At 66.6% G+C, this 114,212-nt stretch carries 104 protein-coding genes and 1 tRNA gene (2 of these 105 cut by a window edge); 29 read left to right on the forward strand and 76 right to left on the reverse strand.

Annotation, left to right across the window (positions count from 1 at the left end; genetic code table 11):
- Positions 1-679 carry the end of a nitrite/sulfite reductase gene (locus JTE92_RS22550; protein ID WP_063237969.1) on the forward strand. It extends 1,034 nt beyond the left edge of the window, so 679 of the gene's 1,713 nt are visible here — the last part of the coding sequence; its start codon lies beyond the left edge, outside the window; the stop codon is at positions 677-679.
- A gap of 193 nt (positions 680-872) precedes the next feature.
- Here the strand turns inward: JTE92_RS22550 and JTE92_RS22555 are convergent, their stop codons facing one another.
- The 5 genes from JTE92_RS22555 to JTE92_RS22575 form a co-directional block, all read right to left on the reverse strand.
- Positions 873-2,375: a tripartite tricarboxylate transporter permease gene (locus JTE92_RS22555; protein ID WP_063237970.1), complete on the reverse strand. Its 1,503-nt coding sequence runs from the start codon at positions 2,373-2,375 to the stop codon at positions 873-875.
- A 9-nt stretch (positions 2,376-2,384) separates the two neighbouring features.
- The gene (locus JTE92_RS22560) at positions 2,385-2,891 is read right to left on the reverse strand and encodes a tripartite tricarboxylate transporter TctB family protein (protein ID WP_063237971.1); all 507 of its coding nucleotides are present in this window, start codon (positions 2,889-2,891) and stop codon (positions 2,385-2,387) included.
- Between the two features lie 73 nt (positions 2,892-2,964).
- Positions 2,965-3,966 (reverse strand): Bug family tripartite tricarboxylate transporter substrate binding protein, encoded by a 1,002-nt coding sequence (locus tag JTE92_RS22565; protein WP_063237972.1) that lies wholly within the window; start codon positions 3,964-3,966, stop codon positions 2,965-2,967.
- 110 nt (positions 3,967-4,076) lie between these two features.
- Entirely contained in the window at positions 4,077-7,121 is a 3,045-nt protein-coding gene (locus tag JTE92_RS22570) for an FAD-binding and (Fe-S)-binding domain-containing protein (RefSeq protein ID WP_063237973.1), read from the reverse strand.
- 173 nt (positions 7,122-7,294) lie between these two features.
- Positions 7,295-8,515, reverse strand: a complete 1,221-nt coding sequence (locus JTE92_RS22575) for a pyridoxal-phosphate-dependent aminotransferase family protein (protein WP_063237974.1) — start codon at positions 8,513-8,515, stop codon at positions 7,295-7,297.
- A 173-nt stretch (positions 8,516-8,688) separates the two neighbouring features.
- Here JTE92_RS22575 and JTE92_RS22580 point away from each other — a divergent pair, with 173 nt between their 5' ends.
- From JTE92_RS22580 to JTE92_RS22590, 3 genes are all read left to right on the forward strand, one after another.
- Positions 8,689-9,414, forward strand: a complete 726-nt coding sequence (locus tag JTE92_RS22580; protein ID WP_063237975.1) for a GntR family transcriptional regulator — start codon at positions 8,689-8,691, stop codon at positions 9,412-9,414.
- A gap of 230 nt (positions 9,415-9,644) precedes the next feature.
- Positions 9,645-11,504 (forward strand): vWA domain-containing protein, encoded by a 1,860-nt coding sequence (locus tag JTE92_RS22585; protein WP_063237976.1) that lies wholly within the window; start codon positions 9,645-9,647, stop codon positions 11,502-11,504.
- Positions 11,501-12,319, forward strand: a complete 819-nt coding sequence (locus tag JTE92_RS22590; RefSeq protein WP_063237977.1) for a DUF5995 family protein — start codon at positions 11,501-11,503, stop codon at positions 12,317-12,319. Before JTE92_RS22585 ends, JTE92_RS22590 begins: the two co-directional genes overlap by 4 nt.
- Before the next feature lie 121 nt (positions 12,320-12,440).
- Here JTE92_RS22590 and JTE92_RS22595 read toward each other — a convergent pair whose 3' ends face one another.
- The 4 genes from JTE92_RS22595 to JTE92_RS22610 all read right to left on the reverse strand — a co-directional run bounded on the left by JTE92_RS22595 (position 12,441) and on the right by JTE92_RS22610 (position 17,009).
- Positions 12,441-13,247: a sterol desaturase family protein gene (locus JTE92_RS22595; protein ID WP_063237978.1), complete on the reverse strand. Its 807-nt coding sequence runs from the start codon at positions 13,245-13,247 to the stop codon at positions 12,441-12,443.
- Positions 13,248-13,398: 151 nt separating this feature from the next.
- Positions 13,399-14,778: an MFS transporter gene (locus JTE92_RS22600; RefSeq protein ID WP_063237979.1), complete on the reverse strand. Its 1,380-nt coding sequence runs from the start codon at positions 14,776-14,778 to the stop codon at positions 13,399-13,401.
- A 170-nt stretch (positions 14,779-14,948) separates the two neighbouring features.
- Positions 14,949-16,223, reverse strand: coding sequence for an iron-containing alcohol dehydrogenase (locus tag JTE92_RS22605; protein WP_063237980.1), 1,275 nt, complete (start codon positions 16,221-16,223; stop codon positions 14,949-14,951).
- 60 nt (positions 16,224-16,283) lie between these two features.
- Entirely contained in the window at positions 16,284-17,009 is a 726-nt protein-coding gene (locus JTE92_RS22610) for an alpha/beta fold hydrolase (protein ID WP_063237981.1), read from the reverse strand.
- A 149-nt stretch (positions 17,010-17,158) separates the two neighbouring features.
- Between JTE92_RS22610 and JTE92_RS22615 the strand changes: the two genes are divergently transcribed.
- Positions 17,159-17,872, forward strand: a complete 714-nt coding sequence (locus JTE92_RS22615) for a GntR family transcriptional regulator (RefSeq protein WP_063237982.1) — start codon at positions 17,159-17,161, stop codon at positions 17,870-17,872.
- Between the two features lie 256 nt (positions 17,873-18,128).
- The gene (locus JTE92_RS22620) at positions 18,129-19,886 is read left to right on the forward strand and encodes an ABC transporter ATP-binding protein/permease (RefSeq protein ID WP_063237983.1); all 1,758 of its coding nucleotides are present in this window, start codon (positions 18,129-18,131) and stop codon (positions 19,884-19,886) included.
- Between the two features lie 15 nt (positions 19,887-19,901).
- On the opposite strand, the gene JTE92_RS22625 is transcribed toward JTE92_RS22620, so the two are convergent.
- Both JTE92_RS22625 and JTE92_RS22630 read right to left on the reverse strand, forming a co-directional pair.
- Positions 19,902-20,333 carry a universal stress protein gene (locus JTE92_RS22625; protein WP_063238088.1) on the reverse strand — a complete coding sequence of 144 codons (432 nt, stop codon included), beginning with the start codon at positions 20,331-20,333 and terminating at the stop codon, positions 19,902-19,904.
- A gap of 121 nt (positions 20,334-20,454) precedes the next feature.
- Positions 20,455-21,438: a Bug family tripartite tricarboxylate transporter substrate binding protein gene (locus JTE92_RS22630; RefSeq protein WP_063237984.1), complete on the reverse strand. Its 984-nt coding sequence runs from the start codon at positions 21,436-21,438 to the stop codon at positions 20,455-20,457.
- 239 nt (positions 21,439-21,677) lie between these two features.
- Between JTE92_RS22630 and JTE92_RS22635 the strand changes: the two genes are divergently transcribed.
- Positions 21,678-22,001, forward strand: a complete 324-nt coding sequence (locus JTE92_RS22635) for a hypothetical protein (protein ID WP_063237985.1) — start codon at positions 21,678-21,680, stop codon at positions 21,999-22,001.
- 72 nt (positions 22,002-22,073) lie between these two features.
- On the opposite strand, the gene aceB is transcribed toward JTE92_RS22635, so the two are convergent.
- Both aceB and JTE92_RS22645 read right to left on the reverse strand, forming a co-directional pair.
- Positions 22,074-23,660 (reverse strand): malate synthase A, encoded by a 1,587-nt coding sequence (gene aceB / locus JTE92_RS22640; RefSeq protein ID WP_063237986.1) that lies wholly within the window; start codon positions 23,658-23,660, stop codon positions 22,074-22,076.
- A 49-nt stretch (positions 23,661-23,709) separates the two neighbouring features.
- Complete coding sequence (locus JTE92_RS22645) at positions 23,710-24,411, reverse strand: haloacid dehalogenase type II (RefSeq protein WP_063237987.1); 702 nt, start codon at positions 24,409-24,411, stop codon at positions 23,710-23,712.
- A 292-nt stretch (positions 24,412-24,703) separates the two neighbouring features.
- Here JTE92_RS22645 and JTE92_RS22650 point away from each other — a divergent pair, with 292 nt between their 5' ends.
- The 3 genes from JTE92_RS22650 to JTE92_RS22660 all read left to right on the forward strand — a co-directional run bounded on the left by JTE92_RS22650 (position 24,704) and on the right by JTE92_RS22660 (position 26,953).
- Entirely contained in the window at positions 24,704-25,654 is a 951-nt protein-coding gene (locus JTE92_RS22650) for a LysR family transcriptional regulator (protein WP_063237988.1), read from the forward strand.
- Positions 25,655-25,831: 177 nt separating this feature from the next.
- Positions 25,832-26,266: a universal stress protein gene (locus JTE92_RS22655; protein ID WP_012353026.1), complete on the forward strand. Its 435-nt coding sequence runs from the start codon at positions 25,832-25,834 to the stop codon at positions 26,264-26,266.
- Positions 26,267-26,548: 282 nt separating this feature from the next.
- Positions 26,549-26,953 (forward strand): penicillin-binding protein, encoded by a 405-nt coding sequence (locus JTE92_RS22660; protein WP_232353302.1) that lies wholly within the window; start codon positions 26,549-26,551, stop codon positions 26,951-26,953.
- Between the two features lie 122 nt (positions 26,954-27,075).
- Here the strand turns inward: JTE92_RS22660 and JTE92_RS22665 are convergent, their stop codons facing one another.
- The 32 genes from JTE92_RS22665 to JTE92_RS22820 form a co-directional block, all read right to left on the reverse strand.
- Positions 27,076-28,656 (reverse strand): isocitrate lyase, encoded by a 1,581-nt coding sequence (locus JTE92_RS22665; protein ID WP_063237989.1) that lies wholly within the window; start codon positions 28,654-28,656, stop codon positions 27,076-27,078.
- Positions 28,657-29,059: 403 nt separating this feature from the next.
- Positions 29,060-30,355, reverse strand: coding sequence for an isocitrate lyase (gene aceA, locus JTE92_RS22670; RefSeq protein ID WP_063237990.1), 1,296 nt, complete (start codon positions 30,353-30,355; stop codon positions 29,060-29,062).
- Positions 30,356-30,757: 402 nt separating this feature from the next.
- Complete coding sequence (locus JTE92_RS22675; protein ID WP_063237991.1) at positions 30,758-31,174, reverse strand: gamma-glutamylcyclotransferase family protein; 417 nt, start codon at positions 31,172-31,174, stop codon at positions 30,758-30,760.
- A 2-nt stretch (positions 31,175-31,176) separates the two neighbouring features.
- Positions 31,177-31,674: a ribonuclease E activity regulator RraA gene (rraA, locus tag JTE92_RS22680; protein WP_063237992.1), complete on the reverse strand. Its 498-nt coding sequence runs from the start codon at positions 31,672-31,674 to the stop codon at positions 31,177-31,179.
- Positions 31,675-31,722: 48 nt separating this feature from the next.
- Positions 31,723-33,471: a thiamine pyrophosphate-binding protein gene (locus JTE92_RS22685; protein WP_063237993.1), complete on the reverse strand. Its 1,749-nt coding sequence runs from the start codon at positions 33,469-33,471 to the stop codon at positions 31,723-31,725.
- Positions 33,472-33,550: 79 nt separating this feature from the next.
- A complete protein-coding gene (locus JTE92_RS22690) occupies positions 33,551-34,801 on the reverse strand; it encodes an MFS transporter (RefSeq protein ID WP_063237994.1) in 1,251 nt (416 codons plus the stop codon).
- 132 nt (positions 34,802-34,933) lie between these two features.
- Entirely contained in the window at positions 34,934-35,773 is an 840-nt protein-coding gene (locus JTE92_RS22695) for a LytR/AlgR family response regulator transcription factor (protein ID WP_063237995.1), read from the reverse strand.
- A gap of 103 nt (positions 35,774-35,876) precedes the next feature.
- The gene (locus JTE92_RS22700) at positions 35,877-37,040 is read right to left on the reverse strand and encodes a sensor histidine kinase (RefSeq protein WP_063237996.1); all 1,164 of its coding nucleotides are present in this window, start codon (positions 37,038-37,040) and stop codon (positions 35,877-35,879) included.
- Between the two features lie 9 nt (positions 37,041-37,049).
- Positions 37,050-37,445, reverse strand: a complete 396-nt coding sequence (locus tag JTE92_RS22705) for a DUF962 domain-containing protein (RefSeq protein WP_063237997.1) — start codon at positions 37,443-37,445, stop codon at positions 37,050-37,052.
- Positions 37,446-37,728: 283 nt separating this feature from the next.
- The gene (locus JTE92_RS22710; RefSeq protein WP_063237998.1) at positions 37,729-38,673 is read right to left on the reverse strand and encodes a CysB family HTH-type transcriptional regulator; all 945 of its coding nucleotides are present in this window, start codon (positions 38,671-38,673) and stop codon (positions 37,729-37,731) included.
- Complete coding sequence (locus JTE92_RS22715; protein ID WP_063237999.1) at positions 38,670-39,782, reverse strand: sulfate/molybdate ABC transporter ATP-binding protein; 1,113 nt, start codon at positions 39,780-39,782, stop codon at positions 38,670-38,672. The genes JTE92_RS22710 and JTE92_RS22715 overlap by 4 nt, the downstream gene beginning before the upstream one ends.
- Complete coding sequence (gene cysW / locus JTE92_RS22720) at positions 39,779-40,708, reverse strand: sulfate ABC transporter permease subunit CysW (protein ID WP_063238000.1); 930 nt, start codon at positions 40,706-40,708, stop codon at positions 39,779-39,781. The genes JTE92_RS22715 and cysW overlap by 4 nt, the downstream gene beginning before the upstream one ends.
- A gap of 1 nt (position 40,709) precedes the next feature.
- Positions 40,710-41,660, reverse strand: a complete 951-nt coding sequence (gene cysT / locus JTE92_RS22725) for a sulfate ABC transporter permease subunit CysT (RefSeq protein ID WP_063238001.1) — start codon at positions 41,658-41,660, stop codon at positions 40,710-40,712.
- Between the two features lie 157 nt (positions 41,661-41,817).
- Positions 41,818-42,504 carry an RBBP9/YdeN family alpha/beta hydrolase gene (locus JTE92_RS22730; protein ID WP_063238002.1) on the reverse strand — a complete coding sequence of 229 codons (687 nt, stop codon included), beginning with the start codon at positions 42,502-42,504 and terminating at the stop codon, positions 41,818-41,820.
- Positions 42,501-43,364 (reverse strand): EAL domain-containing protein, encoded by an 864-nt coding sequence (locus JTE92_RS22735; protein WP_063238003.1) that lies wholly within the window; start codon positions 43,362-43,364, stop codon positions 42,501-42,503. Before JTE92_RS22735 ends, JTE92_RS22730 begins: the two co-directional genes overlap by 4 nt.
- A gap of 104 nt (positions 43,365-43,468) precedes the next feature.
- Complete coding sequence (locus JTE92_RS22740; protein ID WP_063238004.1) at positions 43,469-44,410, reverse strand: ATP-binding cassette domain-containing protein; 942 nt, start codon at positions 44,408-44,410, stop codon at positions 43,469-43,471.
- Between the two features lie 45 nt (positions 44,411-44,455).
- A complete protein-coding gene (ssuC, locus tag JTE92_RS22745) occupies positions 44,456-45,259 on the reverse strand; it encodes an aliphatic sulfonate ABC transporter permease SsuC (RefSeq protein ID WP_063238005.1) in 804 nt (267 codons plus the stop codon).
- An 11-nt stretch (positions 45,260-45,270) separates the two neighbouring features.
- The gene (gene ssuD, locus JTE92_RS22750; RefSeq protein WP_063238006.1) at positions 45,271-46,434 is read right to left on the reverse strand and encodes an FMNH2-dependent alkanesulfonate monooxygenase; all 1,164 of its coding nucleotides are present in this window, start codon (positions 46,432-46,434) and stop codon (positions 45,271-45,273) included.
- 39 nt (positions 46,435-46,473) lie between these two features.
- On the reverse strand, positions 46,474-47,523 hold the full coding sequence (locus JTE92_RS22755) for a sulfonate ABC transporter substrate-binding protein (protein ID WP_063238007.1): 1,050 nt from the start codon (positions 47,521-47,523) through the stop codon (positions 46,474-46,476).
- 167 nt (positions 47,524-47,690) lie between these two features.
- The gene (gene ssuE / locus JTE92_RS22760; RefSeq protein WP_063238090.1) at positions 47,691-48,344 is read right to left on the reverse strand and encodes an NADPH-dependent FMN reductase; all 654 of its coding nucleotides are present in this window, start codon (positions 48,342-48,344) and stop codon (positions 47,691-47,693) included.
- 88 nt (positions 48,345-48,432) lie between these two features.
- Entirely contained in the window at positions 48,433-49,437 is a 1,005-nt protein-coding gene (locus JTE92_RS22765) for a sulfate ABC transporter substrate-binding protein (RefSeq protein ID WP_063238008.1), read from the reverse strand.
- 444 nt (positions 49,438-49,881) lie between these two features.
- A complete protein-coding gene (locus JTE92_RS22770) occupies positions 49,882-50,421 on the reverse strand; it encodes a ferritin-like domain-containing protein (RefSeq protein WP_063238009.1) in 540 nt (179 codons plus the stop codon).
- A 241-nt stretch (positions 50,422-50,662) separates the two neighbouring features.
- Positions 50,663-53,251 (reverse strand): ATP-dependent chaperone ClpB, encoded by a 2,589-nt coding sequence (gene clpB, locus JTE92_RS22775; RefSeq protein ID WP_063238010.1) that lies wholly within the window; start codon positions 53,249-53,251, stop codon positions 50,663-50,665.
- Between the two features lie 192 nt (positions 53,252-53,443).
- Complete coding sequence (locus JTE92_RS22780; RefSeq protein WP_063238011.1) at positions 53,444-54,316, reverse strand: MaoC/PaaZ C-terminal domain-containing protein; 873 nt, start codon at positions 54,314-54,316, stop codon at positions 53,444-53,446.
- Complete coding sequence (locus JTE92_RS22785) at positions 54,316-56,466, reverse strand: D-(-)-3-hydroxybutyrate oligomer hydrolase (protein WP_063238012.1); 2,151 nt, start codon at positions 56,464-56,466, stop codon at positions 54,316-54,318. Before JTE92_RS22785 ends, JTE92_RS22780 begins: the two co-directional genes overlap by 1 nt.
- Before the next feature lie 113 nt (positions 56,467-56,579).
- Positions 56,580-58,124, reverse strand: a complete 1,545-nt coding sequence (locus JTE92_RS22790; protein ID WP_063238013.1) for an acyl-CoA synthetase — start codon at positions 58,122-58,124, stop codon at positions 56,580-56,582.
- A gap of 15 nt (positions 58,125-58,139) precedes the next feature.
- A complete protein-coding gene (locus tag JTE92_RS22795; protein ID WP_063238014.1) occupies positions 58,140-59,216 on the reverse strand; it encodes a branched-chain amino acid ABC transporter permease in 1,077 nt (358 codons plus the stop codon).
- A gap of 17 nt (positions 59,217-59,233) precedes the next feature.
- The gene (locus JTE92_RS22800; RefSeq protein ID WP_063238015.1) at positions 59,234-60,256 is read right to left on the reverse strand and encodes a branched-chain amino acid ABC transporter permease; all 1,023 of its coding nucleotides are present in this window, start codon (positions 60,254-60,256) and stop codon (positions 59,234-59,236) included.
- A 15-nt stretch (positions 60,257-60,271) separates the two neighbouring features.
- Positions 60,272-61,012, reverse strand: a complete 741-nt coding sequence (locus JTE92_RS22805) for a branched-chain amino acid ABC transporter ATP-binding protein (RefSeq protein WP_063238016.1) — start codon at positions 61,010-61,012, stop codon at positions 60,272-60,274.
- Positions 61,005-61,766, reverse strand: coding sequence for an ABC transporter ATP-binding protein (locus JTE92_RS22810; protein ID WP_063238091.1), 762 nt, complete (start codon positions 61,764-61,766; stop codon positions 61,005-61,007). Before JTE92_RS22810 ends, JTE92_RS22805 begins: the two co-directional genes overlap by 8 nt.
- Before the next feature lie 98 nt (positions 61,767-61,864).
- The gene (locus JTE92_RS22815; RefSeq protein ID WP_063238017.1) at positions 61,865-63,052 is read right to left on the reverse strand and encodes a substrate-binding domain-containing protein; all 1,188 of its coding nucleotides are present in this window, start codon (positions 63,050-63,052) and stop codon (positions 61,865-61,867) included.
- A gap of 149 nt (positions 63,053-63,201) precedes the next feature.
- A complete protein-coding gene (locus JTE92_RS22820) occupies positions 63,202-63,855 on the reverse strand; it encodes a TetR/AcrR family transcriptional regulator (RefSeq protein ID WP_063238018.1) in 654 nt (217 codons plus the stop codon).
- Positions 63,856-64,078: 223 nt separating this feature from the next.
- On the opposite strand from JTE92_RS22820, the gene JTE92_RS22825 reads away from it, so the two are divergent.
- Positions 64,079-64,957, forward strand: coding sequence for an alpha/beta fold hydrolase (locus JTE92_RS22825; RefSeq protein WP_116386798.1), 879 nt, complete (start codon positions 64,079-64,081; stop codon positions 64,955-64,957).
- Here JTE92_RS22825 and crcB read toward each other — a convergent pair.
- The 7 genes from crcB to JTE92_RS22860 all read right to left on the reverse strand — a co-directional run bounded on the left by crcB (position 64,939) and on the right by JTE92_RS22860 (position 71,606).
- Entirely contained in the window at positions 64,939-65,319 is a 381-nt protein-coding gene (gene crcB / locus JTE92_RS22830; RefSeq protein WP_063238019.1) for a fluoride efflux transporter CrcB, read from the reverse strand. The genes JTE92_RS22825 and crcB overlap by 19 nt on opposite strands.
- Complete coding sequence (moaE, locus tag JTE92_RS22835) at positions 65,319-65,822, reverse strand: molybdopterin synthase catalytic subunit MoaE (protein WP_063238020.1); 504 nt, start codon at positions 65,820-65,822, stop codon at positions 65,319-65,321. Before moaE ends, crcB begins: the two co-directional genes overlap by 1 nt.
- Before the next feature lies 1 nt (position 65,823).
- Complete coding sequence (gene moaD / locus JTE92_RS22840; RefSeq protein WP_063238021.1) at positions 65,824-66,081, reverse strand: molybdopterin converting factor subunit 1; 258 nt, start codon at positions 66,079-66,081, stop codon at positions 65,824-65,826.
- Between the two features lie 36 nt (positions 66,082-66,117).
- Positions 66,118-67,359 (reverse strand): molybdopterin molybdotransferase MoeA, encoded by a 1,242-nt coding sequence (locus tag JTE92_RS22845; protein ID WP_063238022.1) that lies wholly within the window; start codon positions 67,357-67,359, stop codon positions 66,118-66,120.
- Between the two features lie 183 nt (positions 67,360-67,542).
- Positions 67,543-68,988, reverse strand: coding sequence for a threonine synthase (thrC, locus tag JTE92_RS22850; protein WP_063238023.1), 1,446 nt, complete (start codon positions 68,986-68,988; stop codon positions 67,543-67,545).
- Between the two features lie 22 nt (positions 68,989-69,010).
- Positions 69,011-70,321 carry a homoserine dehydrogenase gene (locus JTE92_RS22855; RefSeq protein WP_063238024.1) on the reverse strand — a complete coding sequence of 437 codons (1,311 nt, stop codon included), beginning with the start codon at positions 70,319-70,321 and terminating at the stop codon, positions 69,011-69,013.
- Positions 70,322-70,370: 49 nt separating this feature from the next.
- Entirely contained in the window at positions 70,371-71,606 is a 1,236-nt protein-coding gene (locus JTE92_RS22860) for a pyridoxal phosphate-dependent aminotransferase (protein WP_063238025.1), read from the reverse strand.
- Between the two features lie 377 nt (positions 71,607-71,983).
- Between JTE92_RS22860 and JTE92_RS22865 the strand changes: the two genes are divergently transcribed.
- From JTE92_RS22865 to JTE92_RS22885, 5 genes are all read left to right on the forward strand, one after another.
- Complete coding sequence (locus JTE92_RS22865) at positions 71,984-72,373, forward strand: Mth938-like domain-containing protein (protein WP_063238026.1); 390 nt, start codon at positions 71,984-71,986, stop codon at positions 72,371-72,373.
- Between the two features lie 153 nt (positions 72,374-72,526).
- Positions 72,527-72,991, forward strand: a complete 465-nt coding sequence (locus tag JTE92_RS22870) for a peroxiredoxin (RefSeq protein WP_063238027.1) — start codon at positions 72,527-72,529, stop codon at positions 72,989-72,991.
- A gap of 365 nt (positions 72,992-73,356) precedes the next feature.
- A complete protein-coding gene (locus JTE92_RS22875) occupies positions 73,357-75,060 on the forward strand; it encodes a PhoH family protein (RefSeq protein WP_063238028.1) in 1,704 nt (567 codons plus the stop codon).
- A 128-nt stretch (positions 75,061-75,188) separates the two neighbouring features.
- Entirely contained in the window at positions 75,189-75,596 is a 408-nt protein-coding gene (locus JTE92_RS22880) for a hypothetical protein (protein ID WP_063238029.1), read from the forward strand.
- 47 nt (positions 75,597-75,643) lie between these two features.
- Positions 75,644-76,321 carry a C40 family peptidase gene (locus JTE92_RS22885; RefSeq protein WP_063238030.1) on the forward strand — a complete coding sequence of 226 codons (678 nt, stop codon included), beginning with the start codon at positions 75,644-75,646 and terminating at the stop codon, positions 76,319-76,321.
- A gap of 81 nt (positions 76,322-76,402) precedes the next feature.
- Here the strand turns inward: JTE92_RS22885 and JTE92_RS22890 are convergent, their stop codons facing one another.
- The 8 genes from JTE92_RS22890 to JTE92_RS22925 all read right to left on the reverse strand — a co-directional run bounded on the left by JTE92_RS22890 (position 76,403) and on the right by JTE92_RS22925 (position 82,443).
- Complete coding sequence (locus JTE92_RS22890) at positions 76,403-77,410, reverse strand: inorganic phosphate transporter (protein ID WP_063238031.1); 1,008 nt, start codon at positions 77,408-77,410, stop codon at positions 76,403-76,405.
- Positions 77,411-77,423: 13 nt separating this feature from the next.
- Positions 77,424-78,050 carry a DUF47 domain-containing protein gene (locus tag JTE92_RS22895; protein WP_010809517.1) on the reverse strand — a complete coding sequence of 209 codons (627 nt, stop codon included), beginning with the start codon at positions 78,048-78,050 and terminating at the stop codon, positions 77,424-77,426.
- A 192-nt stretch (positions 78,051-78,242) separates the two neighbouring features.
- The gene (locus JTE92_RS22900) at positions 78,243-79,634 is read right to left on the reverse strand and encodes a replicative DNA helicase (protein WP_063238032.1); all 1,392 of its coding nucleotides are present in this window, start codon (positions 79,632-79,634) and stop codon (positions 78,243-78,245) included.
- Between the two features lie 186 nt (positions 79,635-79,820).
- On the reverse strand, positions 79,821-80,273 hold the full coding sequence (rplI, locus tag JTE92_RS22905) for a 50S ribosomal protein L9 (protein WP_063238033.1): 453 nt from the start codon (positions 80,271-80,273) through the stop codon (positions 79,821-79,823).
- A 31-nt stretch (positions 80,274-80,304) separates the two neighbouring features.
- Complete coding sequence (rpsR, locus tag JTE92_RS22910) at positions 80,305-80,583, reverse strand: 30S ribosomal protein S18 (protein ID WP_006163606.1); 279 nt, start codon at positions 80,581-80,583, stop codon at positions 80,305-80,307.
- A gap of 3 nt (positions 80,584-80,586) precedes the next feature.
- On the reverse strand, positions 80,587-80,886 hold the full coding sequence (priB, locus tag JTE92_RS22915) for a primosomal replication protein N (protein WP_063238034.1): 300 nt from the start codon (positions 80,884-80,886) through the stop codon (positions 80,587-80,589).
- Between the two features lie 77 nt (positions 80,887-80,963).
- Positions 80,964-81,338, reverse strand: coding sequence for a 30S ribosomal protein S6 (gene rpsF / locus JTE92_RS22920; RefSeq protein WP_042886264.1), 375 nt, complete (start codon positions 81,336-81,338; stop codon positions 80,964-80,966).
- Between the two features lie 112 nt (positions 81,339-81,450).
- Complete coding sequence (locus JTE92_RS22925; RefSeq protein WP_063238035.1) at positions 81,451-82,443, reverse strand: asparaginase; 993 nt, start codon at positions 82,441-82,443, stop codon at positions 81,451-81,453.
- Positions 82,444-82,725: 282 nt separating this feature from the next.
- On the opposite strand from JTE92_RS22925, the gene lexA reads away from it, so the two are divergent.
- Both lexA and JTE92_RS22935 read left to right on the forward strand, forming a co-directional pair.
- Positions 82,726-83,382 carry a transcriptional repressor LexA gene (gene lexA, locus JTE92_RS22930; protein WP_063238036.1) on the forward strand — a complete coding sequence of 219 codons (657 nt, stop codon included), beginning with the start codon at positions 82,726-82,728 and terminating at the stop codon, positions 83,380-83,382.
- A 113-nt stretch (positions 83,383-83,495) separates the two neighbouring features.
- Entirely contained in the window at positions 83,496-83,666 is a 171-nt protein-coding gene (locus JTE92_RS22935) for a hypothetical protein (protein ID WP_169834801.1), read from the forward strand.
- Positions 83,667-83,702: 36 nt separating this feature from the next.
- Here the strand turns inward: JTE92_RS22935 and JTE92_RS22940 are convergent, their stop codons facing one another.
- The 7 genes from JTE92_RS22940 to JTE92_RS22970 form a co-directional block, all read right to left on the reverse strand.
- Positions 83,703-84,053 (reverse strand): hypothetical protein, encoded by a 351-nt coding sequence (locus JTE92_RS22940; protein WP_232353303.1) that lies wholly within the window; start codon positions 84,051-84,053, stop codon positions 83,703-83,705.
- Positions 84,054-84,155: 102 nt separating this feature from the next.
- Positions 84,156-84,231, reverse strand: a tRNA-His gene (locus JTE92_RS22945).
- Positions 84,232-84,332: 101 nt separating this feature from the next.
- On the reverse strand, positions 84,333-84,611 hold the full coding sequence (locus JTE92_RS22950; RefSeq protein ID WP_063238038.1) for a hypothetical protein: 279 nt from the start codon (positions 84,609-84,611) through the stop codon (positions 84,333-84,335).
- Between the two features lie 794 nt (positions 84,612-85,405).
- Entirely contained in the window at positions 85,406-86,383 is a 978-nt protein-coding gene (gene dusA / locus JTE92_RS22955) for a tRNA dihydrouridine(20/20a) synthase DusA (protein ID WP_232353362.1), read from the reverse strand.
- Positions 86,384-86,652: 269 nt separating this feature from the next.
- Positions 86,653-87,216 carry an NADPH-dependent FMN reductase gene (locus JTE92_RS22960; RefSeq protein ID WP_063238040.1) on the reverse strand — a complete coding sequence of 188 codons (564 nt, stop codon included), beginning with the start codon at positions 87,214-87,216 and terminating at the stop codon, positions 86,653-86,655.
- A gap of 160 nt (positions 87,217-87,376) precedes the next feature.
- A complete protein-coding gene (locus JTE92_RS22965; RefSeq protein ID WP_063238041.1) occupies positions 87,377-88,465 on the reverse strand; it encodes an enoyl-CoA hydratase/isomerase family protein in 1,089 nt (362 codons plus the stop codon).
- Positions 88,466-88,560: 95 nt separating this feature from the next.
- On the reverse strand, positions 88,561-90,129 hold the full coding sequence (locus tag JTE92_RS22970; RefSeq protein WP_063238042.1) for a methyl-accepting chemotaxis protein: 1,569 nt from the start codon (positions 90,127-90,129) through the stop codon (positions 88,561-88,563).
- A 238-nt stretch (positions 90,130-90,367) separates the two neighbouring features.
- Between JTE92_RS22970 and JTE92_RS22975 the strand changes: the two genes are divergently transcribed.
- Positions 90,368-91,231 (forward strand): sterol desaturase family protein, encoded by an 864-nt coding sequence (locus tag JTE92_RS22975; RefSeq protein ID WP_063238043.1) that lies wholly within the window; start codon positions 90,368-90,370, stop codon positions 91,229-91,231.
- A gap of 44 nt (positions 91,232-91,275) precedes the next feature.
- Here JTE92_RS22975 and typA read toward each other — a convergent pair whose 3' ends face one another.
- Positions 91,276-93,096, reverse strand: a complete 1,821-nt coding sequence (typA, locus tag JTE92_RS22980) for a translational GTPase TypA (protein WP_063238044.1) — start codon at positions 93,094-93,096, stop codon at positions 91,276-91,278.
- A gap of 211 nt (positions 93,097-93,307) precedes the next feature.
- On the opposite strand from typA, the gene JTE92_RS22985 reads away from it, so the two are divergent.
- The 9 genes from JTE92_RS22985 (at position 93,308) to JTE92_RS23025 (ending at position 102,804) form a co-directional block, all read left to right on the forward strand.
- On the forward strand, positions 93,308-93,793 hold the full coding sequence (locus JTE92_RS22985; protein WP_063238045.1) for a MarR family winged helix-turn-helix transcriptional regulator: 486 nt from the start codon (positions 93,308-93,310) through the stop codon (positions 93,791-93,793).
- A 104-nt stretch (positions 93,794-93,897) separates the two neighbouring features.
- On the forward strand, positions 93,898-95,451 hold the full coding sequence (locus tag JTE92_RS22990; protein ID WP_063238046.1) for an efflux transporter outer membrane subunit: 1,554 nt from the start codon (positions 93,898-93,900) through the stop codon (positions 95,449-95,451).
- Between the two features lie 44 nt (positions 95,452-95,495).
- Positions 95,496-96,764 (forward strand): HlyD family secretion protein, encoded by a 1,269-nt coding sequence (locus JTE92_RS22995; RefSeq protein WP_063238047.1) that lies wholly within the window; start codon positions 95,496-95,498, stop codon positions 96,762-96,764.
- Positions 96,765-96,766: 2 nt separating this feature from the next.
- Positions 96,767-98,377: a DHA2 family efflux MFS transporter permease subunit gene (locus JTE92_RS23000; RefSeq protein WP_063238048.1), complete on the forward strand. Its 1,611-nt coding sequence runs from the start codon at positions 96,767-96,769 to the stop codon at positions 98,375-98,377.
- A gap of 172 nt (positions 98,378-98,549) precedes the next feature.
- Positions 98,550-99,338: an IclR family transcriptional regulator gene (locus tag JTE92_RS23005; RefSeq protein ID WP_063238049.1), complete on the forward strand. Its 789-nt coding sequence runs from the start codon at positions 98,550-98,552 to the stop codon at positions 99,336-99,338.
- A gap of 19 nt (positions 99,339-99,357) precedes the next feature.
- Positions 99,358-100,074, forward strand: a complete 717-nt coding sequence (gene pepE / locus JTE92_RS23010; RefSeq protein WP_063238050.1) for a dipeptidase PepE — start codon at positions 99,358-99,360, stop codon at positions 100,072-100,074.
- Between the two features lie 42 nt (positions 100,075-100,116).
- Positions 100,117-101,040 (forward strand): DUF1177 domain-containing protein, encoded by a 924-nt coding sequence (locus JTE92_RS23015; RefSeq protein WP_063238051.1) that lies wholly within the window; start codon positions 100,117-100,119, stop codon positions 101,038-101,040.
- Entirely contained in the window at positions 101,037-101,744 is a 708-nt protein-coding gene (locus tag JTE92_RS23020) for an AroM family protein (protein ID WP_063238052.1), read from the forward strand. Before JTE92_RS23015 ends, JTE92_RS23020 begins: the two co-directional genes overlap by 4 nt.
- 67 nt (positions 101,745-101,811) lie before the next feature.
- Positions 101,812-102,804 (forward strand): Bug family tripartite tricarboxylate transporter substrate binding protein, encoded by a 993-nt coding sequence (locus JTE92_RS23025; RefSeq protein ID WP_063238053.1) that lies wholly within the window; start codon positions 101,812-101,814, stop codon positions 102,802-102,804.
- Between the two features lie 26 nt (positions 102,805-102,830).
- Here the strand turns inward: JTE92_RS23025 and truB are convergent, their stop codons facing one another.
- From truB to JTE92_RS23065, 8 genes are all read right to left on the reverse strand, one after another.
- On the reverse strand, positions 102,831-103,796 hold the full coding sequence (truB, locus tag JTE92_RS23030; RefSeq protein WP_063238054.1) for a tRNA pseudouridine(55) synthase TruB: 966 nt from the start codon (positions 103,794-103,796) through the stop codon (positions 102,831-102,833).
- 86 nt (positions 103,797-103,882) lie between these two features.
- Positions 103,883-104,251: a 30S ribosome-binding factor RbfA gene (gene rbfA, locus JTE92_RS23035; protein WP_063238055.1), complete on the reverse strand. Its 369-nt coding sequence runs from the start codon at positions 104,249-104,251 to the stop codon at positions 103,883-103,885.
- Between the two features lie 59 nt (positions 104,252-104,310).
- Entirely contained in the window at positions 104,311-107,202 is a 2,892-nt protein-coding gene (gene infB / locus JTE92_RS23040; protein ID WP_063238056.1) for a translation initiation factor IF-2, read from the reverse strand.
- A gap of 89 nt (positions 107,203-107,291) precedes the next feature.
- The gene (nusA, locus tag JTE92_RS23045; protein WP_029046199.1) at positions 107,292-108,767 is read right to left on the reverse strand and encodes a transcription termination factor NusA; all 1,476 of its coding nucleotides are present in this window, start codon (positions 108,765-108,767) and stop codon (positions 107,292-107,294) included.
- Entirely contained in the window at positions 108,764-109,252 is a 489-nt protein-coding gene (gene rimP / locus JTE92_RS23050; protein ID WP_029046198.1) for a ribosome maturation factor RimP, read from the reverse strand. The genes nusA and rimP overlap by 4 nt, the downstream gene beginning before the upstream one ends.
- A 301-nt stretch (positions 109,253-109,553) precedes the next feature.
- Positions 109,554-111,449, reverse strand: a complete 1,896-nt coding sequence (gene rluB / locus JTE92_RS23055; protein ID WP_063238057.1) for a 23S rRNA pseudouridine(2605) synthase RluB — start codon at positions 111,447-111,449, stop codon at positions 109,554-109,556.
- 5 nt (positions 111,450-111,454) lie between these two features.
- Positions 111,455-112,336 carry an SMC-Scp complex subunit ScpB gene (gene scpB, locus JTE92_RS23060; RefSeq protein ID WP_063238058.1) on the reverse strand — a complete coding sequence of 294 codons (882 nt, stop codon included), beginning with the start codon at positions 112,334-112,336 and terminating at the stop codon, positions 111,455-111,457.
- A gap of 557 nt (positions 112,337-112,893) precedes the next feature.
- Positions 112,894-113,652 (reverse strand): sulfite exporter TauE/SafE family protein, encoded by a 759-nt coding sequence (locus tag JTE92_RS23065; protein ID WP_063238059.1) that lies wholly within the window; start codon positions 113,650-113,652, stop codon positions 112,894-112,896.
- Positions 113,653-113,729: 77 nt separating this feature from the next.
- On the opposite strand from JTE92_RS23065, the gene fnr reads away from it, so the two are divergent.
- On the forward strand, positions 113,730-114,212 hold the 5' portion of the coding sequence (fnr, locus tag JTE92_RS23070) for a fumarate/nitrate reduction transcriptional regulator Fnr (protein ID WP_063238060.1). Its footprint extends 243 nt past the window's final position; only the first 483 of its 726 coding nucleotides appear in the window; it begins with the start codon at positions 113,730-113,732; its stop codon lies off the right edge, out of view.

The raw sequence follows: 114,212 nt of genomic DNA on the forward strand, positions 1-114,212 counted from the left end.
CCGCGCGCCCGGCGACATCACCGCCGAGCAGATGGAGCTGATGGCCGACCTCGCCGAGCGCCACGGCTTCGGCGAGCTGCGTGTCTCGCACGAGCAGAACCTGATCCTGGCCGACGTGCGGCGCAGCGGCCTGCCCGCGCTGTGGCGCGCGCTGGATGGGGCGGGCCTCGCCACGCCCAACGTCGGCAGGATCACCAACATCATCGCCTGCCCGGGCGGCGACTTCTGCTCGCTTGCCAATGCGGTGTCGATTCCGCTGGCGCAAGCGATCCAGCAGCGGTTCGAGGACCTCGACTACGTGCACGACATCGGCGAGCTCGACCTGAACATTTCGGGCTGCATCAACTCGTGCGGGCACCACCATGTCGGCCATATCGGCATCCTCGGCGTCGACAAGGCCGGCGAAGCCTGGTACCAGGTCACCATCGGCGGACGGCAGAACGGCGCGGACAGCCAGCATGGCCACGCCGGCGGCGGCGCGGCGATCGGCCGCATCATCGGCCCGTCGTTCGCGCAGGAGCAGGTGCCGGATGTGGTCGAGCGGCTGATCGGCACCTACCTTGCGCACCGCGACAGCGATGCCGAGCGCTTTGTCGACGTGGTCGCGCGGATCGGGCTCGAACCATTCCAGGCGGCCGTGTACCCGGACGGAAACAAGCGCAGCGCGGCGGCGCGCTAGCCATCATGGACAAGAACCCCGATTTTCCTGCTTGTTTGCTCCCCTCTCCCGCAAGCGGGAGAGAGAGCGCACAATCAGCACGTTCATGCCACCGCAGTGTCCAAAGCGCAATGCATCACCGTCCCCGCAAATCGCGAAGACGAAAGAAAACCGCGCATCACGGCGATGCGCGGACTCCCCAGCCCCCCGGAAGTCAGGCGATTCCCTTGGCCCGGGCCTTGCTGCGCAGGTCGCTCACCAGCGGCCACACCAGCACGAAGATCGCCAGGCCCATGATCGTGCCGACCAGCCCGTTCGACCAGAACACATCCAGTTCGCCGGACGACACCAGCATGGTCTGCCGGAAGGCGTCTTCCGCGCGGTCGCCCAGCACCAGCGCCAGCACCATCGGCGCCAGCGGATAGTCCAGCTTCTTCAGCACATAGCCGATCACGCCAAAGACCAGCATCAGCCAGACGTCGAACAGCGCGCCGTTCACCGTGTAGGCGCCGATCGCGCAGATCACCAGGATCAGCGGCGCGATGATCGAGAACGGGATGCGCAGGATCGCGGCAAAGAGCGGCACGGTCGACAGCACCACGATCAGGCCGACGATATTGCCCAGGTACATGCTGGCGATCAGCCCCCACACGAACGGCCCCTGCTCGGCGAACAGCAGCGGCCCCGGCTGCAGGCCCCAGATCATCAGGCCGCCCAGCAGCACCGCTGCCGTGGCGGAGCCCGGGATGCCGAGCGCCAGCATCGGCAGCAGCGCGCTGGTGCCGGCGGCGTGCGCCGCGGTTTCCGGCGCCACCACGCCTTCGACGTTGCCCTTGCCGAACGAGTCCGGGTTCCTGGCCATGCGCTTGGCGACGCCGTAGCCCATGAACGAGGCCGCGGTGGCGCCGCCCGGGGTGATGCCAAGCCAGCAGCCGATCACGGACGAGCGGATCACGGTCATCCAGTAGCGCGGCAGCTCGGCCCAGGTCTTCAGCACCACCTTCAGGTCGATGCGCGCCTGCTTGCCGCGGAACGCGACGCCCTCCTCCATCGTCATCAGGATCTCGCTGATGCCGAACAGCCCGATCACGGCGACCAGGAAGTCGAAGCCGCGCAGCAGCTCGTGCGAGCCGAAGGTCATGCGCAGCGTGCCCGAGACCGTGTCCATGCCGACCGCCGCCAGGATAAAGCCCAGGCACATCGCGATCAGGATCTTCGGCTTGGACTCCTTGCCCATGCCGACGAAACTGCAGAACGTCAGCAGGTACACCGCGAAGAACTCCGGCGGCCCGAAGCGCAGCGCGAACTTCGCCACCATCGGCGCCAGGAAGGTGATCAGCAGCACCCCCGCCATCGCGCCGAGGCAGGAGCCGGTGAAGGCGGAGGTCAGGGCCTTGCCGGCCTCGCCCCGCTGGGCCATCGGATAGCCGTCGAAGGTCGTCGCCACCGACCAGGCCTCGCCGGGGATATTGAACAGGATCGAGGTGATCGCGCCGCCGAACAGGGCGCCCCAGTAGATGCAGGACAGCATGATGATGGCGGAGACCGGGTCCATCGAAAACGTCAGCGGCAGCAGGATTGCCACGCCGTTGGGGCCGCCCAGCCCGGGCAGCACGCCGACCACGATCCCGAGCAGGATGCCGGCGAACATCAGGCCGACGTTCTGCCACGACAGGGCGACCGCGAAGCCGCCCATCAATGCGTTCATTTCTTCCATCGCGCCTCCTCAGTAGCCCAGCGCAGCTTCCAGCGGCCCCTTGGGCAGCGGCACGCGGAACTGGATCTCGAAGATCCAGAACAGCAACAGGTTGATGCCGGCGCCGGTCAGCAGCGCCCTGGGCCAGCCCGACTTGCCCACCCACACCATGAAGCCGACGATAAAGACCGCCGACGCCACGTAGATGCCGAGCATGCCGATCAGGCCGACATAGCCCGTCAGCGGCAGCAGGATCACGCCGACCTGCCGCAGTTGCTGCCAGGTCGCGAAGACCGCCTTGCCGTCGCCGCGCAGCGCCTGCATCGCCACCAGCACGCTGCAGGCCAGCACGATGATGCCGACGCGCATCGGGAAGTAGCCGGCTTCGGGCCCGTCCGGCGCCCAGCCGGCGCCAATGCTGTAGTTGCTCCAGATCACGACGATCGCGCCGGCCAGCAGGCATAGCGCGACCACCAGTTCCACTGCCTTGACCGAGAGCCCGGCGCCAGCCGGCTCGCCCCCATGATGTGAATCCATCTCTGCCCCTTGATATCCCTTCAGCCATCGGTTCCGGCGCAGGCGCCGGAACCTTGCGAATCCGGCGCGTGCCTCAGCGCGCGGCGACGAAGCCGGCTTCCTTGATGATGTCGCGGTGCGCGGCCTCGTCCTTCGCCAGGAAGTCGGTCAGCGCCCTGGCGGTCAGGAACTCGTTCTTGAGCGCGTTCTTTTCCAGGTATTCCTTCCACTCCGGGGTGGCCACGATCTTCTGCATCAGGTCGACGTAGTACTTCTGCTGCTCGGGCGTGACGCCGCCGGGCATCATGAAGACGCGCAGCATCTGGTATTGCACGTCGAGCCCCAGCTCCTTGCAGGTCGGCACATCGTTCCAGCTCTGGGCCTGCGTGACCTTGGCCTTGTAGGCCATGCGCTCCGGCGCGAACACGCACAGCGCCTTGTGCTCGCCGGCGCGCCATTGCCCGACCGATTCCGACGGATTGTTGACGTTGGCGTCGATATGCTGGCCCGACAGCTGCGTCGCCGCTTCGCCGCCGCCCTTGTACGGCACGTAGATGAATTTCGCGCCGGTCTTCTTCTGCACCAGCGAGGTGATGATCTGGTCTTCGCGCTTGGAGCTGGTGCCGCCGACCTTGACCTTGCCCGCGTTCGCCTTCGAGCCATCGACAAACTCCGGCACCGACTTGTATGGCCCGGCGGCATTGGTCCACAGTACGAACTCGTCCTGGGCAATCATGGCCACCGGGGTCAGGTCGCGCCAGCTGAACGGCAGGTGGCTGACCATCGGCACGGTATAGAGCGCCGACGACGCGACCAGCAGCTTGTGGGGATTGCCTTGCGACGCCTTGGTGTCCATCAGGCCCTCGGCCCCGCTGGCGCCGGCCTTGTTCAGCACGATGACCGGCTGGTTCATCAGCTTGTGCCTGGCGATGATGCCCTGGATGGCGCGCGCCATCTGGTCCGACGCGCCCCCGGCGCTGAACGGCACCACGATCTCGACCGGCTTTGCCGGCTCCCAGGCCCATGCATTGGCGCCGAGGCAGGCGGTGGCGCAGGCCATGGCGGTGAGGGCGCTCCTGACGATCTTGCGTTGCATTTTTTTGTCTCCTTTGGCTTAGGTACTCTGCTTGATACTTTGACGGGTACTCTGATCCGCTTTGGTTGCGGCTTGACTTTGTTGTCCGTGCCAGCGATGCGGCTGCTGCCTCAGCCACCACGGCCTCCTGCCAGGGCCATTTCCAGCACGCGCGCCACGTGAAGCGCCTGCGCATCGGCGCCGTCCAGGATCTGGTGCCGGCAGCTGGTGCCGTCGGCGACCACGATGGCATCGGCGGCGCGCTGGCGCACAGCGGGCAGCAGCGACAGCTCGGCCATGGCCTTCGACGCCTCGAAATGCTCCGCCTCGTAGCCGAAGCTGCCGGCCATGCCGCAGCACGACGACTCCACCGGCGCGACCTTCAGCCCCGGGATCCAGCCCAGCACGGTCTGCACCGGCGTGAAGGCATCGAAGGCCTTCTGGTGGCAGTGTCCGTGCACCACCGCTTCCGAGGCCTGCAACGGCTGCAGCGGCAGGTCCAGCCGGCCCGCGCGCTCCTCGCGGACCAGGAACTCCTCGAACAGGAACGACAGGCTGGCAAGCTGCCGGGCCTCGTCGCCATAGCCGTAGCCAAGAAACTCGTCGCGCAGCGACAGCAGGCAGGACGGCTCCAGCCCCACCACCGGCACGCCGCGCGCGACATAAGGGCGGAACGCGTCCAGCATGCGCCGGACCTCTTCCTTCGCCTGGTCCACCAGCCCGGCGGCCAGGAAAGTCCGGCCGCAGCACAGCGGGCGCTCGCCCGCGCGGGTGTTGAAATGCACGGTATAGCCCGCCGCTTCCAGCACCGCCTGCGCGGCGCGGGCGTTCTCGGGTTCCATGTAGTTGCTGAACGTGTCGACGAACAGCAGCACCTCGCGGGTGCCGGCGGACTTGCCGGCGGGCTTGCCAGCGTCCATGCCCGCAGTCAGGAAGGGCTTGCGGAAACGGGGCAGCGACCGCTCCGGCGCAAACCCCAGCGCGCGCTTCACCCAGCCCGAGACCAGCGGAATGCGGTCCGCCAGCGCCAGCAGTCCCGACAGCCGGCTCGCCACCGGCGCATAGCGCGGCATGTACGCGACCATGCGTTCGCGCAGGCTGGTGCCGTGCCGTTTGGCCCATGCATGGCGCGCCTCGATCTTGAGCCGGGCCATGTCGACGCCGGTCGGGCAGTCCCGCTTGCAGCCCTTGCACGACACGCACAGGTCCAGCACTTCCTTCACCTCGGGGCTGGCCAGCCCTTCGCTGCCGAGCTGGCCGGACACGGCCAGCCGCAGCGTATTGGCGCGGCCGCGCGTGACGTGCTGCTCGTCCTTGGTCACGCGATAGCTCGGGCACATGGTGCCGGCGTCGAACTTGCGGCAGTGGCCGTTGTTGTTGCACATCTCCACCGCCGAGGCCAGTCCGTGCGTGGCCGTGTCGGCGCCGGTGCCGGGCGCGGTCTCCTCGCCGCTCATCGGGTCGCGGCGCACGTTCCAGGCCGACCAGTCGAGCGCGGGCGTCAGCGGCAGCGCCGCATAGCCGGGCGCAAAGCGGAAGTTCTCGCGCGCGTCCATCCGGGGCGGCCGCACGATCTTGTCGGGATTGAAGCGGTTGTCCGGGTCGAACAGCGCCTTGATCTCGCTGAACGCGGCATTGATGCGCGGGCCATACTGCCATGCCACCCATTCGCCCCGGCACAGCCCGTCGCCGTGCTCGCCGGAATAGGCGCCCTTGTACTCGCGCACCAGCTCGGCCGCTTCCTCGGCGATCTCGCGCATGCGCACCGCGCCGTCGCGGCGCATGTCCAGGATAGGACGCACGTGCAGCGTGCCGACACTGGCGTGCGCGTACCAGGTGCCCTCGGTCTCGTGCTTGTGGAAGACCTCGGTCAGCCGGCGCGTGTATTCGGCCAGGTGTTCCAGCGGCACGGCGCAATCTTCGATGAAGGACACCGGCTTGCCATCGCCCTTCATGCTCATCATGATGTTGAGCCCGGCCTTGCGCACGTCCCACAGCGCCTTCTGCGCCTTCTCGTCGGGCATCTTCACCACCGAACCCGGCAGGCCCAGGTCGCCCATCAGCTCAGCCAGCTGTTCCAGCTGCGCCAGCAGCGCCTGGCGGTCTTCGCCGGCGAACTCGACCAGCAGGATGGCCTGCGGGTCGCCGGTGAGCGCGCGCTCGACCACCGGGCGGAAGGCCGGGTTCTCCATCGACAGGTCGATCATGGTCCGGTCGACCAGCTCCACCGCCACCGGGCGCAGCCTGACGATATGCTGCGTCAGGTCCATGGCCTGGTAGAACGTGGGGAAGTTCACCACGCCCAGCACCTTGTGCGCCGGCAGCGGCGCCAGCTTCAGCGTGACCAGCCTGCTATACGCCAGCGTCCCCTCGGACCCCACCAGGATATGCGCCAGGTTGGCATGGCCATCGTCGGTATAGGCCATCGGGTTCTGGCAGTCGAACAGGTCGATGTTGTAGCCGGCCACGCGGCGCAGCACTTTCGGCATGCGCTCGGCGATCTCGCCGCGCTCGCGCGTGGCAATGCGCTCCAGCCCGCGCAGGATGCCTTCGGCGCGCCCCGCCGCCACCGGCCTGGCCAGCGAGCCGAAATGGCATTCGCTGCCGTCGGCCAGCACGGCATCGATGGCCAGCACGTTATGCACCATGTTGCCGTAGGCAATCGAGCGCGATCCGCACGAGTTGTTGCCGGCCATGCCGCCGATGGTGCATTGCGCGCCGGTCGACACGTCCACCGGGAACCAGAGGCCATGCGGCCTGAGCCAGGCGTTGAGGTGGTCGAGCACGATGCCCGGCTCCACCGTCACCGTGCGCGCCGCCGCGTCGAACGCCACCACGTTGTTGAGCCACTTGCTGTTGTCGATCACCAGCGCCTCGCCCACGGTCTGCCCGCACTGGCTGGTCCCTGCGCCGCGCGCCAGCACCGGCACGCGCTGGTCGCGGGCGATGTCGAGCGCGCGCAGCAGGTCGGCCTGGTCGCGCGGCACGACCACGCCGATCGGCATGATCTGATAGATCGACGCATCGGTGGCATAGCGCCCGCGGCCGGCGCGGTCGAACAGCACGTCGCCGCGCAGTTCCTTGCGCAGCAGCGCGGACAGCGGCGACACGGCGCGATGCTGCGATGGCACCAAATGGATCGGCTTGACCAGCGTGGAGGAAGTAAAGGTATTCATGGCAAACAGCCGGCTTGTGTCCGGCTGGACGAACGTCGGTGGATGCCGGCGTGAATCCGCAGGCAACAGGCGCCCCTGCCGATCACCCCGACGTGATGGCATGGGCTTGTGATGCGTGGATAGGGCTGCCAGGCCGGCCCGGTCCGTCCCGGCGCCGGCCTATGCGGCGGCGTTCAGGCAGCCGCCTTCAGCACTGGCATATCCGCGTGCGACGCCAGGTAGTCCATGGCCGCCGCGACGCCGCTCGCTGCGACAGGAACGCCTGCCAGCCTCAGCCCCATCTCGCAGCCGGCCAGCGTTGCCATCAGCGTCAGGTCGTTGCAGTCGCCCAGATGGCCGATGCGGAACATGCGGCCGCGCATCTTGCCGAGCGCCTGGCCCAGCGACATGTCGAAGCGCTCATAGATGAGCTTGCGCACGGCATCGGCGTCCACGCCCTGCGGCATCATCACGCCGGTCAGCACGGGGCTGTACACCGCCGGGTCGGCGCACTGGATCTCCAGGCCCCATGCGCGCACGGCGCGGCGCGTGGCTTCCGCCAGGCGCTGGTGGCGGGCGAAGACATGGTCCAGCCCCTCGCCCAGGATCATGTCGAGCGCCTCGGACAGGCCGTAGAGCAGGTTGGTGTTCGGGGTATACGGCCAGTAGCCGTTCTTGTTGGCTTCGATGATTTCGGTCCAGTCCCAGAATGCGCGCGGCAGCGTGGCGCCGTGGCCGGCCGCGATCGCCTTCGGCGAGATCGCGTTGAAGCTGATGCCGGGCGGCAGCATCAGGCCCTTCTGCGAACCCGACACCGTGACATCGACGCCCCACTCGTCATGCCGGTAGTCGGCCGAGGCCAGGCCCGAGATCGTGTCCACCAGCAGCAAGGCGGGGTGGCCGGCGGCGTCGATGGCCTTGCGCACCGCGGCAATGTTCGAGGTCACGCCCGTCGACGTCTCGTTATGCACCACGCAGACCGCCTTGATCCCGTGCGCGGTGTCCTCGCGCAGCCGCGCCTCGATCATGTCGGCCTGCACGCCGCGGCGCCAGCCCTCGATGCCCGGCAGGCCCAGGAACTCGGGCTTCAGGCCCAGCGCTTCGGCCATCTTCTTCCACAACGTGGCGAAGTGGCCCGTCTCGAACATCAGCACATGGTCGCCCGGACTCAGCGTGTTGGCCAGCGCGGCCTCCCAGGCGCCGGTACCCGACGCGGGGTAGATGATCACCGGGTGCTCGGTCTTGAAGACCTTCTTGATATCGGCCAGCACCTTCCGCCCCAGCGCGCCGAACTCGGGACCGCGGTGGTCGATGGTCGGGTAGCTCATGGCGCGCAGGATGCGATCCGGGACCGGGCTCGGGCCGGGGATCTGCAGGAAGTGGCGGCCAGCGGGGTGGAAATCGAGGTGAATCATGGGATGGCGTCTCCGTGTTGAATTTTGAATCTTGAATTTTGAATTCAATTTACTGTAGCACCGCTGCCCCGCGTATCTCAAGGCGAACTTTCGCCGCGTTAACCCTGATGGCAATTGGGCGCTTTCGAGCTTGAGATACAATTGAACCCACCTTCCGCAGTTGGAAAAATTGAATGCAAAATCCCCTTGACGACGAAAACAGACATTCCGATCCGCTCCTGCCCAAGCTCGAGCGCAAGCGCCTGCACGACGTGGTGGTCGAGCACCTGCGCCGGTTCATCGTCGAAGGCGTGCTGTCGCCGGGAATGAAGCTGAACGAGCGCGAGCTGTGCGAGACACTCGGCATCTCGCGCACGCCGCTGCGCGAGGCGCTCAAGGTGCTGGCCGCGGAAGGCCTGATCGACATCTGGCCGAACCGTGGCGCGAGCGTGTCGCGCATGAGCGAGACCGAAGTGTGGGAAATGTTCGAGCTGCTGAGCGGCCTCGAGGCCTTTGCAGGCGAACTGGCATGCGAGCGCATCACGCCGGCGGAGTTCGCCGAGATCAAGGCGCTGCACTACTCCATGCTCGCCTGCCGCGTGCAGAAGGACCTGCCCGGGTACTACGCCCGCAACCAGGAGATCCACAACCTGATCGTGGCCGCCGCGCGCAACGCGGCGCTAAGCCAGACGTACCTCGCGCTGAACCGGCGCATCCAGGCGCTGCGCTTCCGCTCCAACTTCCAGTCGGAAAAATGGGACCGCGCCGTCGACGAGCACGAAGGCATGATCAGCGCGCTCGAGGCGCGCGATGGCAAGAAGCTGGCCGGCATCCTGCGGCACCACTTGCTGGAGAAGCGAGAGGCGGTGATGCAGATCCATGCGGAGCCGGTGCAGGACAAGCCTGTGCAGAATGCGTGAGGCCATCGCGGCGAAGTCCGGGTTCTCTCGCGCAAATTCGCTGCAAATGAGATCTGCATGATCTTCACTTGCGCCACGCGGATAGACAGAAAAGCAACAGCCGGCCTCCCGGTCACGCCCGACGCGCTATAACTAACTGGGGTCGAACACAGGCGGACACAGGCGGACACAGGCGAACGCAGGCCCCGCTCCGCCGCGCAAGCGCTATCCGTCCGAACAGGAGCACCGGCATGGCCAAGCAACTCGCTATCCTGATCGATGCCTCGGGCTCGATGTTCCACAGCGCTGGCAACGGCTCATCCAAGGACAAGATCGTCGAGGCCTCGGAATCGGTGCAGTACATCATCGATGAGATCGAGAACAAGACCTCGTCGTCCGACGAAACCTGGGCGGTGTCGTTCTGGTACTTCGCCACGCAGACCAAGGGACTGATCGGCCAGGGAAATTTTCCGGTGGGCGACACCACGGCATGGAAGAACGTGGTCAGCGCCATTGAAGACCAGCCGTCGGTGCAGGCCGCGGTCGGCAGCATGACGGACATCTTCCATGCGGTGCGGACCGTGGCCGACTTCATGGTCGCCAATCCTCCACCGCTGTTCCCCGCGGTGTACAAGAAGAAGATCGTGCTGTTCACCGACGGCAACCAGACGATCCAGCATGACAGCCGGCTGACCAAGGGCGGCTATGAATTCGAGCAGGGCATCGACTTTGCCGTGCTGCTGGCAGGCAACGGCATCGCGCTCAATGCGCAGGGCATCGGCTCCGATCTGCTCAACGCGACGCTGACGGACCTGGCCGCCGAAGCCGAGCCCTTCGGCAGCACCGTCAAGACGATCAGCACCACGCCGTCGTATGCGGCGGACACCTCGGCAGCGCTGATGACGAACTCGATGAAGGTCGTCAACAACAACGGCATCCTGCCGCTGCGGCCGCTGGCATGGCCTGCATCCAGGCTGCTGTGGGAGCAGTTCAGCCTGCCGCGCCTGGCGGCGGCGGGCAATGACGAAGGATCGCAACACCGCGTCAATGAGGCGCACTTCGAAGTCGATGTCGACGACATCTCGCAGGAACTGCTGCTGGGCCTGACGTGGCACCACCCCGGCCGCCCGTCGATCGAAGCCACCTCGCCGTCGGGCACGTCGTTCCGGCATGGGCTCAACGGTGCCTTCGAGATCGGCGTGGGATGGATGACCGCGCTGCACATACCTTCGCCCGAAGCCGGCACCTGGCGCGTGCGTGTTGCCGGCGATCCGCAGTTCCGGCCGCTGCGCCTGAACCTGATGGCGCGCTCGGTCAGCCCGGAGTTCGATATCCTGCTGCGCGTCGATCCTTTCCAGCTCGATCCGCAGGACACCAGCGTCGTCACCGCGACGCCGATGTTCCGGGACAAGCCGGCCACCGGCAAGTTCGAAGCGGTCCTGAGCGACTTCACCGGCCGCACCTGGCCGATGCATGCGCAGCAGGATGGCACCCTGGTTGCCAAGGCGGATTTTCCGCAGCCTGGCATCGCGCCGCTGCGCGTCGAGCTGAAGGGCCTGCTGGAGGGCAAGCACAAGGTCGCGCGCATGGAGTTCACCTCGGTGCAGGTCGGACGCCCGCGCGACCCGCGCCTCACGGTCGAGCCCGCCCGCTTCCGGCCGGGCCGCCGCTACCGGGTAGCGGTAACGATCCACGACGCGGCCTTCTCCGCCGCAACCCAGATCGCTTTCGGGGCGGGCATCGAAGTCGTGCGCTTCACGGTGCTGAGCCCGCTCGAAGCCACCGCGGAAATCTCCGTCGCCAACGACGCCTTCCCCGGTGCGCGCGAGGTGCTGACCTTCCAGCCAGACGCGGAAACCCTGGGCGGAATCGTGGTGGAGAAACAGCCGGGCAGCGGCCACCAGGTGCTGACGGGCTTCGTCACGGCCCTGCGCTTCGACGCGCGCGGGCGGCTGCTCGCAGCGGTGCTGGACGAGCGGCGCGAGGTTCTCGTGAAGCGCCATGACGAGCGCCTGAGGCGCCTGCTAGAGAAGGCGCGCGACGATAACCTGCCGGTCTCGATTGCGCTCGACGACCATGGCGGGATCGAACACGTCACGATAGGCGAATGAGCATCCTGCTCGACCCGGTGCCGCCGCCTGACGGCGCGGCGGTCCTCGCGCGCTTCGATGCGATGCTTGCCTGGTCGCGCCAGCATGCAAGCCGGCTCGGCTATTTTGCCGCCCTCTACCGCGGCGTCACGCTGCGCGCCCGCAGTGCCCTCGCGGCCGGCGCCTTCGAGCAGCCCGAGGCGGCCGAGCGCCTGGTGGTGCTGTTTGCGGGCCGTTACTTCGAAGCGCTGGCGGCACACCTCCGCGCAGCACCGGTGACCCGTGCATGGCAGGTTGCCTTCGATGCCGCAGCGCGCTGGCGGCCCACGGTATCGCAGCATCTGCTGCTCGGCATCAATGCGCATATCAACCTGGATCTCGGCATCGCCGCGGCCCGCACGCTGGACGAGTACCCGCTGCCACGGGCGGATTTCGATCGCGTCAACGATCTCCTGTTGCTGATGGTCGACGAGGTGCAGGACCGGCTCGCCGCCGTCTGGCCGCTGCTGCGGCTGGCAGACAGGGTGGCCGGCCGCCTGGACGAAACGCTGATCGGCGCCGCGCTCGTGCAGTCGCGGTCCGCGGCATGGGAGTTCGGCCAGGCATTGCGCGCCGGCGGCGGCGGCGAAAGCGGGCTGATCGAACGGCAGGACCGCCGCGTGGCGGCAATCGGGCAACACATCGCCGCACCGACAATGCCGCTCGCGCTCGCGCTGGCAAGCGTGCGGATGGGCGAGCTGCGCGGCGTCACCGGCATCATTGACTTGCTGGACCAGGAGGTGGCCCGCGCCGGCGCCGTGGTCGAAGCCAGGGCCATGGGTCCGTCAGTGGTTTAGTAGCCAGAATGCCAGGGCAGGCGCATGGCAAGCACCGTAGCGCCTCGCTTCGTGGAAACTCCTGCCCTCTCCCCTGCCCCTCCTCTGGCGCTTGCTTCTTTCCACGGAACCCACACGCCGGCTAGGCGGCCATCGCCCGCCGTTCCTCTTCATCGAGCTCGGGCCCATCCAGCGTAACGCGCGAATGGTCGGTACGGAATTTCTGGATGATCGGCTTCAGCTCTTCCTTGACGTGCGCCTCGCTGTATCCGTTGAACAGGTGCCCGACCAGGCCGCGGCGCAGGTCGGAAGTGCCCATGATGTAGTCGGCGATCGGGAACGTGAGGTTCATGTTGTACTTCATCATGATGCCCATGTTGTGATGCGCGGTGTGGTGGCGCCGGATCGTGTTGATAAAGGGCATGTTGCGCACGAACCAGTTGTCGTGCACATGGCAGCAATAGTGGAAGGTCTCGTAGATCAGGTACTGCGCCACCATCGTGATGAAGACAAAGTAGCCGGCGTTGGCATTGAAGATCAGCGATGCCAGGTAGCCCAGCCCGCCGCCGCCCACGCCCAGCGTTGCCAGCACGCGCCACGGGAAGAACACGATGCGGAATTCACGCGTGCTGTCGATGGTGGGCTCCTGGTCGGTGAAGTACTGGTGGTGCTGGCGCGTGTGGCGCTCATAGATGGCGCGCAGCGCAAAGACGTTGATCCGGCGGTGCATGACATAGCTGTGCATGAACCATTCCACGAAGTTTCCGGCCAGGAATACCGGCAGGATCAGCGCCCACTCCCAGGTCACGTTGTCCAGCCGCTGGATCGCCCACCACAGCGCGCCGATCCCGACGCCGTAGATCACGGCGATATGCAGCAAGCCGTTGTAAAGCGGGCTGATATCGGCCTTGTATTGCTCCCTGAACTTGCGTTGACGTTCCGTCATCATGATTGCATCTCCGGAAAACTGCGCCGCACTAACATATCAGTTGGATATAAAAGTGCGACGATCCAAAAAATGCCCCTGGTGGCCAGGGGCGCCATGCGGGCGCGGCTGGATGCCGCGCGGCGAACCGTTATTGCGACACCTATTGCGACACCTATTGCGACACTTCTTCCAGCGCCTTGCCGCGGGTTTCGACGCCCAGCAGCAGCACCACTGCCGCAGCCACCGCAAAGGACAAGGCGCCGAGCGTGAAGACGCCGCCCTGCCCCGTCACCGGCAGCAGCACGCCAACCAGATAGGGTCCGGCCAGCGAGCCGACGCGGCCGATCGACGAGGCAAAGCCGGAGCCGGTCGCGCGGGAGCGCGTGGGGTACAGCTCCGGCGTATAGGCATAGAGCACGGACCACATGCCGAACAGGAAGAACTGCATGCACAAGCCGGCGGCGATCAGCTGCTCCACCGGCAGCTTGTGCACGGCCGCCTGGCCATAGGCATACGCGGCCACGGCGCTGCCGATCAGCATGAGCGCGCAGGTCGGCTTGCGGCCCCACTTTTCCAGCAGCCATGCCGAGAAGATGAACCCGGGGATGCCGGCCAGCGAGATATAGACCGTGTAGAGCACGGACTTGGTCACGGCATAGCCGGCCTGCTGCAGCAGCGCACCGAGCCATGTGGTCAGCCCGTAGTAGCCCAGCAGCGCAAAGAACCAGACCGACCACAGCATGATGGTGCGGCGTGCATAGGGACCGCTCCACAGCTCCATGAAGCGCGCCTTGCGGCTCGGCGCCTGCGTGCCGCCAAACGTGGCGGAAACCGCCGGCAGCGGACGGCCCGAGGCGCGTTCCACGCGCTGTTCGATGCCGGCCATCACCGCATCGGCCTCTGACCTGCGTCCGACGTCCTCAAGCCAGCGCGGCGACTCGGGCACCATGCGGCGCACCACGAAGACGAACACGGCGGGCACCGCCAGCGCGATAAAGATGCCGCGCCAGCCGATGACCGGCAACAGCACGTAGGTCAGCGCGCCGGCCGCGATAAAGCCGATCGGCCAGAAGCCCTCCAGGATCGCGACATACTTGCCGCGGCTCTTCGCGGGCACGATCTCCGACACCATCGACAGGCCGATGGGAAATTCCATGCCCATGCCAAAGCCGAGCAGCACGCGATAAACCATCAGCGATGTCACGCTGTCCGCCAGCCCGCACATCAGGCTGCCCACGCCCCAGAAGACCATGCTGACCTGGAACACCGGCTTGCGGCCGAAGCGGTCCGCCAGCAGGCCGGCAATCGCCGCGCCCAGGAACATGCCGAGGAAGCTGGAACTGGCCAGCAGGCCGGCCTGCGCGGCGCTCAGGCCGAATTCCGCCTTGATCGAGCCCAGCACGAATGTCATCAGGCCCAGATCCATCGAATCGAAAAACCACGCCGTGGCAATGATGCCGAACAGCGAGCGCTGATAGCCGGTCATCGGCAATCGTTCCAGCCGCGCCGCAATACCCGCCTCCAGCTTGAGGGCGCCTGCAGACATATCCATGGTTGTCTCCTGTGTCAATGAGACGCGCTCTGTGGTGGCGCGCTTCGTAATATATTAGTTGCACATCGCTGATGTTCAAGTAATGGTTTACCGCCGGGGCAACCGGGTGGCTGGCGGCAAATGCACCGGGAAAGCTCGGGAAATCGTCGGGAAAGCGCCCCGTAAGCGCGCTAGGCCACCCGGCGCTGCTGCGCCAGGGCGTCCGCTTCCGCGGACAGCGTGCCCGCCCAGGCATTGCGGACAATGGCGGTGTATCGCGCGGAAACGTCCGGCCCGGGGAAGGCCTTGGCCAACCGCGTGACATCCAGTGCATCGCGCACCAGCCGGTCGACGTCGCCCTGCCCGATGCCGCAGGCCTGCAGCGTGGTCGGGAGGCCGACCGCTCCCACCAGCTCGCGCACCACGCCAGGCACGCGTGCCACCGCCATATCGGGATCGCCTTCGGCGATGCCCAGCAGGCGGGCAATGGCCAGCAGCTCCTCGCGGCGCACGTCGCCCAACGCGTCGAGCACATACGGCAGCATCACGGCGTTGGTGGTGCCATGCGACAGGTGCGAGAGGCCCGCGACCGCGTAGGCAATGCCATGCACGGCGTTGAGTCCCGCGCTGCCGTAGGACAGCGCCGCATAGACGCTGGCATAGCTCATGCCGATGCGCGCTTCGCTGTCGCCCCCGTGCTGGTAGCTGCGCAACAGGTACTGTCCGCACAGGCGGATCGATTCGTGCGCGAACAACATCGTCAGCGCGTTGCGGCCGCTGTAGCCCGGGTCCGGTTCGCCGCCGCGGTCAAAGCGGGCGGAATCGAGCGTCAGGTAGGACTCGATCGCATGGGTCAGCGCATCGATGCCGGCGTCCGCGGTGACCCGCGGCGGACAGGTGTAGGTGAATTCGGGATCGACCAGCGCCACGGCGGGGCGCAGCCGGTTGTCCATGACCGCCACCTTGGTCGCGTTGTCCGGATCGACCAGGATCGCCCCCGGCGTCGCCTCCGAGCCCGTGCCGGCCGTGGTCGGCATGGCGACCAGTGGCAGCATGGGCGTGCCGGCATCGATGCTGCCCAGGAACGCGCGCACGGGCCGGCCGCCGGGCAGGGTCAGGCAGAGCGCCTTGGCCAGGTCGATGTTGCTGCCGCCGCCCAGCGCGATGACGTGGTCGACCGGCAGGCCGCCGAGCCGTTCGCGGACTGCCGCCGTGGCCGCGTCGCACAGCGTGGTGGTGGGATCGGGCATGCCGCCGTCATAGACCAGCAGCTCCACGTCATGCGCGCGGGCGCCCGCGACGAGTGCCTCTACCCACGGCGTGGCACCGGTGAAGAACGTGTCCGTCACCAGCAGGCCGCGACGATAGCCGAGCCGGCGCAGCAGCGCGGGCAGCTGGTCACGGCATCCGGCGCCCATGACCAGTCGCGCCGGCGCGCAGAAATATACGAGGTCTTCCACTCTCATGCTGTCTCCTGTGGGGTGATTTCGGCTTGTCGAAGATGGGAGATGGCGGGGATGGCGCGGCTATGCCAACTGCGCCGGCCAGCGCGCACGCAGGTGGCGGGCGATCTCCGGCGTGCGTTGCGTCAGCACGCCATGGCCGGCGCCGTGGAGCACGACCAGCTCGGCATCGGGGATGCCGTTGGCCAGCATCTCGCCGTGGGCAAGCGGGCAATCGTCGTCTTCGCTGCCGTGGATGACGAGCGTCGGGCAACGCACCCGGCCAAGCTCGCCGCGCTGGTCTGTGTGGCGGATCGATTCCCAGGTCCACGCCACCGTGCGATGGTCCGCTGCCTCGCGCAGCCCCAGCCGCCGTTCGCGCATGGCAATGGCTTCCAGCAACGCCTTCGGTGTGGAAGGCTGGAACCATTGCACCGCGTTCAGCTGCGGCGTTCCGGAAACCAGCAGCAACTCCGCCGGCAGCGGCAGGCCAGGCATCTGGCGTGCGCCGGCAAGGTAGGCCAGCGCGACCGATACGCCCATGCTCCACCCGGCCAGCATGAACGATCCGCGAACATGGGTGTCAAGCGTGCGGCGCAGCACTTGCGCCCAGGCATCGAGCGAGCACGCCTGCGCGCCGGCCGGCGGCCTCGCCTTCCCGCGCCCCGGCAGGTTTGGCAGGACAAAAGTGCACCGGTCGGCCAGTTGCTCCGCCAACGGCATCCACGCGCCGCGCGTGCCCTGGATGCCATGCACGGCGACCACCGTCACCGGGCCTTGTCCCACGACCAAGACGTCATCGTCCGCCATGCCATCTCCGCACACATCTAATATATTAGACGGATAGTAGCAGAAAACAGCGTGTGCGCAAGCGCCAGATCCGATGTGTACAAAAGATGCGTACGGCTCATATACAATGGGCTTTCCGTGTAGCTTTCCGTGTTCTTCGACACTTGGCCATGAACGCAAAAACTGCCACCCGCCCACGTGCCGCGGCTGTACCAGAGCCTGAAGAGGCCGCCAGCCAGCGCGGCAAGCTGACCGACCTGGCCTACGGGCAGATCGAGGAAGCGATCGTGACACTGCAGCTGCCGCCTGGCAGTTCGGTATCGGAACTGCAACTGAGCGAAATGACCGGCATCGGGCGCACCCCCATTCGCGAAGCGATCCAGCGGCTGGCGCGGGAGCACCTGATCATGGTGCTGCCGCAGCGCGGCCTGCTGATCGCGCCGATCGATGTCGGCAAGCAGCTGCGCCTGCTCGAGACACGCCGCGAGGTGGAGCGCCTGATCTGCCGCAGCGCCGCCCGGCGCGCCACGCCCGAGCAGCGCGATCATTTCAAGCGGCTGGCCAAGGAGTTCGAACAGTCGTCACGCAACGGCGACGACGTCGCGTTCGTACGCGCCGACCGGGACTTCAACGAGCTTTGCCTGGTGGCGGCGCGCAATGAATTCGCCGACGGCGCCATGCGGCTGATGCACGGCCTGTCGCGCCGGTTCTGGTACCTGCACTACAAGGAAGCCGCGGACCTGCCCACGATGTCGAAGCTGCACGCCGCCGTGGCCTCGGCGATCGCGCGCGGCGACGTCGACGGTGCCGGCAATGCGCTCGATGCGCTGCTGGACAACATCGAGGAATTCACGCGGGCCACGGTGCTGGGTGACTATCGCTAGCCGGTACGTTGGGAAAAGCTTGCAGGATTCGCTTGTAGCGCCTTGGTCACCCCCTGGCCGCAAGCAAGGTTCGGCATTGCCGCCGACACCGCACACCGCGCGCCGGCGCGAAAAAAACGAGCGTTACGCGGATGAATTCTGGACGGGCGTGGATTTTGCTGTCCTATATTTCATCCAGATTCTCCTGCTGGTCCGCTTCGTTGCAGCACGACGGGTGTGCGTGACGGCAGGGAATCCGTCAGCGCTGGAGAGTCAGATGAGCGTCGTGCCCGAGCCAAGGGTTGCCGGCACCACTTCGGCCCGCAGAAAACGTCCGGGCGCCCCCCCGCGCCACGTGTGGACCCGTTACTGGGCCATTGCCCGCCCCTACTGGTTTTCGCGTGAACGATGGAAGGCGTCCGGCCTGCTGCTCCTGCTGATCCTGCTGCTGCTTGGCCAGACGCAGGCCGAAGTCTGGATCAACGAACAGACGGGCGAATTCACTTCGGCCCTGGCGGCGCAGGATGCCGACCGCTTCTGGGGCTCTATCCGGACGTGCCTCTACATCCTGCTCGGCGTCGTTCCCATCTATTCCTCCTACTATTACGTGCGCAGCAAACTGGGCCTGCTGTGGCGACGATGGCTCACCCGCCATTACCTCGAGGGATACTTCAAGGACCGGACCTATTACAAGCTCAACGCCAACGCGGCGATCGACAATCCGGACCAGCGCATCACCGAAGACATCAACACCTTCACCAGGCAATCGCTGTATTTCCTCTCGATCGGCATCGGCGCGCTGCTGCAGCTGATCGCCTTCAGCGCCGTGCTGTGGTCGATTTCCCAGATGCTGGTCTACTTCCTGGTGGTCTACGCCATCGCCGGGAGCTTCGTCTCGATATACTGCTTCGGGCGCGTGCTGATCGGGTTGAACTTCTTCCAGCTCAAGCGCGAAGCGGACTTCCGCTTCAGCCTGATCCGGGTGCGCGAGAACGCCGAATCGATCGCCTTCTACCGCGGCGAGGCGCTGGAATCCTCGCATGTCAGCGGCCGCTTCGACCAGGCCTTCCGCAACTTCGACAAGCTCATCAAGTGGCAGCTGAGCCTGAATACGTTCCAGTACGGCTATGGCTTCCTGACCATCCTGCTGCCAAGCGCCATCGTCGCCTCGCATGTGCTGTCCGGGGAAATGGAAGTCGGACGCGCGATCCAGGCGGCGGGGGCGTTTGCCGCGGTGCTGAATGCGCTGACGGTGATCGTCGACAACTTCGAAGACCTGGCCCGCTTCGTGGCCGGGCTGGACCGGCTCGACACCTTCGCCGGCACGCTGGCGGCCACGCCGGCCAAGGCCGCCGAGCCGGCACCGACGATCGAGTCGGTGCAGGATTCGCGCCTGTCGCTGCTGCACGTGACGCTGCGCACGCCCAACCTGGAACGCACGCTGGTGCGCGACCTGACGGTGTCGGCCAATCCCGGCGAAGGGCTGCTGATCGTCGGCGCCAGCGGCGGCGGCAAGAGTTCGCTGATGCGCGCCATTGCCGGCTTGTGGACCAGCGGCAGCGGCTGCATCATGCGCCCCAGGCCGCAGGACATGCTGTTCCTGCCGCAGCACCCGTACATGGTGGTCGGCAGCCTGCGCGGCCAGTTGCTCTACCCCAACCACATCGGGCAGCACATCGCCGACCAGGAGCTGATCCGGCTGCTCGAGCTGGTGAACCTCGGCGGCATCGTCGACCGCTTCGGCGGCCTCGATACCGACGTGGACTGGGGCAAGGTGCTGTCGCTGGGCGAGCAGCAGCGGCTGACAATGGGGCGTGTGCTGCTGTCGCGGCCCCGCTACGTGATGCTCGACGAGGCCACCAGCGCGCTCGATATCGGCAACGAGGAAGGCATGTACCGGCTGCTGGCCGGCATGGAGGCGACGCTGGTGAGCGTCAGCCACCGTCCCACGCTGCTCAAGTACCACCACCAGGTGCTGGAGCTCGATGGCGCCGGCGGCTGGAAGGTGCATCCGAGCCGGGGCTTCCGCTTCTGACGGCCCGGTGCCAGCTCAGCGGTAGACGAGCACGGGGATCCTGCAGTGGGTCAGCACCTTCTGGGTTTCGCTGCCGACCAGCAGCCCCTCCAGCCCGCGCCGCCCGTGCGACGCCATGAAGATCACGTCGCAGTCGTGCTTGGCGGCGGCATCGATGATGCCCTTGTACGGCACCGACGTGCTCATGTCGGTCTGGCAGGTCACACCCGCCTCGGTGGCCGCCGCGACAACCTCGGCCAGCACCGCGCTGGCCCGCTCGGCCTCATGCTCCTCATAGGCCTTTCGCCGCGGATGGCCGGCATCGCTCGAGGACAGGTAGGGATACTCCTCCATGCACGTATACGCCGTCAGCTTCGCACCGCCCGCCTTGACGAAATTGATCGCCGCTGCCATGGCGACCTTGGAAAGCTCCGAGCCATCGGTGGCCAGCAAGATGTGCTTGAACACGATTCCCTCCATAGGCTGCTGATTCTTGGATACCGCGGCACGACGCCGCGGCAAGGTTCAGTATGGACAATAAATCGCCCCGCGGCGGCGCCGCCGCTGAGTTCAGGCGAACCTGGCGGGTTCAATTCTCGATCTTGAACCCGATATCCTTGATGAACTGCCCCCAACGCGCATGATCGGTCCGGATCTGCGCAGAAAACGCCTCCGGCGTGACCGCCTGCGCCGGCAGCACGCCAATGCCGGCCAGCCGCTTCTGGTAAGCCGGATCGGCCAGCACCTTGCGCACGGCCTCCGAGACCGCATCGACCGTAGCCTTGGGCATGCCCTTTGGCCCGAACAGGGCGAAATAGCCGCTAAGTTGCTCCATCTCCTGGAAACCCAGCTCACGGAACGTGGGTGCGCCGGGCGCCAGATCCGAGCGTTCCGGGATGGTGGTTGCCAGCACCTTGGTCTTGCCGGCCTGGTAAAGCGGCACGCCGGTGGTCAGGCCGTCGATCATCAGCGGCACCACGCCGCCCACCAGGTCCTGCGTGGCAGGCGCCGAGCCCTTGTACAGCACCGGCTCCAGGTGGGTGCCTGCCAGCCGGTTGAACAGCAACGGGCCAAAGTGCGACGACGTGCCCGGGCCGTACGAGGCGGAATGGATCGGCTTGCCCGGGTTGGCTTTGGAATAGGCGATCAGTTCCTTCAGCGTGGAATACGGGGCGTCCTTGTTGGCGGCAAGCAGCACCGGGGCGCGGCCGAGTTCGGCCAGCGCGGTGAGGTCGGTCAGCGGGTCATAGGGCACGCGGTTGATATGCGCACCCGAGGTGGCGGACGAACCCAGCGTCACCAGCAGCGTCTGGCCGTCGTTCCTGGCGCGGATCACGTCCTGCGTGGCGGGAATGGTGGCGCCACCCGGCTTGTTCTCCACCACCACCGGCTGGCCCGCCACACGGCCAAGATAATCGGCAAACAGCCGCGCCACCACGTCCGTACCGCCGCCGGGCGGGTACGCCACCACCAGCCGGATGGGCCGCGCCGGCCACTGTTGCGCCATGGCGTACGGCGCCACGCCGGCGGTTGCGGCGAGGACTGCGGTGCCAAGGAACTGTCGACGGTCCATATCTGAAGTCTCCGCTTTGATGTTGTGGCGCCGCGCTGGCGGCGGGTACTTCATATTAGAGAGTGTTGCGGCACGGGACACGCGGGGTTTTCCAGCATGACGCGGATCCGGATTGCGCTCGCCGGCTGGGCTGTCCCCGCGACTTCTTGCTACGCTGCTGATATAAGCCGCCGTCCCTGCATGCAGGCGCTGGTATGAACATTGCGCACCACCGGCCTGGCACGGCGATAGGAGTGATCATGCAAGAGCTGGCCTTCCGCACCCTGCTGTACCGCTATTTTTTCTTCAACTGGCTGTTCCGCGACGCCAGCCGGGGAAGCCGGGCCGAACGGACCCACGCCTGGCATTTCAACAAGGCGCGTGCGCACTGGCTGCCGACTTACATGCGGCGCTGGCTGTGGTGCGGGGTCTTCTTCTATGCCGTGGGCAGCGTGGTGGAAGGCGTGCTGTGCGCGCCGGTGCTGTCGGCGCTGTTCTACGTGCCGGGCGCGCTCAGCGTGCCGGTCAATGTGGTCATCATGGTGGTCTGGGTCGGGCTGAAGACGCTGCCCGGGCCGCTGTGAAGTGAGGCACCCAAACAAAAACCGCAGCCATCAGGCTGCGGTTTTTGGTCATGCCGAAGCGATGCGGCCCGCTCAGACTTCTTCGTACAGCGGCAGCGTCAGGAACTCGGCGAAATCCTCCGACGTCGACATCTGCTCGAAGATCTCGGCAGCGCGGTCATAGGTCGTGGTGTCGCCACCGACCAGTTCCTTCACCTTGGCCAGTTCTTCCGGGATCAGCTTGCGCACCAGCTCGGCCGTGACCTTGGTGCCGTCTTCCAGCTTGCCCTTGGGCGAGCGGATCCACTGCCACACCTGCGAGCGCGAGATCTCGGCGGTGGCGGCGTCTTCCATCAGGTTGTGGATCGGCACGCAGCCGTTGCCGGCCAGCCAGGCGCCCAGGTAGTGGATGCCGACGTTGATGTTCATGCGCAGGCCGTACTCGGTGATCGGCGCTTCCGGCTTGAAGTCGAGCAGGTCGGCGCCCTTCACCTGCACGTCCGGACGCTGCTTCTCGAACTGGTTCGGCTTGTCGCCCAGCACTGCCACGAATTCCTTCATGGCCGGCTCGACCAGGCCCGGGTGCGCCACCCAGCCGCCGTCGTAGCCGTCGGTGGCATCGCGGCGCTTGTCGCTGATGATGCCTTCCATGGCAATGGCGTTCTTCTCCGGATCGTTCTTGATCGGGATCAGCGCGCTCATGCCGCCGATGGCGGGGGCGCCGCGCGAGTGGCAGGTCTTCAGCAGCAGCAGCGCGTAGGCGCGCATGAACGGCGCGGTCATGGTGACCTTGGCGCGGTCGGCCAGGCAGAAGTCCTTGTCGTTCTTGAACTTCTTGATGCACGAGAAGATGTAGTCCCAGCGGCCGGCGTTCAGGCCGGCGCTGTGCTCGCGCAGTTCATACAGGATCTCTTCCATCTCGAACGCGGCGAGGATGGTCTCGATCAGCACGGTGGCCTTGATGGTGCCTTGCGGCAGGCCGATTTCGTTCTGCGCCATCACGAAGATGTCATTCCACAGGCGCGCTTCCAGATGGCTTTCCATCTTGGGCAGGTAGAAGAACGGGCCGGCGCCGCGGGCGATCTGCTCCTTCGCGTTATGGAACAGGAACAGCGCGAAGTCGAAGATGCCGCCCGAAACGCGCTTGCCGTCGATGGTGACGTGCTTCTCGTCCAGGTGCCAGCCGCGCGGACGCACCTGCAGCGTGGCGATCTTGTCGTTCAGCTTGTATTGCTTGCCCTTCGATTCCAGGGTCAGCGTGCGGCGCACGGCGGCCTTCAGGTTGACCTGGCCCTGCAGCTGGTTGTGCCAGTTGGGGGTGTTGGAATCCTCGAAGTCGGTCATGTAGCTGTCAGCGCCCGAGTTGAAGGCGTTGATCACCATCTTGGCTTCGACCGGGCCGGTGATTTCCACGCGGCGGCATTCCAGCGCCTTGGGCACCGGGGCGACCTTCCAGTCGCCTTCGCGGATGCTCTTGGTTTCCGGCAGGAAATCGGGGACTTCGCCGGCGTCCAGGCGCTTGGCGCGCTCGACGCGCGCGGCCAGCAGTTCCTGGCGGCGCGGCTCGAAGGCGCGGTGCAGCTTGTCTACCAGGGCCAGGGCTTCCGGCGTGAGGATATCTTCGTAGGCCGGCAGGATCTCGCCGGTAATCTTCATGCCCGCGGGCAGCGTGATAGCCATCAGTGTTCTCCTGTAAACGATAGCGATAACTTGGTTGAAGGGCGCCCTGCTATACCGCCACGCCACGGGCGCGGACGAATTCGAGCAGGTCGTTCATGTCGTGCCCGGTGCCGGAGGGGGCTACGTCGAGCCGCTCCGCCGGGTGGCCGGCACGGTTGATCCAGAAGGTGGTGTAGCCATACCAGGTGGCGCCGCATGCGTCCCAGCCGTTGGATGAGACGAACAGCATCTCCTGCGCGTCCAGCCCGAAAGCCAGCGGCCCCAGTGCATAGGCGGCGGGCGCAGTCTTGTACTGGCGCACCGCATCGACCGACAGCACATGGTCGAACAGGCCATGCATGCCGGCGCTCTTGACCGAGATATCGAGCATCTCGGCATTGCCGTTGGACAGGATGCCCAGCGGCAGCCCCGCGCGGCGCAGCCGCTTGAGCGCGCCCAGGTTTTCCGGGAAGGCCGACAGGCAGGCGTATTCCTTGAGCAGTTGGGCTTCAGTCGCTTCATCCAGCATCAAGCCCAGGCGCTCGGCGGCGTAGCGCAGCGCGTCCACGGTGATGGCCCAGAACGGCTTGTAGTGCGCGCCATCGTGCGCGGCCATGGTGCGGATGCGCGTGTAGTCGATCTGGCGGTCGCGCCACAGCAGCGCCAGCGCCTCGCCGCGGCCCGGGAACAGCTGTTCCGCGCGCGCGGTGACGGAATACACATCGAACAGCGTGCCGTAGGCATCGAAGACGACTGCGCGGATCTTGTTCATGGGGGCGCTGGCAACCTGTGTCTGCAAGGTGTGTCGGTGCCGGACCACAACTGCGTGGCCGTGTACACCGATGAATGCATCGCATTGTAGGGAGACGCTGCACTGCGGCAAAGGTGCCCCGGGTCACTTGATCTTTTACTTTTTGACCACTAATCTTGGCTGACTTAAACGATACTCCGCACTAAATCCTTGCGCATTGGCCGCTGGCAGCACGCTGCAACGCATCAGGCGTGACCGGGCCGGCACAAATCGCGCGAGTGCGTATTACTCGGGCACTACTCGGCGAACATTTGTGGACCATTTCAAACAGCTGGAGACTTTTGTATCCGTCGCCTCGCGCGGCAGCCTGTCGGCCGCAGCGGCGGCGGAAGGCGTGGCGCCGGCCATCATCGGGCGCCGCATCGATGCGCTGGAAGAGCGCCTGGGCGTCAAGTTGCTGGTACGTACCACGCGCAAGATCAGCCTGACCTTCGAAGGCTCGGCCTTCCTGGAGGACTGCCAGCGCATCCTGAACGACCTGCACAACGCCGAGGCCAGCGTCTCGGCCGGCGGCGTCAAGGCCAGCGGCCACCTGCGCGTGACCGCGCCGGCCGGCTACGGGCGCAAGCATGTGGCGCCGCTGGTGCCGCTGTTCATCGAATCCCATCCCGACGTCTCGATCACGCTGGACCTGTCCGACCGCGTGGTCGACCTGGTCAATGAAGGCTTCGACTGCGCGATCCGGCTGGGTGACCTGCCCGACTCCAGCCTGGTCTCGATCCGGCTGGCCGAGACCCGGCGCGTGGTGGTGGCCTCGCCCGACTACCTGGCCCGCGCCGGCCGCCCCAGCACGCCGGACGAACTGCAGCGGCACAACTGCCTGGCCTTTGGCGCCAGCGCCAACGTGCAGCGCGGCTGGGTATTCACGGAAGACGGCCGCTCGGTGACCGTCAAGGTCGGCGGCACCATGGAATGCAGCGACGGCGCGGTGCTGCACGAGTGGTGCCTGCAGGGCAACGGCCTGGCGTGGCGCTCGTGGTGGGAAGTCGGCAACGAAATCGCCAGCGGCCGGCTGGTCACGGTGCTGGACGGCTTCCAGGCGCCGCCGATCGGCATCCATGCGGTGTTCCCGCAGCGCAAGCACCTGCCGCTGCGGGTGCGGCTGTTTATCGACCACCTGAAGAACACCTACGGCAACCCGGCCTACTGGCGGCGGGCGGAGCAGGCGGCATCCGTGCCGGCGGCAACGGCGCTGGCAGGCTGACGGCCAGCGCAAGGGCTCCGGCTGGGACGCTTTTGTTGCAATTGATCTTGCACAATGCCGTACTCGGCACCCACTGACTACAATGGATTCAGACAGGCGCTTTCCACCGCCCCGGCATCGCCCCACCGGCGCCGGGCGGCCGCCCTGCCCCTTCCCTGGTCAGAAAAGGAGCCCCGCATGTTCCAACACATCCTGCTACCCACCGACGGCTCGGAACTCTCCAAGAAAGCCATCAACGGCGGGCTGGAACTCGCCAAGGCCATCGGCGCGCGCGTCACGGCCTATGTCTGCCTGGAAGAGTATCCCTACACCCCGTTCAGCGAAATCGTGGTCGAGGCGCCGCAGGCCTTCAAGGACCGCATCGAGAACCAGGCCAAGCTCTACCTGAAGGAAGTCGAAAACCTGGCAACGGCGGCCGGCGTCACCTTTGACGCCGACATGTCGACCTTCGCCGTGCCCTACCTCGGCATCATCGACGCGGCCGAGCGCCATGGCTGCGACGTGATCTTCATGGCGTCGCACGGCCGGCGCGGGCTGTCCGGCCTGCTGCTCGGCAGCGAAACGCAGAAGGTGCTGACGCATACCGATATCCCGGTGATCGTGTATCGCTGACCCCGGCCTGCCCTGGCAGAACGCACAACGCCCGCACCGGGCTCTCCGGTGCGGGCGTTGCCGTTGATGCGTCCGATGGCTCACGAAGCCTTGCGTATCCGCTCCTCGCGCTCCTCGATATGCCTGGCGCGGTCGTCCGAACCCGGGTGCGACGAGAACATGCCCGACCTGCCGCCATCCTTTCTGCTGCCTGGACACTGCGCGGACACTGCGCGGCGCATCCACTGACTCGCATGGCATCTTCGCCGATGTCGCCTAATCTTGTTGCAGGGCGATCAGCGAGTGGAAAACTCGCAAAAAATCGCAGGCTTGCATTTTCGGTCGGGGCTGACAGCAGGTGTCATCATCATGCGACTTTCACTCATGGCAAGCAGCGGCATCCTGGCGCTTTCGGCATGCGCGTTGACTCCGGCCGGAACCGGCGCCTTTACGGTCATGGCGCCGGCCAGCTTCGATCGCACCTTCACCGCAGCAGCAGGGGCAATGCAGGACCAGGGCCTCGCGCTCAGCCTCGAGGACCCCGTCAATGGCATAGTGGTCGGCAGCCTGGAAAGCAGCGCCGTGATGGCCGATGTGGATCAGCTGGCAGACGGCCACGTGCGGGTGACATTCGACAGCACGGGTGCGAACGACCCGGCATTGATGGCGCGCATATCGAGCAGCTACAACCGCCGCATGGGGCGCTGAACCGCGTCCACCAGGCGCACAGGAAAACGTTCGATGAGAACCCCGCGAGCTATCTCGCCGGATAAAAAAAAACGCCAACCCTCATTATGGGTTGGCGTTTTGCCTGGGGGGTATTACCGGTATCAGAACTGGTTCATGGTGTTGTCCTTACCCGCCGCCTTCAGGGCCGCTTCGCCGCTGAAGTACTCCTTGTGGTCGTCGCCGATGTCCGAGCCCGACATGTTCTGGTGCTTGACGCAGGCGATGCCCTGACGGATTTCCTTGCGCTGCACGCCAGCCACATAACCCAGCATGCCCTGGTCGCCGAAGTATTCCTTGGCCAGGTTGTCGGTCGACAGTGCCGCGGTGTGGTAGGTCGGCAGCGTGATCAGGTGGTGGAAGATGCCGGCTTCGCGCGACGCGTCGGCCTGGAAGGTCCGGATCTTTTCGTCGGCCAGCTGCGCCAGTTCGGTCTGATCGTATTCCACGCTCATCAGCTGGGCGCGGTCGTAGGCCGACACATCCTTGCCCGCGGCCTTCATCGCGTCATACGCCTGCTGGCGGAAATTCAGGGTCCAGTTGAACGACGGGCTGTTGTTGTACACCAGCTTGGCGTTCGGGATGACCTTGCGGATCTCGCTGACCATGCCGCCGATCTGGGCGATATGCGGCTTTTCGGTTTCGATCCACAGCAGGTCGGCACCGTTTTGCAGTGCGGTGACGCAATCCAGCACGCAGCGCGCTTCGCCCGTGCCGGCGCGGAACTGGAACAGGTTGCTGGGCAGGCGCTTGGGACGCAGCAGCTTGCCGTCGCGCTTGATGATGACGTCGCCATTGCCCAGCTGGTCGGCCGACAGTTCGTCGCAATCGAGGAACGAGTTGTACTGGTCGCCCAGGTCGCCCGGCGTGTGGGTCACGGCGATCTGCTTGGTCAGGCCGGCGCCCAGCGAGTCGGTACGGGCGACGATGATGCCGTCGTCCACGCCCAGCTCCAGGAAGGCGTAGCGGATGGCGCGGATCTTGGCCAGGAAGTCCTCGTGCGGCACGGTGACCTTGCCATCCTGGTGGCCGCACTGCTTCTCGTCGGACACCTGGTTTTCGATCTGGATGCAGCATGCGCCCGCTTCGATGAACTGCTTGGCCAGCAGGTACGTGGCTTCGGCATTGCCAAAACCCGCGTCGATGTCGGCGATGATGGGCACCACGTGGGTGACGTGATTGTCGATCTTTGCCTGGATGGCGGCCTTGGCAGCGCCCTGGGCAGCGTCCAGCTCGCGGAACAGGCCGCCAAGTTCACGGGCGTCGGCCTGGCGCAGGAAGGTGTACAGCTCGCGGATCAGCGCGCTGACGGAGGTCTTCTCGTGCATCGACTGGTCCGGCAGCGGGCCGAACTCCGAGCGCAGCGCGGCCACCATCCAGCCGGACAGGTACAGGTAGCGGCGTTCGGTGCTGTTGAAGTGCTTCTTGATGGAGATCATCTTCTGCTGGCCGATGAAACCGTGCCAGCAGCCGAGCGACTGGGTGTACTTGGACGAGTCGGCATCGTAGGCGGCCATGTCGGCGCGCATGATCCTGGCGGTGTACTTGGCGATGTCCAGGCCCGTCTTGAACTTGTTCTGGGCACGCATGCGGGCGGCATACTCGGGATTGATGGCGTTCCACGCGCTGCCGTGGTTCTCTTTCAAAGCAGCAACTGCCTTGATGTCGTCTTGATACTGGGCCATGTGAATTTCCTAAGGATAAGGCGCGTTTTAAAAATCTGCGTGTGCCGCTACGGATGTCGAAGCAAGCAGCGTGACCTTATTGTAGGGAGCTTTTGATGCGTTGCGGCAATGTCTTATATAAGACATAAGAGTTGATTTTTCCTTATTTTTCAATGACATACGCATCAAATTTTGCGATGTGGAACACGTTTTCAAAAAACGAAAAACACCGCCGCGGAATATGCCGAGCAAATTCCGCAATGTGAAACGCGCTTTCAATTGTCGGAGGCAAGAAGCGATGAACCAAAAAAAAAAAGCGCGCCGTCCCTGAGAGAGAACGGCGCGTCGCCTAAACAGGAGGGCGCGATGGTCGCGCGCCCCCCGATCCGCCGGACCCACTAGCCGGCGGGGGTGACCAGGAGAGTCAGGCCACTTTCTTGTGTTCGAAGAACTGCTCGTCTTCGGTCGAACCCTTCAGCGCGGTCGTCGACGACTGGCCGCCTTCGATGGTCTGGGTCACGGCGTCGAAGTAGCCGGTGCCGACTTCGCGCTGGTGCTTGACGGCGGTGAAGCCCTTTTCGGCTGCCTTGAACTCGGCTTCCTGCAGTTCCACGAATGCGCTCATCTGGTTGCGGGCGTAGCCGTAGGCCAGGTTGAACATCGAGTAGTTCAGCGAGTGGAAGCCGGCCAGCGTGATGAACTGGAACTTGTAGCCCATTGCGCCCAGTTCCCTCTGGAACTTGGCGATGGTGGCGTCGTCCAGGTTCTTCTTCCAGTTGAACGACGGCGAGCAGTTGTAGGCCAGCATCTTGCCCGGGAACCTGGCGTGCACGGCTTCGGCAAACTTCTTGGCGAACTCGAGGTCCGGCTTGCCGGTTTCGCACCACACCAGGTCAGCCACTTCCGCGTAGGCCAGGGCGCGCGAGATCGACTGCTCCAGGCCGTTGCGGACGCGGTAGAAGCCCTCCACGGTGCGCTCCCCGGTGCAGAACGGCTTGTCGTTGTCATCGATGTCGGAGGTCAGCAGGTCGGCGGCCTCGGCGTCGGTACGGGCGATCACCAGGGTCGGCACGCCCGAGACGTCGGCGGCCAGGCGGGCAGCGGTCAGCTTGGCGACGGCTTCGCGGGTCGGCACCAGCACCTTGCCGCCCATGTGGCCGCACTTCTTCACCGAAGCCAGCTGGTCTTCGAAGTGAACGCCCGCGGCGCCCGCTTCGATCATGGACTTCATCAGTTCGAACGCATTCAGCACGCCGCCGAAGCCGGCTTCCGCGTCAGCCACGATCGGGGCGAAGAAGTCGGTGTCGCCCTTGCCTTCGCTCCACTGGATCTGGTCGGCGCGCTGGAAGGTGTTGTTGATGCGCTTGACGACCTGCGGCACCGAGTTGGCCGGGTACAGCGACTGGTCGGGGTACATTTCGCCGGCCAGATTGGCGTCGCCGGCGACTTGCCAGCCCGACAGGTAGATGGCCTTCAGGCCGGCCTTCACTTGCTGCATGGCCTGGTTGCCGGTCAGCGCGCCCAGCGAGTTGACGAACGGCTCGGTGTGCAGCAGGTTCCACAGCTTCTCGGACCCGCGGCGGGCCAGGGTGTGCTCGACCTGGACCGAACCACGCAGGCGCACCACGTCTTCGGCGGTGAAGTGGCGCTTGATACCCTTCCAGCGGGGGTTGCTATCCCAGTCTTTTTGCAGGGCCTGGATCTGTTCTTGGCGGTTCATGGTCACTCTCCTGAAGACGCTTGGGGATGGCTGAGAATCTTTTGATCACCTGCCTTGGGCCGCCGCCTGTGGGGCGTTTTTGCGGCTCAAGTCCTGTGTCTTATATAAGAGTGTAGGGAATGCTCCCGCATCGCAACAACCCTGAACTGAAGCTATTGCTTAGTTTTTTTATTCAATGAATTCAGCGCTTTACAAAATTTATTTCACGATACGGGACATAATCTTTCATCATGAGAAATAGGGTTGTGCTCTGCAAACCATGTATTTTTGCGGCTCGCAACGCCTTTCCACATCGTGAAAAATTGCAGGGTTGGCATGCATGCGCGTGATTGGTTACCGCGCAAGCAAAAGAAACGGCGCCGCAAGGGCGCCGCTGCGCGGCTGTCTTCGCCGGGACCGCGTTCAGGCCCTGGCAGGATCTCGCGCCCGCCGGTAGGCCACCCAGTCACCGCTGCCAATGTGCGGCAACGTGGCCACGGCGGCTTCCGCCACCGGATATAGCAGGCAGGCGATGGGCTTGCCTGCCTGCTGCACGGCGCATTCCTCGCGCACGAACAGCGTGGCCTGCCCCGGATAGACCTCTTCAATCTCGTCCAGCACCGGCAGCAGCGCATCGGGGATGTCATAGATATCGCCGACCACCGGTCCGGCCGCCGCATCCAGCACCAGCCCGGGATAGGTCCCGAAGTCATAGAGCCGGCCCGCCACGGTGGCCGTGCCCAGCAGCGTGGGCGCGGCGATGCCGTGCCGCTGCGCGGCCGCATTCAGGTCGTTGACCTCGCCGGCGCGCAGCGTGCCGTAGACGAAGACGCGCGGCATGCTCAGCCCTCCAGCCTGTCGTCCGAGACCAGCACGCCGTCGGCGTCGACATAGATCCAGTTGCCCGGACGCACGACCGCGCCGGGCATCTGCACCGCGACTTCGCTTTCGCCGGCGTTGCGCTTCTGGCTTTTCCGCGGGTGCGCGGCCAGTGCGCGGATACCGATGTCGCACACGTCCAGTTCGGCGCTGTCGCGCACGCAGCCGTTGACGACGATGCCGGCCCAGCCGTTCTTCTCGGCCAGCAGGCCAAGGTTGCCGCCCACCAGCGCGCAGCGCAGCGAGCCGCCGCCGTCGATCACCAATACCCGGCCCTGGCCCGGCGCTTCCAGCACGGTGCGCACCAGCGAGTTGTCTTCAAACACTTTCAACGTCGCGGCCGGGCCGGCAAAGGCGCCCTGCTTGCCCCAGGCGCGGAACACCGGCGCCATCACGCGCAGGGTACCGGCGGCGAGGCGGTCTTCATGGGCGTCGCACAGGTCGGTGGTGACAGGCTTCATCAATGGTCTCCTGATGGATGGTAAGAATCCCTTGCGGCCGCGCCGCGTTCAATGCTGCCCGCCGGCCAGCGCCTGCGCGCGGATCGCGCTGAGCGTGGTGCGCGGCGTGATCACGTCCGGATCGACGCGGATCTCGATCAGCGTCGACACCGGCGCGTCCAGCGCGGCGCGCAGCGCCGGGGCGAAGGCCTCGGTCGTGGTCACGGTCTCGCCGCGTGCACCATAGGCGCGCGCCAGCGCGGCAAAGTCCGGGTTGTGCAGCGCGGTGCCCGATACATGGTTCGGGTATTCGCGTTCCTGGTGCATCCGGATGGTGCCGTACATGCCGTTATTGACGACGATGAACACCACCGGCGCCTGGTACTGCATCGCGGTAGCAAGTTCCTGGCCATTCATCAGGAAGCAGCCGTCGCCGGCCAGCGCCACCACGGTGCGCTGCGGGAAGGCAATCTTGGCGCCGACCGCGGCCGGCACGCCGTAGCCCATCGCGCCGCTGGTCGGCGCCAGCTGGCCGCGGCCGCCGTTGCGGAAGGGGCGATAGCGGAAATAGCGGTGCAGCCAGCCGGCGTAGTTGCCGGCACCGTTGGTGACCACCGCATCGTCCGGCAGCATCTGGTCGAGCGTGCGGATGACCTCGGCCATGTCGACGCCCTGCCCTGCATAGGCCGGCGGCTGCAGGTAGCGCTCGTAATCGGCATGGGCCGCCTCGGTCCAGGCCTGCCAGCGCGGCGCGGCGGCGGGCTCCAGCGCGGCCAGGCGCGCGGCGATGGCCGGCATCGAGGCATGGATCATCAGGTCGGCCTGGTAGACGCTGCCCAGTTCCTCGGCACCGGCGTGCACGTGCACCAGCGTCTGCGCGGGCCGCGGCGCGGCGATCAGCGCGTAGCCGCCGGTGGTCATCTCGCCCAGGCGCGGGCCGATGGCCAGCACCAGGTCGGATTGCCGGATACGCTCGGCCAGCGCCGGGTTGATGCCGATGCCGACATCGCCGGCATAGTTGGGATGGCGGTTGTCGAACAGGTCCTGCCCGCGGAAGGCGCAGCCGACCGGCAGCGCGAAGCGTTCGGCAAAGGCCTGCAGGTCGGCGCAGGCCTGCGGCGTCCAGCCGCTGCCGCCGGCCAGCACGAAGGGCCGCCCGGCGGCTTCCAGCAATTGCCGAAGGCGCGCCATCCCGGGATCGCCCGGCCAGCTCAGCACGCGCTCGTAGCCGCGCAGCTGCGGCACCACGGCCGTCTGCGCCAGCATGTCCTCCGGCAGCGCCAGCACCACCGGGCCGGGCCGGCCCGAGGTGGCGGTCTGGTAGGCGCGCGCGATGTATTCGGGGATGCGCTCGACCCGGTCGATCTGCGCCACCCACTTGGCCATCTGGCCGAACATGCGGCGGTAGTCGATTTCCTGGAAGGCTTCGCGGTCGATGAAATCGGTGCCGACCTGGCCGATGAACAGGATCATCGGCGTCGAGTCCTGGAACGCGGTATGCACGCCGATGCTGGCATTGGTGGCGCCAGGGCCGCGCGTGCAGAAAGCCAGCCCGGGACGGCCGGTCAGCTTGCCGTAGGCCTCGGCCATGACCGCCGCGCCGCCCTCTTGCCGGCAGACGATAAAGCGCAGCTGGTCGCGGCGGCGATGGAAACCGTCGAGCACCGCCAGGTAGCTTTCGCCCGGCACGCCGAAGGCCAGCTCGGCGCCATGCGCCAGCAGCGCATCAACGAGGATATGGCCGCCCAATAGTGGCGTGCCGCCAGCTTCGTGCGAAGCGGGAGTGTCAGGGTTCGAATGGCCCGGCGTGGCAGTCATGGAAACATCCTCGAGGCAGGCTGGAACAAGGCAGGACGCGCAGAAGGCAGGCGATGGTGGCCGGCGGCGCCGGCCGGGCTCAGGCTGCCGGCGCGGCGGCACCGCTGCGCGAACGGTTGCCGTTGCCGACCGTCACCGCGGTAAAGATCGAGATCAGCTGGAAGCCGCCGATCATGAAGAACACCCAGGCCGGCAGCCGCGCGTCCATCAGCGCGCCGAAAAACAGCGGCCCGCAGGCCAGCCCGATGTCGAGGCCGGAATAGACCACGCCATAGACACGGCCGGTGGCGCCGGCGGGGGCGGCGGCACGCACCAGCAGGTCGCGCGACGGACCGGCGACGCCGGCGCCAAACCCGATCAGGCCCATCAGCACCGGCACCAGCAATGCGGGGAACAGGTTCAAACCGACCAGGATGGCGATCAGGCCGGAGACGGTAAAGCTGATGGCGATGAGCCGGTCATGGTTGCTGGTGCGGCTGGCGGCAAAGCCGCCGACGACCATGCCGCCGGCGCTGCACAGCATGTAGATGGTGTACGAAGCCGTGGCCAGCGTGAACGGCATGCCGTACAGGTAGGTCAGCGCGGTCGGCGCAAAGCTCTGGATGCCGGCGGCGGAGAACGTGGTCAGCAGGAAAAACGCCCAGCACACCCACACCTGCGGCAGCCGCAGGAAGCCCAGCAGGCTGCCGCCGGCGGCCCTGGCGGCGGGCCGGCCCACGGCGCCGCTCACCGCGCGCGGGTCCAGCACATGGCGCAGCACCACCAGCACGGCCAGCACCACGAAGGCCACCACCGAGGCCGCCGCCAGCGCCGCGCGCCAGCTGGCCAGGTTGGCGATGGTGACCAGGAACAGCGGCGCCGCCGCCCAGCCGAGGTTGCCGGAAATGCCGTGCACCGAGAAGGCATGGCCCAGCCGCGGCTGCGACACGTGCTTGTTCAGCAGCGTGAAGTCGGCCGGGTGGAACACGCCGTTGCCCAGCCCCGCCACCGCCGCGCCGGCCAGCAGCGCGGCATAGCCGTTGCTGGCCGACAGCAGCAGCGCCGCGCTGCCGAGGAAGGCCAGTCCGGCAAACAGCACCGGCCGCGCGCCGAAGCGGTCCACCACGAAGCCCGAGGCGGTCTGCACCACCGCCGACACGGCGAAGAATACCGTCATCAGCAGCCCCAGCTCCGCATAACTCAGCCCGAACTCGGCCTTGATCCACGGGAACAGGGGCGCCAGCAGCAAGTGATAGAAATGCGAGACCCCGTGCGCCAGTCCGACCAGCCCGATCACCTGGGCGTCATGGCGAAGCGGATTGCGGGCGGGATCGATGGCGGCGGTGGACATGGCGCGGGCGGAAGGTGCGGTAGCGGGCTGCGGTAGAACTAACCGGCGTTTAAACGGCTGCTGAATAAAATCAGCGTCCAGCCCGCATCATAGAGGAAAACCGCGCCCCGCTGCAGCCGGGTGGCGCAATCCCTACATCTGCTTGAACAGGTGCGCGTACTGGCGCGCCACCGGCAGCAGCTCGGGCCGGTCGCGCAGCCGCAGCGACAGCCGCCCCAGCGACTGGTTGACCGCGCTGGCCACGCAGTCGATGTTGACCACCGTGCCGCGGTGGACCTGCCAGAAACGCTCCGGATCCAGTTGCTGGGTCAGCTCGCGCAGGCTGGTGCGGATCAGCGCCTCGCCGGCGCTGGAGACCACGTTGACGTACTTGTCGGTGGCTTCCAGGTAGATCACCTCGTCGACCGGGATGATGCGGACCTCCTGCCCGACCAGCGCCTTGATAAAGCGCAGATACTGGCGCTGCGCCGCGCCGCCGGGCGTGGCGTGCTCGAGCGATTCGAGCCGCGCCAGCAGTTGCCCCAGGCGGTCGGTGTCGAGCACGGCGGCCTCGGCCTCGGCGCTGTCATCGGCGCCCTCGTCGGCATCGTCGTCGGCCATCGCCTGCAGCCGCTCCTTCAGGCGGCACACGGTCGCCTCCAGCCGCTCGCGCTGTACGGGCTTGAGCACATAGTCGACCGCCGCGCGCTCGAAGGCCTCCAGCGCAAACTGGTCATAGGCGGTAACAAAGACCACCAGCGGCGGGATATCAAACTCGATCAGCTCGCGCGCCACGTCCATGCCGCTCATGCCCGGCATGCGGATATCCAGGAAGGCCACGCGCGGCTGGTGCTCGCGCGCGGCGGCCAGTGCGGCCATGCCGTCGTGCACGACCGAGACGATGCGGGCCTCGGGCCACAGCGACTTCAGTTCGGATTCCAGCACGCGCGCGAGCAGCGCTTCGTCGTCGGCGATCAGAAGGGTCGGGGTCATGGGGGCGATGTTGGGGGCAGTGAAGAAATCTGGGGCGATGCTGATGACGCCGTCCTACGCAGCGCCTCGGGTTGTCTTCGTGCAGGCGATCACCAGCAGCGCGTCAGGTCCGCTGGATGGCCGGCGACGGCACGGAAATGCTCTCCGGCACAGTGACGGTCTGCGTCAGCGTCGGCGCCTCGACCGGGCGCACCAGCGGCAATGTCAGACGCACCACCACCCCGCGCGGCGTGTTTTCTTCCATCTGCATGCTGGCGGCGGCCCCGAAAATCCGCGCCAGCCGCTCGCGCACATGGGTGATGCCCAGCCCCGAGCCCTTGCCAGACCCATGGCCGAAGCCCACGCCGGTATCGGCAATGATCACCTGCACCGCATCGTCGCCGGCGGCACGCGCCGACAGCTGGATATGGCCGCCGATCATGCAAGGCTCGATACCGTGCGTCACCGCGTTTTCCACCAGCGGCTGGATCAGCATCGGGGGAATTTCGACCTTGGCCAGCTCGCGCGGCAGGTCGACGTCATACGACAGCCGCTGGCCGAAGCGCATGCCCTGGATATCGAGATAGCTGCGCAGCAGCTCGAACTCCTGCCGCAGCGTGCATTGCTCGGCGCGGGTGTGTGCCAGCGACATGCGCAGGAAGCCGATCAGGCGCTGCAGCAGCTGGCGCGCGGCGGGCGGGTCGGTGGCGATCAGGCCGTCGAGGTTGGCCAGCGAGTTGAACAGGAAGTGCGGCTCGATCTGCGCCTGCAGCGCCATCAGCTGCGCGCGCACCAGTTGCTTTTCGGCCTCCTCGCGCTGCAGTGCATCCAGCGCGGCCTGGCGCTCCAGGTAGGCGAGCTTCTCGCGCGACCAGTAGAAGTAGATCATCGACGCCGATGCCAGCATGCCCACCACCAGGCACATGCGCAGCATGTCGCCGGTTTCGGCCACCGACTTGGGCGGCAGGTCCAGCGCCACGCGCGTGGCCCAGCCACCGATCACCACGCCGGTCGGCACCGCGGCGGCGGCCAGCAGCAGGAAGGGCCAGCGGCGCGGCCGGTCGTTCCACCAGATGCCGACGCGGGGGATATCGATCAGCAGCCAGATCGACAGGCCGATCAGCTGGCTGTAGACAAAGTTGTGCCAGAGCGTGCCGCCGGTCTGGAAGCCATAGTTCAGGCTGACGGCAATCACCGTGTTCATGCACAGCACGAACAGCAGGTCGCGGCCGAGGATGGTGAGCCGCGATGGGGGCGCGGTGGCAACGGTGGAGAAGCAGCGGTTCATGGCGGTATGTTAGCGCTGGCTGGTTTCGGCGCAATCCCCTGACGTGACGCGCGTGCCGCACTCGCCGGTCAGCGCACGCCACCATTGGCCTGACAGCACATAGCGCGGGAAGGTGACCCATTGCTCGGCGAAGATACGGCCGGCGATGTCCGCCGGGCCGGCAAACGGCTCCGGCGCGTTGGCCTCCAGCCGGTGCCCGCGCCCCTGCAGCGCCAGCGACATGCCCATGCACACCAGCCCCAGCGCCACCGCAGGCAGCCTCAGCCGCAAGATGCCATAGGCGCACAGCACCGTGCCCGCCATGAACATCGGCACGGCCACGATATGCAGCAGCAGGTTGCGGGGATGCTGATGGTTGCGGCCATAGCCGCGCCACTGCCAGCGCAGCAGCGATTCGTCACGCATGATCGTCTCTCTCCCTTGCCCCTCTTTCCTTGCCCAACGGGCAGCCGCGCGCAATATCTGTTGCACTGCGGAAGACGTGGCGCGCGCCTGACTGGCAATGCGCGCCACGTGCAAGGACTTTACCCTTCACCCGGGCACGAAGAAAGCCTGTTGCGACGAACGGTGGACACGGGGCGCGAACGGCACCGTGCGGGGGCAGACGGCGCGCGCGGAATGCGGCGGAGTGCCGCCGGCGCCATGCGGCGCCGGGCGTTGCCCGGCGCACGGCTGACGAGAGTGCCGCTCAGGCCGCCAGCGCCTGGCGGTCCTGCTCCGACAGCGCGCTGCTGACGGTGTCGCGCGACAGGTGCGGCGCGAACATATTGATGAAGGCGTGCGCATAGCCGCGCAGATAGGCGCCGCGGCGCACGGCCACGCTGGTGGTGTTGGGCGCGAACAGGTGGTCGGCATTGATGCGCACCAGGCCCGAGTCCTTGCGCTCGTCGTACGCCATCGAGGCGATGATGCCCACGCCCAGCTCCAGCTCGGCGTAGGTCTTGATCACGTCGGCGTCCAGCGCGGTCAGCACGATCTCCGGCTGCAGCCCCGCTTCGGCGAAGGCGCTGTCGATCTTGCGGCGGCCGGTGAAGCCGGCGTCATAGGTGATGAGCTGGAAGCCGGCCACGTCCTCGAGCGTCGGCTCGGGCAGGCGCGTGAGCGGATGGTCGGGCGAAACCACCAGCACGTGCTGCCAGCTGTAGGCCTCGAACGAGGTCAGCCCGGCTTCGGTCGCCACCGCTTCGGTGGCGATGCCGATATCGGCCTGCCCCGTCAGCAGCAGTTCGACGATATGCGTCGGCGACGCTTCCTGCAGGGCCAGCGTCACATGCGGATACTCGCGGCGGAAGGCCTGCACCACGCGCGGCAGCGCGTAGCGGGCCTGCGTATGCGTGGTGGCCACGGTCAGGCGCCCGATATGGCGACCGGCGAACTCGTCGCCGGCCTGGCGCAGGTTCTCGGCTTCAAGCAGCAGGCGCTCGACGATGCGCACGATCTCGCGGCCGGGCTCGGTCAGCCCGGTCAGGCGCTTGCCGTAGCGCTCGAAGATCTCGACGCCCAGTTCTTCTTCCAGCTCGCGGATCTGGCGCGACACGCCGGGCTGCGAGGTGTAGAGCGCGTTGGCGACCTCGGTCAGGTTGAACTGGCGGCGCACCGCCTCGCGGATCGATCGGAGTTGCTGGAAGTTCATCGTGCGGCCTCTTGTTTTTTGCCTGGCGCAGTGCCGTTGGCTTGCGTAAAGACGCGCAGCTGGCGCGGCCGCACGGCGAGCAGCTCGCCCTCGCGGAAGCCCGCGTGGCGAAAGCGCTCGAGCGGCAGCGCGACTTCGATCACGTCCTGGTTGTCTTCACGCTCGAGTTCGAGCTGGGCCACCGGGCCCAGCGTCAGCGCGCGGCGCAGCGTCACGGCGATGCCGTCGGCGCCGGGCGAATAGCGCTCCAGGTCCAGGTCGTGCGGACGGACATAGGCGACCGCATCGCCAGCCGTCTCGTGGCCGCTGCCGACCACCGGCAGCACCGCTTCGCCGGTATGCAGCAGGCCGCCGGTCTCGCCCACTTCCAGCCGGCCGTGGAACAGGTTCACGTTGCCGAGGAAGCCGAACACGAACGGCGTGGCCGGATGGTTGTAGACCGCCTCGGGCGAGCCGTACTGCTCGACGTGGCCGCGGTTCATCAGCACCACCTGGTCGGCCACTTCGAGCGCTTCTTCCTGGTCGTGCGTGACGAACACGCTGGTCACATGCAGTTCATCGTGCAGGCGGCGCAGCCAGCGGCGCAGCTCCTTGCGCACCTTGGCGTCGAGCGCGCCGAACGGCTCGTCGAGCAGCAGCACGCGCGGCTCCACCGCCAGCGCGCGCGCCAGGGCGATCCGCTGGCGCTGGCCGCCGGACAGCTGCGACGGGTAGCGGTCGGCCAGCCAGTCGAGCTGCACCAGGTCGAGCAGCGAATGCACCTTCTCGCGGATCTGCGCTTCGCTCGGGCGTTCGGCGCGCGGCTTCACGCGCAGGCCGAAGGCCACGTTCTCGAACACGCTCATATGCTTGAACAGCGCATAGTGCTGGAACACGAAGCCCACCTGGCGCTGGCGCACATGCTGGTCCGAGGCATCGCGCCCGGCCAGCACGATCTGGCCCGCGTCGGCGCGCTCCAGGCCGGCGATGATGCGCAGCAGCGTGGTCTTGCCGCAACCGGACGGACCCAGCAGCGCGGTCAGCTCGCCTTCGTCGAAATCGAGCGAGACATTGTCCAGCGCGACAAAGTCGCCAAAGCGCTTCTCTACGTTCTTGACCTGGATGCTCATGATGCCTGTCCTTGCAATGTGCCCAGCGGCCGTTCCGGCGCCGTTTCTTCGGTTTCCTGGCGGGCGTGCCACTCCACCAGCGTCTTGATGCCGAGGGTGACCAGCGCCAGCAGCGTCAGCAGCGAGGCCACCGCAAAGGCCGCCGCGAAGTTGTACTCGTTGTAGAGGATTTCCACGTGCAGCGGCATGGTGTTGGTCAGCCCGCGGATATGGCCCGACACCACCGACACCGCGCCGAACTCGCCCATCGCCCGCGCATTGCACAGGATCACGCCATACAGCAGGCCCCAGCGGATATTGGGCAGCGTGATATGGCGGAAGGTCTGCCAGCCCGAGGCGCCCAGCACGATCGCCGCTTCTTCCTCTTCACTGCCCTGCGCCTGCATCAGCGGGATCAGCTCGCGCGCGACGAAGGGGAAGGTCACGAAGATGGTCGCCAGCACGATGCCCGGCACCGCGAACATGATCTTGATGTCATGCGCTTCCAGCCACGGGCCGAACCAGCCCTGCGCGCCGAACAGCAGCACGTAGACCAGGCCCGAGATCACCGGCGATACCGAGAACGGCAGGTCGATCAGCGTGATCAGCAGGTTCTTGCCGCGGAATTCGAACTTGGCGATGGCCCACGCCGCCGCCACGCCGAACACCACGTTCAGCGGCACCGCGATCGCCGCCACCGTCAGCGTGAGCTGGATCGCGGCCAGCGCATCGGGCTCGACCAGCGCTTCCCAGTAGGTCTGCACGCCCTTGCGCAGCGCCTCATAGAAGACCGAGGCCAGCGGCACGAACAGGAACAGCGTGAGAAACAGCACCGCCAGCGTGATCAGCGTGTAGCGCACCCATGGTGCCTCGCCGGTGGCGTCGAACTTGTGATGGGCCCGGCCCTGGCGCTGCGCGCCCAGGCGTCCCGAAACCGCGCCCGCCATGTCAGAACTCCTTGCCCGTCGCGGGCGCTTCCGGTGCAAGGGCAGCGCGCGCACCCGACTGGTGGCGGCGCGTCCAGGCCTGCAGCAGGTTGATCAACAGCAGCAGTCCGAACGAGATCACCAGCATCACCACCGCCACCGCGGTGGCGCCGGCGTAGTCGTATTGCTCCAGCTTGGAATAAATCATCAGCGGCGCGATCTCCGACACCATCGGCATGTTGCCGGAGATAAACACCACCGAGCCGTACTCGCCGGTGGCGCGCGCGAACGACAGCGCAAAACCCGTCAGCAGCGCCGGCAGGATCGCCGGCAGGATCACGCGCCGGAAGGTCTGCAGCCGGTTGGCGCCCAGGCTGGCGGCCGCCTCTTCCAGTTCCTGCTCCACGTCTTCCAGCACCGGCTGCACCGTGCGCACCACGAACGGCAGGCCGATGAAGGTCAGCGCCACCACCACACCCAGCGGCGTGAATGCAACCTTGATGCCGAGCGGCTCCAGGTAGCGGCCGATCCAGCCGTTGCCGGCGAACAGCGCGGTCAGCGCGATGCCGGCCACCGCGGTCGGCAGCGCAAACGGCAGGTCGACCAGCGCATCGATCAGGCGCTTGCCGAAAAAGCGGTAGCGCACCAGCACCCACGCGACGATCAGCCCGAACACCGTATTGACGATGGCCGCCACCAGCGACGCGCCGAAGCTCAGCTGCAGCGATGCCACCACGCGCGGCGCCGTGATCGCCGTCCAGAACGCGTCCCACGTCATCGTGAACGTCTTCAGGAACGTCGCCGACAGCGGGACCAGGACGATCAGCGTCAGGTAGAACAGTGTGAAGCCCAGCGACAGGCCAAAGCCGGGAAGCACGGTGAAGCGCTGCCTGGGGCCGCGTGGCGCACGCGAGGCCGGCGCATCGGGGACACCCGGCGTGGGGGCATCCGCCAGGGATAGGGATGGTGGCATGTCGTCTCGTCTGTGGTCGGCCGGCTTCGGGCGCCGCCGCGGCTTGCCGGCTGGCCGGTCCTTATGACGCCGGCGCATATTGCGCCGGCCTACGAGACAGATTCTGCAGAGTCGTCCTTATAAACAGAACGAATCTTTCTGAATTTTCTTAGACGGTTTAGATATATGGGGCGCCCGGCGCCACTTCCAGGCCCGCTTCCCATGGCGTGGACGACACTTCGGTGTCGCCGGCATCACCTGCGGCGGCGATGCGCTGCACCAGCGTGCCCAGCAGCGCCAGGCCCTCGGCCCAGTCGTCCAGGCCCGAATCGGCGTTGATATGCCCCAGGCTGCCGGCATCGACCAGTTCACTGCCCCACAGCGTGCCCCAGCTGAAGGCGGTGCGCTGCGGCATCCACGGATCGTTGCGGCTGGCCACGAGGATGGTCGGGAACGGCAGGCGGTAGGTCGGCAGCAGGCTGGCGACGCCGAACTTGTCGGGATCGGCTGGCGCCACCAGCAGCGCGCCGGCGATGCCCGCCGGGTCCAGCGACGCCTGCCGCAGCGATGCCAGGCAGCCGAAGCTGTGCGCCACCAGCACCGCGCCGCGCGAGGCCACGCGCTGCGCCCGCATCACGCCTTCCGAGACGCGCTCGGCCCACAGCGGCAGGCTCGGGCGCGACCAGTCATGCTGCTCGACGCGCTGCCAGTCGGGAAAGCGCTGCTCCCAGCAACTCTGCCAGTGCCCCGGGCCGCTGCCATGCAGGCCAGGCACGGTCAACACCTGCAGGTGTCGCGGAATTTCCAGGCGCGTAGCATGCGCCGCCGAGGATGGCCCCGCCGATGCCCCGATCGCTTGCGTCATACCGGCTCCTTGCTGAGTTCGTGTGCCGCTGGCGCGCCCGTGGCCGCCACTTGTGCCCGCAGCCCGGCCGTGCTGACCAGCGCGCCGGCAAAGCTGCCCTGCCCCAGGTCGATGCCGGCGGCCTGCAGCCGCTCCACGCTTTCGGCGTTTTGCAAGCGCCGCCCGATCAGCGTGACGCCGGCGTTGTCCGCGCTGGCGCGCAGCCCCGCCAGTTGGCGGTCGGTCCAGGTGCGGCGCATGTCGAGCTTGAGCCAGTCCGGCAACGCATGCGCCATCAGCGCGCCCGCCTCGGCCGGGTCCGACGCCTGCAGGCTGACCGCGAAGCCGTTGCGGCGATAGTTGCCGACCACGTGCAGCAGCAGCGGCAGGTCGTCGTTGGCACTGGCCGGCACCTGGATCACGAAGCGCTCCAGCGGCAGTCCGAGCGACTGCAACGCGCGCCGGAACGCGGCGCCATGGTCGTCGGCGACCGCGGCCAGCAGCCGGTTGTGCACGTTCAGCACCAGTTTGTGCGCGCCCTCGGCGGCAAAGTAGTTGATCGCGTGCAGCAGCCGCGACAGGCGGTCCAGCGACACCAGCGTGGTGTCGTCGGCAGCCATCGCGAACAGCTTCCACGCCGCCAGGCCCACGCCATCGTCGGCATAGGTATGGATCGAGCCTTCGTGCGCCACGACCTGGCGGTCGGCCAGCGTCACCAGCGGCTCGAAGGCGCTGGTCAGCGAGCAATTGAAGAACTGTCCCTGCACCTGCCCGCGCGCGTCGCGCCACAGTTGCCGGTCGGCCAGCGGCTGGCGCGGCAGCGATTCCAGATAGCGTTGCAGCGGGTTGGCTGCGCTGGCGGGTTCATGCACGCCTGGCATGGCGGTTTCCTTCGGTTGACCGGACCGCGTCGGGTCCCATGGCCGGATTGGTGATGGCGACGGCGTGCTGTCGCAGCGCGCGCCTGCCTGCTCATGATAGGAGTTCAGTGGGCAGCAGCGAATGAAGATTCCGACCTGTCGATATGCGCGCCGTCGTCGATGCGCTGCGCACGGCGCTTCGTGCCGGCATCGAGCGGCGAAGGCGCCGCCGGCGCCTGCCGCATCACGCGCTGCAGCACCGCTGCTTCGAGCTGCGCGAAGCCGGCGGCGCCGCGCTGGCGCGGCCGCGCCAGCGCCACGCGCTCGTCCATGGCGATGTGGCCGTCCTCGATCAGCACGATGCGGTCGGCCAGTGCCACCGCCTCGGAGACGTCATGCGTCACCAGCAGCGCCGTGAAGCCAAGCCGCCGCCACAGGCCTTCGATCAGTCCCTGCATTTCGATGCGCGTGAGCGCATCCAGCGCGCCCAGCGGCTCATCGAGCAGCAGCAACTGCGGGTGATGCACCAGCGCGCGCGCCAGCGCCACGCGCTGCCGCTGCCCGCCGGACAGCCGCGCGGGCCACGCCTGTGCGCGGTCGGCCAGGCCTACCTGCGCCAGCACCTCCGCCGCTTCGCCGCGCCGCGCGCGCGGCAGGCCCAGCGCCACGTTGTCCAGCACGCGCTTCCACGGCAGCAGGCGCGCATCCTGGAACATCACGCGCACGTCGGCGCCGCGCTTGCGGCTGCTTTTCGGGTGGTCTTGCGCGTCACTGTCGATCGCAATGGTGCCGCCGTCGGCGCCTTCCAGCCCCGCCACCAGCCGCAGCAGCGTGCTCTTGCCGCAGCCGCTGCGCCCGACGATGGCGACGAATTCACCCGGCGCCACGTCGAGCGCCACATCGTGCAGCACCTCGCGGCCGTCATAGCGCTTGACCACCTGGCGCAAGCGCAGCGCGACCCCACCAGTGCGGCGCGGTGCCTCCACCTCGTGCCTGACGGCCTCGCGGCGCGCGAGGCCCGCTTCCAGTTCCGCCAGCGCGGCCTGTTCCACCGGATACATCTGCATGTCGATCTCCTTGCCGGATGTGCGGCTCTACGTGGTTCATGTGGTTCAGGCGGCTGCGTAGCCCGGGTGCCAGCGCAGCCAGTAGCGCTCCAGCCCGCGTGACAGCAGGTCGGCGAGCTTGCCCAGCAGCGCATAAAGCAGGATGCCCACCAGCACCACGTCGGTCTGCAGGAATTCGCGCGCGTTCATGGTCATGTAGCCGATGCCGGACTGCGCGGAGATGGTCTCGGCGACGATCAGGATCACCCACATCAGGCCGAGCGAAAAACGCACGCCCACCAAAATCCCCGGCAACGCGCCGGGCAGGATCACTTCACGGTACAGCTGCCAGCCAGACAGCCCGTAGCTGCGCGCCATTTCCACCAGCCCGGTATCGACCGAGCGGATGCCGTGGTAGGTGTTCAGGTACACCGGGAAGAACACGCCCAGCGCCACCAGGAACAGCTTGGCGCTCTCGTCGATGCCGAACCACAGGATCACCAGCGGGATCAGCGCCAGCGGCGGGATGTTGCGCACCATCTGCAGCGTGCTGTCGAGCAGCGTGGCCGCGCTGCGGAAGGTGCCGGTCAGCAGCCCCAGCAGCAGACCCAGGCCGCCGCCGATGGCAAACCCGGCCAGCGCGCGCCAGGTGCTGACGCCCACGTGTTTCCACAATTCGCCCGAACGGGCCAGGTCCCACGCCGCCTGCAACACGGCCAGCGGGGCGGGCAGCACGCGGTTCGACAGCCAGCCGTTCTGCGCGGCGGCCTGCCACACCACGACCAGCAGCACCGGCACGATCCACGGCGCCACGGCGCGCGCCAGCGCGGCGGGATGGCGGCGTGGCGGCGGAAGATGCGGAGCGCTCATGCCACTCTCCTTCAGCTCTGCGCGGCGCGCGGCACGATGCCGGTCGCCATGACTTCGCCGAACGGGCCCGACAGCACCTTGCCCGGCAGCTTCTCGCGCACCGAGCGCGGCAGCAGCGGGAACACCAGCTCGGCGAAGCGGTAGGCCTCTTCCAGGTGCGGGTAGCCGGACAGCACGAAGGTGTCGATGCCGAGTTCGGCATACTCGCGCATGCGCTCGGCAACGGTGTGCGGATCGCCCACCAGCGCGGTGCCCGCGCCGCCGCGCACCAGGCCGACGCCGGCCCACAGGTTGGGGCTGATCTCCAGCGCCTCGCGCGTGCGGCGCGCACCTCCCGCATGCAACGCGGCCATGCGCCGCTGCCCTTCCGAATCCATCTTCCCGAACACCGCCTGCGCGCGCGCCACGGTCTCGTCGTCGAGGCGGCTGATCAGGTCTTCGGCGGCGGCCCACGCGGCGGCATCGGTCTCGCGCACGATCACGTGCAGGCGGATGCCGAACCTGACGGTGCGGCCATGCTTCGCCGCGTGCCGGCGCACGTCTTCCAGCTTCTGCGCCACGTCCGCCGGCGGTTCGCCCCAGGTCAGGTAGGTATCGACCTGCTCGCCCGCCAGCGCATGCGCCGGCGCCGACGAGCCGCCGAAGTACACCGGCGGATGCGGCCGCTGCAGCGGCGGATAGAGGACGCGCGCGCCCTTCACGCTCAGGTGCTTGCCCTGGTAGTCGACCTGGCCGCTGTCATGGCTGGCCGCCAGCACGTCGCGCCAGATGCGCAGGAACTCGGCCGAGGCCTCGTAGCGCGCGCTGTGGTCGAGGAACAGGCCATCGCCTTCCAGCTCGGCGGTGTCACCGCCGGTGACGAGGTTGATCAGCAGCCGGCCGTTGGAAAGGCGGTCGAACGTCGCCGCCATGCGCGCGGCCAGCGTTGGCGCCATCAGGCCCGGCCGCACCGCGACCAGGAATTTCAGGCGCTGCGTCACGGCCGACAGCGCCGATGCCGCCACCCACGGGTCTTCGCAGGAACGCCCGGTGGGAATCAGCACCCCTTCGTAGCCGAGCGTATCGGCGGCCACGGCGACCTGCTTCATGTAGTCGAAGTTGACTTCGCGCGCGCCTTCGGAGGTGCCGAGGTAGCGGCTGTCGCCGTGGGTGGGGATAAACCAGAATACGTGCATGCCGTGCTCCTTGTTGTTATGCAATGCCGTAGCGATGCATCAGCGCTGTGCTTGCTGTTGCGGACTCTGTTGCGGCCTCTGTTGCGACACCTCCCAGCGCGCATCGGCCACCTTGACCGGCTTGGGAATCAGCTTGAGCGCGAGGAAGGCATCGGCGATGCGCTGCTGTTCGGCCAGCACGTCGGCGCTGACCGGGCGCGCGCCGTAAGAGAAGCGCGACACCGCCAGTTCCAGCACCTCCGCGGGCAGGCCGACTTCGCCGGTCAGCACGGCGGTCGCGTCCTTGGGGTTCTTTTCCGCCCACGTGCCCAGCGTGGCGAGTTCATCCAGGATCAGGCGCACGATCTCGGGCCTGGCCTGCGCGTAGGGTCGCGACGCCAGGTAGAACTGGTGATTGCTGACCACGTTCCTGCCGTCGGCGCCACGGCCGTCGGCCAGCACGCGCGCGCCCAGTTGCTTCTCGGCAGCGGCGAGGAACGGGTCCCAGATCACCCAGGCATCGACCGAGCCGCGCTCGAAAGCGGCGCGCGCATCGGCGGGCGGCAGGTAGACCGGCTGGATATCGCTGTACTGCAAGCCGGCCTTCTCCAGCTGCCGCACCAGCAGGTAATGCACGTTCGAACCCTTGTTGAAGGCCACGCGCTTGCCGCGCAGGTCGGCCACCGAACGCAGCGCCGAGCCCTTGGGCACGACGATGGCCTCGGCGGTCGGCGCCGGCGGCTCGTTGCCGACGTAGACCAGTTGCGCGCCCGCGGCCTGCGCAAAGATCGGCGGGGCCTCGCCCACGGTGCCGAAGTCGACCGCGCCGACATTCAGGCCTTCCAGCAGTTGCGGGCCGGCCGGGAATTCGGTCCATTTGACCGTGATGCCCTGCGGCGCCAGCCGCTTTTCCAGCGTGCCGCGCGCCTTCAGCAGCGTCAGCGTGCCGTACTTCTGGTAGCCGATGCGCAGCACCTTGGCATCGATGTTCTTCGATTGCGCTTCGGCGCGGCCGGGCAGCAGCCCGTAGGCCAGGCCGGTGGCGGCGACCAGTGCGGCAATGAACAGGCGGCGGCGCAGCGAGCCGGCCGGCTTGATGGTGGTGGTCATGCGATTTCTCCGTGGCCGGCCAGGGAGCCGGCGTGTGTTCTGAAGTCGGACTGCTTGGAAACGCGGGCAACATCCCGCCCTGCCTGCCCGGATTGCCGGTGGCATGTCTGGCGGCGTTGCTGCCGCGGCGCCGGACTGGCCGGCGCCAAATGCATCAGGAATTCAGATCAGGCGGTACATCGCTGCGCCACCACGGCGGCAGCGGCGGCGCGCTGCACGAAGGCACCGGGCACGACGTCGAGCGCGTCGAGCGGGACCTCGATGCGCGCATGGGCCAGTGCGTCGCGCACGCGCAGCAGGCCTTCGTCGAGACGGGCGGACAGCGCGGCGTCGAAGCGCGCGTGGCGCACGCCGCCGCCATCGGAGGAAGCGGAGGAGGCGGAGGTGTCGATCTGCTGATCCACGGCAAAGATGCCGGGCAGGATCTGGCGCGAGCCCAGCGCGGACAGCACCGGGCGCAGGGCGTAGTCGATCGCCAGCGCATGGGCGAGGCTGCCGCCGGTGGCGATCGGCAGCACGATCTTGTCGCGCAGGCCGGTTTGCGGCAGCAGGTCCAGGAAGGCCTTGAGCAGGCCGCTGTAGGCGGCCTTGTAGACCGGCGTGGCCAGCACCACCACCTGGGCGTCGGCCACCGCGCGGGTGGCGGCGGCAATGGCGTCGTCGTCCACGCGCGCCGCCAGCAGCGGACCCGCCGGCAGGTCGCGCAGCTCCAGGTGGCGGGTGCGTTCGCCGGCAGCCTCCAGCGCGGTGCGCAGGTGCGCCAGCACAAGGCCGGAGCGGGACTGGACCGACGGGCTACCGGAGAGCGTCAGGATGGACATCGGGGCTTCCTTCTTCTGGTGGGCCGGCTCGGTGCCGGGCCGCCCCACGCGGCCCGGCACGCCGGCCTGATGGGGGTTGTTTCCGGGATTATTTCTTGCCGGGTTGATAAACCTGGTCGAACGAGCCGCCATCGGCGAAGTGGGTCTTCTGGGCCTTCTGCCAGCCGCCGAACACTTCATCGATGGTGAACAGCTTGACCTTGGGGAAGTTGGCCGCATACTTGGCCGCCACCTTCTGCGAGATCGGGCGGTAGTAGTTCTTCGCGGCGATCTCCTGGCCTTCGTCGGTGTACAGGAACTGCAGGTAGGCCTCGGCGGCCTTGCGCGTGCCCTTCTTGTCGACCACCTTGTCGACCACGGCCACCGGCGGCTCGGCCAGGATCGAGACCGACGGCGCGACGATCTCGAACTTGTCCGGACCCAGTTCCTTGATGGCCAGGATGGCTTCGTTTTCCCAGGCCAGCAGCACGTCGCCCAGGCCGCGCTCGACGAACGTGGTGGTGGCGCCGCGCGCGCCGGAATCCAGCACCGGCACGTGCTTGAGCAGCTCGCCGACGAACTCGCGCGCCTTGGTTTCATTGCCGCCCGGCTGGCGCAGCGCATAGCCCCACGCGGCCAGGTAGTTCCAGCGTGCGCCGCCCGAGGTTTTCGGGTTCGGTGTGATCACCTGCACGCCAGGCTTGACCAGGTCGCCCCAGTCCTTGATGCCCTTGGGATTGCCCTTGCGCACCAGGAATACGATGGTCGAGGTGTACGGCGAAGCGTTATGCGGCAGGCGCTTTTGCCAGTCCGTCCTGATCAGGCCCTTCTCCGCGATGGCGTCGACGTCGTAGCCCAGCGCCAGCGTCACCACGTCTGCGTCCAGCCCGTCGATCACCGAGCGGGCCTGCTTGCCGGATCCGCCATGCGACTGGCGCACGGTCACGGCATCGCCGCCCTGGGCCTTCCAGGCCTTGGCGAAGGCGGCATTGACGTCGACGTACAGTTCGCGGGTCGGGTCATAGGAAACATTGAGCAGGGTGGTCGCCGAAGCGGTCTGCGCCGCGCCCAGGGCGCCCAGGACTGCCAGGCCGATGGCCAGTTTGCGGATCATTTGTGTTGCTCCCGTCTGTCGTGAATGGGCGCCAGGCGCCTCTGGTTGCTTCGCCCGCCGTCTGGGGCGGGCTTGTGTCAGGAGCAAGACTACCGACGGGGCTATCTGAACGGAACGAATGGTTTCGCCGATCCTTTACTGTTTTTTGCATAAGATCGGACGGAAATATCGGCATGCCGTCACAGGGGGACGACAGCGGCACCGGGGGGGCGGAGTGGCGCGGGTGGCGCGGGTGGCGCGGGGTGGCGCAAGCGGCACGCACAAAAGAAAACGCCCGCACCGGCAAACCGGCGCGGGCGAAGTTTCCATTCCGGAAACGGGTAGACAAGTCATGAAGAGCGCCCCCGCATCTCCATGACAAGATGAATGGTATCGGGTCGCCGCCGGGTCCGGTTTGATCGCCGTCAAGTCCGGAACAACCCGCAGCAAATCGCCGCGCGGGCCTCAGCCGCCCTGGCGCGCCAGCAGATCCGCCATGTCGTCGGCGTGTTCTTCTTCCACCGCCAGGATCTCTTCCATCATCCGGCGCGAAGTCGGGTCGCGCTCGCCCAGGAACGTGATGATCTCGCGATAGCTGTCGATGGCGATACGCTCGGCCACCAGGTCTTCCTTGATCATCTCGGTCAGGCTGTTGCCCGGTACATATTCGGCATGCGAGCGGCGGGTCAGGCCGTCCGGCGCGAAGTCGGGCTCGCCCCCGAGCTGGACGATGCGCTCGGCGATCTGGTCGGCATGGCCCTGCTCTTCGTTGGAGTGGGCCAGGAATTCTTCGGCGACGCTCTTCGAGTTCGGGCCCTGGGCCATGAAGTAGTGGCGGCGATAGCGCAGCACGCAGACGATTTCAGTGGCCAGCGCATCGTTGAGCAACTTCAGCACCGTCTCGCGGTCCGCCGTATAGCCCGCGGTCACGGCACCCTCGTCGATGTGCTTGCGGGCGCGCTCGCGCAAGGTCTTGACGTCTGTGAGAAAGGACTTGTCGGTCATGGATCGGCTCCTGTGGGGATGGCTGCATGGCGGTGCAGCGCTTCATAAGGAAACTCAACCTTTTTGCAACGCGAAAAGTGTGCCACTTGGTGTTCGGCGGGATCGCACGGGCGCCGGCTCCCTGGCGTGTGCAAAATTTTCACGCGTCCGGTCCGCGTTACACGCGCCAGCCGCCAGACAGACAAAAAACCCCCTGCGTCGCAAACGCAGGGGGTTATCGGCATCAGGGCTGCCTCAGATCTTAGTGGATGTCCCGCCCGAACGTGAACTCGCCATCCGCATAGTCCACCGGCACCACATCCTTCGCCGTGAACTTGCCTTCCAGGATGGCGCGCGCCACCGGGTTCTCGATCTGCTGCTGGATCGCCCGCTTGAGCGGACGCGCCCCGAACACCGGGTCATAGCCCGCGCTGGCGATCTTCTCCAGCGCCTCCTCGCTGACCTCCAGCGTCATGTCCATGCGGGCCAGGCGGGCCTGCAGGCGTTGCAGCTGGATGCGCGCGATCGACTCGATGTTCTTCTGGTCGAGCGCGTGGAACACCACGACTTCATCGATCCGGTTCAGGAACTCCGGCCGGAAATGCGTGCGCACTTCCTGCCAGACCGCGCCCTTGATCGCTTCCTGCGGCTCGCCGGCCATCGCCTGGATGATCTGCGAACCCAGGTTGGACGTCATCACGATCACCGTGTTCTTGAAGTCCACCGTGCGTCCCTGGCCATCGGTCAGCCGGCCGTCGTCCAGCACCTGCAGCAGCACGTTGAAGACGTCCGGGTGGGCCTTCTCGACTTCATCGAGCAGCACCACGCTGTACGGCTTGCGGCGCACGGCCTCGGTCAGGTAGCCGCCTTCCTCGTAGCCCACGTATCCCGGCGGCGCGCCGATCAGGCGGCTGACGCTGTGCTTCTCCATGAATTCGCTCATGTCGATGCGGATCAGGTGCTCCTCGGAATCGAACATGAACTCGGCCAGCGCCTTGCACAGCTCGGTCTTGCCGACCCCGGTCGGGCCCAGGAACAGGAACGAGCCATAGGGCTTGTTCTCATCCGCCAGCCCGGCACGCGAACGGCGGATGGCGTCGGACACCAGCCGCACGGCCTCGTCCTGGCCCACCACGCGCGCATGCAGGCGCTCTTCCATCTTCAGCAGCTTCTCGCGCTCGCCCTGCATCATCTTCGACACCGGGATGCCGGTCGCGCGGCTCACCACTTCGGCGATTTCCTCGGCGCCCACCTGCGTGCGCAGCAGCTTGTTGGGCTGCTTCTGCTCGCTGGCTTCGGCGTCGGTCGCGGCCTTGAGCTTGCCTTCCAGGCCCGGCAGCTTGCCGTACTGCAGCTCGGCGACCTTGTCGAGCTTGCCTTCGCGCTGCAGCTTCGCAATCTCCAGCTTGACCTTCTCGATCTCTTCCTTGAGCGCGGCCGTGCCCTGCGCGGCGCCCTTCTCGGCCTTCCAGATCTCGTCGAGGTCCGCGTATTCCTTCTCCAGGCGCGTGATTTCCTGCTCGATCAGGTCGAGGCGCTTGAGCGAAGCCTCGTCGGTCTCTTTCTTGACCGCTTCGCGCTCGATCTTGAGCTGGATGGTGCGGCGCTCGAGCTTGTCCATCGCCTCCGGCTTGGAGTCGATTTCCATCTTGATGCGCGCGGCCGCCTCGTCGATCAGGTCGATGGCCTTGTCGGGCAGGAAGCGGTCGGTGATATAACGATGCGACAGCTCCGCCGCGGCGACGATGGCCGGGTCAGTGATCTCCACGCCGTGGTGCAGCTCATACTTCTCCTGCAGCCCGCGCAGGATGGCGATGGTGGCTTCCACGGTAGGCTCGTCCACCAGCACCTTCTGGAAGCGGCGCTCCAGCGCGGCATCCTTCTCGATGTACTTGCGGTATTCGTCCAGCGTGGTCGCGCCGATGCAGTGCAGCTCGCCGCGCGCCAGCGCCGGCTTGAGCATGTTGCCCGCGTCGATCGCGCCCTCGGCCTTGCCGGCGCCGACCATGGTGTGGATCTCGTCGATGAAGACGATGGTCTGGCCCTCGTCCTTGGCGACATCGTTCAGCACCGCCTTCAGGCGCTCCTCGAACTCGCCGCGGTACTTGGCGCCGGCCAGCAGGCCGGCCATGTCCAGCACCAGCACGCGCTTGTTCTTCAGGCTCTCGGGCACCTCGCCATTGACGATGCGCTGCGCCAGCCCTTCCACGATCGCGGTCTTGCCCACGCCCGGCTCGCCGATCAGCACCGGGTTGTTCTTGGTGCGGCGCTGCAGGATCTGGATCGCGCGGCGGATTTCGTCGTCGCGGCCGATCACCGGATCGAGCTTGCCGATGCGGGCGCGCTCGGTCAGGTCGATGGTGTACTTCTTCAGCGCCTCGCGCTGGCCCTCGGCCTCGGCGCTGTTGACGGATTCGCCGCCGCGCACGGCCTGGATGGCCGACTCCAGCGACTTGCGGTTCAGGCCGTTCTCGCGCGCGATGCGGCCGGCGTCACCCTTGTCGTCGGACACGGCAAGCAGGAACAGCTCGCTGGCGATGAACTGGTCGCCGCGCTTGAGCGCTTCTTTCTCGGTGGCGTTGAGCAGGTTGACCAGGTCGCGGCCGATCTGGACCTCGTTGGTGCCCTGCACCTGCGGCAGGCGCTTGATGGCGGCGTCCAGCGCCGCCTGCAGGCCCTGCACATTGACGCCGGCGCGTGCGAGCAGCGCGCGGGCGGCGCCGTCGTCCTGCGACAGCAACGCGCGCAGCACGTGCTGCGGGTCGATATATTGGTTGTCGTTGGCCAGGGCCAGGCTTTGCGCTTCAGCCAGCGCTTCCTGGAACCGGGTGGTCAGCTTGTCAAGACGCATAGGATTCCCTCTCTCGGATAGGTCGTGTCCTGATGCGAAGGGCGTGCGGGCACCGGTTGTTATTGCCGGGTCGCCTGGATGCCCAGCCGGACACTGGATATCCGAAAGATAAGGCTTTGTCGCGACATTTCAAGGACCGCCGCCGCACGAAGTCGAGTGCAGCAAACGGTACGCGAACCTGCCATGAACCCGCTATGCCGCCCGGCTCTCGCTTCCCTTTTCCGCCAGGTTGCGCACCAGCACCAGCGACTCGCCCTGCACGACCACACGGCCATCCTCCCCGGTGACCACGCTCGCGAGGTTGACCAGGTCCTTGCCGGCGCGCAGCCGGACGATGCGCACCTGCGCCGTCAGCGGCTCATCCAGCCGCGCTGCCGAGGCCAGGCGCAGCGATTGCTTCATCCAGCCGGTGCCGCGCCCCGGCAGGCGCGTGCCGAGCAGGTCCGAGAACATGCCGGCCAGCAGCGGCAGCGGCACCAGCGCCTCGCCGAACCCGCGCGCGCGGGCGAAAGCGGAGTCGGCGTGGTACGGGTTGGCGTCGCCGGTCAGGGCCACGTACTCGCCGATATCGGCCGCGGTAAAGGCACGCGTGGCGCTAGCGGACTGCCCGGGGCGCAGGCCATACAGCGCCGGATCGCCCCCGGCCTCCGGCTGCTCGCCCGGCCACGATGGCAGCCGGCCCGGTGCTGCCTCGGCCAGCCACGACGATTCGCCTGCGGCCGCGACGCGCGGCGCCGCGCCGCGGATGCCCGCGCTGACCGTGGTGCCGAAAGCCGCCAGCCCCGCCTGCGGCTGCGGGACCAGCGCAAACGCCACCGCGTCGCCAACGAAGGCCGGCGTCGGGAACATCAGCGTCTGCGCCACCGGCAGCGCGGGTGCGGCCAGCTCCCGCCACGTATGGGCGCACAGCAGCGAAAACAGGAACATGCCGTGCGCCACCGTGGCACCGAAATGCGTGCCGCGGGCAAAGGCCGGATCGCAGTGGATCGGGTTGTCGTCGCGCGACAGCGCGGCGAAGCGGTCGAAGTCGCGTTGCGTCAGCACGCGCGGCATGGCATCGGCCATCAGTTGGGCACCTCCACGGTCAAGGCATTGACGGTGATCGCATTGCCCGGCGCGGGCGTGGCGGCGATCGGCGGGACATTGGACGGCAGCAGCGTCGGCGCCGGCGTGTTGAAGGCACCGCCACGCGGCGTGGTGCGCACCACCTGCGACGGCGGCAACGCCTTGCCGGTGGTCAGGTTGTCATAGACGGCGTCGAGCGCGCGGTTCAGGTAGACATGGAGCGGCACGTAGCGGTTGCTGTAGCCCGCCACCAGCCCGATGAAGGCATCGAAATGCTGGGCGTTCTCCACCTCGATGTACGACAGCTTGCTGGCCACGCCCTCCTGCTGGCGGTTCAGCCCCAGGTACGGGCGCGAGGTATGGTTCACCGGCAGCAGGCCGTCGCTGCGGCCATGCACGATCACCGCCGGCTTGCCGCGCAGGTTGCCGTTGCGCAGCGTCAGCGCCTGGCCCGCCTGCAGTGCGCGTGCCGTGGCGTCGGTGCCGGCCAGCAGCTTGCGCAGGCAATCGGCGCCATCGTAGTTGAGGTCGGTGCGGCCGGTCGATGCCGACACGGAAACCAGGTTCAGGTACGGGCCGTGCGTCGGGTCGAGATCGTTGATCAGCTGCACCGAGGGCGGCTGCGGCGGGATGCCGTTGCCGGTGGCGAACATCGACGCCAGCGCGGCGGGTGCGATCGCCGCGGGCTTCAGGTCGGTCAGCGTATTGGCGAAGCTGTAGCCGCACAGCTTGTCGGTCACGCTCGCCTGCGCGTAGGCGTTGGCATAGGTCACGGTAATCGCGGCAGCCGTGTCGAATGCGGACAGCGACGGGTGCAGGTCATCGGACTCCGGTTCCCAGCCCGCTTCATGCAGGGCCTGCAGCGCGCTGGCGCTCTGCTCGCTGGTATTGGCGCCGGTGACCAGTCCCTTTTCCGCGAGCGTGGTGCAGCGTGCGGCAAAGAACGGCGCCGTGGTCGGGTTGTCGTAGAACGGCGACTGCGTCAGCGCGGTGGTGCGCGCGGCGCAGTGCTGCAGCAGGTTGGCCGTGCTGGTGTAGTCATACAGCGTGCGGCCGGAGGACAGCACCTGCACGCCGCCGCGCCGCACCACGACGCCCGTGTCCGGTGGCATGTTGAGGTTGGGCTCGCCCACGGCCACACCGTCGATCAGGCCATCGGCATCCTGCTCGGCCGCGGCCACCGCGGCGCCGCCGCCGTTCGACACGCTCGACGCAATCACCAGGATCTTGTCCTTGTCCAGGCTGCGCTGGCGCGTGCCGTTGGCGGACACCGCGCCGAAGCGGTCGTTGATCGCCCAGATCGCGAACTCGACCGCCTGCAGCGTGAACTTGCCCCAGTCCTTCTCCGGATTGCGCTGCGAATGCGCATGCTTGAACGCGAGCCGGTGCGGGCTGGCCGCGGTGAAGTCGGCCAGCGACGTGGCGCCGGCGGGCGCGGCAAATTGCGCATTCTTGCCGGCGGCCGCGCGCGTGGCGCGGGTGCCGTCGATCAGCGGCACGGTATCGGTGTCCAGGTCGTGCGGCGCGGCACCGGTGCCCTTGTCGGTATAAGCCACCGCGCAGCCGCGCTTCAGTCCCCATTCGCCGGTGGCGATGGCGCCGTACACGCCGCGCGAGCCCGACGACGTGGCGGTGATCACGCACGGCCTTGCGGTATCGAAGCCAGCCGGGATCTGCACCAGCATGGTCACGTTCTGCTGGCCTGTGCCGTCGTCCGAGTACGCCAGGTATTCCACGCCCGCGATCTTGCCTTCCGAGCCGGTGACATTGCCCTGCGCGTCCACGTTGGGCCCATACAGCGAGCCATAGCCGCCGGCCGCGGTGGTATCGACGATGGCGCGGTAGTTGGCGTAGATCGCATAGCGCCGCAGTTCCGCCGCGGTCGGCGCGGTGGCATTGGCCGGCAGCGGCGCGGTGGCGCTGGAAAGTCCATCCTTGCCCAGCCCCGCGGTCAGCAGGTCGTCGCTGCTGCCGTTGTAGCTATTGATGGTGACCGTGCCGATATAGGCGGGCTTGGTGTTGGGGTTGCTGCCGTTGCCATTGTTGTCATCGCCCGAGCCGCAGGCAGCGGCCAGCATCGCGGCTGCGATGGCGAACACCGTGCGGCGCAGGCGGCTTTCCTGCTGCGGCGGAAACTGCTTGGATTGCATGTCACCCTCCTTCTGTCGCCCGTGTCGGGGCGGTAGAGACGAACGTCAATGGAGAACAGCGGAGACTGCGGACAGCGGAACTGCGGGAAATACGTATGGCGGGGCGCGGCGCGTCAGCCGGCAAACCTGGCGCGCAGCTTGTGCTTTTCTACCTTGCCGGATGGCGTGCGCGGCAAGGCGTCGACAAAGCGCACATGGCGCGGCACCTTGTAGCCCGCAAGCTGCGCCTTGCAATGGGCGATGACCTGCGCTGCATCGAGCGAGGCGCCAGCGCGCAGCACCACCAGCGCCATGCCGGCTTCGCCCCAGCGTTCGTCCGGCGTGCCGATCACGGCGGCCTCGGCCACGCCCTGCAGCTGGAACAATACGTTCTCGACTTCCGCGGGATAGACGTTCTCGCCGCCGGAGATGTACATGTCCTTGGCGCGGTCGACAATGTAGTAGTCGCCCTCCTCGTCGCGCCAGGCGATATCGCCGGAATGCAGCCAGCCGTCGCGGATCGCATCGGATGTCGCTTCCGGCAGGTTCCAGTAGCCGGGCGTGACGCCTGGCCCCTTGATCAGCAGTTCGCCGCGCTCGCCGGGCGCGACGTCGTTGCCCAGCGGGTCGACGATGCGCGTCAGCATCGACCCCACCGGCTTGCCGATGGTGCCGATCTTGCGGCGCGCGGTGCCTTCGTCGCAGACAAAGACCGTGGGGCCGGTTTCGGTCATGCCGAAGCCGAAGCAGATGGTCACGCCCTTGGCCAGGTAGGCTTCCAGCAGCGGCCGCGGCACCGGCGAGCCGCCCGCCGACATGTTGCGCACGCCTGAGAAGTCCGCTTGCGCGAAGCCGGCATGCTGGCTCAGGAACAGGTAGACCGCCGGCACCGCGAAGAACATGGTGATGCCCTCGCCCGATCTGCTGTCAAGCCGGTCCAGCACGACCTGCGGCTCGAACTGCCGCATGATGTGCACCGTGCCGCCGGCGTGCAGCACCGGGTTGGCATACAGGTTCAGGCCGCCGGTATGGAAGAACGGCAGCACGTTCAGGAACACGTCGTCGCGCGTGATCTTGTTGGCCAGCATGGCGTTGACGGCGTTGAAGAACACCATGCCATAGGTCTGGATCACGCCCTTGGGCTTGCCGGTCGTGCCGGAGGTGTATAGCAGGTGCCAGACCTCGGACTCGTCGCGGCACGGCATCTCGACGATGCGTCCCGAGGCCGCGTCGAGCACGGCTTCGTATTCGGTCCAGCCACCGGGTACATCGGCCGCCTCGTCGTCGGCAAGATGCAGTACCGCGCGCAGCGGCACGGTGCGCGCCAGCTCGGCGGCCACGGCCAGGAAGCCGTCGCCGGCGACCAGCACCTCGGGCGTGCAGTCCTGCAGGATCGGCAGCAACTCGGCCGCGGGCAGGCGCCAGTTCAGGCACACCATCACCATGCCGGCCTTGGCGCAGCCGTACAGCATCTCGAAATAGTCGGAACTGTTGTGCGCCAGCACGGCGACGCGCGTGCCCGGTGCCAGTTGCAGGCCTTCGGCCAGGTATTCGGCGAAGCGGCTGGCGCGTTCGTCAAACTGGCGATAGGTCACCCGGCGGCCGCTTTCCACGTCCACCAGCGCGATCTTGTCGGGAGTGTGCTGCGCGTTCTTGTGCAGCCAGTCGATCACGTACATTGCGCGGGCCTCCGCTCAGGTTGCCACGTCCTGCACGGCACGATTGCCGCGCAGCCGCCCCACCACGCCCTGCGGGAAGTAGTAGACGCTCAGGATAAACAGCAGCCCCAGCCACAGCAGCCAGCGGTCCGGGTGCAGCAGCGACGACAGCAGCGGCAGCGCCATGGTAGCGTCGCTGGCCAGCTTCATCACGTCCTGCAGGTAGGTCTGCGCCACCAGGAACAGCACCGTGCCGATCACCGCGCCGTAGATCGTGCCCATGCCGCCGATCACCACGATCAGCAGGATGTCGACCATGATCTCAAATGACAGCGACGTATCCGGACCGTTATAGCGCAGCCACACCGCCATCAGCACCCCGGCCAGCGTGGCGAACATCGCAGACAACACCGTCGACACCGTGCGGTAGACCACAGTACGGTAGCCGATGGCCTCGGCGCGGAAGTCATTCTCGCGGATCGCCTGCAGCACGCGGCCGAAGGGTGAGTTGACGATGCGCAGCAGCGCCAGGAACAGCACCAGCGCGCCGGCGAACACCAGGTAGTAGCTCAGCAGCTTGCCGGTCAGCGGCACGCCCAGCAGCTCGGCCTCGCCGAGCGAGAAGCCCGGGCGCAGCGCCTCGGGCACCTTGAAGGTCAGCCCGTCCTCGCCGCCGGTCCACTCCGACAGCTGCGACACCAGCGTGGCGAATGCGGTCGCCACCGCCAGCGTGATCATCGCGAAAAAGATCGCGCGCACGCGCAGCGAGAACAGGCCGATCAGGAACGCGAGCAGCGCCGAGACCGCCAGCGCGCCCACGGCGCCCACGGCGAGCGCGCCCCAGCCCGGCTCCATGCGCGACATCGCGATGGCCACGCCATAGCCGCCGATGCCGAAGAACATGGTGTGCGCGAACGAGACGATGCCGGTGTAGCCCAGCAGCAGGTCATAGCTGGCCACCAGCACCACGAAGATGCAGATCTTGGCCGCCATGTTCAGCGCCCGCGCGCCGGGAAAGGCGAACGGCGCGCACGCCAGCGCCAGCAGGATCAGCACCAGGATCACGGTCAGCACGCGGCTGCGCGGCAGGTCGCCGGAGAGAAGTCGGATCATGGGTCGTGTCCTTCCGTTCAGCGCCGCGCCACCGGGAACAGCCCTTGCGGGCGCCACAACAGGATCAGCATCATCAGCAGGATGTTGGAGAACAGCGCAACCTTCGGGAACAGGAAACCGGTGTAGTTCGCCATCAGGCCGACCAGCAGCGCGCCGACGAAGCAGCCCGTGGTCGAGCCCAGACCGCCGATGATGATGACGATAAAGATCAGCACGTTCACCTGCGCGCCGATCGCCGCGGTGATGTTCTGCTGGTACAGGCCCCACAGCACGCCGCCCAGCCCGGCCAGGCCGGCGCCGGCCACGAACACGCCGATGAACAGCCGGCGGATGCGATAGCCGAGCGCCTCGACCATCTCGCGATTTTCCACGCCCGCGCGGATCAGCAGGCCGATGCGGGTGCGGTTGAGCAGCAGCAGCATCGCGATGAAGATCACCAGCCCGAGGGCCATCGCGATCAGCCGGTATTTCTCGATCGCCGCATCGCCCAGCAGCACCGCGCCGCGGAAAGTGGTGGGCACCTGCAGCGCGATGGTTTCCGGGCCCCAGATCGCCTTGATCAGCTGCTCGGCCACGATCATGCCGCCCATGGTGATCAGGATCTGCTTCAGGTGCTGGCCGTAGACCGGGCGCACCACCACGCGCTCGAAGAACAGGCCGACCGCGCCGGCGGCGACCATGGCCGCTGCGATCGCCAGCGCGAAGACCGCGAGGTTCTGCACGAGGCTGTCTGCCTCCACCCAGCCTGCCATCGGCAGCAGCACAGACGCTGCAACGTAGGCGCCCAGCGCGATGAAGGCGCCATGGCCGAAGTTGAGCACGTCCATCAGGCCGAAGACCAGCGTCAGGCCGGAGGACACCACGAAGATGATCATCCCCATCGCCAGCCCGGCAACGGTCAGCGTGAGCCAGGTCGAAGGGCTGCCGACCAGCGGGAAGGCCAGCAGCATCAGCAGCGGCGCCAGGGCCAGCGGAGTCCAGTCAAGGCGGACCTTGGGCAGGGCTGCCGGCGCTGTGGCCGGCAAGGTCGAAGTGGTCATTGGTCTCGTCCCGCGTTACTGGTGCGCCGCCAGCGACAGCCCCAGCAGTTGCTGTTGCAGCGCCTCATCCCCCGCCAGCGCCGCCATCGTTCCCGCATGCACGGTGCGTCCGTCATCCATCACCGCCACCGTATCCCCCACCGACTTCGCCATGTTGAAGTTCTGCTCCACCAGCAGGATCGACACGTCGGTCTGCTTGAGCTCGCGGAATACATGGATCATGTTCTGGATGATGGCCGGCGCCAGCCCCTTGGTGGGTTCATCCACGATCAGCAGCTTGCGCGGCTCGATGATCGCACGCGCCACCGACAGCATCTGCTTCTGCCCGCCCGACAGCACGCCGGCACGCTGGTGCCAGAAGGTCTTCAGTGCCGGGAACATGCGAAAGACCCAGTCCAGCCGCCGTTCGTCGATGGCCCCGCTGCGTGCGGCCAGGCGCATGTTCTCGGCCACGGTGAGGTCGGAGAACACGCTCATGTTCTCCGGCACGTAGGCAATGCCCGCCTGCGCGATCGACGGCGTGCTGTGGCGCGTGATGTCCGTGCCGTCGAAGCTCACCGAGCCCGCGCTCGCCTGCCACAAGCCCATGATGGTCCGCAGCGTCGTAGTCTTGCCGGCGCCGTTGCGTCCCAGCAGCATGGTCACGCCGCCGCGCGGCACGTCGAAGCTGACGCCGTGCAGGATGTGGTACGGGCCGATATGGGTCTGCACGCCCTGCAGCCGCAGGATCGGCGTGGCGGGTCGCGCGTCAGCCATGGTTCCCCTCCTCCTCCGCCATGCCCAGGTAGGCCTGCTGCACCACCGGCGAGGCGATCACCTCGGCCGGGTCGCCGTCGGCCACCAGCGTGCCGTTGTGCAGCACGATGATGCGGTCGGCCAGCGAGCGCACCACGTCCATCTTGTGCTCGACCAGCAGCACGGTCTTGCTGCGGTCCTGGCGGATCTCGCGGATCAGGTCCAGGATCACCGGCACCTCGTCCACGCTCATGCCCGCGGTGGGCTCGTCGAACATGAACACGCGCGGCTGCAGCGCCAGCAGGATGCCGACCTCCAGCTTGCGCTGGTCGCCATGCGGCAGCGACGCCACCGTCAGGTGCTGCTTGCCCGCCAGCGCCACGCGCTCCAGGATCGCCAGCGCCTGCGCGCGCACGTCGCGGTGGCTGGTCCACATCGAGAACAGGTCGATGCCGCGCTGCTGCCGTGCCTGCACCGCCAGCCGCACGTTCTCCAGCACCGACAGCTGCGGGAACAGGCTGGTCAGCTGGAAGGCCCGGCCGATGCCGCGCCGGGTCTTCTGCGACACCGGCAGGCGCGTCACGTCCTCGCCGTCGAGCAGGATCTGCCCGGCAGTGGGCGGCAACTGCCCCGAGACCAGATTGAAATACGTGGTCTTGCCGGCGCCGTTCGGGCCGACGATGCAGGTCAGCTCGCCTGGCCGGAACGCGCACGACACCGCATTGACCGCGACATGGCCGCCGAAGCGGATGGTCAGCTCGCGCGTCTCGAGCAGCGGCCGGGCGCCGGCCGCCACTGCCGTGCCGCGCTGCACAGCGGGCGATTGCACCCCCGGCATGTCGGCAGCGCGTACGGAAGAGGCTGGCGCGTCCATCAGCGGTGGTTGCGCACAGGCACGTTCATTTCTTCGGGCTTGATCTCGCGCACCAGTTCAGGCACGCCCCACGCGAAGGCCGGGTCCACCTTGATCTTGAAGTGGTACATCGACTGCATCGCCTGGTGGTCTTCCTTGCGGAAGGTCATCTTGCCCTTGGGCGTCTCGAACGACATGCCTTCCATCGCCATGATCAGCTTGTCGGTGCCCGTGTCGCCGCTGGTTTTCTTCAACGCCTCGACCAGCGCGATGCCCGCGGTCATGCCGCCGGCGGTGAAGAAATCGGGCGGCGCCTTGAACTTGCTGTAGTGATTGGACACCAGCCATTCGTTGGCCTTGTTCTTGGGGATGCCGAAGTAGTAGTACGTGGCCCCTTCCATGCCGGGAAAGTTCTTGTAGCTGGTCATCGCCGGCAGGATGTTGCCGCCGGTGGCGATCTCGATGCCGTAGCGCTTGGGATCGAGGTCGGCGATCTTGAACGGGTTGCCCGCACCCGCCCAGATGATGAAGATCACCTTGCGGCCGGGCTTGTCCTTGAGCGCATCGAACAGGCGCTGCGCACCGGCAGTGAAGTCGGTGGTGTTCGTCGGCAGGTATTCCTCATGGACGATCTTGGCGTTCTTGAGCGCGCCCTTGAACGCCTTCACGCCGTCACGGCCGAAGGCGTAATCCTGCGCCAGCGTGGCGATGGTCACGCCGGGCTTGTCCAGCGCCACCGCATTGGAGATCGCATCCTGCGACGAATTGCGGCCGGTGCGGAAGATATAGCGGTTCCACTTGTCGCCGGTGATCGAGTCGGCGACGGCGGGCTCGACCAGCAGCACCTTCTTGTATTCTTCGGCCACGGACAGCATCGCCAGCGCGGTGCCGGACGACGTCGGGCCGACGGCGATATCGGCGCGGTCGTCGCTGTAGGCGGCAGCGAGCTGCGCCTTGGCCACGTCAGGCTTGCCCTGCGTATCCTTTTCGATCACCACCAGCTTGTTGCCGTTGACCGTCATGGTGCCGTTGGTGGCGTATTCCAGGCCCATCATCAGGCCGGTCTGGGTCTGCTTGGCATACGCTTCCAGCGCGCCGGTCTTGTCGTAGACGTGGGCGATGCGGATGTCCTTGGCCAGCGTTGCGCCGCCGGCAAGAAGGCCGGCGGCCATGACCAGGGCGCGTACGGCGAGGGGGTTGCTTTGCATGGCTGTCTCCTGTGTTCGCTTTCTTTGTGTTGGTAGGACTGGAACCTGCTGCAACTGCGTGGAATGCCTGCTGCCCGGCTATGTGAGGGTCCGCCCGGCAAGCAAGCCGCGCATGGCGCCGGCGCTCTGCGCGACGAAGGCGGCCATGTTCATCGCGGCTGCAGGCCGTGGGCGATCAGGTCGAAGGCGGTATCGACCACCTTCTCCATGGAGGCCGGGCGCTTCCAGCGCGCATAGCGCATGCCGAGGAAGTTGCTGATGCCGATCAGGCACCAGGCACGTACCTCCGCATCGCCGGGGACGATCTCGCCCTGCTCTTCGGCGCGCTCCAGCCGCCGGCTGTAGAGATCGGCAAAAACCTGGAAGTAGCTGCTGTAGATGGTTTCGTCCACCGAGTAAGAGTCCAGCACGATGCGGTACAGGTTCTTGTGGCGCGAAACGAAAGAGAGAAAGGCCTTCAGGCCCAGCCGTTCGGCTTCCATCTGGCTGGCGGCATTGGCCACGTGCTTGCGCAGGTGGGCGCGCACCAGTTCCAGCATGTGGCCGACCAGCGCGCGGAAAATGTCTTCCTTGTCCTTGAAGTACAGGTAGAAGGTGCCCATGGCAACCTTGGCTTCCTGCGTGATCTCGGAGATCGACGCCGCGTAGTAGCCCTTCTCACCGAACACCTTTTCGGCGGCGCGCAGCAATGCCGCGCGGGTCTTCTGCCCGCGCGCGGTCTTGGGCGGGCACATGCCGCCGGCGTGGGCCATGTCGCGTGTTTCACGGGCTTCGCCGACTTCGCCAGTCTCGGTCTGGGACATCTTGTCTCCGGTGGCGCTGCGCGCCTTGTCATGGGAATGCCAGCCGCTTCGGGTCACGCCGCAGGCGCCTCCTCGCGCCTGCCGCCCCGGAAACCGATATGCAGGCAAAACCTGATATCTGATTCATGTTTCATCGTATAAATTGACCGGTGTGAATGTCAATAGAGGGGCACCCTGCCCTCCGTTGCGTTGCTTCCCACCCACTGCCTGGAGAGACACGTCGTTGGACGCTCCCGATTCGGCTTGTGACAGCCCCGCCGACAGCGCCCCCGCCCCGCCCTTTGCCACCCATCCCGCGCACGGCACCTTGCCGGGCTGGCGCGAAGCCGGCGACGGCCGGCCGCTGCTGCTGCTGCACGGCTGGTCCGTCAATGGCGAGGCCTTCGACGGCCAGCGCGCGCTGGCGCGGGCGGGGTTCCGGGTGATTGCGCCCGACCATGCCGGCCACGGGCTGTCGCGGCACGGCACCGGCACCACCATCGCGGCGCTGGCGCGCGATGCCGCGGCGCTGGTCAGCCATCTCGGACTGGCCGATGTGGTCGTGGTGGGCTGGTCGATGGGCGCGATGGTGGCATGGACGCTGCTGCGTGACCATCCGGGTTGTCCACTGGCCGCGGTCGGCAGCATCGACATGACGCCCCGGCTGGTCACCGATCCGCAATGGCCGCACGGCCTCCGCGGCCACTACGACATGACCCAGGCCAGGCAGATGGCCGCACGCATCCGCGCCGACTGGCCGCGGCTGGCGCCTTCGGTGGCATTGGGATTGTGGGCGGCGGGACGGCGCCCCGACGGCGCGGCGATGCAGCGCCTTGCGCGAATGGCGCAGCGCTGCGAGGCCGCCACGCTGGCATCGCTATGGGAAGACATGGCCAGGCAGGATTTCCGCGACACGCTGCGTGCGGCGCGCCTGCCGCTGTTCCACCTGTATGGCGCGGCCAGCCGGCTGTATGCGCCGGCGGTGGCCATCGCCACCCGCGCCTTGCGGCCCGATGCGGGCCTGAGCGTGGTCGCCGGTGCCGGCCACAGCCCGCACATGGAGCAGCCGCAGGCCTTCAACGCCGCACTGCGCGCGCTCGTGGCTCAGGCCAGCACGCGGTAGGTCCAGAGCCCCACCGCGGTCAGCAGCAGCGAGCCGCCCAGGTGCAGCAGCAGGTGCATCCCTGCCCAGCCATAGTCGCCGGCGAGCAGGTTGGCAACCACCTCGCTGGAAAAGGTGGAGAACGTGGTCAGGCCGCCAAGGAAACCGGTGATGGCCAGCAGGCGCCATTCCGGCGGCAGGCCGGCATGGGTATCGAAAAAGCCGACGGCCAGCCCGATCAGGTAGCCACCCAGCAGGTTGGCGGCCAGTGTGCCGTACGGCAGCGCGGGGTTGAGCGCATTCCACAGCACCGAGAAACCCCAGCGCAGCCATGCCCCCGCCGCGGCGCCGACGCCGACGGCGACAAACCCCATCGGGCCCATCAGGGCTTGCCCTCGCTGCCCTCGCTGTCCTCGCCGCTGGCGTTGATCGACTTGATGCCCCAGCGCTTGAGCGCGTCTTCGTCGGTCACGCGCGCGTCGACCCAGCGCGCACCCTCCGGCGTTTCTTCCTTTTTCCAGAACGGCGCTTCGGACTTGAGGTAATCCATGATGAATTCGCAGGCCGCGAACGCATTGCCGCGATGTTTCGATGCAACCGCGACCAGCACGATCTGGTCAAGCGGCAGCAGCGGGCCGACGCGATGGATGATGGTGACGCCCAGCAGTTCCCAGCGCGCGCACGCCGCCGCCTCGATCTGCGCCAGCGCCTTCTCGGTCATGCCCGGGTAGTGCTCCAGCTCCATCGCACTGACGGCGCTGCCCTCGCTGACATCGCGCACGGTGCCGATAAAGCTGGCCACGGCGCCGACCTGCGGGTTGCCGGCGCGCAGTGCCGCCACCTCGGCGCCCAGGTCGAAATCCTCGCGCTGAACCCTGACGCTCATCTCAGCCTCCGGTAACGGGCGGGAAGAAGGCAACCTCACAGCCATCGGAGATCGCCGTGTCGGGGCGCGCCACCGCGTGGTCGACGGCCATGCGCAGCGCGCGGCCTTCGGCCAGGGTCTCGGCCCAGGCACCGCCGCGCTGGCGCAGCCACTGGCGCAGCTCGCCCACGGTGCGCACCTCGGCCGGCACCTCGGCGCGCTCCTCGGCCACGCCGAGCTGTTCGCGCACGCTGGCAAAGAATCGTAGTTCGATGGTCATGACTGCCTCTGTCTGCTTGCTGGTAATGCGGGCCGGCTATGCGAGCAGGCCGTCAAACGGGATGAACTGCACGGTGTCGCCGCGCGCGATGGTCTGGTTGGGCGGGTTGTCGATCAGCCCGTCGCCCCATACCGTGGACGTGAGCACGCCGGAGCTCTGGTTCGGGAACAGGTCCAGCCCGCCTTCGGCGTTGATGCGCGCGCGCAGGAACTCATTGCGGCGGTCGCCCTTCGTGAGCTCGAAATCGGCGCGCAGCGGCAGGCGGCGCGGTGCCACGTCGGCCACGCCCTGCAGGCGCAGGATGAACGGCCGCACGAACAGCAGGAAGGTCACGAAGCTCGACACCGGGTTGCCCGGCAAACCCAGGAAGAACGCCGGGTCGGCACCTGCGCTGGTGACCTGGCCGAAGGCCAGCGGCTTGCCCGGCTTGATCGCGATCTGCCACATGTCGAGCCGGCCTTCGGCCTCGACCGCGGGCTTGATATGGTCTTCCTCGCCGACCGACACGCCGCCCGACGTGATGATCAGGTCGTGCCCCTGCGCCGCGCGGCGCAGCGTCTCGCGCGTGGCCGCCAGCGTATCGGGCACGATGCCGAAGTCGCTGACCTCGCAGCCCAGGTTTTCCAGCAGGCCGCGCAGCGTGAAGCGATTCGAGTTGTAGATCGCGCCCGGCTTGAGCGGCTCGCCCGGCATCGCCAGTTCGTCGCCGGTGAAGAACACCGCGACACGCACGCGGCGCACCACGTCGAGCTTCGCCTGCCCGACCGATGCGGCCAGGCCCAGCGCCTGCGGCGTCAGCCGCGTGCCCGCGGGCAGGATCACGCTGCCTGCCTCGATGTCCTCCCCCGCGCGCCGGATCCATTCACCGGATTGCGGCACGTGGTTGACGATCACGTCCTCGCCTTCCGCCGCGCATTGCTCCTGCATCACGACGGCATCGGCACCCGGCGGGACCAGGCCGCCGGTGAAGATGCGCGCCGCGGTGCCGGGCTGCAGCTCGGTGCCGACATGCCCCGCCGGAATCCGCTGCGACACGCGCAGCCGCGTGCCCGCCGCCGGGACGTCGGCGGCGCGCATGGCGTAGCCGTCCATCGAGGTGTTGTCTGCCGGCGGCACGCGCAGCGTGCTGGTCACGGGCGCGGCCAGCACGCGGCCGTTGGCGTCAAGCGTGTCGACCTGCTCCGCCTGCGCCAGCGGGCGCGCGGCGGACAGCAACGCGTCGAGCGCCTGGGCCATGGTCAGCATCGGGGGACGGGAAGGTGCTGCGGCTTGGGTCATGGTGCGATGTGCAGGAAGGGTTGGCCCATGCGGGTTGACCAAATAGAAACGGCCCGCGCATTGCCTGCACCCATGACGGGGAAAGCAATCCGGGGGCCGGGGATCGGGCCCGCAGCCTGATTGTAGCGAGTTGGCGCGGACACGGCACGCGGCGGTGCCGCAGCGTGCCCATGGCGCCGACGCTTACAGGCCGGTATGGCCGGCGATATAGGCCTTGACCCTGGCGGCGTCGGCCGGCATCACTTCAAAGCGCTGCGGCAGGCTCTCGATGCCTTCGAACCGAGCCGGACGCTCCGGCTCATGGCCGAGCGCCTCGCGGATGGTATCGGCGAACTTGGCCGGCAGCGCCGTTTCCAGCACCACCATCGGCACGCCGGCGCTGAGATGCTCGCGCGCCACCTTGACGCCATCGGCGGTGTGGGTATCGATGGTGATGCCGTAGCGCGACGACAGGTCGCGGATGGTCGCCAGCCGGTCCTCGTGCGTGCTGCGGCCCGAGACAAAGCCGAACTCGCGGATGCGGTCGAATTCCGGCGTGCCCGACAGGTCGAAGCCGCCCTGCACTTCCACGTCGCGGAACAGCGCGGCCAGCTTGCCGGCATTCTGGCCCAGCAGGTCGAACACGAAGCGCTCGAAGTTCGACGCCTTGGAGATGTCCATGCTCGGGCTGGAGGTGTGGTACGTCTCGGCCGACTTGCGCACGCGGTAGGCGCCGGTGCGGAAGAACTCGTCGAGCACGTCGTTCTCGTTGGTGGCCACCACCAGCTTGTCGATGGGCAGGCCCATCATGCGCGCGATATGGCCGGCGCAGACATTGCCGAAATTGCCCGACGGCACGCAGAACGAGACCTTCTGGCCGGGGCCATCGGTCGCCAGCAGCCAGCCCTTGAAGTAGTACACCACCTGGGCCACCACGCGCGCCCAGTTGATCGAGTTGACCGTGCCGATCTTCTGGCGCGCCTTGAAGTCGAGGTCGTTGGAGACGGCCTTGACGATGTCCTGGGCGTCGTCGAACACGCCCTCGACGGCGATGTTGAAGATGTTCGGGTCCTGCAGGCTGAACATCTGCGCGGTCTGGAACGCGCTCATCTTGCGGTGCGGGCTCAGCATGAACACGCGGATGCCGCGCTTGCCGCGCATCGCGTATTCGGCGGCGCTGCCGGTATCGCCGGAGGTGGCGCCCAGGATGTTCAGCTCCTGGCCGGCACGGGCAAGCGCGTACTCGAACAGGTTGCCGAGCAGCTGCATCGCCATGTCCTTGAAGGCCAGCGTCGGCCCGTTGGACAGGCCCAGCAATTGCAGCTTCGTACCGCCTTCCTCGCCCAGCGTGCGCAGCGGCGTGATGTCGGCGGTGTTATCTCCCTCGCGCGCGTTGCAGTACACCTCGGCGGTGTAGGTCCTGCGCGTCAGCGCGCGCAGGTCCTCGGCGGGAATGTCGTCGCAGAACTTGCGCAGGATTTCGTAAGCCAGGTCGGCATACGGCAGCTTGCGCCAGGCCTCCAGCTCGTCGGCCGTGACTTGCGGATACTGCTTCGGCAGGTACAGGCCGCCATCCGGGGCCAGGCCGCCGAGCAGGATCTCGGAGAACGATTGCGGCATGTCATGGCCGCGGGTCGACTGGTATTTCATGTGTACGGTACGGTGGCTGCGCTCAGTTCAGTTCTTCCATGCGCAGGCGCGTCACGTCGGACAGCACCGTCGACAGCGCCTCGATCTTGGCGATGGCGGCGTTGACGTGCTTCTCGCGCGTGATGTGCGTCAGGATGATGATGTCGGTCTGCGGCTCGCCTTCGCGCGATTCCTTCTGCAGCATGGCGTCGATCGAGATGCCGCCCTCGGCCAGGATGCGGGTGATCTCGGCCAGCACGCCGGTCTCGTCGGCCACGCGCATGCGCAGGTAGTACGAGCTGTTGATCTCTTCGATCGGCAGCACCGGCACGCTCGACAGTTCGTCCGGCTGGAACGCCAGGTGCGGCACGCGGTGGTTCGGGTCCGCGGTGTGCAGGCGGGTCACGTCGACCAGGTCGGCAATCACGGCCGAGGCGGTCGGCTCGGCGCCGGCGCCCTTGCCGTAGTACAGCGTTGCGCCCACGGCGTCGCCCTGCACCAGCACGGCGTTCATTGCGCCTTCGACGTTGGCGATCAGGCGCGCGGCCGGCACCAGCGTCGGGTGCACGCGCAGCTCCACGCCGTCGTCGCGGCGGCGGGTGATGCCGAGCAGCTTGATGCGGTAGCCCAGTTCCTCGGCGTACTTGATGTCGGTGGCGGACAGCCTGGTGATGCCCTCGACGTGCGCCTTGTCGAACTGCACCGGCATGCCGAAGGCGATGGCGCTCATCAGCGTGACCTTGTGCGCGGCATCGACGCCCTCGATGTCAAACGTGGGATCGGCCTCGGCGTAGCCCAGCTGCTGCGCTTCCTTCAGGACCACGTCGAAATCCAGGCCCTTGTCGCGCATCTCGGACAGGATGAAGTTGGTGGTGCCGTTGATGATGCCGGCGATCCACTGGATGCGGTTGGCGGTCAGGCCTTCGCGCAGCGCCTTGATGATGGGGATGCCACCGGCGACCGCGGCCTCGAAGGCCACGATCACGCCCTTCTTGCGCGCGGCCTCGAAGATCTCGTTGCCGTGCACGGCCAGCAGCGCCTTGTTGGCGGTGACCACGTGCTTGCCGTTCTCGATCGCCTTCAGCACCAGCTCGCGCGCCACGCCGTAGCCGCCGATCAGCTCGATGACGATGTCGATGTCCGGGCGGTTGACCACCTCGTTGGCATCGCTGACGATCTCCACTTCCCCGTTGGTCAGTTCGCGCGCGCGTTCGGTGTTGAGATCGGCCACCACGGCAATCTCGATGCCGCGGCCGGCGCGGCGACGAATTTCTTCCTGGTTGCGCTTGAGCACGTTGAACGTGCCGCTACCGACGGTACCGATGCCGAGCAGGCCAACTTTGATAGGGTTCATGGACAATCTTCTCTTTGCTTAAGGATGGGTTGCGGCGCGGCCAGTGAAATCAGGCCGCTGCCTTGCCATGGCGTTTTCGGTACGCCTCGAGGAAGCGCGCGATGCGGCTGATGGCTTCGCGCAGGTCTTCCTCATGCGGCAGGAACACGATGCGGAAATGGTCGGGCTTGGCCCAGTTGAAGCCCGAGCCCTGCACCAGCAGCACCTTGGACTCCTGCAGCAGTTCGTAGATGAACTCCTGGTCGTCCTGCACCGGGTACATCGACAGGTCCAGCTTCGGGAACAGGTACAGCGCCGCCTTGGGCTTGACGCAGGTCACGCCCGGGATCGCGGTGATCAGTTCGTAGGCCAGGTCGCGCTGGCGGCGCAGGCGCCCGCCCTCGGCGACCAGGTCATTGATGCTCTGGTAGCCGCCCAGCGCGGTCTGGATCGCCCACTGGCCCGGCACGTTGGCGCACAGGCGCATCGACGACAGCATGTTCAGGCCTTCGATGTAGTCGATGGCCGGGCGCTTGTCGCCCGACACCACCATCCAGCCGGCGCGGTAGCCGCACGAGCGGTAGTTCTTGGACAGGCCGTTGAAGGTCACCGTCAGCACGTCGGTCGACAGCGAGGCGATCGAGGTGTGGGTGACGCCGTCGTACAGGACCTTGTCGTAGATCTCGTCGGCGAAGATGATCAGGCCGTGCTCGCGCGCGATGGCGACGATCTCCCGCAGCAGTTCGTCCGAATACAGCGCCCCGGTAGGGTTGTTCGGGTTGATGATGACGATGGCCTTGGTATGCGGCGTGATGCGCGCGCGGATATCGGCCGGATCGGGCATCCACTCGTTGGCCTCGTCACAGATATAGTGCACCGGCGTGCCGCCCGACAGGCTGACCGCGGCGGTCCACAGCGGGTAGTCGGGCGCCGGCACCAGCACTTCATCGCCGGTGTTGAGCAGCGCGTTGACCGCCATCACAATCAGCTCGGAGGCGCCGTTGCCGACATAAATATCGTCCAGGCCAACGCCTTCGATATTTTTTTGCTGGGTATAGTGCATGATCGCCTTACGTGCAGCGAAAATGCCCTTGGAATCGGAATAACCTGCCGAATTCGGCAGGTTTCGCATCATGTCCTGCTGAATCTCTTCCGGCGCGTCAAAACCGAATACGGCCAGGTTGCCGATATTCAGCTTGATGATCTTGTGCCCTTCTTCCTCCATCTGCTTGGCCTTTTCCAGCACCGGACCGCGGATGTCGTAGCAAACGTTATTGAGTTTGTTGGATTTCTGGATGGGTTTCACGGCGATGTCGGGGCAAGCTGTCGGGCAGGCGGTCGGGCAGGGATAGTGTGCCGCGTCGGCGGCACCGGGCAGAAAACCTGGCTAAATCTGAACGAACGCGGAGGCGCCGTCCGCTGCGATGCAACGCGGGCGTGGCACAGGCGTGGCACAAGCGTGGCAAACAGGGAGGCAAAAGCTATAATTTATCGGATTATGACAGACTTCGGCAGGGATTCTTGCATTGCAGCGTACGCCAGCGGCGCGCGCGGCAAGCGAACGCGGGCCATGGCCCGGCCCTGCGCCTGTCCTGCCCGTCACACCACGACCGCCCGCGCTGCCGGCCATCCGCCCCACGGGCCGGCCAGGCAATCCGCGGCGGCCGCCGCAGAGGCCTCCAAGTGAAACTCCACGCCGACCAGCCCCAGTCGCTGAATACCGTCACGGCCTATGGGCCGGACTATATCGAGATCAACCTCGTCCGCCACACCACCTCGATCCTGGTCATGCCCGAAGGCGAGATCCGGCCCTGGCCGGTGAACCGCTTCGAAGACCTCGAGCCGGTTCATTTCGAACAGCTGGCCGAACTCAATCCCGAAGTGGTGCTGCTTGGCACCGGCTCCCGCCTGCGCTTCCCGCATCCGCGCCTGACCGCGTCGCTGTCGCGCCGCCATGTGGGCGTCGACGCGATGGACATGCAGGCCGCCTGCCGCACCTACAACATCCTGATGGCCGAGGGGCGCAAGGTAGCTGCGGTGCTGCTGCTCGAGCCGGCTGCCGGAGCCGCCTGATACCGCCTGATGCCGCAGCAGGACCGCATGGCGCCCACGCAAAGTTGAGCCCACGCCACGCTTGAAGTCCGGGGGGCGCGCCCCAATCTGCTCCCGCTAAGGTGGCAGCCCCCCTTCCCGAATCTCCCTGCCCCTTGCCAAGGAGCCACAAGAATGACGATCAGTCTCAACAAGGCCGTACCCGACTTCAGCGCGCCGATGACCGGCGACGCCACCTTCCGCCTTGCCGACTTCCGCGGCAAGACGGTGGTGCTGTACTTCTATCCGAAGGACAACACGCCGGGTTGCACCACGGAGGCCATGAACTTCCGCGATCAGTATGACGATTTCACCAAGGCCGGCGTGCAGGTGTTCGGCATCTCGCGCGACAGCATCCGCTCGCACGAGAACTTCAAGGCCAAGCTCGAGCTGCCGTTCGAACTGATCTCCGATGCCGACGAAGCGGTGTGCTCGCTGTTCGATGTCATCAAGATGAAAAAGCTCTATGGCAAGGAGCACCGCGGCATCGAGCGCAGCACCTTTGTCATCGACGGCAAGGGCATCCTGCGACACGAGCTGCGCGGCATCAAGGTGCCGAACCATGTCGATCAAGTCCTGGAACTGGTGCGCGCCATCTGAGGTCTTGCGTGCCTGCGACACAGCGTACAGCCGGCGCCGCAATGGGTTGGCAAACCCAATTGCCAAACCCGGGACCTTCAGATACATTGGCCCGTAATGAGTTCAGATTCCGGATGCCACGCTGATTCGACTTCCCGGCCCAGGCGGTTCGCGCCACAGGCCGGTCGCGGACCTGCCGTGTCGCCGGTCCGCAAAGAAGCCGCCAACCCTGTTATGCAGGCATGGCGGCTTTTTTGTTTGCGCTCATGCCTGTCCGCGCCGGGTGCCTCGCGCATGCATGCCCCGGCTACTGGCCACGACGCAGTCGACCGTCGTGGCGCGGACGCCTTAGCCCCTCTCTCGTCCCCCTGAAAGGAAAGCCAAGCATGCCGCTGCCTACCATGCCCGCCAAGCCTGCCCAATTGCTGGATCCGAGCGAATTCGCTCCGGTCTCCGCGGTGCCCAAGGCCAAGTCCGCCACACAGTCGAAGAAACCTGTGCCGGCACTCGAGCGCGTGGCATTGCTGGAAACCGGCGAGGCCAAGCCGCCTGCCGTGAAGGCGCGCGCCGCCGGTGGCACCCGAGCCCGCAGCACCGAAACCCCGGCCGGGCCCGCGCCGACGGCCAGCGCCCCGCCGGTCAGCCTGGTCAAGCCCGTGGCCGGCACCTCGCGCCGCGCGCGCAAGGCCGAAGGCCCGAGCAAGCTGTTCGTGCTCGACACCAACGTGCTGATGCACGACCCGAGCTCGCTCTTCCGCTTCGAGGAACACGACATCTATCTGCCGATGATGACGCTCGAAGAACTGGACAACCACAAGAAGGGCATGAGCGAAGTCGCGCGCAACGCGCGCATGGTCAGCCGCACGCTCGATTCGCTGGTGGGCGGCACCGACGGCGTGCTCGACGAAGGCTTGCCGCTGGAAAAGCTCGGCAACCGCGACGCGCAGGGCAAGCTGTTCTTCCAGACGCGGCTGAACGATATCAAGCTGCCCGAGGGCCTGCCGCAGGGCAAGGCCGACAACCAGATCCTGGGCGTGGTCAGCGCGCTGCAGCAGCAGTACCCCGAGCGCCAGGTCGTGCTGGTGTCCAAAGACATCAACATGCGCATCAAGGCGCGCGCACTCGGGCTGCCGGCGGAGGACTACTACAACGACCAGGTCCTGGAAGACAAGGACCTGCTCTACGCGGGCGTGATGCAGTTGCCCGGCGACTTCTGGACCAGGCACGGCAAGGGCGTGGAAAGCTGGCAGGATCCCAAGTCCGGCGCGATGTTCTATCGCCTGACCGGCCCGCTGGTGCCCTCCTTCCTGGTCAACCAGTTCGTCTACCTGGAACCGGTCGACGGCAGCCTGCCGCTGTACGCGCAGGTCAAGGAAATCAACGGCAAGACCGCGCTGCTGCAGACGCTCAAGGACTACACGCACCACAAGAACAATGTGTGGAGCGTGACCGCGCGCAACCGCGAGCAGAACTTCGCGCTCAACCTGCTGATGAATCCGGATATCGACTTCGTCACGCTGCTGGGCCAGGCCGGTACCGGCAAGACGCTGCTGGCGCTGGCGGCGGGCCTGGAGCAGGTGCTCGACCAGAAGCTCTACAACGAGATCATCGTCACCCGCGCCACGGTGCCGGTCGGCGAGGACATCGGCTTCCTGCCCGGCACCGAGGAAGAGAAGATGCAGCCGTGGATGGGCGCATTCGACGACAACCTCGAAGTGCTGCAGAAAAGCGACGACAGCGCCGGCGACTGGGGCCGCGCCGCCACGCAGGAGCTGATCCGCTCGCGCATCAAGGTCAAGAGCATGAACTTCATGCGCGGCCGCACCTTCGTCAACAAGTTCGTCATCATCGACGAGGCGCAGAACCTGACGCCCAAGCAGATGAAGACGCTGGTGACGCGCGCAGGCCCCGGCACCAAGATCATCTGCCTGGGCAATATCGCGCAGATCGACACGCCGTACCTGACCGAAGGCTCGTCCGGCCTGACCTACGTGGTGGACCGCTTCAAGGGCTGGAGCCACAGCGGGCATATCACGCTGGCGCGCGGCGAGCGCTCGCGCCTGGCCGACCACGCCGGCGACGTACTCTGACGCGGGCGGCAGCCGGGGCGCCTGCCTTGAGGCCGGTGCCCCGGCCCGCTGTCGTGAACGGCAAGCACAATGCGGCTATGATGTCCGCACATCCGCTTGTTGTCCCGCACCCCCAACCGGAGGCGTCGATGAACCAACAGCATCTCCGCCTGGCCGCGCTGATTGGCGCTGCCATGGCCCTGGCCTGCCCGCTGCAGGCACGCGCCGCGGCCGACGACCTGGTGATCCGCACCATGGGCCCGGTCAGCTATGTCTGCGGCGGTGTCGCCGAAGACGAGCGCCAGGCGCTTGCCGCGCGCGAGAAGGATTTCAATATCGGCATCCTGTTCACGCAGGGCGCCGCGGGCGAGTTCCTGTCCGACGTCGCGGTCAAGCTGGTGCGCGACGAACAGGAGGTCGCAACCTTTCGCGCCGCCGGACCCCGCTGCCTGATACGTGCGCCGGAAGGCAGCTACAATATCGAAGCCACTTACAACGGCCAGGCCAGGTCGATCAAGGTCAGCACCGGTACGCGCAACGCCCAGCTACGCTGGTAGCGGCAAGGTTGCCGGTGCGCCGGCAGGCCGGCGACCGGAATCCAGGCATGCCATTGCGCCGTACCAGCAGCTCTTCCAATCCTCCCACACCGCCAGGCCCGCTCGCCCGGGCCGGCCTGCCGCTGCTCTGCGCCGCCGCACTGCTGCTGGCAGCGTGCGCCAGCTCCCCATCCTCTCGCCATGGCAGCTTGCCGCGTGCACCCGGCAAGCCCATGGTCGATCCCAGCGCCGGACTGGAGGAGATCTCGATCCAGGCGATGTCGCTGGTCGGCACGCCTTACCGCTACGGCGGCAACACGCCGGATGCCGGTTTCGACTGCAGCGGACTGGTGCGCTATGTGGTATCCCGTGCCGCCAACGTCAACCTGCCGCGCACCACCGAAGCCATGGGCACCCGCGGCACCATGCTTGACCGCAGCGAAGTCGCTTCGGGCGACCTCGTGTTCTTCAACACCACCGGACGCGCCAACTCGCACGTCGGCATCTACGTCGGCCAGAACCGCTTTGTCCATGCGCCATCGTCTGGTGGCACCGTCCGGCTGGAGGACATGGGCAAGCCTTACTGGGCCTCGCGCTACAACGGCGCGCGGCGGGTGGTTGCCGGCGCGATCAACCTGCCGCCGCCCGCGCCGGCGACACCGGCCCCGGTCCCGGTCCCGCTGGTGCCGCAACCGGCCCCGCTGCCCGACGACGACGATCCCATCGCCGCCTTCGCCAACCGCTGAGCGCCCGGCGCGCGGGCAAACAAAAAGCCAGGCAGCTGCCTGGCTTTTTGCAAGACCATCCAATCCCGCGTTACAGGATAGTTACAGGATATGCCGGCCGATCCACCATGCGATCGCCGCCATGAAGGCCGATGCCGGAATCGTCAGCACCCAGGCCCACACGATATTGCCGGCCACGCCCCAGCGCACCGCCGACATCTTCTGCGAGGAGCCGACCCCGACGATGGCACCGGTGATCGTATGCGTGGTGGACACCGGCACGCCCAGCGCCGAGGCAAAGAACAGCGTCATCGCACCGCCGGTCTCCGCGCAGAAGCCGCCCACGGGCTTGAGCTTGGTGATCTTCTGGCCCATGGTGCGCACGATGCGCCAGCCGCCGAACAGCGTGCCCATGCCGATGGCCACGTAGCAGCTGACGATCACCCACGTCGGCGGCGGATCGCCGGCCAGCACATGGCCGCTGGCGATCAGCAGCATCCAGATGATGCCGATGGTCTTCTGTGCGTCATTGCCGCCGTGCCCCAGGCTGTACAGCGAAGCCGATACCAGTTGCAGCCGCCGGAACCAGCGGTCAACGCGCGATGGCGGCGTGCGGAAAAAGGTCCAGCCGACGACGACCATCATCAGCGAACCCAGCAGGAAGCCGAGGAAAGGCGACACCAGGATGAACGCCACCGTCTTCAGCAGGCCGCTGGCAACCAGCGCGCCAGTGCCGGCCTTGGCCACCGCGGCACCCACCAGCCCGCCGATCAGCGCATGCGACGACGACGACGGAATCCCGTAGTACCAGGTGATGACGTTCCACGCGATCGCCCCGACCAGCGCGCCGAAGATGACATAGTGGTCAACGACACCACCCTGGATGGTGCCGGTTCCGACCGTGGCCGCCACCTTCAGGTGGAACACGAAGATCGCGACGACGTTGCACATCGCCGCCATCGCCACCGCATGGTGCGGCTTGAGCACGCCCGTGGACACCACCGTGGCGATCGAGTTGGCTGCGTCGTGGAAGCCGTTCATGAAGTCGAACAGCAGCGCGAGCGCCACCAGCAGGGCAATCACCCACAGGCTCATTTGAATGGTCTGCATGCCGATTGCCGCCTCAGGCGTTTTCCAGGACGATGCCTTCGATGATATTGGCGACGTCCTCGCACTTGTCGGTGATCGTCTCGAGCTGTTCGTAGATGGCCTTCAGCTTGATCAGGCGCTTGACGTCGGTCTCGTCCCGGAACAGCTTGGACATGGCCGAACGCATCACGCGGTCGGCCTCGGACTCGAGCTGGTCGATCTGCTGGGCGGTCTTCAGGATGGTGCTGGCGTTGCCCATGTCCTCGAGCAGGCCCACCGCGATCTTGACCTGGTCGCAGCACTGCACGCAGATCGCGGCGAGGCGCAGCGCCTCGTCGGTCAGGTTGGTCACGTCATACAGGGAGATGGTCTCGGCCACGTCTTCCATCAGGTCCAGGATATCGTCCATGGTCGTGATGAGCTTGTGGATCTCGTCGCGGTCCAGCGGCGTGATGAAAGTCTTGTGCAGCAGGTCGATGGTGTCGTGCGTGATCCGGTCGGCCTTCTTCTCGGTGGCCTGGACGCGGCGGGCATGCGCCTCGGCGTTGGGCAGGTCGTTGACCAGGGCCTGGAGCTCGTGGGCGGCGGTCACCGCGCAGTCGGCGTGCTGGTTGAAATATTCGAAGAACTTGCCCTCTGTGGGCATGAATCGGCCGAACATGGAATGTTCCTTAAGGCGGCGCATGTAGCGCTGCTGATGTGTTGCAGATGGATTGAACGCGAAGCACGACAGCCGCCGGGTGGGCGGTTGTCATCAAAGCGCAATATTTTACAGGGTTACGCGGACACTGCCCGCCAATTTGGCACAAACGAGACGGCCTGCGGCGCGATCTCGCGGGCGGGCTTGACTTCGTCAGGTGTCGTTGTCGAAGAACGCCGGGCCGCCGGTGAAGTTGTCGAACTTGGTGAACTGGCCCAGGAAGGTCAGCCGCACCGTGCCGATCGGGCCGTTACGCTGCTTGCCGATAATGATTTCGGCGGTGCCCTTGTCCTGCGAATCGGGGTTGTAGACTTCGTCGCGGTAGATGAACAGGATCACGTCGGCATCCTGTTCGATAGCGCCGGATTCGCGCAGGTCGGACATCACCGGACGCTTGTTCGGGCGCTGCTCCAGGCTTCGGTTCAGCTGCGACAGCGCGATCACCGGGCAGTTGAGCTCCTTGGCCAGGCCCTTCAGCGAACGGGAGATTTCTGAAATTTCCGTCGCGCGGTTCTCACCGCCGCCGGAGCCCGACATCAGCTGCAGGTAGTCGATGATGATCAGGCCGAGCTGCCCGCACTGGCGCGCCAGGCGACGCGAGCGCGCCCGCAGTTCCATCGGGTTCAGCGCCGGGGTTTCGTCGATGAACAGCTGTGCATCGTTCATGCGCTGGATGGCATGCGTCAGGCGCGGCCAGTCTTCATCCAGCAGGCGGCCGGTACGCAGCCGGTGCTGGTCCAGCCGGCCCACAGAGCCGAGCATACGCATGGCCAGCTGCGTGCCCGCCATTTCCATCGAGAACACCGCCACCGGCAGGCCCTGCTCCACCGCCACGTGCTCGCCGATGTTCAGCGAGAACGCGGTCTTGCCCATCGACGGACGGCCGGCCACGATGATCAGGTCGCCACCCTGCATGCCGCTGGTCATCCGGTCCAGGTCCACGAAGCCCGTGGGCACGCCGGTCACGTCGCTGGTGCTGTCGCGATGGTAAAGCTCGTCGATCCGCTCCACCACCTGCGTCAGCAGCGGCTGGATTTCCTGGAAGCCGGCCTGGCCGCGCGCGCCTTCCTCGGCGATCGCAAACACCTTGGATTCGGCTTCGTCCAGCAGTTCGCGGACTTCCCGCCCCTTGGGCGCGAAGGCGGCCGAGGCGATGTCGTCGGCCACGGTGACCAGCTTGCGCAACACCGCACGCTCGCGCACGATTTCCGCGTAGCGGCGGATATTGGCCGCGCTGGGCGTGTTCTGTGCCAGCGAATTCAGGTACGCCAGCCCGCCAACCTCCTCGGCCTTGCCCGCAACCTGCAGCATTTCGTAGACCGTGATCACGTCGGCCGGCTTGGTGGCCGAGATCAACCGGGCGATGCTCTGGAAGATCATCCGGTGGTCGAAGCGGTAGAAATCCGCCTCCGAAAGGAAGTCCGCAATGCGGTCCCAGGCGGCATTGTCCAGCAGCAGGCCACCGAGCACCGACTGCTCGGCTTCGATGGAATGCGGCGGAACCTTGAGGTTGTCGAGTTGGGGGTCGGCGACGGGCGCGTTCATGGGGAGGGATTATAACGGCGGGGCGCTGGCAGGAGGACGCACTACAGCGGACATTTGCCCGACATCTGCCTGACATCTGCCAGCCAGCGCAAGCGGGACAACAAAAAAGGCAGGAGCCAGGGCTCCTGCCTTTTCTGCTTGCAGTGCTTCACGCGGCGCCGCGGCGCGGCACCGCTGCAACAGGTTTTAGACCTGCTCGCCCAGCACCGACACAGTCACGTCGACCACGACGTCGGTGTGCAGCGCGACGCTGATCGGGTGGTCGCCCACCATCTTCAGCGGGCCGTTCGGCAGGCGAACCTGAGCCTTCTCGACCTTGAAGCCCTGGCCTTCCAGTGCCACGGCGACGTCGGCGTTGGTGACCGAGCCGAACAGACGGCCGTCCACACCCGACTTCTGGCTGATCTGGACGGTCAGGCCGTTCAGCTTCTCGCCTTCGGCTTGCGCGGCGGCCAGCTTCTCGGCAGCGGCCTTTTCCAGCTCGGCGCGCTTGACTTCGAACTCGCCGATCGCGGTTTGCGTGGCGCGGCGCGCCTTTTTCGACGGGATCAGGAAGTTACGTGCGTAACCGTCCTTCACCTTGACGATGTCACCCAGGTTGCCCAGGTTGATGACTTTTTCCAGCAGAATGACTTGCATCGTATTTTCTCCGTTACGGACCTAGGGCCTATCAGTTCTTGTGCAGGTCGGTGTACGGCATCAGCGCGAGGAAACGCGCGCGCTTGATGGCCGTATCCAGCTGACGCTGATAGTGGGCCTTGGTACCGGTCAGGCGGGCCGGCGTGATCTTGCCGTTGTCGCCGATGAAGTCCTTCAGGGTGTCCAGATCCTTGTAGTCGATCTGTTCCACGCCAGCCACGGTGAAGCGGCAGAAGCGCTTGCGCTTGAACAGCGGGTTCTGTTGCTGGAAGCGCTTCTTGTTCTTGTTGTCACGTTTGACGAATGCCATGATTCAATCCTTTACGAATGCTTTACATCCGGTGATGTGAAAGACGAGAGCCTTGCTGTTGCGGTGCTTGCGGGCGAGGAATCCTTCGCAGTCGAGCAGCGTGCCGAGCGGGAGCCGCTCAAGCCGCTGGCCAACCGGCCCGATCCCCATCGCTGCGATGGCAAACTCGACCTGCCGCGGCGTTTCCGCCTCGACCGCCTCGCCGCTGTACTGCAGGATGCAGTTCACGACGGGCACCCCGGCCGGGGTATAGCGCAGGGCGTCGCGTTCCGCCAACGTGGCGGCAAGCCGAAGCTGGTTCAACGCGGGGCCTCTTGCTGTTTGCCATCGGTGCCGCCCTGGCCGACGCTGTCAGCCGTGGCTCGCACCGCAGTCCGCACTCAGGCGGGCTGGCCTTCGGTGGTCGTTTGCGCAGCCTTGCGGGCTTCTTCGCGCTGCACTTCCTTCATCATCGGCGAAGGAGCGGTCTCGGCCTTCTTGGTCTGCACGATCAGGTGGCGCAGGACGGCGTCGTTGAACTTGAACGCGTGTTCCAGTTCAGCCAGGGTGTCCTTGCCGCATTCGATGTTCAGGCAAACGTAGTGAGCCTTGGCCAGCTTCTGGATCATGTAGGCCATCTGGCGACGGCCCCAGTCTTCCACGCGGTGAACGTTGCCGTTCTGCGAGGTCACGAGCTGCTTGTAGCGCTCGATCATGGCCGGCACTTGTTCGCTCTGGTCCGGGTGGACGATGAAGACGATTTCGTAATGACGCATTGACGCTCCTTTTGGGATTAGCCACCCGGGCGTCACGAGTCCGGTGTGGCAAGGTTGAATAGCCGTAAATTATAGCCCGGCGCCGGTCCGCCGTGCAAGCAGCAAGCCTGCCTCAGGCTTGGGCAAACGCTGCCTGCAGGCGCAAGGGGTCCCGCGCCAGCGCAGGATCCGCCGCAAGCGCCAGTGCCAGCAGCACCCTCGCCTTGTATGGGTTCAGGTCCGCGGCAGAGACAAAAACGCCATCGGACGGGCTGGGGTGCGCCGGAATCGCCACATGGCCTGCCCCGGTGCGTGAACTGCGCACCACTGCCACGCCGGCGATGGCGGCATCCACCAGGGCTTCCGCCAGGACTTCATGTATCGAACCATTGCCGGCCGCGGCCACCACCAGGCCCGCCACGCCGGCCTGCACCAGCGCGTCGACGGCGATCCGGCCCGGTTGCGCGTAGCTTGCGACGATCTCAACCACCGGCCATGCGCGTGGCATCGGCCCGATCGCCCATGCCTGCCGGGGCGTGCGGGCGAAGCGCACGTAGTCATCCTGCACCATCCCGAGCGGCCCGCATTGGGACACGAAGGCATCCACCGCCGACGTATGCGCCTTGGCGACATCGCGCGCCGCGTGGATCTGCTGGTTCAGCACCACCAGCACGCCCTTACCGCACGCATCCGGATGCGCCGCCACCCGGACCGCGTCGAGCAGGTTGAGCGGGCCGTCGGCGGATAGCGAGGTGGACGGTCGCATCGCTGCCGTCATCACCACCGGAACCGGACACGCCTGCGTCAGGTGCAGCGCCATCGCGGTCTCTTCCAGCGTGTCGGTGCCGTGCGTGATCACGATGCCCGCCACATCCGCCTGCGCAGACCAGTGTTCGACGCGCGCCGCCAGCGCGGCCCACAGCGCGAAGGTCATGTCCTTGCTGTCGACCTGCGCCACCTGCTCGGCTTCGATCCGCGCCACCGACTTCAGCGCCGGCACCGCCGCCAGCAACGACGAGACGGGCACGGTGGCCGCCTGGTAGTGTGCGCTGCTGGCGGGGTTGCCCGAAGCGCCGGCAATGGTGCCGCCGGTAGCCAATACAACGATGCGAGGCAATTGGTTCATGGGTGCTGGGGGGCAGGAAACAGGAAGGTAACGCATGCGCAGGGCGCATCGAATCGCGATTGTAATGGCGGACCTCCGCCTGCATGGCGTGCGCCGAGGCCTATCGGTCACCGCGCGCCGCCAAAAATTCTGCTTGCGCTGACGCCGATACTGTATAAAATCACAGCATACTGTTTAAACATACAGTGCCCGGCCCGCCGGATGCAGGATTTGCGGACAGCCCCGTTCGTGGGCAACCCGCTCCCACCCCTGCCCAGCGCGCCCGCACGGAACGGCGATCCCATGGCGACCCTGACACCCCGGCAGCAGCAGATTTTCGATCTGATCCGCAGTACGATCCGCCGTACCGGCTTCCCGCCCACGCGCGCCGAAATTGCTGCCGAATTCGGCTTTTCCTCGCCAAATGCCGCGGAAGAACACCTGCGGGCGCTGGCCCGCAAGGGCGTGATCGAGCTGACGCCGGGCGCCTCGCGCGGCATCCGCCTGAAGGTTTCGCGCAGCGATTCGGAAATGCCGGACCAGTTCTCGCTGCCTGTCCCTGGCGTATTGCAGCTGACGCTGCCGCTGGTGGGGCGCGTTGCCGCCGGCAGCCCCATCCTTGCCGCCGAGCATATCGACCGCCAGTACCAGGTCGATGCCTCGGTCTTCGATGAACGCCCCGACTATCTGCTGCGCGTACGCGGCCTGAGCATGCGCGACGCCGGCATTCTCGACGGCGACCTGCTCGCCGTGCGCCGCGCCAGCGAAGCGCCCAACGGCAAGATCGTGGTGGCACGGCTCGGCGACGATGTCACAGTCAAGCGCCTGCAGCGCCGCGGCGGTCATATCGAGCTGATCGCGGAAAACCCGGACTTCGCCAACATCATCGTTGAACCCGGGCGCGAAGAGTTTTCGCTGGAAGGCATCGCGGTCGGCCTGATCCGATCCTCCGGCTTCTAGCCGGGCACGGCAGGCCTTGCGCCTGCACGGACCCACACGCTCCATTGCTTTGCAGACGCCGCCCGGCTTGCCGGGTGTTGACCCCGCTTTTGCCTGAAAAAAGAGGTGCAACCATGCCGCAAACCCACGACGTCGCCGCCCGCCGCCCGGTCAAGCCGGTACCCTTCCGCCAGTGCAAGGGCGTACGCGTTTATCAGGGCGCGCAGCGCCGGACCATGGTAGGCAGCATGGCCGCTATCTGCAGGATGCTTGAACTGGAAACCACGAACAAGCTGGCCGTTTGAAGCGGCGCCACTTTCTGACCTGCGCCCTGCCCTGAATCAGCTACGCGCGCACGCCTTGGTTTCCGTTTCCAGTTCTTCCGGCGTCATCTGCGGGAACCATGTATTGGTCTTGCGGAGTTCGACGGCCGTGCCATCAGGCCTGGCCGTCAGCGAAATCAGGTAGGCATAGGCAAACTCGCCGCTGCCGTTTGGCTGCCCGATCCGGATTTCCGTCTGGTTCCGTGCCGGCAGGTTGACGACCGTCGCCTCATCGCCGAGATTGTTGCGCAGGCATTTGGCAACGTCAGCCATTTTTGCCGGCGTGAACAAGCGCATCGGGGGACGCGCACGAATGTCTTTTTCCGACGTGCCAGTGGCACACCCGGCCATCATCGCGGCCACTGCCACGCCAGCGCCCACTACCGCTGCTCGAAGGAACATATGAACCCTTTGGAATCAGATCCAGAAAGCAAAACAGCGCCCGTAAAGGCGCTGTTTTGCTTGGCAACTTGGGGTGGCTGATGGGACTCGAACCCACGACGACAGGAATCACAATCCTGGACTCTACCAACTGAGCTACAGCCACCGTAGAGGTCATCAGCGAAGCGCTGATCGACGAAAACCAAGATTATACAAACACTTTTCCGAGATGGCTAGTATTCCGCACAAATTTTTTCGGGGCCTGCATCACGCCTTGCGCGGCTGCCACTTGGCCTCCAGCAACACTGCCTGCTTGATGGCGGCAATGGTCTCCGCCTCGGTGTCGAAGTGGCCCAGCAGCCGCCGTGACTTGCCGTTGAGGACGGCCTCCTGCAGCGCCCTGCCCGACGCTTCCGAGGTGCCGTGGTGCCAGCAGTAGCGCGCCGTCCATTTGCCATCCTGTAGTGGTTCAGCGACCCAGACCAGCCTGAAGTCCTCAAACACCTCGCCGAATGACTCTTCGTTGTTTGCGTTCGCTTTGTCCACGCTTGCTGCCGTCCATTCGCCTGTGGCGATGCGAAGAATCGTAGCACGCAGGCCAGGTTGCCAGAGATGGGGGCGGTACGCGGGCGCGACAGAGGTTCGCCGGAACCTGGCGCATTGGCCGTGGCCCAACCATCTTCTGGAAGATTGCAAGGAAGGAGCATGCGAACAATGCTTGGACGCCTGGCGGGAGTCTTGTCGCTGCTGGGAATGGTCGCGGCCCTGGCGGGCTGTGCGGGCGGCGGAGCCGATGGACGGGAGTCGGGGATTACGGCCTACGGAACGCTGGACGTCGGCATCAGCCATACTTCGCGATAGATTTCGCGCACCAGGCGTGACCGATGGAACTCTTTTCCATGCCGTGCGGTCAAATCGGCTCGAATGGTGCGATCGCAACAGGGCAAAAAAAGAGTCCGCAGCGCGGACTCTTAACTTTAGCGATCTCAAATGCCCTGAAGGCCGTTGCAATGTAACTGTCATCCGGGAATTACACCATTCGGGTAAACGAAAAGCGCCGGACGCGCCGACGAAAAAAAAGCCCGCCGAAGCGGGCTGAATAATCAGTTGAAGAAAGCCCTGTATTCGAGGGCAGGCACAGTGTAAAAAAGTGCCCTGCCCCGGCGAATTAGGGGAATCCCTTTGAAACCCTTTACGGACGCCGGTTTCCAGTCGATCCGACATGGCAAGTGTCGCACCCGCTACCCTCGGGAACCGATGCATAGATTGGCGATTCGGTGTTAGAGCAAGGACTCAAGCGCCCATAGCGGGACGATGCCCAGCGTTCAGCGCGAATCGTGCTATGCCGCCAGCGGCTCTGACGCCAGGGGACGCAGGTGTGTACGCGCCTCGGCAAACAGTGCATCCACATCGGCGCGAGTGCGCGCGGCATGCATGCGTTTTGCATCGGACAGCACGCGGCGCCAGCCTCGTCCTCCCGCAACGCCGCGGTACAGCCCCAGCATATGTCGAGTGACTGCGCCCATATACCCGCCGCGTTCGACCATGTCGCCGATATAACCCTGCATCGCTAGCTCTACATCCAGCCGCGATCGCACTGTTGCCTCGGCGTCGCCATAGAAGCGCACGTCCATTTCAGCCAGTACATAGGGCTGGTGATATGCCTCGCGGCCAATCATCACGCCGTCGACGTGCTGCAGATGCCGCGCCATCTCGTCATAGGTGACGATGCCGCCATTGATCAGGATCTCGAGCTGCGGAAATTCCTGTTTCAGCTGGTATGCCACTTCATAGCGCAGCGGTGGAATCTCGCGGTTTTCCTTTGGGCTCAGGCCTTTCAGGATGGCATTGCGCGCATGAACGATAAATGTGTCGCAGCCCGCCTCCGCGACCCTGCCGACAAAGTCCCGCACGAAATCGTAGTGCTCGATGGTATCGATGCCGATGCGATGCTTCACCGTCACCGGGATGCTGACCGCGTCGCGCATCGCCTTCACGCAATCGGCAACCAGCTCGGGCTCCGCCATCAGGCAGGCGCCGAAGGCACCGCGCTGCACGCGCTCGGACGGGCAGCCGCAATTCAGGTTGATCTCCTTGTAGCCCCATTGCTCGCCCAACTTCGCCGCCGCGGCCAGGTCTGCGGGTTCGCTGCCGCCCAGCTGCAGCGCGACAGGCTGCTCCGCCGCATCGAAATCCAGGTGGCGCGGCACGTCACCATGCAGCAGCGCGCCGGTGGTCACCATCTCGGTATACAGCCAGGTATGGCGACTGAGCTGGCGGTGGAAGGTGCGGCAATGACGGTCAGTCCAATCCATCATCGGCGCCACGGATACGCGGCGCGGACTAGCCGCGGCAGGTTTACCTTGAAAAATGGTCATGGGGAGCGGATCGGCGTGACCAATCCTCATGCTACTTGCAGATATCAACGGCGCCCGGGAAGGCGGTTCCCGTGCGCCGGGGGCGTCGCACACAATTCAGCCGCAGCAGTATCGCGGCTTTTCGGGAGGCGCATGAGTTTACCACCCCGGCAGATCTTTCGCCGGAGATGCTGCCCGCACGGCGAAAACCTCGACGCCCGCGCCCAGGCTTATCGCGTGGCTGCGGTCTTGTCGATCCACGTGGCGAACGCGGCCAGGAACTTGTCGAGAAAGCCCCGCGTGGATTCGTTCGCTATGCCGCCCTGCTCGTCGAACAGCTTGTCGACGCCGCCGATATAGGCTTCGGGCATTTGCAGCAGCGGGACATTGAGGAACACCATCGACTGACGCAGGTGGTGGTTGGCACCAAATCCGCCGATGGCACCCGGCGAGGCACTGATGATGGCGCCGGGCTTGCCGTCCCAGACGCTGCTGCCATAGGGGCGCGAGCCCACGTCGATGGCGTTCTTCATTGGCGCGGGGACGGAGCGGTTGTACTCAGGCGTGACGAACAGCACCGCATCGGCACGGCGCACGCGGTCGCGGAATGCAGCCCAGGGCTGGGGCGGCTTGTCGTCCAGGTCCTGGTTGTAGAGCTGCAGTTCGCCGATCTCGACGATCTCCAGCTTGAGTTGCGCCGGCGCCTGCGCGATCAGCGCCTTGGCCAGCTTGCGGTTATACGACTCCTTGCGCAGGCTTCCCACCAGTACAACGACATCACGAGGATTGCTCATCACGGCTCCTTTGTCTGTGTGGACACTTGAAGCGGACGGCGCGGGCGCCATGGCTGGCATGGCTGCCCGCGCCGGTCCAGCCACTACTCTACCCGAGTCGCGACTGGCCTGCCGTGAGGCGAGCGGCGCGCACGGCCGCCCGGCAGTGGCGACGGGCTGCTCAAGCGTCCTTGCCCAGCGCGGCGAGCGGATGGTCTTCCGCACGCCACGGGCTGTCGAAGAACGACTGGACTGTCTCGCGACCAACCTCATCCAGCCGGGCATGCTGCCAGCGCGGCTTGTGGTCCTTGTCGATCGCCAAAGCGCGGATGCCCTCGACGCCGTCGCCCTTGCGGAACACGTAGTACATCATGTCCAGTTCCATGCGCAGCTCATCCTCGAGCGACATGCCGCGCGCGCGGCGGATCTGCTCCAGCGACACACACAGCATCAGCGGCGAGCGGCTGCGCAGCATGGCAGCGGTCTGCGCAGCCCAGTCGCCCGGTGCATCGCTGACGGCCGCCAGGATATCCTGCGCGGTATTGCCGGCGAACAGCGCGTCGATCTGTGCGGACAGGCCCGCCAGCGTGCTTTGCGCAGGCTGGCAGTCAGCGCGGTGCGGCGCGGTGAAGCCTTCGATATGCGCAAGGACGGCATCGCCGCTGGCAAACTGCTGCGCGCGCAGCGAATCGACCAGCTCGGCCAGCCGGTTGCCCGGCAGCCAGGCATCGGCCAGGCCTGCGTACAGTGCATCGGCCGCGCTGATCGCGGTGCCGGTCAGCCCCAGGTATTCGCCGATATGGCCCGGCGTGCGTGCCAGGAACCAGCCACCGCCGACATCGGGGAACAGGCCGATATTGGTTTCGGGCATGGCCATCCGGGTGCGATCGGTGACCAGGCGCAGCCGGGCTCCTTGCGAAATGCCCATGCCGCCGCCCATCACCACGCCGTCCATCAGCGCGATATAAGGCTTGGCGTAGCGATGGATCAGGAAATTGAGCGCGTATTCCTCGACGAAGAACTGGTCGAGCAGCGGATCGCCTTCATGCGCCGCCTTGTGGAAGTAGCGGATATCGCCACCGGCGCAGAATGCCTTGCCGCCGGCACCGGCAACCACCACCGCCACCACCTCGGGCGCCGAAGCCCACGCCTGCAGCGCCTGGGTCATGGCGCGGATCATGTCCAGCGACAGCGCGTTGAGCGCCTGCGGACGATTCAGCGTCAGGTATCCGATGCCACCGTGGACTTCGGTCGTGACGAATTCAGTCATGTCTTACTCCTCCAATGCAACGGGTGATTCTACGCCAGCCGCGCCGGTGGACATATCCCGTGGGCAGCTTGCGGCGCATGCACCGCGGCAATCGTTCAGGCCAGCCTGAACGTCGCCACCAGCGCGGTCAGCCGCTGCGCCTGGTCTTCCAGCGAAGCGGCGGCGGCAGCGGCCTGCTCGACCAGCGCCGCGTTCTGCTGGGTCATGCTGTCCATCTGCGACACCGCCACGTTGACCTGCTCGATGCCGTGCGACTGTTCGTCCGAGGCCGCGCTGATATCGCCGATGATGCCGCTCACGCGCCGCACGGCGTCGACGATGTCCTGCATGGCGCGGCCGGCATCGTCGACCAGCCCCGCCCCTTCGCGCACGTTCGCCACCGAAGCGCCGATCAGCGTGCGGATTTCCTTAGACGCGCCGGCGCAGCGCTGGGCCAGGTCGCGCACATCGCCCGCCACCACCGCGAAGCCGCGGCCGTGCTCGCCGGCGCGCGCCGCTTCGACGGCAGCGTTGAGCGCCAGGATATTGGTCTGGAACGCGATCCTCTCGATCACGTCGATGATGTCCACGATCTTGCTCGAACTGCCGTCGATCGAGCGCATGGTATCGACCACGCGCGACACCGCCTCGCTGCCCCGCTCCGCCAGCGCACTGGCGTCCGTGGCCAGCGTGCGCGCCTCACGCGCGCTGTCGGCGTTCTGGCGCACGGTGCTGGTCAGCTCTTCCATGCTGGATGCGGTTTCTTCCAGCGATGCGGCCTGCTGCTCGGTGCGCTGCGACAGGTCGGCATTGCCGCTGGCGATCTGCTTGCTGGCCGAGGCAATCGCGTCGGCACCACCGCGCACTTCGCCCACCATCGCCACCAGGCTGTGTTGCATGCGGCCCAGCATGCCCAGCATGCGCGCGGTTTCGTTGCGCGCTGACTCATCTGCCTGCACCTCACCGCCGGACGCTGCCTGGGCACTCAGGTCCCCGCCGGCGATCCTGTCGAAGCGCGTGATCGCAACATCGAGGGGCTGCACGATCGAACCACGCAGGCGCCACGCCACCACGGTGCTGAACGCGAGACCGAGCACCAGTGCAATGACCGACATCGTGAACAGGTTGCGATAGCGGTGCTGCGACGCTTCGTAGACCTCCTTCGCGCTGGCCAGTTGCAGCTTGTTGAGTTCGGCATTGGCCGCGGTGAAGGCGATGTCGAGTTTGGGGATTTCCTCGAGCACGTACTTCATCACTGCATCACGATCGGCCGCGTGCAACGCGGCGATCATCGGCGCCACGCCTTGCTTGAACAGCGCATCGCGCCTCGCGGTGACATCATCGACCATCCTGTCTTCTTCAGCCGAGCGCGGCAGCGCAAGGTAGGCCTTCCATGCTTTCTCGGAATCGCGCGCAAAGCCCTCGGCGGTCGCGGCGCGGGCCTTGGCGTCGGCGGGATCCGTGACAAGGGTGGCCTGGTCGAGCAATACCCGCACCAGCAGCTGGTTCGAGCGCGCTTCGGCAAGATGCACCGCTGCCGACAATTGCTGCGAATAGATCTGGCGCGTGGCATCGTTGCTGCGTGACATGCCATGCCAACCTACGGCGGCAACAATCAGAAGCAGCAAGTTGGCAACGATCGTCAGGAACCACAATCTGGCTCCGATGGTAGTGTTCTTGAACATTGAAGCTCCGGGGGTAGAAACGCGAAGAAAACAGCGCGAAGAAAACGGGGCGAGGCCCTGCTCATCTACGGCGTGCACGATGCTTCCTTGACCCGGATTAGCTGCCTTCCTATGCGCGACACAACTGCACGCGAGTGCAGGAATGCAAAGATGTGCCGGCTGCAGCGCACCAACCTCATCGCGAAGATTTGGAGGAATTCCTCGTAGCAATTCCGGACGGAATGTGCACACTTGCGGGATGACCACCGAATCGCTCGATCCCGGACTCGTGCTGCTGGCGTTTGCGCCGGTCTTCCTGCTGGCCATTGCCGGCGAGGCCTGGTACTGGGCACGCCGCGACCGGTCGGTGTACAGCCTGCGCGATACCGCCTCCAACGCCGCGCTCGCGCTGATGCACCAGGCCTCGGACGCGTTCTTCCTCTGGCTGATGATCCGGACGGTGTACAGCTGGTGTTACCAGCATGGATGGCGTGCCGTCCCGGAGACGGCGTGGTCATTCGCGCTGTTGCTGCTGTTGCAGGACTTCCTCTATTACTGGTTCCACCGCGCCAGCCATCGCGTGCGCTGGCTATGGGCGTCGCACGTGACGCATCATTCGTCGGAAGGCATGAATTTCTCGACGGCGTTCCGGCAGAGCCTGACGTATCCGCTGTCCGGGATGTGGCTGTTCTGGATTCCGCTGGCGTATATCGGCTTTACGCCGGACTGGGTGGTCCTGGCCGTCGGCCTGAACCTGGCATTCCAGTTCTTCGTCCATACGCGGCTGGGAGTGCGCTGGCCCTGGATCGAATCGGTGTTCAATACGCCTTCGGTCCATCGCGTGCATCACGCCAAGAACCCGCAGTACATCGACCGCAACTACGCCGGCGTTCTGACGGTGTGGGACAGGCTCTTCGGCACCTTCGTCCCCGAGCGGGAGGCGCCGGTGTACGGCATCACGCGCCAGCTGCGCACGCACAACCCGCTGACGCTGACCTTCCACGAATGGCGCGACATGTTCGTCGATGCGTGGCGCGACCGCGATCTGCGCTACCTGTGGAAGCCGCCGGAATGGCGCAGCCCGCGTGCGCCGGCAATGGCGCCGCTGCCCGACGCGCAATAAAAAGCCGCGCCCTGGGGCGCGGCTTTTTATGACCAGCTCAACGCTTACGCGCCTTCGCGCGAAGCACGCTTGCGCTCGTGCTCCTTCAGGTGACGCTTGCGCAGGCGGATGCTCTTGGGCGTGAGCTCGACCAGCTCGTCGTCGGCGATGAATTCCACCGCATACTCCAGCGACATCTGGATCGGCGGCACCAGGCGCACGGCCTCGTCGGTACCCGAAGCACGCACGTTGGTCAGCTGCTTGCCCTTGATCGGGTTGACCACCAGGTCATTGTCGCGGCTGTGGATGCCGATGATCATGCCTTCGTACAGCGCATCGCCCGGCTTGACGAACATGCGGCCGCGGTCCTGCAGCTTCCACAGCGCGTAGGCCACGGCGTCGCCGTCGTCCTGCGAGATCAGCACGCCGTTGTGGCGCTCCCCCAGGCCGCCTTCGCGCACCGGCGCGTAGTCGTCGAAGATATGGCTGATCAGGCCGGTGCCGCGCGTCAGCGTCAGGAACTCGCCCTGGAAGCCGATCAGGCCGCGGGCCGGGATGCGGTATTCCAGGCGGGTACGGCCCTTGCCGTCCGAGGCCATGTCGAGCAGTTCGCCCTTGCGGCGGCCCAGCTCTTCCATCACGCCGCCCTGGTGGCTGTCTTCGACGTCCACGGTCAGCAGTTCGTACGGCTCGTTCTTGACGCCGTCGATTTCCTTGAACACCACGCGCGGACGCGACACGGCCAGCTCGTAGCCTTCGCGGCGCATGTTTTCCAGCAGGATGGTCAGGTGCAGTTCGCCGCGGCCCGACACTTCGAAGATGGTGTCGTCGCCGGTATCGGCCACGCGCAGCGCCACGTTCGATTTCAGTTCGCGGTCCAGGCGCTCGCGCAGCTGGCGGCTGGTCACGAACTTGCCTTCACGGCCGGCCAGCGGCGAGGTGTTGACGCAGAAGTTCATGGTCAGCGTCGGCTCGTCCACCTTCAGCATCGGCAGCGCGTCCTGCGCGTCCGGCGCACACACGGTGCAGCCGATGCCCAGTTCTTCGATACCGTTGATCAGCACGATGTCGCCGGCTTCGGCCTCGGGCACGATCTCGCGCTCCAGGCCCTGGAACTTCAGCACCTGGTTGATGCGGCCCTTGATCGGGTTGCCTTCCGGGCCAAACTTGACCACCACGTCCTGCAGCGGCTTGGCGCGGCCACGCGAGATGCGGCCCACGCCGATCTTGCCGACGTAGCTGGAGTAGTCCAGCGAGATGATCTGCAACTGCAGCGGGCCGTCCGGATCGTCGTTACGCACCGGCACCTTGTCCAGCACGGTCTCGAACAGCGGCTTCATGTCGCCGCCGCGCACGTCATCGGTCAGGCCGGCAAAGCCGTTCAGGCCCGAGGCGTAGATCACCGGGAAGTCGAGCTGCTCGTCGGTCGCGCCCAGCTTGTCGAACAGGTCGAAGGTCTGGTTGATGACCCAGTCCGGACGCGCGCCCGGGCGGTCGATCTTGTTGACCACCACGATCGGCTTCAGGCCCAGCGCCAGCGCCTTGCGCGTGACGAAGCGGGTCTGCGGCATCGGACCTTCCACGGCGTCGACCAGCAGCAGCACGCCGTCGACCATCGACAGCACGCGCTCCACTTCGCCGCCGAAGTCGGCGTGGCCCGGGGTGTCGACGATGTTGATATGGGTGCCGTTGTATTCGACGGCACAGTTCTTCGCGAGAATCGTGATCCCGCGTTCCTTTTCCAGGTCGTTCGAGTCCATCACCCGCTCGGCGACTTGCTGGTTGTCGCGGAAGGTGCCTGCCTGGCGCAGGAGCTGGTCGACCAGGGTGGTCTTGCCATGATCGACGTGGGCGATGATGGCGATGTTTCGGATGGCGCGGGTCATTGCTGCGTCTCGCTAAAAGCGACTCTCGCAAGGAGGGTCGGAGAATCTGAGGTAACCCAACATTCTAGCATGTTGCGGCGCAAGATGCGTTGACCTCAACCGTCACTCCCAATGCAAATATTATTGCAAAAATAGAAATAACCAATTTCCGTTCTTGCGCATCCTTAAACGTGAACATATATTTGCCTCAGCAAAGATTGCAAAGGCAAAGATGTCACAGGACCCACCTTCCGGACTGCCGGCAACAGAATCCGGGTTGTTCGATCCCGCCAAATACCAGATGTGCGACAGCGTCGGCTACCTGCTGCAACGCGCGAAGAACACGCTCGCACATACCGTGGAGCAAGAGGTCAGCAGCCTGGACATTACGCATGCGCAGGCCAGTTGCCTGATCATGATCGCCACCGGACGTGCCGCGACCGTCACAGATCTGGGGCGCGAACTGAATACCGACATGGGCTCGGTCACGCGCCTGCTCAGCCGCATGGAAAAGCGCGGCCTGATCGAACGGCAGCGCCGCGACGCCGACCGCCGCGTGGTCGATCTGCTGCTGACCGAACAGGGCCAGGCCCTGGCAGACCGCCTGCCGGCCATCTTCTGCAAAGTACTTTCCCAGCACTTCAGCGGATTTTCCGCCGACGAAGTCCAGCTGCTGAAAAGCATGCTGCGTCGGGTCATCGACAACTACAGCGGGTAGCGCGGCGCCGGCCGGACCCCTAACCCGGCAAGACAGACCGTCCGGCACGCCGGATACCCCGTACCACCCGTCACAAAGCATGGCTCCGGACACGGAGCGACACCATGAAACAAGCCCTCTCTTCACCAGCCCCCCTGCCGGCGCGCCCGCTCGAGCTGGCACGCCGCGCGGGCACGCTGGCATTGACCGCCGTGGCCGCGGCGGTTCTGGCCGGCTGCGCCGCATTCGGCAACTCGCACAGTACCCAGACCCTGGCCGACCCGGTCACGATGGCCAGCTCGCAAACCCTGCCCGGCGAACACGGCCAGTGGCCCACGCAGGACTGGGTAGACCAGTTCAAGGACCCGCAACTGAGCGCGCTGGTCGACGAAGCCGTCAAGGACAATCCCAGCCTGCAGGCGGCCTTTGCCCGCGTGGAAGCCTCGCGCGCCATGGCCGAGGCCACGCGCAGCGCACTCTACCCGCACCTGGAATTCGAAGGCAGCCTGATCCGTGAGCGCTTCTCCAGCAATGACCTGTTCAAGGGCACGCCGCTGGCCGGCTCGTGGCAGAACCAGTCGCGCCTGCAGGTGGGCCTGTCCTACGACTTCGACTTCTGGGGCAGGAACCGCGACGCGCTCGAAGCCGCGCTGTCGGACGACCGTGCCGCCGAGGCGGAAAGCCAGGCCTCGCGCCTGATCCTGGCGACCTCGATCGCGCGCAACTACGCCCGCCTGGCCGCGCTGTATGCCCAGCGCGACGTCGCCGAGCGCGCCATCGCGCAGCGCCGCGACCTGACCGAGCTGTCGCGCCAGCGGCTGGCCGCGGGCCTGGACACGCAGGTCGAGACCACGCAGGCTCGCGGCACCGTGGCCGCATCGCAGACCGACCTGCAGCGCGTGGACGAAGAGATCGCGCTGGCCCGCAACCAGCTCGCCGCGCTGCTGGGCAAGGGGCCGGACCGCGGCCTGCAGATCCAGCCTCCGGTGCTGCTGGCGCAGGCCACACCCACCCTGCCCGACGACCTGACCATCGGCCTGCTGGGCCGCCGCCCCGACCTGGTGGCGGCGCGCTGGCGCGTCGAAGCGGCGTCCAAGGACATCAACGTCGCCAAGAAGGAATTCCTGCCCGATGTCAGCCTGACAGCCTTTGCCGGCCTGGCCGCGCTGGACCCGTCGAACCTGCTGATGGGTATCAGCCGCACCTTCGGCATCGGCCCGACCATCCGCCTGCCGATCTTCGAGGGCGGCAGGCTACGCGCCAACCTGAAGGGCAAGTACGCCGGCTACGACATCGCCGTGGCCAACTATAACCAGGCGCTGGTCGATGCGCTGCGCGAAACCGCCGACACCATGACCAGCATCCGCAGCGTCGACAAGCAGATCCAGACCCAGCGCGAAGCCCTGGACCTGGCCGAGCACGCCTACGCGCTGGCGACCACGCGCTACAAGGCAGGCCTGGGCACGCAGCTGACCGTGCTGAATGCGGAAAGCAACGTGCTGCAGCAGCGCCGGCTTGCAACCGACCTGCAGGCACGCCGGCTTGACTTGCAGATGGGCCTGATGAAGGCGCTCGGCGGCGGCTACCAGGAGCCCGCCGAAGAAGAGAGCCACGCAGGCCACGGCCAGACCGGCACCGCGCAGCAACAGGACAAGACCCAGGCGGGCGCCCGCGGCTGATCCGCGCACCCAGTGATTGCAGACCAGATTCAGCAGAGAACATCATGAGCAATAACCAGCAAGCGGCCGGCACCAGCAATCCCCAGCAAGTCCCGGCCACCGACAACAACGGCAAGCGCAAGCGCATGCTGCTGTCGCTGACCGCGGCGATCGTCGTCGCCGGCATCGGCTACGGCGTGTACTGGGGCCTGTATGCCCGCCATTTCGAAACCACCGACGATGCCTACGTCGCCGGCAATGTGGTGCAGGTGACCCCGCTGGTCGGCGGCACCGTGGTGTCGATCGCCGCCGACGACACGCAGCTCGTCACCGCCGGCCAGCCGCTGATCCAGCTTGACCGGGCCGATACCCAGGTGACGATGGAACAGGCCGAGGCGCAACTGGCGCAGGCCGTGCGCGAGGTGCGCACGCTGTACGTCAACAACGGTTCGCTCGCCGCCAACGTGGCGCTGCGCGAAGCCGATGTCGCCAAGGCGCGCGAAGACCTGCGCCGCCGCCAGGCCATCGCCGGCTCGGGCGCGGTCTCCAATGAAGAGATCGCGCACGCGCAGGCCGCGCTCAAGGCCGCGGAATCGGCACTGCTGGCCGCGCGCGAGCAGCTCGCGTCGAACAAGGCGCTGACCGACCAGACCACGGTGGAGAAGCACCCCAACGTGCAGCGCGCCGCCGCCAACCTGCGCTCGGCCTACCTGTCGTTCGCACGTTCGACGCTGCCGGCGCCGGTGACCGGCTACGTGGCCAAGCGCTCGGTGCAGGTGGGCCAGCGCGTGGCCGCGGGCGCGCCGCTGATGGCGGTGGTGCCGCTGGACCAGGTCTGGGTCGACGCCAACTTCAAGGAAGTGCAGATCACCCATATGCGCATCGGCCAGGCGGTGACGCTGGAGGCCGACGTGTACGGCTCCAGGGTGGAGTACAAGGGCAAGGTCGCGGGCTTCTCGGCCGGTACCGGCTCGGCCTTCTCGCTGCTGCCGGCACAGAACGCCACCGGCAACTGGATCAAGGTGGTGCAGCGCCTGCCGGTGCGTATCGCGCTGGATCCGCAGCAGCTCAAGGACCACCCGCTGCGCGTGGGCCTGTCGATGACCGTGAAGGTCGACGTGCGCCGCGAGGAAGGCGCCGCCATGGCCAATGCCGCGCCGGCCAGGCCGATGCAGACCGATGTCTATGACAAGGTAGCGCAGGACGCCGACCAGCTGATCGCGCAGATCATCACCGCCAACAACGGCGGCCGCGCCGCCGGCCTGCCGTTTGCCAACGGAGGCAACACCGCCAACGCGGCCAGCGCCGCCAACGCCAAGCCTGCCCGCACCTGACCATGGCCAACTCCGTCACCGCCGCGCAGTCCGGCGCCGGCACGCCGGCGCGGCCTGCCACGCCGCTGGCGCCGCAGCAGCCGCAGCCGCTGACCGGCGGCAAGCTGGTGATCGGCACCATCGCGCTGTCGCTGGCCACGTTCATGAACGTGCTCGACTCATCGATCGCCAACGTGTCGATCCCGGCGATCTCGGGCGACCTCGGCGTGGCGCCCAACCAGGGCACCTGGGTCATCACCTCGTTCGCGGTGGCCAATGCGATCTCCGTGCCGCTGACCGGCTGGCTGACCACGCGCTTCGGCGCGGTGCGGCTGTTCATCACGTCGATCCTGCTGTTCGTGCTGGCGTCGTGGCTGTGCGGCGTCGCGCCCAACCTGGAAACGCTGCTGGCGGCCCGGGTGCTGCAAGGCGCGGTGGCGGGGCCGATGATTCCGCTGTCGCAGTCGCTGCTGCTGTCGAGCTATCCGCCCGCCAAGAGCACCATGGCGCTGGCGCTGTGGGGCATGACCACGCTGGTGGCGCCCATCATGGGCCCGCTGCTGGGCGGCTGGATCTCCGACAACATGACGTGGCCGTGGATCTTCTATATCAACGTGCCGGTGGGCATCATCACCGCCTACGCCACCTGGGCCATCTACAAGGACCGCGAGACGCCGACCAAGGTGCTGCCGATCGACCGCATCGGCCTGGCGCTGCTGGTGATCTGGGTGGGGTCGATGCAGTTGATGCTCGACAAGGGCAAGGAGCTGGACTGGTTCCACTCCACCGAGATCGTGGTGCTGACGCTGGTCGCCATTGTCGGCTTCCTGTTCTTCCTGGCGTGGGAGAGCTATGAGAAGCATCCGATCGTCGACATCAGCCTGTTCAAGGGCCGCAACTTCAGCTCGGGGGTGATCGCCATCTCGGTGGCCTACGGGTTGTTCTTCGGCAACCTGGTGATCCTGCCGCTGTGGCTGCAGACCATCGTCGGCTATACCGCGACGGATGCCGGCATCGTGATGGCGCCGGTGGGGATCTTCGCGATCCTGCTGTCGCCGGTGATCGGGCGCAACCTGCCGAAGATGGATGCGCGCTGGGTCGCAACGGCCGCGTTCATCACCTTCGGCATCGTCAGCCTGATGCGTTCGGGCTTCACCACGCAGGTCGATACCTGGACGCTGATGGTGCCGACGCTGATCCAGGGCGCGGCGATGGCGATGTTCTTCATCCCGCTGACGTCGATCATCCTGTCGGGACAGCCGGCCGAGAAGATCCCGGCGGCATCGGGCCTGTCGAACTTCGTGCGGATCACCTTCGGCGGCATCGGCGCCTCGATCTCGACCACGGTATGGGAGAACCGCACGGCCCTGCACCATGCGCAGCTGGTCGAGCAGGTGAACCCGTACAACCCGGCCTACCATGAACAGCTCAACCACCTGATGCAGATGGGCATGAGCCAGGCGCAGGCGGTGGGTGTGATCGAGCGCAGCATCACCCAGCAGGCCGCCATGCTGGGCGCCAACGATATCTTCTGGATCTCCGGGATGCTGTTCTTCGTGCTAATCGGCTTTGTCTGGCTGACGCGGCCAGCCAGGCGCGGGGGCGGTTCGGCGGATGCAATGGCGGCGCACTGAGGCACACGCCTGCTGATGGACTAAGGGACGCTTGCGAGCGTCCTTTTTTTGTCTTCTCGCCGGTCCCTCTTGTATTCCGGTCCCGGCCGTCCTATGATTTCCAAACCGATTTACGGAACCATGGTTCCAAAAAACGGAACCAAATGAAAAATCAGAAAGGCGGAGCGACGGTGTGAGCATTCTCGAAGGCGTGGAAAGCGTGCTGGCCATGTTCGAACAGGGCCGGCACGAGGTCACGTTCAACGACGTCATTGACGAACTCGGCCTGGCCAGGAGCTCGGCTTCGCGGCTGCTGGCGCAGATGGTGCGCTACCGGCTGCTGGAGCTGCAGCCGTCGACGCGGCGCTACCGCCCGGGGACGCTGCTGATCCGCGCCGCCCAGGCGGCGACGCAGGCACATCCGTTCGACGAGCAATGCCGGGCCATCCTGGCCGCGCTGTCGGACTCCACCGGCTTCACTGCCTACCTGTCGATGCTGGACGGCACCGACACCGTGGTCCTGCAGCGCCTGAACGGCAGCAACCCGGTGCAAGTGCTGTCGCCGCCGGGCGCGCGCCGGCCGGCCTTCACCACCGCGATGGGTCGCGTCCTGCTCTCGCGCCTGCCCGAAGCCGAATTCCGAGCACGTTATGGCACCTCCGGCGCGCGCGAGCTGCCCGAGGCGCCGGCCGGCTGCCCCACTACCGTGGCCGAGCTGGCCGAGCGCGTGGCAAGCGCCAGCCGCGAGCGCAGCGCGATCGCGGTGAATGAAGGCATGCCGGGCATCGGCGCGGTGGCCACCACGCTGGCCGATCCGCTTTCCGGCGATGTGCGCGGCCTGTGCCTGTCTTTCACCGCGATGCAGGTCAGCCAGGCCCAGGCCCAGGCGCTGCGCGAAACACTGGTGCAGGCGGTGGCGCCGGTCGGGCAGCGCATCGGCGATCCGCTCTGGCTCCATCCCGGCGACACCACCGGTCAATAGCAATCCTGCCGCCTATTCCATGGAACTCCTGTTACTGAGCAATTCCACCAGCGACGCGGGCTACCTCGTCCATGCCCACGACGCGCTCCGCGAACTGGCCGCCGGCCGCACCCGTGCCTGCTTCCTCCCGTTCGCCGGCGTCACGCGCGACTGGGACACCTACGAAGCGCTGGTGCGCGACGCACTGGCCCCGGCCGGCATCGAAGCGCACTCGCCGCACCGGCTGTCCGATGCCGACTGCGTGCGGGCGGTCGAAGCGGCCGAGCTGATCGTCATCGGCGGCGGCAACACCTTCCGCCTGCTGCAATGCCTGCGCGAGCGCGGCCTGCTGCCCGTCATCGCGCGCCAGGTGGCTGCGGATGCGGCGCGCTATATCGGCTGGAGCGCCGGCACCAATGTCGCCTGCCCGACCATCCGCACCACCAACGACATGCCGGTCGCCGACCCCGGCGGCCTCGATGCGCTCGCGCTGGTGCCCTTCCAGATCAACCCGCACTACTTCAACCTGGTGGTGCCGGGCTTCCGCGGCGAAACGCGCGACCAGCGGCTGGCCGAGTTCACGGTGCTGCAGCCGCGGATGCCGGTGCTGGGCCTGCCCGAAGGCAACTGGGTGCGCGTATCGGGCGATCGCATGGAGATGGGCGGCGCGCATGGCGCGCGCTGGTTCCTTGGCCAGAAGATCGCAGACGTCGCCCCCGGCGCATTGTCCGTGCCGGCCGGCGCCGCTGCCATCTGACCCATCGCAATACAGGAAAGCTAGCAAGGAACCCAAAGCAACATGTCCATCAAGCAGGTGATTGAATCGATCGAGCTGCTGTCCGCAGCCAACATCGACGGCGCAACCGTTGCCACCTTGCTGCGCGCACGCGGCATCCGCGACGTCACGGTGACGCGCGTGGAAGAGAACGGCCTTTACACCGACTTCCTCGCCTGCACCCTGCCCGGCCGCAATCCCGATGCGCCCGCGCTGGGCGTGGTCGGCCGCCTCGGCGGCGTGGGCGCGCGTCCGGCCGTGACCGGCCTGGTATCCGATGCCGACGGCGCCATCGTCGCGGTCGCCACCGCGCTGAAGCTGGCCGACATGGCCGCCGGCGGCGACGTGCTGGCCGGCCCGGTCCGCATCCACACGCATATCTGCCCGCACGCCGCCACGCGGCCGCACCAGCCGGTGCCGATGATGAAGTCGCCCTTCGCCATGCGCACGATGATGTCGCACGAGGTCCATCCGCACATGGCGGCGATCCTGTCGGTCGACACCACGCGCGGCAACCGCTTCGTCAACCGACGCGGCGTCGCGCTGACGCCGGTGGCCAGGCAGGGCTGGCTGCTGCGGCTGCCCGAGCGCATGCTGGACCTGATCGGCTGGGTCAGCGGCGAGCTGCCGGTGGTGCTGCCGCTGACCACGCAGGACCTCACGCCCTACGAGAACGGGCTGTGGCACGTCAATTCGATCATGCAGCCGGCCATCGTCACCGACGCGCCGGTGGTCGGCGTCGCGCTGACCGCGCAGACCACGGTGCCGGGCTGCGCGACCGGCGTGACCAATGCCCATGATCTGGACGTGGCCACGCGCTTCTGCATCGAGGTCGCGAAGCTGTTCGGCCAGGGCCAGTGCGCCTTCTACGACGTGGACGAGTGGGCCGAACTGCAGCGGCGCTATGGGTCGCTGAAGCACTTGCAAACCGCTGGGGTGGCGGCATGACCGCCACGGCCGAACGGCTGCCGCGCGTGGCCTTCGTGACCATCGGCCAGGCGCCGCGGACCGACGTGGTGCCGCAGATGCTGGCCGACCTGGGATTGCCGGTGGCGGCGCAAGAATTCGGCATCCTCGACGACCTCGACGCGGACGCAATCGCCGCACTCGCCCCCGCCGATGGCGAATACCGCTTTGCCAGCCGCCTGCGCGACGGCTCGCAGGCGGTGATGGGCAAGCCGGTGGCCGAGGCCATGCTCGCGCGGCTGATGGCATCGCTCGACGATGGCCGCTTCGACGCGTTGGTACCGCTGTGCACGGGCACCGCGCTGCCGCCGATGCGCACGCTGGTGATCGAGCCACAGCAGGTGGTGGACCACCTGACCGTCGCGCTCGCCCGGGGATGCAAGCGGCTCGGCATCGTGCTGCCCCTCGAAGGCCAGGTCGGCAGTTTTCACCTGATCGAGCCGGTGTCCTGCGAACTGCGCGTCACGCATGCCTCGCCTTATGCAGACACTGCCACCGGCCGCTTTGCGCAGGCCGGCGAGACGCTGCGCGGCTGCGACCTGGTGGTGATGCACTGCATGGGCTACACCGAGGCAATGCGGGCCGAAGTCGCGCGCCATGCCGGCGCGCCGGTGCTGCTCTCGAACCGGATGGTAGCCAGGCTGCTCGGCCAGGTACTGGAAGGCCGCAGTGGAAACGGTCTGTGATGTTGCTTACGGGTAAGGGCAAGCCCGCTGACAGATTGCCTGTGACACAGCTGGAGTGGAAGTAACGATGGAAAAGGTGGCGAAGTGGATGGGGCCGCTGCTGCGCGGCATGGTGTGCATGAGCCTGGGCGCGGTAGCGGCCACCGGCGCGCATGCGCAGGAATGGAAGCCGTCGAAGCCGGTGCGGTTGCTGGTCGGCTTCGCGCCGGGCGGTTCGGCCGACCTGCTGGCGCGGCTGGTGCAGGGACCGTTGTCGGAGAGTCTCGGCGTGCCGGTGGTGGTGGAAAACGTCCCGGGCGCGGGCGGCAACATCGCCGCCGACAAGCTGGCCAAGGCGCCGGCGGATGGCTACACCATCGGCATGGGCGCGGCCGGTGCGATGGCGGTGACGCATGTGCTCAACCCGAAGGGCACGCCGTACAAGGCGGATGACTTTACGCCGATCGCCATGCTGGCGACGCAGCCCAACGTGGTGATCATCAACCCGGCGCTGCCGGTCGGGTCGATGGCCGATTTCACCGCGTACGTGAAAAAGACGCCGCAGGTCACCTACGGCACCGCCGGCGTCGGCACTTCCAACCACCTGATCGCCGAGACCATGCTGCACCGCCTCGGCGTCGACATGGTCCACGCGCCGTACAAGGGCGCCACGCCGGTGATCACCGACCTGATGGGCGGTCATATCGCCATGACCGTCGACAATATCACCACCGCGGCACAGCTGGCCAAGTCCGGCAAGGTCCGCGCCATCGCCGTCACCGGCAGCAAGCGCTCACCGCTGCTGCCCGACGTGCCGACGCTGGCCGAGAGCGGCCTGAAGGATTTCAATATGCCGACCTGGCAAGGAATCTTCGGCCCGAAGGACCTGCCCAGGCCGATCGTGGCCCGCTACAACCAGGCACTGGTGAAGGCGCTGGCGAATCCGGAAGTGAAGAAGAAAATGGCGGAGTTCGGCTCCGAGCCGGTGGGCGACACGCCCGAGCATTTCGCCGGGTTCCTGGCGCAGGACCGCAAGATGTGGGCCGAAGTGATCAAGACAGCGAAAGTCACGCTCGACTGATCCGCGCTACCGGCGAGGAGCGGCGCTTACAGCCTGACCAGCCGCTCCGGCCGCAATGCCCCCTCGCGCATGCGCGCGACGCCAAGCAGGCGCGCCGGCTCGCCGGCATAGACGCGCGCCAGCACGCCTTCCGCGATCTCGGTGCCATCGGGCAGGTCCCGGTGCGCAATGCGCTGCCCCTGCAGGAAGCGCGCAGCGGCAGCTTCGTCCAGCGTCACGGGCGGACTCTTCTGCAGCAACGCGTCGACCGGGGCCAGCATGCCCGGCCGCGCGGCATCGTCCTGTTGCTCGATCTGCTCGAGCGTCACCGCGCCGTCCAGCGTCAGGTCGCCCACGGCGATGCGGCGCAGCCCGGTCAGGTGGGCGCCGCAGCCCAGCGCCTCGCCGATATCCTCGGCCAGCGTGCGGATGTAGGTGCCCTTGCTGCAGGTCACGCGCATGGTGAACGCGGCAGTGGTGAACGACGGGGGCAGCGCGCAATCCAGCAGTTCGATCGCGTGAATAGTGACGCGGCGCGCGGCGCGCTCGACCGTCTGCCCGGCGCGCGCGTATTCATACAGCGGGCGGCCATCCTTCTTCAGCGCCGAATGCATCGGCGGCACCTGATCGATCTCGCCGGTAAAGCGCGCCAGCGCCTGCTCGACCGCGGCGCGGTCGCAGGTCACCTCGCGGACATCGAGCAATTCGCCCTCGGCATCGCCGGTACTGGAGCGCGCACCCAGCCGCACTACCGCGTCATAGGTCTTGTCCGCTTCCAGCAGGTCCTGCGAGAACTTGGTGGCCTCGCCAAAGCACAGCGGCAGCAAGCCGGTGGCCAGCGGGTCGAGCGTGCCGGTATGGCCGGCCTTGTTGGCGCGCAGCAGGCGCTTGGCGCGCACCAGCGCATCGTTGGACGACAGGCCCAGCGGCTTGTCGAGCAGCAACACACCATGGACGTCGCGGCGCGGCAGGCGCGGCGGACGCTGCGGACGGGCGGCGTTGGAATCGGTCATCGGAGAAAAACAGGAGCGACGCTGATGCGGCGCGGCGTGCGGCCCTGGGGGTCGCGTTGCCCATGCCTGGCGGCACGGGCACCGGCTCAGTCGTCTTTCGAACGCGTGGCGTTCGCTTCGTTGATCAGCTTGGACATCTCGATCGCGTGTTCGACCGAGGTGTCGTGCAGGAAACGCAGCGTCGGCACGGTATGGATGTGCAGGCGCTTGTACAGCAGCGAGTGCAGGAAGCCGGCCTTCTCGTTGAGGATGGCTTCGACCGTTGCCGGCTCGGCACCCAGCACCGTGAAGTGCACCTTGGCGTGGGCATAGTCCGGCGTCAGCGTGACCGACTGCAGCGTGACCAGGCCCAGGCGCGGGTCGCGCAGCTCGCGCTGGATCATCTCGGCCAGGTCCTTCTGGATCTGGTCGGAGATGCGGAGGTTGCGGGAGGAGATATTGCCTTTCTTGGCCATTCAATACTGTTCTGCTGAGATGACAACGGCAGACCGAGGCCTGCCGTTGCTTGCGACGCTTACAGCGTACGCGCCACCTCGGTGATTTCGTACACCTCGAGCTGGTCGCCTTCCTGAACATCGTTGAAGTTCTTGATCGACAGACCGCACTCGAAGCCTTGCTTCACTTCCTTGACGTCGTCCTTGAAGCGCTTCAGCGAATCGAGCTCGCCGCTGAAGATGACCACGTTGTTGCGCAGCACGCGCACCAGCGAGGAGCGCTTGACCACGCCGTCGGTGACCATACAACCGGCCACCGCGCCGACCTTCGGCACGCGGAAGACCTGGCGCACCTCGACCGTGCCGGTCGTGGTCTCGCGCTTCTCCGGCGCCAGCATGCCCGACATCGCCGCCTTGATCTCGTCTACCGCATCGTAAATGATGTTGTAGTAGCGGATATCGATGCCGTTGTGCTCGGCCAGCTTGCGCGCACCGGCGTCGGCACGCACGTTGAAGCCGATGATGACCGCCTTCGAGGCCGTCGCCAGGTTGACGTCGGACTCCGAGATGCCACCCACGCCGCCGTGCACGATCTGCACGCGCACTTCGGCGGTCGACAGCTTCTGCAGCGATTGCACCAGCGCTTCCTGCGAACCCTGCACGTCGGCCTTGACGATCAGCGGCAGCGTCTGCACTTCGCCTTCCGCCATCTGCTCGAGCATGTTCTCCAGCTTGGCGGCCTGTTGCTTGGCCAGCTTCACGTCGCGGAACTTGCCCTGGCGGAACAGCGCGATTTCGCGCGCCTTGCGCTCGTCCGGCAGCACCAGCACTTCCTCGCCGGCGGCAGGCACTTCCGACAGACCCTGGATTTCCACCGGGATCGACGGGCCGGCTTCCTTGGTCGGCTTGCCGTTCTCGTCCAGCATGGCACGCACGCGGCCGTAGGCGCTGCCGGCCAGGACCACGTCGCCACGCTTGAGCGTGCCGCTGCTGACCAGGATGGTAGCGATCGGGCCCTTGCCCTTGTCGAGCTGGGCTTCCACCACCAGGCCCTTGGCCGGGGCGTCGACCGGCGCCTTCAGCTCCAGCACTTCGGCCTGCAGCGAAACCTGCTCCAGCAGGTCTTCGATGCCCGTGCCGGCCTTGGCCGACACCGGCACGAACGGCGAATCGCCGCCGTACTCTTCCGGCACCACCTGCTCGGCCACCAGTTCCTGCTTGACGCGGTCCGGGTTGGCTTCGGGCTTGTCGATCTTGTTGATCGCCACCACGATGGGCACGCCGGCAGCCTTGGCGTGCGCGATCGCTTCCTTGGTCTGCGGCATCACACCGTCGTCGGCCGCGACCACCAGGATCACGATGTCGGTCGCCTTGGCACCACGGGCACGCATGGCCGTGAAGGCCTCGTGACCCGGGGTGTCCAGGAAGGTGATCACGCCGCGGTCGGTTTCCACGTGGTAGGCACCGATGTGCTGCGTAATGCCGCCGGCTTCGCCCGCGGCGACCTTGGTGCGGCGGATGTAGTCCAGCAGCGAGGTCTTGCCGTGGTCGACGTGGCCCATCACGGTCACGACCGGCGGACGCGGCAGCTGTTCGGCGTCGGTGTGTTCTTCACCGTCGACCACCAGCAGCGCTTCCGGATCGTCCAGCTTGGCGGCGAACGCCTTGTGGCCCATTTCTTCCACCACGATCATGGCGGTTTCCTGGTCCAGCACCTGGTTGATCGTCACCATCTGGCCGAGCTTCATCATCTGCTTGATGACCTCGGATGCCTTCACCGCCATCTTGTGGGCGAGATCGGCCACCGAGATGGTCTCGGGCACGTGCACTTCGCGCACCACCGGCTCGGTCGGCGCCTGGAAGCCGCTGCGGCTGTCGTCATGTTGCTGCTGCCTGCCGCCGCGGCCACGCGGGCCACCGCGCCAGCCGCCCGTGCCACCCGACGAATCGCCGCGCGTCTTCAGGCCACCGCCCTTCTTGCGGCTGCCTTCGTCCTGCCAGCCGGCCTTGACGACCTTACCCTTCTTGTCGGCCGTGGTGGCGGTGGTCGTGGCCGCCGGCTTCTTGTCGCCCGGCTTGGCTTCGGCCGCGGTGGCCGAAGCCGGCTTGACCGGCTTGTGCAGCGTGCCGGTCTGCTCGGCCTTCTTTTCCTCGGCCTTGCGCTCGGACGGCGCCTTCAGCACGCGGGCCGGCGCGTTCAGCATCTGCTGGATCGCACGGGCTTCGGCTTCGGCGGCCTCGCGGCGCTTGCGCGCGGCGATCTCCTGTTCGGCGCGGGCCTTGTCGGCGGCAGCCTTGGCTTCGTCCGCTGCCTTCTGCGCCTCGGCGCGTTCGGCGGCGACGCGGGCCTTCTCGTCCTCGGCCTTCTTGCGCGAGGAGTCCTCGGCGGCCTCGGTCACGGCGCGCGACGCGGCAACCTCTTCCTCCGCCTTCTTGGCGGCGAGCTCGGCCTGGCGGCGCTGTTCCGCTTCCAGGGCTTCCTGGCGGGCGCGGCGCTCGGCTTCCTCGCGCTCGGCGGCCTCGCGGGCGGCCTTGGCTTCGGCTTCCTGGCGCGCCAGCTGCTCGGCCTGGCGGCGTTCTTCCTCGTCGCGGCGTGCCTGTTCGGCAGCCTCGGCCGCGGCCGCCGCATGCGCTTCGGCGGCGTCCGCCGGGGCTTCAGGCTGGGCTTCGTCGCGCTTGATCAGCACGCGCTTCTTGCGCACCTCAACCTGGACGGTGCGAGTCTTGCCGGTGGCATCCGACTGGCGGATCTCCGAGGTCTCGCGCTTGGTCAGCGTAATCTTCTTGCGGGCGCTGTCATCGGCCTGGCCGTGCGAGCGCTTCAGATAGTCCAGCAGCCTGGTCTTATCCGATTCCGTGATGATGTCTTCTGGCGCAGCTTTGCCCACCCCAGCCGCCTGCAATTGTTCCAGCAGGGCAGCTGCGCTGCGACTCAGTTCTGCGGCCAGTTGGGCAACTGTTGTGCTTGCCATTCAAACCCTTTCAATGCTTGGTGTCTTCGTCGGGACAATCGTATGCGGAAAGCGCGTCCGGGCTGGTGTCGGCAGCCCGGGCGTGTCCCTCAGTTGAACCAATGTTCCCGTGCTTTCATGATCAGCGCCTTGGCTTCTTCCTCGGTGACGCCCGTCATCTCGACCAGTTCGTCGACGGCCAGTTCGGCCAGGTCGTCACGCGTGTGGATATCACCTTCGGCCAATTTGCCGATCAGTTCCGGGTTCAGGCCGTCGAGCGAGCGCAGATCCTGCGACACCTCTTCCACCTTTTCTTCCCGGGCCAGTTCCATCGTCAGGAGCGCATCACGCGCGCGGTTGCGCAGCTCGTTGACGGTGTCTTCGTCAAAGGCCTCGATCTCCATCATTTCACTGATGGGGACATAGGCCACTTCTTCCAGCGTGGAGAAGCCTTCCTCGATCAGGATGTCTGCCACTTCCTCATCCACGTCCAGCTTGGACATGAACAGCTTGCGCACGACATCGCTCTCTTCGGCCTGCTTCTGCGCCGATTCTTCCTGCGTCATGATGTTGATCTGCCAGCCGGTCAGCTCGGACGCCAGGCGTACGTTCTGGCCACTGCGGCCGATGGCGACGGCGAGGTTTTCCTCGTCGACCACCACGTCCATGCTGTGCTTCTCTTCATCGACCACGATCGACTGCACTTGCGCAGGTGCCAGCGCGCCGATCACAAACTGCGCCGGGTCTTCCGACCACAGCACGATATCCACGGCCTCGCCGCCGATCTCGTTGCGCACCGCGGTCACGCGCGTACCGCGCACGCCCACGCAGGTGCCGATCGGGTCGATGCGCTTGTCGTGCGCCACCACCGCGATCTTCGCACGCACGCCCGGATCGCGGGCGGCGGCCTTGATTTCCAGCAGACCCTGTTCCATTTCCGGCACTTCGTTTTCGAAGAGCTTGATCAGGAACTCAGGGGCAGTGCGCGACAGCTCGATCTGCGGGCCGCGCGCGGCGCGGTCCACGTTCAGGATATAGGCACGCACACGGTCGCCGGTGCGCAGGTTTTCCTTCGGGATGATCTGGTCGCGGGCCAGCAGCGCTTCCACGCGGCCGGATTCCACGATCAGGCCCTTCTTGTCCGCGCGCTTGACCGTGCCGGTCATGATCTTCTCGCCGCGATCGAGGTAGTCGTTCAGGATCTGCTCGCGCTCGGCGTCGCGGATGCGCTGCAGGATCACCTGCTTGGCCGCCTGCGCGCCGATACGGCCGAACTCGACCGACTCGATCTGCTGCTCGATGTAGTCGCCAAGCTCAAGGCTGGGGTTCTCATCGCGGGCTTCGAACAGCAGGATCTGCTTGTCCGGCTCCTGCAGGCCCTGTTCATCGGGAACGACCAGCCAGCGGCGGAAGGTTTCATGCTCGCCCGACTCGCGATCGATCGCGACCCGGATATCCACGTCTTCTTCGAAACGCTTCTTGGTGGCCGAGGCGAGCGCCGCCTCCAGGGCACCGAATACCACATCCTTGTCGACGTTCTTCTCACGCGCAAGCGCATCGACGAGCAACAGAACTTCGCGGCTCATTGCTTGTTCCCTTTTCTTTGATTTCCTTTGAAGTCGAATACCGGCACCAGGCGTGCCTTGTCGACATCGGATACGGCAAATTCCAGCAGTGCCGGGCCATCCTTGCCCTCGAACTCCAGGCCGACCTTCTCCGCGCCCGCCTCGCCGGCCGGTTCGCGCAGGATGCCCGTGAAGTTCTTCTGCCCGTTGACCGGCAGGCGCAGCGTCACGCGCGCCTCGGCGCCGGCAAAGCGGACGTAGTCGGCCAGCTTCTTCAGCGGCCGGTCCAGTCCGGGCGACGAGACCTCGAGGCGTTCGTAGTCGACATTCTCGACCGTGAACACGTGGGTGAGCTGGCGGCTCACCTTTTCACAATCCTCGATGGCGATGCCGGTTTCAGGCTGATCGATATAGACACGCAACAATCCGGCCGGGGCACGCTCGAGCTCAACCAGCTCATATCCCATGCCGTTAAGGGTGGTTTCGATCAAATCTGCCAGATGCACTGTTATCCCGAGTAATGGCCATCAACACCGTGGCAGGCAAACCCGCCGCGGCCGTCCGGGACGACCCTGCTGCAGTGCTGCCTGTCCGCCATCCCGCCCGCGCCGGGGCGCGGGACCGAATTCGGGCGAACCAAAAAAAAATGGGCGCAATGCCCATCATTCGCCCACCCTCGGCGAGGATGGCTTTTTGAATAGACTTGAATTATACGCGGATTATGTCGAAAAGGCAAAAGCCAGACATATTCGCAGATGACATGCCGCGCTGGCGGGTCTTCACCCCGCCATGCGCGGCATCAGGCACTCAGCGATTGCCGCCGCGGTTGCCCCCGCGACCACCTCCGCGATTGTTGCCACCGCCACCTCCAGCGCCGCCGCGCGGGGTGCGGTTTCCGCCCGGCTTCGCCGCCTTCGGCATGACATTTCCGTTCGGCTCGCCGCCGCCACGACGCTGCTGCGGCTTGCCTTGCCCGCCCAGCCCGGCGCCACCACGCGCCTGGCGCGCGCCGGTGCCGCGGCCACCGCCCAGGTTGGCCGCGTGCGAGGTCAGCAGCGTGGGACCGTGGCTGATGTAGCCCATCGACGTCTTCATCGGATCCGGCTGGCCGCCGCGGCTGCCGCCCCGTGCACCGCCTTGCTCGTAGCGCGGCAACCCATCCATGCCGGTGTGCATCGGCATGCCGGCAATTGCTGCTTCGGTGCGCTGCTTGCGCCCGCCGACCTTGGTCGCGCCCTTGCCGGACTGCTCGCCCTTGCCCGGCACCTTCAGGCCGACCGCGGTCATCAGCGCCTTGACGTCATTGGGCTCGACCTCCTGCCAGCGGCCGCGCTTGAGGCCGCGCGGCAGCAGGAACTGGCCGTAGCGCGTGCGGATCAGGCGCGACACGGTCAGGCCGACCGCCTCGAACATGCGCCGCACTTCGCGGTTGCGGCCTTCGGTCAGCGCCACGTGGTACCACTGGTTGACGCCCTCGCCGCCGCCATCCGCGATGCGCAGGAAGTTGGCCTCGCCATCGTCCAGCTTGATGCCGTGCAGCAGGCGCTGGCGGTCGGCTTCGGCCAGCTCGCCCAGCGTGCGCACCGCGTATTCACGCTCGACGCCGTAGCGCGGATGCATGAAGCGGTTGGCGATATCGCCCGAGGTGGTGAAGATCAGCAGGCCTTCGGTATTGAAGTCCAGCCGGCCAACGGCGACCCACTTGCCGGTCTTGATGCGCGGCAGGCTGTCGAACACGGTCGGACGGCCTTCGGGGTCCGACTGGCTGACGATTTCGCCGGCCGGCTTGTGGTACAGCAGCACGCGCGGCGGCTTGGTCGAGACCTTGCGGTGGATCAGCTTGCCGTTGACGCGCACCTGGTCGGCCGGCAGGATGCGCTGGCCGATATGCGCCGGCAGGCCGTTGACCGAGACCCGGCCCTGCAGGATCAGCTCTTCCATTTCGCGGCGCGAGCCCAGGCCGCCTTCGGCCAGCACCTTGTGCAGCTTCGGCGCATCATCCTCGGCCGACAGTTCGCGCACCGGCTTCGCCTTGGTGCGCGGGATGACGGTGTCTTCCTTGTCGTACTGCTCGGAAATCACGAAACGGAACAGGTCCTCGCTGCTGGACGCGGCCTTGTCGGCACCGCCCTGGCCCGGGCCCTTGCGCTGGCCCTGCGGCTTGGCACCGTCCTTGCGGCGGCCCTGCTGCTGCCGGCCGGCAGCGCCCTGCCCTTCGGCCGGCGCGGCGGACTTGCCGCCACGCGGGTTCGGCTTGCGCTTGCGGCCCGCCTGCTCGCCCTTGTCCGCCTTCTCGGCTCGATCGGTTCGCTCGGCTTTCTCGACCCTTTCAGCCCGTTCAGCCTTGTGCGTCTTGTCGACCGGAGCCTGCACCGCCTGGCCGCCATCGCCCGGAGCCGGCTTGCGCTTGCCGCGGCCACGCTGGCCTCCACGCCCTCCGGCCGCTGCCGGCGCCGCGGCCGCTTCCGCGACCTCGCCGGGCGTACCGGCCTCGGCGCCTTCGGCGCGCCCGGCATCGCGATCCTGCGCCGCCTGGCGACGCGACGCCACCAGGTTCCTCAGCCCGCGGCGCAGCCCCTTGCGGCGGGGCGCGGCTTCGCTGCCCGATCCGGGTTCTGCGGCGCCGGAGTCGGCGGGTGCGCCCGCATGGCGGGCGTCTTGCTCAACGGAATCAGACAAGGTATTCACTATCGGCTGTTGCATGTTGTTCAGTTCGGCACGCGCTCGTCGTGCTCGCTCGGGTGCGGCGAGACGCCGCCTTCCGGCAGTTCGCCCCGCGCCCCGTCCGGATCGGAATCGGCAGGATCGGCCGGTTCGGTTGATTCGCCTTCTGCGCCCGGTTCTTCCGCCCCATGCTGGTGCTGCTGCAGGTCGAATCCGTTGGCGATTTCGCCGTCTGGGGATGCCTGGCCGGCGTCCGCGGCGTCGGGCTCGCCGGCGGCGGATGCGTCGCCCCCCTCCCCGGCGGGCTGTGCCGGCTCGGCAAACGCCTCTTCATCGGCACTGCCGGGCTTGCTTGCCGCCAGCGCCTCGAAATCGATGGCCTGCTGGTCCAGCAGCGTTGCCTGCGCCTGCGCCTGAGCATCCTCCAGCGGCGGCAGCTCGTCCAGCGTGCGCAGCCCGAGGTCGTCCAGGAAGGCCTTGGTGGTGGCATACAGGGCCGGCCGGCCCGGCACGTCGCGGTGGCCGATGACCTCGATCCAGCTGCGGTCTTCCAGCTTCTTGATGACTTCCGTGCTGACCGTCACGCCGCGGATTTCCTCGATATCGCCGCGCGTCACCGGCTGGCGATAAGCGATGATCGCCAGCGTCTCCATCACGGCGCGCGAGTACTTCGGCGGCTTTTCCGGATTCAGGCGGTCGAGGTATTCGCGCATCTCGGGGCGGCTCTGGAAGCGCCAGCCGCTGGCCAGCGACACCAGTTCCACGCCGCGCGGGCGCCAGTCCTGGCGCAGTTCCTCCAGCAGCACGCGGACGGTGTCCGCGCCGACGTCGTCGGCGAACAGCCGTCGCAGATCATTGACGCGCAAAGGCTCCTGCGCGCAGATCAGCGCCGTCTCGAGGACGATCTTCGCCTCTTGGGTATTCATGTTGATGGTGTGCAGCCTGTCTTTGCACCTGCTCCCGGACGGATCCGGGGCACCGGAGATTTTGGATACAGCGATGCCAATGTCATCGCCATCTCATCGCGCAGCTCACCCGGATACCTGCTGCATCCAAGCCGTGCACTTCCCATTCTTTTGCATCGAGTTGCCGGGTCACTCCGGCAGGAGATCGTTCGCACGCCGCCATGGGCCGGTCAGCGAACCTCTTGCGTGTCGCGTCCGCACAACGGACGTCGCTGTCGGCGAACTGAACGCCTCGGACGCAAGAAAAACGGGTATCGGGAGCAAGGCCGGCATCTCCAACACCGCAGTGCCAGCCGGGCTTTTGAACCAGATCTTTTGAACCGGATGGACCGTGCGGCGGGCCGGGCATCGAACTACCACGCTTCCCGCCGCCGTGGGCGCACCTTCTGGCAGGAAGGCCGCTGGCGCTGCTCGCCGCTGCTTACAAAACACCGCGCGATACCGCAATGCTGGCGATTGTATGGCATTCCCGCCCTTGCCCGCAACCACCATCCGCGGCGCCGAGCACCCCATGCGCCTCAAAAGACCAGGCAGAAACCCTGCTCGGCCAGCGAATGTGGCAGCAACACCGCGCGCGCCAGGCCAAGGCCCCCGAACGCCATGACCGCCACGCCCGCCCCCACGCGGACCGCGCGCCGCCGCGACAGGCTGCGCAGGTAGCCGGACAGTCCCGACAACACCAGCAGGTTGGGCAGCGTGCCGACGCCGAACACGCCCATCACCAGCGCCCCGGAACCGGCATTGCCGGCGAGCAGCGCCAGCGTCAGCGCCCCGTAGACCATGCCGCACGGCACCAGCCCCCAGGCCAGGCCAACGCCGTAGCGCCTCGCAAGCCCCCCATGGGCACGCACGAACGTAGGCATGCCACCACCGATCCGGCCGAGCTGCCGCGCCAGGCCGCTGCCCGCGCGGGCCGCCAGCCGCTCAAGCCACGCCACGGTAAAGGCATTGCCGCGCAGAAGGCGCCAGCCCGACCACAACAGCATGGCACTGCCGGCGCCGAACAGCCAGCGCTGCACCGGCAGGTAATCCTGCCGCCACGCGCCGGCGCCGATCGCACCCAGCAGCGCGCCGAGCAGCATGTAGGTCGAAATCCGGCCCAGGTGCATTGCCAGCAACTCGCCGGCCCAGGCAGTCCGGCTGCGCACAAAGGCCACGGCCACGGCGCCGCCACGTTGCTGCTCGACCGCCAGCGCGATGCCGCCACACATTGCTGCGCAGTGCACGCCGCCCAGCAATGCCAGCATGAAAACGCTAATTAGCACCCCAAATGGCAAATCTGACTCCCTGCCTCATCACATCGCACGGTAAAATGGCGAGGTCGCGCCCTCGCATCCACTCTTGCAGGTTCCAATTGCTCACCTCCATTCCAATCACCGAGATGTCGCCCCGTTGCTCTACATGCGCGATGGGGCAACTGTGCCTTCCGGTTGGCATGTCCCAGCAGGACCTCACCAAGATGGACACCCTGGTGCAGGAACGCATCCGGGTCCATAAGGGTGAGACCTTGTACCGCATGGGCGACCCCCTCACGGCGGTTTATGCCGTTCGCTTCGGCACGCTGAAGACGCATGTCACGACCGAAGACGGCCGTTCACAGATTACCGGTTTCCACCTGCCTGGCGAAATCGTCGGCCTCGACGGCCTCGGCGAGATGCAGCACGCCTCGGACGCAACCGCGCTGGAAGATACCGAAGTCTGCGTAGTCCGCCTTGGCGACCTGCAGACGCTGTCTGCAGACCTGCCTTCGCTGCAGCATCAGTTCCTGCGGCTGATGGGCAAGGAAATCACGCACGACCAGATGATGCTGGTGACACTCGGCTCGATGCGCGCCGAA

Origin of the sequence: Cupriavidus oxalaticus, from assembly GCF_016894385.1 — a bacterium.
Lineage (GTDB): Bacteria > Pseudomonadota > Gammaproteobacteria > Burkholderiales > Burkholderiaceae > Cupriavidus > Cupriavidus oxalaticus.

Excerpts from the sequence above, each read along its gene's own strand:
- thrC (WP_063238023.1), bottom strand. The coding sequence starts at position 68,988 with ATGAAATACCAGTCGACCCGCGGCCATGACATGCCGCAATCGTTCTCC.
- JTE92_RS22610 (WP_063237981.1), bottom strand. The coding sequence starts at position 17,009 with ATGGCGGACGATGACGTCTTGGTCGTGGGACAAGGCCCGGTGACGGTG.
- JTE92_RS22875 (WP_063238028.1), top strand. The coding sequence starts at position 73,357 with ATGCCGCTGCCTACCATGCCCGCCAAGCCTGCCCAATTGCTGGATCCG.
- JTE92_RS22990 (WP_063238046.1), top strand. The coding sequence starts at position 93,898 with ATGAAACAAGCCCTCTCTTCACCAGCCCCCCTGCCGGCGCGCCCGCTC.
- aceA (WP_063237990.1), bottom strand. The coding sequence starts at position 30,355 with ATGAACCGCCAAGAACAGATCCAGGCCCTGCAAAAAGACTGGGATAGC.
- JTE92_RS22880 (WP_063238029.1), top strand. The coding sequence starts at position 75,189 with ATGAACCAACAGCATCTCCGCCTGGCCGCGCTGATTGGCGCTGCCATG.
- JTE92_RS22615 (WP_063237982.1), top strand. The coding sequence starts at position 17,159 with ATGAACGCAAAAACTGCCACCCGCCCACGTGCCGCGGCTGTACCAGAG.
- scpB (WP_063238058.1), bottom strand. The coding sequence starts at position 112,336 with ATGAATACCCAAGAGGCGAAGATCGTCCTCGAGACGGCGCTGATCTGC.
- typA (WP_063238044.1), bottom strand. The coding sequence starts at position 93,096 with ATGACCCGCGCCATCCGAAACATCGCCATCATCGCCCACGTCGATCAT.
- JTE92_RS22555 (WP_063237970.1), bottom strand. The coding sequence starts at position 2,375 with ATGGAAGAAATGAACGCATTGATGGGCGGCTTCGCGGTCGCCCTGTCG.
- JTE92_RS22665 (WP_063237989.1), bottom strand. The coding sequence starts at position 28,656 with ATGGCCCAGTATCAAGACGACATCAAGGCAGTTGCTGCTTTGAAAGAG.
- JTE92_RS22645 (WP_063237987.1), bottom strand. The coding sequence starts at position 24,411 with ATGAACAAGATCCGCGCAGTCGTCTTCGATGCCTACGGCACGCTGTTC.
- JTE92_RS22635 (WP_063237985.1), top strand. The coding sequence starts at position 21,678 with ATGCAAGAGCTGGCCTTCCGCACCCTGCTGTACCGCTATTTTTTCTTC.
- clpB (WP_063238010.1), bottom strand. The coding sequence starts at position 53,251 with ATGCGTCTTGACAAGCTGACCACCCGGTTCCAGGAAGCGCTGGCTGAA.
- JTE92_RS22705 (WP_063237997.1), bottom strand. The coding sequence starts at position 37,445 with ATGCGTGACGAATCGCTGCTGCGCTGGCAGTGGCGCGGCTATGGCCGC.
- nusA (WP_029046199.1), bottom strand. The coding sequence starts at position 108,767 with ATGAGCCGCGAAGTTCTGTTGCTCGTCGATGCGCTTGCGCGTGAGAAG.
- JTE92_RS22695 (WP_063237995.1), bottom strand. The coding sequence starts at position 35,773 with ATGACCCCGACCCTTCTGATCGCCGACGACGAAGCGCTGCTCGCGCGC.
- JTE92_RS23015 (WP_063238051.1), top strand. The coding sequence starts at position 100,117 with ATGTCCATCAAGCAGGTGATTGAATCGATCGAGCTGCTGTCCGCAGCC.
- JTE92_RS22965 (WP_063238041.1), bottom strand. The coding sequence starts at position 88,465 with ATGACTGAATTCGTCACGACCGAAGTCCACGGTGGCATCGGATACCTG.
- JTE92_RS22820 (WP_063238018.1), bottom strand. The coding sequence starts at position 63,855 with ATGTCCCAGACCGAGACTGGCGAAGTCGGCGAAGCCCGTGAAACACGC.
- JTE92_RS22690 (WP_063237994.1), bottom strand. The coding sequence starts at position 34,801 with ATGTCCACCGCCGCCATCGATCCCGCCCGCAATCCGCTTCGCCATGAC.
- JTE92_RS22970 (WP_063238042.1), bottom strand. The coding sequence starts at position 90,129 with ATGTTCAAGAACACTACCATCGGAGCCAGATTGTGGTTCCTGACGATC.
- moaD (WP_063238021.1), bottom strand. The coding sequence starts at position 66,081 with ATGACCATCGAACTACGATTCTTTGCCAGCGTGCGCGAACAGCTCGGC.
- JTE92_RS22885 (WP_063238030.1), top strand. The coding sequence starts at position 75,644 with ATGCCATTGCGCCGTACCAGCAGCTCTTCCAATCCTCCCACACCGCCA.
- rraA (WP_063237992.1), bottom strand. The coding sequence starts at position 31,674 with ATGAAGCCTGTCACCACCGACCTGTGCGACGCCCATGAAGACCGCCTC.
- JTE92_RS22710 (WP_063237998.1), bottom strand. The coding sequence starts at position 38,673 with ATGAACTTCCAGCAACTCCGATCGATCCGCGAGGCGGTGCGCCGCCAG.
- rpsR (WP_006163606.1), bottom strand. The coding sequence starts at position 80,583 with ATGGCATTCGTCAAACGTGACAACAAGAACAAGAAGCGCTTCCAGCAA.
- JTE92_RS22585 (WP_063237976.1), top strand. The coding sequence starts at position 9,645 with ATGGCCAAGCAACTCGCTATCCTGATCGATGCCTCGGGCTCGATGTTC.
- cysT (WP_063238001.1), bottom strand. The coding sequence starts at position 41,660 with ATGCCACCATCCCTATCCCTGGCGGATGCCCCCACGCCGGGTGTCCCC.
- JTE92_RS22580 (WP_063237975.1), top strand. The coding sequence starts at position 8,689 with ATGCAAAATCCCCTTGACGACGAAAACAGACATTCCGATCCGCTCCTG.
- JTE92_RS22815 (WP_063238017.1), bottom strand. The coding sequence starts at position 63,052 with ATGCAAAGCAACCCCCTCGCCGTACGCGCCCTGGTCATGGCCGCCGGC.
- rbfA (WP_063238055.1), bottom strand. The coding sequence starts at position 104,251 with ATGGCCAAGAAAGGCAATATCTCCTCCCGCAACCTCCGCATCTCCGAC.
- JTE92_RS22605 (WP_063237980.1), bottom strand. The coding sequence starts at position 16,223 with ATGAGAGTGGAAGACCTCGTATATTTCTGCGCGCCGGCGCGACTGGTC.
- JTE92_RS22845 (WP_063238022.1), bottom strand. The coding sequence starts at position 67,359 with ATGACCCAAGCCGCAGCACCTTCCCGTCCCCCGATGCTGACCATGGCC.
- cysW (WP_063238000.1), bottom strand. The coding sequence starts at position 40,708 with ATGGCGGGCGCGGTTTCGGGACGCCTGGGCGCGCAGCGCCAGGGCCGG.
- JTE92_RS22560 (WP_063237971.1), bottom strand. The coding sequence starts at position 2,891 with ATGGATTCACATCATGGGGGCGAGCCGGCTGGCGCCGGGCTCTCGGTC.
- ssuC (WP_063238005.1), bottom strand. The coding sequence starts at position 45,259 with ATGAGCGCTCCGCATCTTCCGCCGCCACGCCGCCATCCCGCCGCGCTG.
- lexA (WP_063238036.1), top strand. The coding sequence starts at position 82,726 with ATGGCGACCCTGACACCCCGGCAGCAGCAGATTTTCGATCTGATCCGC.
- JTE92_RS22600 (WP_063237979.1), bottom strand. The coding sequence starts at position 14,778 with ATGGATATGTCTGCAGGCGCCCTCAAGCTGGAGGCGGGTATTGCGGCG.
- JTE92_RS22855 (WP_063238024.1), bottom strand. The coding sequence starts at position 70,321 with ATGAACCCTATCAAAGTTGGCCTGCTCGGCATCGGTACCGTCGGTAGC.
- JTE92_RS22790 (WP_063238013.1), bottom strand. The coding sequence starts at position 58,124 with ATGTACGTGATCGACTGGCTGCACAAGAACGCGCAGCACACTCCCGAC.
- JTE92_RS22655 (WP_012353026.1), top strand. The coding sequence starts at position 25,832 with ATGTTCCAACACATCCTGCTACCCACCGACGGCTCGGAACTCTCCAAG.
- rluB (WP_063238057.1), bottom strand. The coding sequence starts at position 111,449 with ATGCAACAGCCGATAGTGAATACCTTGTCTGATTCCGTTGAGCAAGAC.
- rplI (WP_063238033.1), bottom strand. The coding sequence starts at position 80,273 with ATGCAAGTCATTCTGCTGGAAAAAGTCATCAACCTGGGCAACCTGGGT.
- JTE92_RS22960 (WP_063238040.1), bottom strand. The coding sequence starts at position 87,216 with ATGAGCAATCCTCGTGATGTCGTTGTACTGGTGGGAAGCCTGCGCAAG.
- JTE92_RS22995 (WP_063238047.1), top strand. The coding sequence starts at position 95,496 with ATGAGCAATAACCAGCAAGCGGCCGGCACCAGCAATCCCCAGCAAGTC.
- JTE92_RS22740 (WP_063238004.1), bottom strand. The coding sequence starts at position 44,410 with ATGCAGATGTATCCGGTGGAACAGGCCGCGCTGGCGGAACTGGAAGCG.
- JTE92_RS23020 (WP_063238052.1), top strand. The coding sequence starts at position 101,037 with ATGACCGCCACGGCCGAACGGCTGCCGCGCGTGGCCTTCGTGACCATC.
- JTE92_RS22895 (WP_010809517.1), bottom strand. The coding sequence starts at position 78,050 with ATGTTCGGCCGATTCATGCCCACAGAGGGCAAGTTCTTCGAATATTTC.
- JTE92_RS22800 (WP_063238015.1), bottom strand. The coding sequence starts at position 60,256 with ATGACCACTTCGACCTTGCCGGCCACAGCGCCGGCAGCCCTGCCCAAG.
- truB (WP_063238054.1), bottom strand. The coding sequence starts at position 103,796 with ATGACCGATTCCAACGCCGCCCGTCCGCAGCGTCCGCCGCGCCTGCCG.
- JTE92_RS23000 (WP_063238048.1), top strand. The coding sequence starts at position 96,767 with ATGGCCAACTCCGTCACCGCCGCGCAGTCCGGCGCCGGCACGCCGGCG.
- JTE92_RS22700 (WP_063237996.1), bottom strand. The coding sequence starts at position 37,040 with ATGAACCGCTGCTTCTCCACCGTTGCCACCGCGCCCCCATCGCGGCTC.
- infB (WP_063238056.1), bottom strand. The coding sequence starts at position 107,202 with ATGGCAAGCACAACAGTTGCCCAACTGGCCGCAGAACTGAGTCGCAGC.
- ssuE (WP_063238090.1), bottom strand. The coding sequence starts at position 48,344 with ATGTCCATCCTGACGCTCTCCGGTAGCCCGTCGGTCCAGTCCCGCTCC.
- JTE92_RS22595 (WP_063237978.1), bottom strand. The coding sequence starts at position 13,247 with ATGATGACGGAACGTCAACGCAAGTTCAGGGAGCAATACAAGGCCGAT.
- JTE92_RS22975 (WP_063238043.1), top strand. The coding sequence starts at position 90,368 with ATGACCACCGAATCGCTCGATCCCGGACTCGTGCTGCTGGCGTTTGCG.
- JTE92_RS22570 (WP_063237973.1), bottom strand. The coding sequence starts at position 7,121 with ATGAATACCTTTACTTCCTCCACGCTGGTCAAGCCGATCCATTTGGTG.
- JTE92_RS22755 (WP_063238007.1), bottom strand. The coding sequence starts at position 47,523 with ATGACCACCACCATCAAGCCGGCCGGCTCGCTGCGCCGCCGCCTGTTC.
- JTE92_RS22620 (WP_063237983.1), top strand. The coding sequence starts at position 18,129 with ATGAGCGTCGTGCCCGAGCCAAGGGTTGCCGGCACCACTTCGGCCCGC.
- JTE92_RS22770 (WP_063238009.1), bottom strand. The coding sequence starts at position 50,421 with ATGACCGACAAGTCCTTTCTCACAGACGTCAAGACCTTGCGCGAGCGC.
- JTE92_RS22785 (WP_063238012.1), bottom strand. The coding sequence starts at position 56,466 with ATGCAATCCAAGCAGTTTCCGCCGCAGCAGGAAAGCCGCCTGCGCCGC.
- JTE92_RS22935 (WP_169834801.1), top strand. The coding sequence starts at position 83,496 with ATGCCGCAAACCCACGACGTCGCCGCCCGCCGCCCGGTCAAGCCGGTA.
- JTE92_RS22630 (WP_063237984.1), bottom strand. The coding sequence starts at position 21,438 with ATGGACCGTCGACAGTTCCTTGGCACCGCAGTCCTCGCCGCAACCGCC.
- JTE92_RS22870 (WP_063238027.1), top strand. The coding sequence starts at position 72,527 with ATGACGATCAGTCTCAACAAGGCCGTACCCGACTTCAGCGCGCCGATG.
- JTE92_RS22890 (WP_063238031.1), bottom strand. The coding sequence starts at position 77,410 with ATGCAGACCATTCAAATGAGCCTGTGGGTGATTGCCCTGCTGGTGGCG.
- JTE92_RS22985 (WP_063238045.1), top strand. The coding sequence starts at position 93,308 with ATGTCACAGGACCCACCTTCCGGACTGCCGGCAACAGAATCCGGGTTG.
- JTE92_RS22735 (WP_063238003.1), bottom strand. The coding sequence starts at position 43,364 with ATGCCAGGCGTGCATGAACCCGCCAGCGCAGCCAACCCGCTGCAACGC.
- crcB (WP_063238019.1), bottom strand. The coding sequence starts at position 65,319 with ATGGGCCCGATGGGGTTTGTCGCCGTCGGCGTCGGCGCCGCGGCGGGG.
- JTE92_RS22715 (WP_063237999.1), bottom strand. The coding sequence starts at position 39,782 with ATGAGCATCCAGGTCAAGAACGTAGAGAAGCGCTTTGGCGACTTTGTC.
- moaE (WP_063238020.1), bottom strand. The coding sequence starts at position 65,822 with ATGAGCGTCAGGGTTCAGCGCGAGGATTTCGACCTGGGCGCCGAGGTG.
- JTE92_RS22565 (WP_063237972.1), bottom strand. The coding sequence starts at position 3,966 with ATGCAACGCAAGATCGTCAGGAGCGCCCTCACCGCCATGGCCTGCGCC.
- JTE92_RS22795 (WP_063238014.1), bottom strand. The coding sequence starts at position 59,216 with ATGATCCGACTTCTCTCCGGCGACCTGCCGCGCAGCCGCGTGCTGACC.
- ssuD (WP_063238006.1), bottom strand. The coding sequence starts at position 46,434 with ATGCACGTATTCTGGTTTATCCCCACCCACGGCGACAGCCGCTACCTC.
- JTE92_RS22675 (WP_063237991.1), bottom strand. The coding sequence starts at position 31,174 with ATGCCGCGCGTCTTCGTCTACGGCACGCTGCGCGCCGGCGAGGTCAAC.
- dusA (WP_232353362.1), bottom strand. The coding sequence starts at position 86,383 with ATGATGGATTGGACTGACCGTCATTGCCGCACCTTCCACCGCCAGCTC.
- JTE92_RS22685 (WP_063237993.1), bottom strand. The coding sequence starts at position 33,471 with ATGACTGCCACGCCGGGCCATTCGAACCCTGACACTCCCGCTTCGCAC.
- JTE92_RS22780 (WP_063238011.1), bottom strand. The coding sequence starts at position 54,316 with ATGGCCGATGCCATGCCGCGCGTGCTGACGCAACGCGACTTCGACCGC.
- rpsF (WP_042886264.1), bottom strand. The coding sequence starts at position 81,338 with ATGCGTCATTACGAAATCGTCTTCATCGTCCACCCGGACCAGAGCGAA.
- JTE92_RS22805 (WP_063238016.1), bottom strand. The coding sequence starts at position 61,012 with ATGGCTGACGCGCGACCCGCCACGCCGATCCTGCGGCTGCAGGGCGTG.
- JTE92_RS22590 (WP_063237977.1), top strand. The coding sequence starts at position 11,501 with ATGAGCATCCTGCTCGACCCGGTGCCGCCGCCTGACGGCGCGGCGGTC.
- JTE92_RS22765 (WP_063238008.1), bottom strand. The coding sequence starts at position 49,437 with ATGATCCGCAAACTGGCCATCGGCCTGGCAGTCCTGGGCGCCCTGGGC.
- pepE (WP_063238050.1), top strand. The coding sequence starts at position 99,358 with ATGGAACTCCTGTTACTGAGCAATTCCACCAGCGACGCGGGCTACCTC.
- JTE92_RS22730 (WP_063238002.1), bottom strand. The coding sequence starts at position 42,504 with ATGACGCAAGCGATCGGGGCATCGGCGGGGCCATCCTCGGCGGCGCAT.
- JTE92_RS22575 (WP_063237974.1), bottom strand. The coding sequence starts at position 8,515 with ATGATTCACCTCGATTTCCACCCCGCTGGCCGCCACTTCCTGCAGATC.
- JTE92_RS22900 (WP_063238032.1), bottom strand. The coding sequence starts at position 79,634 with ATGAACGCGCCCGTCGCCGACCCCCAACTCGACAACCTCAAGGTTCCG.
- JTE92_RS22925 (WP_063238035.1), bottom strand. The coding sequence starts at position 82,443 with ATGAACCAATTGCCTCGCATCGTTGTATTGGCTACCGGCGGCACCATT.
- aceB (WP_063237986.1), bottom strand. The coding sequence starts at position 23,660 with ATGGCTATCACGCTGCCCGCGGGCATGAAGATTACCGGCGAGATCCTG.
- JTE92_RS23025 (WP_063238053.1), top strand. The coding sequence starts at position 101,812 with ATGGAAAAGGTGGCGAAGTGGATGGGGCCGCTGCTGCGCGGCATGGTG.